The sequence below is a fragment of the Methylobacterium sp. 13MFTsu3.1M2 genome (assembly GCF_900112625.1).
Taxonomy (GTDB): domain Bacteria; phylum Pseudomonadota; class Alphaproteobacteria; order Rhizobiales; family Beijerinckiaceae; genus Methylobacterium.
Genome location: NZ_FOMM01000009.1, coordinates 55,709 through 167,688 on the forward strand (window position 1 = coordinate 55,709; position 111,980 = coordinate 167,688).

General features: G+C 70.6%; 105 protein-coding genes, 1 tRNA gene and 1 pseudogene (1 of these 107 cut by a window edge). 55 read left to right on the plus strand and 52 right to left on the minus strand.

Translation table 11 applies throughout. The features are described from left to right. Positions 1–160 precede the first annotated feature (160 nt). Together BM314_RS09740 and BM314_RS09745 are read right to left on the minus strand one after the other, a co-directional pair. The gene (locus BM314_RS09740) at positions 161–550 is read right to left on the minus strand and encodes a tautomerase family protein (RefSeq protein WP_020091661.1); all 390 of its coding nucleotides are present in this window, start codon (positions 548–550) and stop codon (positions 161–163) included. A gap of 362 nt (positions 551–912) precedes the next feature. Beyond that, a complete protein-coding gene (locus tag BM314_RS09745; protein ID WP_091924529.1) occupies positions 913–1,797 on the minus strand; it encodes a LysR substrate-binding domain-containing protein in 885 nt (294 codons plus the stop codon). 117 nt (positions 1,798–1,914) lie between these two features. Here BM314_RS09745 and BM314_RS09750 point away from each other — a divergent pair, with 117 nt between their 5' ends. Beyond that, positions 1,915–2,310: a tautomerase family protein gene (locus tag BM314_RS09750; protein WP_091678768.1), complete on the plus strand. Its 396-nt coding sequence runs from the start codon at positions 1,915–1,917 to the stop codon at positions 2,308–2,310. 63 nt (positions 2,311–2,373) lie between these two features. On the opposite strand, the gene BM314_RS09755 is transcribed toward BM314_RS09750, so the two are convergent. Further along, a complete protein-coding gene (locus BM314_RS09755; RefSeq protein ID WP_244539903.1) occupies positions 2,374–3,333 on the minus strand; it encodes an SDR family NAD(P)-dependent oxidoreductase in 960 nt (319 codons plus the stop codon). A gap of 232 nt (positions 3,334–3,565) precedes the next feature. Then, a complete protein-coding gene (locus BM314_RS09760) occupies positions 3,566–7,297 on the minus strand; it encodes a vitamin B12-dependent ribonucleotide reductase (protein ID WP_091978000.1) in 3,732 nt (1,243 codons plus the stop codon). A gap of 514 nt (positions 7,298–7,811) precedes the next feature. Between BM314_RS09760 and BM314_RS09765 the strand changes: the two genes are divergently transcribed. Beyond that, on the plus strand, positions 7,812–8,228 hold the full coding sequence (locus BM314_RS09765) for an NADH:ubiquinone oxidoreductase subunit NDUFA12 (protein WP_170868078.1): 417 nt from the start codon (positions 7,812–7,814) through the stop codon (positions 8,226–8,228). Positions 8,229–8,356: 128 nt separating this feature from the next. Then, the gene (locus BM314_RS09770) at positions 8,357–9,013 is read left to right on the plus strand and encodes a DUF2155 domain-containing protein (protein WP_056521486.1); all 657 of its coding nucleotides are present in this window, start codon (positions 8,357–8,359) and stop codon (positions 9,011–9,013) included. 25 nt (positions 9,014–9,038) lie between these two features. Here the strand turns inward: BM314_RS09770 and BM314_RS09775 are convergent, their stop codons facing one another. Further along, a complete protein-coding gene (locus BM314_RS09775) occupies positions 9,039–10,100 on the minus strand; it encodes a polysaccharide deacetylase family protein (protein ID WP_091978001.1) in 1,062 nt (353 codons plus the stop codon). A gap of 273 nt (positions 10,101–10,373) precedes the next feature. Here BM314_RS09775 and BM314_RS09780 point away from each other — a divergent pair, with 273 nt between their 5' ends. Then, the gene (locus tag BM314_RS09780; protein ID WP_244539904.1) at positions 10,374–11,525 is read left to right on the plus strand and encodes a GNAT family N-acetyltransferase; all 1,152 of its coding nucleotides are present in this window, start codon (positions 10,374–10,376) and stop codon (positions 11,523–11,525) included. 12 nt (positions 11,526–11,537) lie between these two features. Here the strand turns inward: BM314_RS09780 and BM314_RS09785 are convergent, their stop codons facing one another. Next, complete coding sequence (locus BM314_RS09785) at positions 11,538–13,757, minus strand: GumC family protein (RefSeq protein ID WP_091978003.1); 2,220 nt, start codon at positions 13,755–13,757, stop codon at positions 11,538–11,540. A 189-nt stretch (positions 13,758–13,946) separates the two neighbouring features. Between BM314_RS09785 and BM314_RS09790 the strand changes: the two genes are divergently transcribed. After that, positions 13,947–14,525, plus strand: a complete 579-nt coding sequence (locus BM314_RS09790) for a polysaccharide biosynthesis/export family protein (RefSeq protein ID WP_170868082.1) — start codon at positions 13,947–13,949, stop codon at positions 14,523–14,525. A 15-nt stretch (positions 14,526–14,540) separates the two neighbouring features. Here the strand turns inward: BM314_RS09790 and BM314_RS09795 are convergent, their stop codons facing one another. Both BM314_RS09795 and BM314_RS09800 read right to left on the minus strand, forming a co-directional pair. After that, complete coding sequence (locus BM314_RS09795; protein WP_091978005.1) at positions 14,541–15,179, minus strand: hypothetical protein; 639 nt, start codon at positions 15,177–15,179, stop codon at positions 14,541–14,543. A gap of 175 nt (positions 15,180–15,354) precedes the next feature. Beyond that, positions 15,355–15,603 carry a hypothetical protein gene (locus tag BM314_RS09800; RefSeq protein WP_012317333.1) on the minus strand — a complete coding sequence of 83 codons (249 nt, stop codon included), beginning with the start codon at positions 15,601–15,603 and terminating at the stop codon, positions 15,355–15,357. Positions 15,604–15,871: 268 nt separating this feature from the next. On the opposite strand from BM314_RS09800, the gene BM314_RS09805 reads away from it, so the two are divergent. Then, positions 15,872–16,090 carry a hypothetical protein gene (locus BM314_RS09805; protein WP_020091673.1) on the plus strand — a complete coding sequence of 73 codons (219 nt, stop codon included), beginning with the start codon at positions 15,872–15,874 and terminating at the stop codon, positions 16,088–16,090. Between the two features lie 15 nt (positions 16,091–16,105). Here the strand turns inward: BM314_RS09805 and BM314_RS09810 are convergent, their stop codons facing one another. Both BM314_RS09810 and BM314_RS09815 read right to left on the minus strand, forming a co-directional pair. After that, positions 16,106–17,167 (minus strand): hypothetical protein, encoded by a 1,062-nt coding sequence (locus BM314_RS09810; protein WP_091978006.1) that lies wholly within the window; start codon positions 17,165–17,167, stop codon positions 16,106–16,108. A 28-nt stretch (positions 17,168–17,195) separates the two neighbouring features. Then, positions 17,196–20,240 carry a penicillin-binding protein 1A gene (locus BM314_RS09815; protein ID WP_091978007.1) on the minus strand — a complete coding sequence of 1,015 codons (3,045 nt, stop codon included), beginning with the start codon at positions 20,238–20,240 and terminating at the stop codon, positions 17,196–17,198. 156 nt (positions 20,241–20,396) lie between these two features. Between BM314_RS09815 and BM314_RS09820 the strand changes: the two genes are divergently transcribed. The 5 genes from BM314_RS09820 to gyrB all read left to right on the plus strand — a co-directional run bounded on the left by BM314_RS09820 (position 20,397) and on the right by gyrB (position 26,840). Beyond that, positions 20,397–22,064, plus strand: coding sequence for an alpha-amylase family protein (locus BM314_RS09820; RefSeq protein ID WP_091978008.1), 1,668 nt, complete (start codon positions 20,397–20,399; stop codon positions 22,062–22,064). A gap of 67 nt (positions 22,065–22,131) precedes the next feature. Then, positions 22,132–22,515: a hypothetical protein gene (locus BM314_RS09825; protein WP_091978009.1), complete on the plus strand. Its 384-nt coding sequence runs from the start codon at positions 22,132–22,134 to the stop codon at positions 22,513–22,515. Between the two features lie 89 nt (positions 22,516–22,604). Continuing rightward, positions 22,605–23,249 carry an MBL fold metallo-hydrolase gene (locus tag BM314_RS09830; RefSeq protein WP_091978010.1) on the plus strand — a complete coding sequence of 215 codons (645 nt, stop codon included), beginning with the start codon at positions 22,605–22,607 and terminating at the stop codon, positions 23,247–23,249. A gap of 5 nt (positions 23,250–23,254) precedes the next feature. Continuing rightward, positions 23,255–24,217: an aldo/keto reductase gene (locus tag BM314_RS09835; protein WP_091978011.1), complete on the plus strand. Its 963-nt coding sequence runs from the start codon at positions 23,255–23,257 to the stop codon at positions 24,215–24,217. Positions 24,218–24,395: 178 nt separating this feature from the next. After that, complete coding sequence (gyrB, locus tag BM314_RS09840) at positions 24,396–26,840, plus strand: DNA topoisomerase (ATP-hydrolyzing) subunit B (protein ID WP_091978012.1); 2,445 nt, start codon at positions 24,396–24,398, stop codon at positions 26,838–26,840. Positions 26,841–26,873: 33 nt separating this feature from the next. Here gyrB and BM314_RS09845 read toward each other — a convergent pair whose 3' ends face one another. From BM314_RS09845 to BM314_RS30960, 3 genes are read right to left on the minus strand one after another with little or no spacing between them, the layout of a single operon-like run. Beyond that, positions 26,874–27,539, minus strand: a complete 666-nt coding sequence (locus BM314_RS09845; RefSeq protein ID WP_056521453.1) for a response regulator — start codon at positions 27,537–27,539, stop codon at positions 26,874–26,876. After that, the gene (locus tag BM314_RS09850) at positions 27,536–28,624 is read right to left on the minus strand and encodes a sensor histidine kinase (protein ID WP_244539905.1); all 1,089 of its coding nucleotides are present in this window, start codon (positions 28,622–28,624) and stop codon (positions 27,536–27,538) included. Before BM314_RS09850 ends, BM314_RS09845 begins: the two co-directional genes overlap by 4 nt. Positions 28,625–28,659: 35 nt before the next feature. Then, a complete protein-coding gene (locus BM314_RS30960; protein WP_244539906.1) occupies positions 28,660–28,965 on the minus strand; it encodes a hypothetical protein in 306 nt (101 codons plus the stop codon). Positions 28,966–29,198: 233 nt separating this feature from the next. Between BM314_RS30960 and BM314_RS09855 the strand changes: the two genes are divergently transcribed. The 7 genes from BM314_RS09855 to BM314_RS09885 all read left to right on the plus strand — a co-directional run bounded on the left by BM314_RS09855 (position 29,199) and on the right by BM314_RS09885 (position 34,606). Beyond that, entirely contained in the window at positions 29,199–29,678 is a 480-nt protein-coding gene (locus BM314_RS09855; RefSeq protein WP_091978013.1) for a cupin domain-containing protein, read from the plus strand. 87 nt (positions 29,679–29,765) lie between these two features. Next, on the plus strand, positions 29,766–29,906 hold the full coding sequence (locus BM314_RS30825; RefSeq protein WP_210187340.1) for a hypothetical protein: 141 nt from the start codon (positions 29,766–29,768) through the stop codon (positions 29,904–29,906). A 310-nt stretch (positions 29,907–30,216) separates the two neighbouring features. Further along, entirely contained in the window at positions 30,217–30,897 is a 681-nt protein-coding gene (locus tag BM314_RS09865; RefSeq protein WP_020091685.1) for a Crp/Fnr family transcriptional regulator, read from the plus strand. A gap of 23 nt (positions 30,898–30,920) precedes the next feature. Then, complete coding sequence (locus BM314_RS09870; protein ID WP_091678736.1) at positions 30,921–31,442, plus strand: FecR domain-containing protein; 522 nt, start codon at positions 30,921–30,923, stop codon at positions 31,440–31,442. Beyond that, entirely contained in the window at positions 31,439–33,325 is a 1,887-nt protein-coding gene (locus tag BM314_RS09875; RefSeq protein ID WP_091978014.1) for a CHASE2 domain-containing protein, read from the plus strand. The genes BM314_RS09870 and BM314_RS09875 overlap by 4 nt, the downstream gene beginning before the upstream one ends. A gap of 117 nt (positions 33,326–33,442) precedes the next feature. Further along, positions 33,443–33,733 (plus strand): hypothetical protein, encoded by a 291-nt coding sequence (locus BM314_RS09880; protein WP_091978015.1) that lies wholly within the window; start codon positions 33,443–33,445, stop codon positions 33,731–33,733. A gap of 144 nt (positions 33,734–33,877) precedes the next feature. After that, complete coding sequence (locus tag BM314_RS09885) at positions 33,878–34,606, plus strand: winged helix-turn-helix domain-containing protein (protein ID WP_091978016.1); 729 nt, start codon at positions 33,878–33,880, stop codon at positions 34,604–34,606. 83 nt (positions 34,607–34,689) lie between these two features. On the opposite strand, the gene BM314_RS09890 is transcribed toward BM314_RS09885, so the two are convergent. From BM314_RS09890 to BM314_RS09950, 13 genes are all read right to left on the minus strand, one after another. After that, positions 34,690–35,907 (minus strand): ABC transporter substrate-binding protein, encoded by a 1,218-nt coding sequence (locus BM314_RS09890; RefSeq protein WP_042675772.1) that lies wholly within the window; start codon positions 35,905–35,907, stop codon positions 34,690–34,692. 83 nt (positions 35,908–35,990) lie between these two features. Next, positions 35,991–36,287, minus strand: a complete 297-nt coding sequence (locus BM314_RS09895; RefSeq protein WP_091978017.1) for a YciI family protein — start codon at positions 36,285–36,287, stop codon at positions 35,991–35,993. A 13-nt stretch (positions 36,288–36,300) separates the two neighbouring features. Then, complete coding sequence (gene catC, locus BM314_RS09900) at positions 36,301–36,585, minus strand: muconolactone Delta-isomerase (RefSeq protein ID WP_091978018.1); 285 nt, start codon at positions 36,583–36,585, stop codon at positions 36,301–36,303. 164 nt (positions 36,586–36,749) lie between these two features. Beyond that, entirely contained in the window at positions 36,750–38,372 is a 1,623-nt protein-coding gene (locus tag BM314_RS09905) for a GMC family oxidoreductase (RefSeq protein WP_091978100.1), read from the minus strand. Between the two features lie 33 nt (positions 38,373–38,405). Further along, on the minus strand, positions 38,406–39,215 hold the full coding sequence (locus BM314_RS09910) for a shikimate dehydrogenase family protein (RefSeq protein ID WP_091978019.1): 810 nt from the start codon (positions 39,213–39,215) through the stop codon (positions 38,406–38,408). A 40-nt stretch (positions 39,216–39,255) separates the two neighbouring features. Next, complete coding sequence (fabG, locus tag BM314_RS09915) at positions 39,256–40,062, minus strand: 3-oxoacyl-ACP reductase FabG (RefSeq protein WP_091978020.1); 807 nt, start codon at positions 40,060–40,062, stop codon at positions 39,256–39,258. A 1-nt stretch (position 40,063) separates the two neighbouring features. Further along, positions 40,064–40,768 carry an ABC transporter ATP-binding protein gene (locus BM314_RS09920; protein WP_020091696.1) on the minus strand — a complete coding sequence of 235 codons (705 nt, stop codon included), beginning with the start codon at positions 40,766–40,768 and terminating at the stop codon, positions 40,064–40,066. Continuing rightward, positions 40,755–42,596, minus strand: a complete 1,842-nt coding sequence (locus BM314_RS09925) for a branched-chain amino acid ABC transporter ATP-binding protein/permease (protein WP_244539907.1) — start codon at positions 42,594–42,596, stop codon at positions 40,755–40,757. The genes BM314_RS09920 and BM314_RS09925 overlap by 14 nt, the downstream gene beginning before the upstream one ends. 11 nt (positions 42,597–42,607) lie before the next feature. Next, a complete protein-coding gene (locus BM314_RS09930) occupies positions 42,608–43,495 on the minus strand; it encodes a branched-chain amino acid ABC transporter permease (RefSeq protein ID WP_091978021.1) in 888 nt (295 codons plus the stop codon). Positions 43,496–43,551: 56 nt separating this feature from the next. Continuing rightward, a complete protein-coding gene (locus tag BM314_RS09935) occupies positions 43,552–44,772 on the minus strand; it encodes an ABC transporter substrate-binding protein (RefSeq protein WP_091978022.1) in 1,221 nt (406 codons plus the stop codon). Positions 44,773–44,839: 67 nt separating this feature from the next. After that, positions 44,840–46,567 (minus strand): acetolactate synthase catalytic subunit, encoded by a 1,728-nt coding sequence (locus tag BM314_RS09940; protein ID WP_091978023.1) that lies wholly within the window; start codon positions 46,565–46,567, stop codon positions 44,840–44,842. Beyond that, positions 46,567–47,583, minus strand: a complete 1,017-nt coding sequence (locus tag BM314_RS09945; protein ID WP_091978024.1) for an NAD(P)H-quinone oxidoreductase — start codon at positions 47,581–47,583, stop codon at positions 46,567–46,569. Before BM314_RS09945 ends, BM314_RS09940 begins: the two co-directional genes overlap by 1 nt. Further along, positions 47,580–48,638 (minus strand): zinc-dependent alcohol dehydrogenase, encoded by a 1,059-nt coding sequence (locus tag BM314_RS09950; protein WP_091978025.1) that lies wholly within the window; start codon positions 48,636–48,638, stop codon positions 47,580–47,582. Before BM314_RS09950 ends, BM314_RS09945 begins: the two co-directional genes overlap by 4 nt. A 112-nt stretch (positions 48,639–48,750) precedes the next feature. Here BM314_RS09950 and BM314_RS09955 point away from each other — a divergent pair, with 112 nt between their 5' ends. From BM314_RS09955 to BM314_RS09965, 3 genes are all read left to right on the plus strand, one after another. Continuing rightward, on the plus strand, positions 48,751–49,461 hold the full coding sequence (locus BM314_RS09955; RefSeq protein ID WP_026604719.1) for a GntR family transcriptional regulator: 711 nt from the start codon (positions 48,751–48,753) through the stop codon (positions 49,459–49,461). Between the two features lie 138 nt (positions 49,462–49,599). Beyond that, the gene (locus tag BM314_RS09960) at positions 49,600–49,902 is read left to right on the plus strand and encodes a hypothetical protein (protein ID WP_020091704.1); all 303 of its coding nucleotides are present in this window, start codon (positions 49,600–49,602) and stop codon (positions 49,900–49,902) included. Positions 49,903–50,302: 400 nt separating this feature from the next. Next, complete coding sequence (locus BM314_RS09965; RefSeq protein ID WP_091978026.1) at positions 50,303–51,970, plus strand: methyl-accepting chemotaxis protein; 1,668 nt, start codon at positions 50,303–50,305, stop codon at positions 51,968–51,970. Positions 51,971–51,980: 10 nt separating this feature from the next. Here BM314_RS09965 and asd read toward each other — a convergent pair whose 3' ends face one another. After that, on the minus strand, positions 51,981–52,892 hold the full coding sequence (gene asd, locus BM314_RS09970; RefSeq protein WP_091978027.1) for an archaetidylserine decarboxylase: 912 nt from the start codon (positions 52,890–52,892) through the stop codon (positions 51,981–51,983). A 32-nt stretch (positions 52,893–52,924) separates the two neighbouring features. Between asd and BM314_RS09975 the strand changes: the two genes are divergently transcribed. After that, positions 52,925–54,616 carry an aminotransferase class III-fold pyridoxal phosphate-dependent enzyme gene (locus BM314_RS09975; RefSeq protein ID WP_091978028.1) on the plus strand — a complete coding sequence of 564 codons (1,692 nt, stop codon included), beginning with the start codon at positions 52,925–52,927 and terminating at the stop codon, positions 54,614–54,616. A gap of 40 nt (positions 54,617–54,656) precedes the next feature. Here BM314_RS09975 and BM314_RS09980 read toward each other — a convergent pair whose 3' ends face one another. Further along, complete coding sequence (locus tag BM314_RS09980; protein ID WP_056521394.1) at positions 54,657–55,268, minus strand: hypothetical protein; 612 nt, start codon at positions 55,266–55,268, stop codon at positions 54,657–54,659. A gap of 50 nt (positions 55,269–55,318) precedes the next feature. Beyond that, positions 55,319–56,005 carry a class I SAM-dependent methyltransferase gene (locus BM314_RS09985; RefSeq protein WP_091978029.1) on the minus strand — a complete coding sequence of 229 codons (687 nt, stop codon included), beginning with the start codon at positions 56,003–56,005 and terminating at the stop codon, positions 55,319–55,321. Positions 56,006–56,681: 676 nt separating this feature from the next. Here BM314_RS09985 and BM314_RS09990 point away from each other — a divergent pair. From BM314_RS09990 to mqo, 4 genes are all read left to right on the plus strand, one after another. Continuing rightward, positions 56,682–57,476, plus strand: a complete 795-nt coding sequence (locus tag BM314_RS09990) for a lytic murein transglycosylase (RefSeq protein ID WP_056521389.1) — start codon at positions 56,682–56,684, stop codon at positions 57,474–57,476. A gap of 229 nt (positions 57,477–57,705) precedes the next feature. Further along, on the plus strand, positions 57,706–58,830 hold the full coding sequence (locus tag BM314_RS09995; RefSeq protein WP_091978030.1) for a DUF2778 domain-containing protein: 1,125 nt from the start codon (positions 57,706–57,708) through the stop codon (positions 58,828–58,830). Between the two features lie 146 nt (positions 58,831–58,976). After that, positions 58,977–59,525, plus strand: coding sequence for a lipocalin-like domain-containing protein (locus BM314_RS10000; RefSeq protein ID WP_244539908.1), 549 nt, complete (start codon positions 58,977–58,979; stop codon positions 59,523–59,525). Between the two features lie 544 nt (positions 59,526–60,069). Next, positions 60,070–61,800, plus strand: coding sequence for a malate dehydrogenase (quinone) (mqo, locus tag BM314_RS10005; RefSeq protein WP_091978032.1), 1,731 nt, complete (start codon positions 60,070–60,072; stop codon positions 61,798–61,800). A gap of 52 nt (positions 61,801–61,852) precedes the next feature. Here the strand turns inward: mqo and BM314_RS10010 are convergent, their stop codons facing one another. The 3 genes from BM314_RS10010 to BM314_RS10020 all read right to left on the minus strand — a co-directional run bounded on the left by BM314_RS10010 (position 61,853) and on the right by BM314_RS10020 (position 64,499). Further along, on the minus strand, positions 61,853–62,587 hold the full coding sequence (locus BM314_RS10010; RefSeq protein ID WP_091978033.1) for a DUF3750 domain-containing protein: 735 nt from the start codon (positions 62,585–62,587) through the stop codon (positions 61,853–61,855). 94 nt (positions 62,588–62,681) lie between these two features. Continuing rightward, complete coding sequence (gene mdcB, locus BM314_RS10015; RefSeq protein WP_091978034.1) at positions 62,682–63,596, minus strand: triphosphoribosyl-dephospho-CoA synthase MdcB; 915 nt, start codon at positions 63,594–63,596, stop codon at positions 62,682–62,684. Positions 63,597–63,686: 90 nt separating this feature from the next. Beyond that, the gene (locus BM314_RS10020; protein ID WP_280142545.1) at positions 63,687–64,499 is read right to left on the minus strand and encodes a glycosyltransferase family 2 protein; all 813 of its coding nucleotides are present in this window, start codon (positions 64,497–64,499) and stop codon (positions 63,687–63,689) included. Between the two features lie 110 nt (positions 64,500–64,609). Here BM314_RS10020 and BM314_RS10025 point away from each other — a divergent pair, with 110 nt between their 5' ends. Beyond that, entirely contained in the window at positions 64,610–66,022 is a 1,413-nt protein-coding gene (locus BM314_RS10025) for a class I SAM-dependent methyltransferase (protein ID WP_091978036.1), read from the plus strand. Positions 66,023–66,083: 61 nt separating this feature from the next. On the opposite strand, the gene BM314_RS10030 is transcribed toward BM314_RS10025, so the two are convergent. Further along, positions 66,084–68,066, minus strand: a complete 1,983-nt coding sequence (locus tag BM314_RS10030) for an acyl CoA:acetate/3-ketoacid CoA transferase (RefSeq protein WP_020091719.1) — start codon at positions 68,064–68,066, stop codon at positions 66,084–66,086. Between the two features lie 734 nt (positions 68,067–68,800). On the opposite strand from BM314_RS10030, the gene BM314_RS10035 reads away from it, so the two are divergent. Next, positions 68,801–69,121: a hypothetical protein gene (locus tag BM314_RS10035; RefSeq protein ID WP_020091721.1), complete on the plus strand. Its 321-nt coding sequence runs from the start codon at positions 68,801–68,803 to the stop codon at positions 69,119–69,121. 49 nt (positions 69,122–69,170) lie between these two features. Here the strand turns inward: BM314_RS10035 and arsH are convergent, their stop codons facing one another. Next, entirely contained in the window at positions 69,171–69,938 is a 768-nt protein-coding gene (gene arsH / locus BM314_RS10040; protein WP_091978037.1) for an arsenical resistance protein ArsH, read from the minus strand. A 50-nt stretch (positions 69,939–69,988) separates the two neighbouring features. Between arsH and BM314_RS10045 the strand changes: the two genes are divergently transcribed. From BM314_RS10045 to BM314_RS10055, 3 genes are read left to right on the plus strand one after another with little or no spacing between them, the layout of a single operon-like run. Next, positions 69,989–70,348 (plus strand): ArsR/SmtB family transcription factor, encoded by a 360-nt coding sequence (locus BM314_RS10045; protein ID WP_091978038.1) that lies wholly within the window; start codon positions 69,989–69,991, stop codon positions 70,346–70,348. Next, the gene (gene arsC / locus BM314_RS10050) at positions 70,341–70,778 is read left to right on the plus strand and encodes an arsenate reductase (glutaredoxin) (protein ID WP_091978039.1); all 438 of its coding nucleotides are present in this window, start codon (positions 70,341–70,343) and stop codon (positions 70,776–70,778) included. Before BM314_RS10045 ends, arsC begins: the two co-directional genes overlap by 8 nt. A gap of 33 nt (positions 70,779–70,811) precedes the next feature. Next, positions 70,812–71,975: an MFS transporter gene (locus BM314_RS10055; RefSeq protein WP_091978040.1), complete on the plus strand. Its 1,164-nt coding sequence runs from the start codon at positions 70,812–70,814 to the stop codon at positions 71,973–71,975. A 16-nt stretch (positions 71,976–71,991) separates the two neighbouring features. Here the strand turns inward: BM314_RS10055 and BM314_RS10060 are convergent, their stop codons facing one another. The 4 genes from BM314_RS10060 to BM314_RS10075 are packed head-to-tail and all read right to left on the minus strand — an operon-like array spanning position 71,992 to position 75,450. Then, positions 71,992–73,281 carry an NAD(P)/FAD-dependent oxidoreductase gene (locus tag BM314_RS10060; RefSeq protein WP_091678664.1) on the minus strand — a complete coding sequence of 430 codons (1,290 nt, stop codon included), beginning with the start codon at positions 73,279–73,281 and terminating at the stop codon, positions 71,992–71,994. 8 nt (positions 73,282–73,289) lie between these two features. Further along, positions 73,290–74,021: an amino acid ABC transporter ATP-binding protein gene (locus tag BM314_RS10065; protein WP_020091727.1), complete on the minus strand. Its 732-nt coding sequence runs from the start codon at positions 74,019–74,021 to the stop codon at positions 73,290–73,292. Then, complete coding sequence (locus tag BM314_RS10070; protein WP_012317380.1) at positions 74,018–74,671, minus strand: amino acid ABC transporter permease; 654 nt, start codon at positions 74,669–74,671, stop codon at positions 74,018–74,020. Before BM314_RS10070 ends, BM314_RS10065 begins: the two co-directional genes overlap by 4 nt. Positions 74,672–74,676: 5 nt before the next feature. After that, positions 74,677–75,450: an ABC transporter substrate-binding protein gene (locus BM314_RS10075; RefSeq protein ID WP_091978041.1), complete on the minus strand. Its 774-nt coding sequence runs from the start codon at positions 75,448–75,450 to the stop codon at positions 74,677–74,679. A 145-nt stretch (positions 75,451–75,595) separates the two neighbouring features. On the opposite strand from BM314_RS10075, the gene BM314_RS10080 reads away from it, so the two are divergent. Next, positions 75,596–76,207, plus strand: a complete 612-nt coding sequence (locus BM314_RS10080) for a helix-turn-helix domain-containing protein (RefSeq protein ID WP_234081040.1) — start codon at positions 75,596–75,598, stop codon at positions 76,205–76,207. 15 nt (positions 76,208–76,222) lie between these two features. Here BM314_RS10080 and BM314_RS10085 read toward each other — a convergent pair whose 3' ends face one another. The 3 genes from BM314_RS10085 to BM314_RS10095 are packed head-to-tail and all read right to left on the minus strand — an operon-like array spanning position 76,223 to position 78,785. Continuing rightward, the gene (locus BM314_RS10085; RefSeq protein WP_091978042.1) at positions 76,223–77,536 is read right to left on the minus strand and encodes a TadE/TadG family type IV pilus assembly protein; all 1,314 of its coding nucleotides are present in this window, start codon (positions 77,534–77,536) and stop codon (positions 76,223–76,225) included. 17 nt (positions 77,537–77,553) lie between these two features. Continuing rightward, positions 77,554–78,192, minus strand: a complete 639-nt coding sequence (locus tag BM314_RS10090; RefSeq protein WP_091978102.1) for a TadE/TadG family type IV pilus assembly protein — start codon at positions 78,190–78,192, stop codon at positions 77,554–77,556. Further along, on the minus strand, positions 78,192–78,785 hold the full coding sequence (locus tag BM314_RS10095; protein WP_091978043.1) for a TadE family protein: 594 nt from the start codon (positions 78,783–78,785) through the stop codon (positions 78,192–78,194). Before BM314_RS10095 ends, BM314_RS10090 begins: the two co-directional genes overlap by 1 nt. A 463-nt stretch (positions 78,786–79,248) precedes the next feature. Between BM314_RS10095 and BM314_RS10100 the strand changes: the two genes are divergently transcribed. Continuing rightward, entirely contained in the window at positions 79,249–79,800 is a 552-nt protein-coding gene (locus BM314_RS10100) for a protein phosphatase CheZ (protein ID WP_020091735.1), read from the plus strand. Positions 79,801–79,823: 23 nt separating this feature from the next. Beyond that, the gene (locus BM314_RS10105; protein WP_091678648.1) at positions 79,824–80,900 is read left to right on the plus strand and encodes an HD-GYP domain-containing protein; all 1,077 of its coding nucleotides are present in this window, start codon (positions 79,824–79,826) and stop codon (positions 80,898–80,900) included. 160 nt (positions 80,901–81,060) lie between these two features. Here the strand turns inward: BM314_RS10105 and BM314_RS10110 are convergent, their stop codons facing one another. Beyond that, complete coding sequence (locus BM314_RS10110) at positions 81,061–82,404, minus strand: dicarboxylate/amino acid:cation symporter (protein ID WP_091678645.1); 1,344 nt, start codon at positions 82,402–82,404, stop codon at positions 81,061–81,063. Positions 82,405–82,756: 352 nt separating this feature from the next. Between BM314_RS10110 and BM314_RS10115 the strand changes: the two genes are divergently transcribed. From BM314_RS10115 to BM314_RS31265, 4 genes are all read left to right on the plus strand, one after another. Beyond that, complete coding sequence (locus tag BM314_RS10115) at positions 82,757–84,562, plus strand: sensor histidine kinase (RefSeq protein ID WP_244539910.1); 1,806 nt, start codon at positions 82,757–82,759, stop codon at positions 84,560–84,562. Further along, the gene (locus tag BM314_RS10120; RefSeq protein WP_091978045.1) at positions 84,559–85,914 is read left to right on the plus strand and encodes a sigma-54-dependent transcriptional regulator; all 1,356 of its coding nucleotides are present in this window, start codon (positions 84,559–84,561) and stop codon (positions 85,912–85,914) included. Before BM314_RS10115 ends, BM314_RS10120 begins: the two co-directional genes overlap by 4 nt. A gap of 143 nt (positions 85,915–86,057) precedes the next feature. Then, the gene (locus BM314_RS10125; RefSeq protein WP_020091740.1) at positions 86,058–86,294 is read left to right on the plus strand and encodes a DUF6894 family protein; all 237 of its coding nucleotides are present in this window, start codon (positions 86,058–86,060) and stop codon (positions 86,292–86,294) included. A 108-nt stretch (positions 86,295–86,402) separates the two neighbouring features. Beyond that, the gene (locus BM314_RS31265; protein ID WP_020091741.1) at positions 86,403–86,531 is read left to right on the plus strand and encodes a hypothetical protein; all 129 of its coding nucleotides are present in this window, start codon (positions 86,403–86,405) and stop codon (positions 86,529–86,531) included. A gap of 154 nt (positions 86,532–86,685) precedes the next feature. Here BM314_RS31265 and BM314_RS10130 read toward each other — a convergent pair whose 3' ends face one another. Continuing rightward, positions 86,686–87,372, minus strand: a complete 687-nt coding sequence (locus BM314_RS10130) for a LysE family translocator (RefSeq protein WP_091678631.1) — start codon at positions 87,370–87,372, stop codon at positions 86,686–86,688. Positions 87,373–87,388: 16 nt separating this feature from the next. After that, positions 87,389–87,592, minus strand: a complete 204-nt coding sequence (locus BM314_RS10135; protein WP_091978046.1) for a hypothetical protein — start codon at positions 87,590–87,592, stop codon at positions 87,389–87,391. A 335-nt stretch (positions 87,593–87,927) separates the two neighbouring features. Between BM314_RS10135 and BM314_RS10140 the strand changes: the two genes are divergently transcribed. Further along, entirely contained in the window at positions 87,928–89,013 is a 1,086-nt protein-coding gene (locus BM314_RS10140) for a helix-turn-helix transcriptional regulator (RefSeq protein WP_091978047.1), read from the plus strand. 1 nt (position 89,014) lies between these two features. Here BM314_RS10140 and BM314_RS10145 read toward each other — a convergent pair whose 3' ends face one another. Further along, positions 89,015–89,944: a PfkB family carbohydrate kinase gene (locus BM314_RS10145; protein WP_091978048.1), complete on the minus strand. Its 930-nt coding sequence runs from the start codon at positions 89,942–89,944 to the stop codon at positions 89,015–89,017. Between the two features lie 53 nt (positions 89,945–89,997). Between BM314_RS10145 and BM314_RS10150 the strand changes: the two genes are divergently transcribed. From BM314_RS10150 to BM314_RS10160, 3 genes are all read left to right on the plus strand, one after another. After that, on the plus strand, positions 89,998–90,807 hold the full coding sequence (locus tag BM314_RS10150; RefSeq protein WP_170868080.1) for a GntR family transcriptional regulator: 810 nt from the start codon (positions 89,998–90,000) through the stop codon (positions 90,805–90,807). 330 nt (positions 90,808–91,137) lie between these two features. Then, positions 91,138–93,555: an MASE4 domain-containing protein gene (locus BM314_RS10155; RefSeq protein ID WP_091978049.1), complete on the plus strand. Its 2,418-nt coding sequence runs from the start codon at positions 91,138–91,140 to the stop codon at positions 93,553–93,555. Positions 93,556–93,729: 174 nt separating this feature from the next. After that, complete coding sequence (locus tag BM314_RS10160) at positions 93,730–94,152, plus strand: DUF2852 domain-containing protein (protein WP_091978050.1); 423 nt, start codon at positions 93,730–93,732, stop codon at positions 94,150–94,152. A gap of 64 nt (positions 94,153–94,216) precedes the next feature. On the opposite strand, the gene BM314_RS10165 is transcribed toward BM314_RS10160, so the two are convergent. The 3 genes and pseudogenes from BM314_RS10165 to BM314_RS10175 all read right to left on the minus strand — a co-directional run bounded on the left by BM314_RS10165 (position 94,217) and on the right by BM314_RS10175 (position 95,535). After that, the gene (locus BM314_RS10165) at positions 94,217–94,579 is read right to left on the minus strand and encodes a DUF1428 domain-containing protein (RefSeq protein ID WP_091978051.1); all 363 of its coding nucleotides are present in this window, start codon (positions 94,577–94,579) and stop codon (positions 94,217–94,219) included. Positions 94,580–94,617: 38 nt separating this feature from the next. After that, positions 94,618–94,743, minus strand: a pseudogene (locus BM314_RS30965) (lactoylglutathione lyase); the annotation flags it as partial. A 96-nt stretch (positions 94,744–94,839) separates the two neighbouring features. Continuing rightward, the gene (locus BM314_RS10175; RefSeq protein ID WP_056521312.1) at positions 94,840–95,535 is read right to left on the minus strand and encodes an ArsR/SmtB family transcription factor; all 696 of its coding nucleotides are present in this window, start codon (positions 95,533–95,535) and stop codon (positions 94,840–94,842) included. 173 nt (positions 95,536–95,708) lie between these two features. Between BM314_RS10175 and BM314_RS10180 the strand changes: the two genes are divergently transcribed. After that, positions 95,709–95,945: a hypothetical protein gene (locus BM314_RS10180; RefSeq protein ID WP_056521309.1), complete on the plus strand. Its 237-nt coding sequence runs from the start codon at positions 95,709–95,711 to the stop codon at positions 95,943–95,945. Between the two features lie 69 nt (positions 95,946–96,014). Next, entirely contained in the window at positions 96,015–96,671 is a 657-nt protein-coding gene (locus BM314_RS10185; RefSeq protein WP_091978052.1) for an antibiotic biosynthesis monooxygenase family protein, read from the plus strand. Between the two features lie 263 nt (positions 96,672–96,934). On the opposite strand, the gene BM314_RS10190 is transcribed toward BM314_RS10185, so the two are convergent. Together BM314_RS10190 and BM314_RS10195 are read right to left on the minus strand one after the other, a co-directional pair. Then, positions 96,935–100,180, minus strand: coding sequence for a PAS domain S-box protein (locus BM314_RS10190; protein ID WP_091978053.1), 3,246 nt, complete (start codon positions 100,178–100,180; stop codon positions 96,935–96,937). 518 nt (positions 100,181–100,698) lie between these two features. Then, positions 100,699–100,775, minus strand: a tRNA-Met gene (locus tag BM314_RS10195). 259 nt (positions 100,776–101,034) lie between these two features. Here BM314_RS10195 and BM314_RS10200 point away from each other — a divergent pair. The 8 genes from BM314_RS10200 (at position 101,035) to guaA (ending at position 107,943) form a co-directional block, all read left to right on the plus strand. Beyond that, the gene (locus BM314_RS10200) at positions 101,035–101,490 is read left to right on the plus strand and encodes a CHRD domain-containing protein (RefSeq protein ID WP_091924668.1); all 456 of its coding nucleotides are present in this window, start codon (positions 101,035–101,037) and stop codon (positions 101,488–101,490) included. Positions 101,491–101,565: 75 nt separating this feature from the next. Further along, on the plus strand, positions 101,566–101,904 hold the full coding sequence (locus BM314_RS10205; RefSeq protein ID WP_056521301.1) for a hypothetical protein: 339 nt from the start codon (positions 101,566–101,568) through the stop codon (positions 101,902–101,904). Between the two features lie 114 nt (positions 101,905–102,018). Continuing rightward, positions 102,019–102,924 carry an aldo/keto reductase gene (locus tag BM314_RS10210; RefSeq protein ID WP_091978054.1) on the plus strand — a complete coding sequence of 302 codons (906 nt, stop codon included), beginning with the start codon at positions 102,019–102,021 and terminating at the stop codon, positions 102,922–102,924. Continuing rightward, on the plus strand, positions 102,914–103,669 hold the full coding sequence (locus BM314_RS10215) for an NADPH-dependent F420 reductase (protein WP_091978055.1): 756 nt from the start codon (positions 102,914–102,916) through the stop codon (positions 103,667–103,669). Before BM314_RS10210 ends, BM314_RS10215 begins: the two co-directional genes overlap by 11 nt. A gap of 108 nt (positions 103,670–103,777) precedes the next feature. Beyond that, positions 103,778–105,151, plus strand: coding sequence for an NTP/NDP exchange transporter (locus BM314_RS10220; RefSeq protein ID WP_091978056.1), 1,374 nt, complete (start codon positions 103,778–103,780; stop codon positions 105,149–105,151). Between the two features lie 296 nt (positions 105,152–105,447). Further along, a complete protein-coding gene (locus tag BM314_RS10225) occupies positions 105,448–105,783 on the plus strand; it encodes a hypothetical protein (protein WP_091978057.1) in 336 nt (111 codons plus the stop codon). Beyond that, positions 105,780–106,199 (plus strand): hypothetical protein, encoded by a 420-nt coding sequence (locus tag BM314_RS10230; RefSeq protein ID WP_020091761.1) that lies wholly within the window; start codon positions 105,780–105,782, stop codon positions 106,197–106,199. Before BM314_RS10225 ends, BM314_RS10230 begins: the two co-directional genes overlap by 4 nt. Positions 106,200–106,386: 187 nt before the next feature. Next, positions 106,387–107,943, plus strand: coding sequence for a glutamine-hydrolyzing GMP synthase (gene guaA, locus BM314_RS10235; protein WP_012317458.1), 1,557 nt, complete (start codon positions 106,387–106,389; stop codon positions 107,941–107,943). A 130-nt stretch (positions 107,944–108,073) separates the two neighbouring features. On the opposite strand, the gene BM314_RS10240 is transcribed toward guaA, so the two are convergent. After that, positions 108,074–108,766 carry an SGNH/GDSL hydrolase family protein gene (locus BM314_RS10240; protein WP_091978058.1) on the minus strand — a complete coding sequence of 231 codons (693 nt, stop codon included), beginning with the start codon at positions 108,764–108,766 and terminating at the stop codon, positions 108,074–108,076. Then, positions 108,763–109,272, minus strand: a complete 510-nt coding sequence (gene tsaA / locus BM314_RS10245; RefSeq protein WP_091978103.1) for a tRNA (N6-threonylcarbamoyladenosine(37)-N6)-methyltransferase TrmO — start codon at positions 109,270–109,272, stop codon at positions 108,763–108,765. The genes BM314_RS10240 and tsaA overlap by 4 nt, the downstream gene beginning before the upstream one ends. A 125-nt stretch (positions 109,273–109,397) precedes the next feature. Here tsaA and BM314_RS10250 point away from each other — a divergent pair, with 125 nt between their 5' ends. The 3 genes from BM314_RS10250 to BM314_RS10260 form a co-directional block, all read left to right on the plus strand. Further along, on the plus strand, positions 109,398–110,891 hold the full coding sequence (locus BM314_RS10250) for an AMP nucleosidase (RefSeq protein WP_091978059.1): 1,494 nt from the start codon (positions 109,398–109,400) through the stop codon (positions 110,889–110,891). A gap of 155 nt (positions 110,892–111,046) precedes the next feature. Next, positions 111,047–111,592 (plus strand): hypothetical protein, encoded by a 546-nt coding sequence (locus tag BM314_RS10255; RefSeq protein ID WP_091978060.1) that lies wholly within the window; start codon positions 111,047–111,049, stop codon positions 111,590–111,592. Between the two features lie 224 nt (positions 111,593–111,816). Continuing rightward, positions 111,817–111,980 carry the 5' end (the start) of an SLC13 family permease gene (locus tag BM314_RS10260; protein ID WP_091978061.1) on the plus strand. 1,138 nt of this gene lie beyond the right edge of the window, so 164 of the gene's 1,302 nt are visible here — the first part of the coding sequence; its start codon is at positions 111,817–111,819; the stop codon falls past the right edge of the window.

Sequence of the window (111,980 nt, forward strand, 5' to 3'; positions counted from 1 at the left end):
TACAGATTGTCCGTTCCACATGTCGTAAAAGCTGCAGGCACCACAATTTCACGTCGTTGGTGCCGGCAGTCGGATTAAGCGCCGGGCGCGTTCGTGACAGGCCGGCGGCGCCGGTCGGCCGAGACATGATCCGGCGCCCCCACCTGCGGAACGCTGCGAGCTACGCGCGGCGGCGCCCGCGCTCCGCCTGAGTCAGGCCGTCGTAACCCCAGCTGTCCTTCGGCACCTCGTGGATGACGATGTAAGACACCTCCGCCAGTTCGGCCCCGAGGACGGTCTTCAGAAGCCGGTTTACTTCAGAAATGAAGCGCGATTTCTCATCGGGCGTGTTCGTGTCCGCGCTGATGATGGCATCCACTTGCGCGGCGCGGGCGATCGGCTCGGCACCGACGCTCCATCCCGCGGCAGGCACCGCCTCGACCAGTACGCCGACCAGAGGCGCGACCTTGTGCAGGACGGTGGCCATCAGGCGGGTGATGCCCGCCTGGATCGCCGTGATCTGCTCGGGTGCGAGGGGCGTGCCCGCGACTTTGACATTGATGAAGGGCATGGTCGTCGGTCCGTGGCTTCGCGACCGCAGCGGCGGCCAACGGACGAAGGGTTACGCGACCTTGAGAGTTCGGATAATTTGAAAGTTCTCCACCCTGTGTTCGGCAAAACCGAATGATGTGGCCTCATCTCCGCTGGCGCGAGCCACGTCCCCCTCGGCTCCGCCGCCCCGTGATCGAGCCTCGCGACGCGGACACGTCAAGGTCCGAACAGCGGTCGGGTGCCTCTCGCGGTCTCTCCTCGAGAAGTCCTGGCCAGGGCGATCGGTCACCGTTCGCGCGCGGGCGGAGACCGAGAGGACTGATGTTCGATGGCCGGGGGCGTCTGCGGCGCTCCGAGAGCCCGTCACTGGCCATCGCGCCCTCACGCGACGTGCTCCCTTATGGTCTCGAGAAGAATATCGGTGAGCCGCGCGACGGCCGGCGCCAATTCGGCTTCGGCCTGGTGGAGTGTCAGTGACGCGCTCGGAAGAGGCGGCAGGCCGGTCGCGGCCGGATCGAGAACGCTCAGCGTTTTCGGCAGGCCGACGGCGGTGCGCGCGGTGACACCCAAGCCACCTTCGGCGGCGGCCCAGAGTCCCGAGAGGCTGGGGCTGGTGAAGACGAGCCGCCAGGGCAAGCCGCGACCGTCCAAGGCAGACACGGCCGCGGACCGGAACGTGCACGGCGGCGTGAAGGCCGCGAACGGGACGGGTTCCCGGACCGGGTCCGCGAGACCCGGCCAGTCCGGGGGGCCGATCCAGTGGATCGGCACTTCGGCGACCCGGTGCGCGTGAGGGGCACCGCTGCCGTCCCCCCAGACCAGCGCGACGTCGAGCTCGCCCTTCAGGGTCTTCTCGACGAGCTGCGCGCCGAGCCCGACCTGAACCTCGATACGCACACGCGGATAGGCCCGCGAGAACCGCTTGAGCACCGCCGGCAGCCAGCCCTCGGCGAAATCCTGCGCGAGGCCCAGCCGCGCCCAGCCCTCGAGCTCGGGTCCGCGCAGCCGGTCGACCGCCTCGTCGTTGAGTTCCAAGAGCCGCTTCGCGTAGCCGAGCATGCTCTCACCGGCGGCGGTCAGCGCGAGACCGCGTCCCGCCTTCTGCACGAGCGGCTGACCAACCTGTTCCTCCAGCTTCCGGAGCTGCGTGCTGACAGCCGATTGCGACCGCCCCAGTCGCTCGGCCGCGCGGGCGAAACTGCCGAGCTCGAACCCGGTCACGAAGGTGCGGAGCACGTCCATGTCGAGGTTGGTGCGCGTCGCCATGCTTCGATTTCCGGAAAGTCTTTATTCAGGTGTTTCAAATTTTCCGGACGATCCTGGCGGCGTAAACGGGGAGCGTCAAGGCAGTCAGCCGCTCGACGTCGCAGGAGACCGCAAGCCATGCCCCTCGTTCGGATCTCGCTCCTCAAGGGCAAGTCACCGGCCCATATCAGAGCCATCTCGGACGGCATCCATCGCGGCCTGCGCGACGCCTACGGCGTGCCCGCAGACGACCGCTTTCACCTCATCCATCAGCACGCGTCGGACGAACTGATCTACGATTCCGACTATCTCGGGCTCCACCGCACCGACGACGTGGTAATCATCAACATCGTCGCGGGCAATTGGCGGGACACGGCCAAGAAGAAGGCTCTCTACAGAGCGATCACCGACAACCTCGTCGCCGATCCCGGTCTTCGTCCGGAAGACGTGCTCATCGTCCTGTCGCCGAACGCGCGCGACGAGTGGTCCTTCGGCAACGGCCTGGCGTCCTACGTCCAGGACGACGCGGACTGATCCGTCCGGGGCAACGCGATCTGCCTGGTGGGACCGCCGCCTCGCGCTGACCGGTTCCGAGCCCTAGGCCGGGACGCGCGCGCCGTCCCAGGCGAAGACGCTTCCGGTGTCCGTCACGTCGAGCTCGCCGAGCACGCGCAGAAGATGAGCGGCGCTCTCGTCGGGTCGAAAGACGCCGGGGGCGCCCGGATCTGGACGGAAGGGCCGCGACAGGTTGGAAGCGACCGTGCCCGGATGGAGGCCGGCGACGATCGCGTCCGGGCGGCTGCGGGCCACCTCGATCGATAGGGTCCGCAGGATCTGGTTCAGAGCCGCCTTCGAGGCGCGGTAGGCGTACCATCCGCCCGAGCGATTATCCTCGATCGAGCCGACCCGTGCCGACAAGACTGCGAACACGCAGCGTCCCTCTCGTGCCAGCAGCGGGACGAAATGCTTGGCGACGAGGGCGGGGCCGATCGCGTTGATGGAGAACACGGCGGCCATCGCGCCGGGATCGAGCGCCTTCAGCGCCTTCTCGGGCGCGACGCCGTCCTGATGGAGGATCCCGGTCGCGACGATGACCAGACCGACCGGTCCGGCCTCCGCCACCGCGGCCGCGGCCGCAGCGATCGACGCCTCGTCGACGAGGTCGATCGCGTGGCTGCGGATGCCGTGCGGGAACGATGGCTGCGAGCGCGAGAGGGCGAAGATCGGAGCATAGGCTCCGCTCGCGGCCAATCCGGAGACAAGGGCTCGGCCAATGCCGCCGGAAGCGCCGATCACGACCGCGCTGGTCGAAGTCGATGAGGTCATGGCGACGTCGTCTCGGCGGGCGCGCGGATCGGCTAACTTCAGTGGAGACCAGCCCGGTTCGATGGCTGGCGTTGCCTCGCCCGATACATAGGCGCCCTCTGGCCGCTTGGCAGCCGCGATGACCGCGTCGTCGCGCGCGCCCTTCCAACCTCCGGTCAGGACAAAAGCCTGATCCGCGCCATCGCAGGCGCTACACGCCGATCGCGAACAGATCTCGATATCGCCACACACGCAGCGCGGGGACCATTGGTCCGTCTAAGCGCAGCTTCCCCCGAACATGCTCGACATGTCCGGCGCATCACTGACCGGTACAGCGAGCGTGGATATCGTCCGCTGATCGGCGCGCCTCTCGGACGCACCCGGTCGAATGCCACTTTGAGATATATCTCGCTGAAACCTCAGCAAGTTTAACTCAAAGCGGCAAGCAACTTAGGCCTTCTTTATCGTACGAGCCGTCGGCGTTTCAGGAGCACCCGGTCGTCGAACCGCAGGTATCGCACTTCAGGCAGGTGCCGTTGCGGACCAGCGTGAAGTTCGCGCATTCCGGGCAGGCCTCGCCGACGTAGCCCTTCATCTTCGCCTCGGCCCGCCGGTCGGCGACGCTCCTCTCCGCCTTGGCGAAGGGGAGGGTGTCGGCGATCGTCTCGGCCTGACCGGCCACCGCCGGCTCCGCCTTCAGCGCCGCGCTGCCGCGGATGGCGTGGACCGTGCCGCCGGCCGGGGCCGACTGGCCGGCGCTCGCCGCACCGACCCCGAGGCTGGCACCGGCTGGGCCACCCTGGATCAGGGTGAGCCGGTCGGCCGAGCCGCGCAGCAGGCCGCGGGACACGACCGAGGAGGCCGGCGCGGGCTTCGGGCCCTCGCGGGTCGTGTCGCCGCTCTCGCCGCCGCCGATCACCGTGCCGCCGATCTCGGCGGGGCTGACATGGGCGAGGTCGGCGCGGCCGAGATACGAGACCGCCAGCTCGCGGAACACGTAGTCGAGGAGCGAGGTCGCGTTCTTGATCGCGTCGTTGCCCTGCACGAAGCCGGCCGGCTCGAACCGCGTGAAGGTGAAAGCCTCCACGTATTCCTCGAGCGGCACGCCGTACTGGAGGCCGAGCGAGATCGCGATGGCGAAGTTGTTCATCAGGCTCCGGAAGGTCGCGCCCTCCTTGTGCATGTCGATGAAGATCTCGCCGAGGCGGCCGTCGTCGTACTCGCCGGTGCGCAGGTAGACCTTGTGGCCACCCACCACCGCCTTCTGGGTGTAGCCCTTCCGGCGGGCCGGCAGCTTCTCGCGGGAGCGGATCCGCTCGACGCGCTCGATCACGCGCTCGACGATCTTCTCCGCGGCTGCGGCGGCCTTGGCGGCGGCCGGGGCCTGGATCAGGGCCTCGATCCCCTCATCGGCCTCGTCCTCGTCATCCGAGATGAGCGCCGAGTTGAGCGGCTGCGACAGCTTGGAGCCGTCGCGGTAGAGGGCGTTCGCCTTCAGGGCGAGGCGCCAGGACAGCAGATAGGCCGCCTTGCAATCCTCGACCGTGGCGTCGTTCGGCATGTTGATGGTCTTGGAGATCGCCCCCGAGATGAAGGGCTGCGCCGCCGCCATCATGCGGATGTGGCTCTCGACCGAGAGGTAGCGCTTGCCGATCCGGCCGCACGGGTTGGCGCAGTCGAAGACCGGGTAGTGCTCGAGCTTCAGGCCCGGCGCGCCCTCTAGGGTCATGGCCCCGCAGATGTGGGTGTTGGCGGCCTCGATCTCCTTCTTGGTGAAGCCAAGGAACGGCAGCAGCTCGAAGGTCGGGTCCGACAGCTTCTCGGCGGGGACCCGGAGGGTCTGCGTGAGGAAATCGTCGCCGAGCGTCCAGCGGTTGAACACGAACTTGATGTCGAAGGCCGACTTCAGGCCTTTCTCCACCGCGGCGATCTTCTCGTCCGTGAAGCCCTTGGCGCGCAGCGTCGTCGGGTTGATGCCCGGCGCCTGACCCATCGAGCCGTGGCCGACCGCGTAGGCCTCGATCTCGGCGATCTCGGATTCGCGGTAACCGAGAGCCCGCAGGGCGTCCGGAGCGGCCTGGTTGATGATCTTGAAGTAGCCGCCGCCGGCGAGCTTCTTGAACTTCACCAGTGCGAAGTCGGGCTCGATGCCGGTCGTGTCGCAATCCATCACGAGGCCGATCGTGCCGGTCGGCGCGATCACGGTGGCCTGGGCGTTGCGGTAGCCGTGCTCCTCGCCGAGCTTCAGCGCCCGGTCCCAGGCGGCGCGGGCATGGTCGCCCAGATCCGCCTGCGGGATGTTGGCGTGGTCGAGGGCGACCGGCGCGACGTTCAGGAACTCGTAGCCACCGGCCTCGCCGTGGGCGGCCCGGCGATGGTTGCGGATAACCCGCAGCATCGCGTCGGCATTCTCGTCGTAGGCCGGGAAGGTGCCGAGTTCCGAGGCCATCTCGGCCGAGGTGGCGTAGGCGACGCCGGTCATGATCGCCGTGAGCGCGCCGGCCAGCGCCCGGCCCGCGTCGGAATCGTAAGGAAGGCCCATGGTCATCAGCAGGCCGCCGATATTGGCGTAGCCGAGACCCAGCGTCCGGTAGCGGTAGGAGAGTTCCGCAATCTCCTTGGACGGGAACTGCGCCATCATCACGGAGATCTCGAGCACCACCGTCCAGAGGCGGTTGAGGTGCTCGAACGCCTCCACGTCGAAGCGCTTGGTGTCCCGATCATACATCGTCAGCAGGTTCGCCGAGGCGAGATTGCAGGCGGTGTCGTCGAGGAACATGTACTCGGAGCACGGGTTCGAGGCCCGGATCCGCCCGCCCGCCGGGCAGGTGTGCCAGTCGTTCATCGTGGTGTTGAAGTGCAGGCCCGGGTCCGCGGAGGCCCAGGCGGCCTCGCCGATCCGCTCCCACAAGTCGCGGGCCTTCAGGGTCTTGGTGACCTTGCCGGTGGTGCGGGCGGTCAGCTGCCAGTCGGCATCCGCCTCGACGGCGCGCAGGAAGTCGTCGGTCAGCGAGACCGAGTTGTTGGAGTTCTGGCCGGCGACCGTGAGGTAGGCCTCCGAATCCCAGTCGGTGTCGTAAACGGGGAACTCGATCTTGGTGAAGCCCTGGCGGGCGAACTGCACGACGCGCTTGATGTAGGAATCCGGCACGGAGGCGCGGCGGGCGGCCTTGATCTCGCGCTTGAGCGCCGGGTTGCGCTCCGGATCGAAGCAGGCATCGCCCTCGGCCTCGCACTGCGTGCAGGCCTTCATCACCAGGGTCAGGTGCTTGGAGACGACCTTCGAGCCCGTCACCAGGGCGGCGACCTTCTGCTCCTCCTTCACCTTCCAGTCGATGAAGGCCTCGATATCCGGGTGGTCGATGTCGACGATCACCATCTTGGCGGCGCGCCGCGTGGTGCCGCCCGACTTGATCGCGCCGGCCGCCCGGTCGCCGATCTTCAGGAAGCTCATCAGGCCCGAGGACTTGCCGCCGCCGCCGAGCTTCTCGTTCTCCGAGCGCAGCATCGAGAAGTTCGAGCCGGTACCGGAGCCGTACTTGAACAGGCGCGCCTCGCGCACCCACAGGTCCATGATGCCGCCGTCGTTGACGAGGTCGTCCTGGACCGACTGGATGAAGCAGGCGTGCGGCTGCGGGTGCTCGTAGGCCGAGGCCGACTTGGTCAGCACGCCGGTCTGCGGGTCGCAATAGTAGTGGCCCTGGCTCGGGCCATCGATGCCGTAGGCCCAGTGCAGGCCGGTGTTGAACCATTGCGGCGAGTTCGGCGCCACCATCTGGCGGGCCAGCATGAAGCGCAGCTCGTCCATGAAGGCCGAGGCGTCCTCCTCCGACGAGAAGTAGCCGCCCTTCCAGCCCCAGTAGGTCCAGCAGCCGGCGAGCCGGTCGAAGACCTGCGTGGCGGAGGCTTCGGAGACGAAGCGCTCGTCCTCGGGGATCTCGGCCAGGGCCGCGTCGTCCGGCACCGAGCGCCAGAGGAAGGAGGGGACCGCGTTCTCCTCGACCTTGCGCAGCCGCGCCGGAACGCCCGCCTTGCGGAAGTATTTCTGCGCGAGAACGTCGCTCGCGACCTGGCTCCAGCTCTCCGGCACGTCGATGCCGTCGAGGCGGAACACGACCGAGCCGTCCGGGTTGCGGATCTCGCTCAGGGCCTTGCGGAAGGGGATCCCGGCGTAGGGCGATTGTCCGGCCGTGGTGTAGCGACGCTCGAACCGCATGAAACACACCTCTCCCGTCGGGACACGAGGGTCCCGGCCCCGCGCGACGCGGGGTCTAGCCCGATAGTGGGATTCGCGGCCGACCACGCCCGGCTGAGAGACGTGCCTCGGTCCCGCGAACGAAAATTAGGAACGGCCGCCCCTGCCCAACGCACCACTTCCGCGGGGCGCGACCGATGCAGGGAGATTACCGCCGCCTTCACTCTCACGTCAACAAGTGGTGTTCGACGGCCTTGTTCCCCGCTAGATGTTGTGCCGGCTCGCAAAAGCCTGTGGATATCGTCCCGGGCCGGGATAAGTGTCCTTCCGGCTTTCGGGAATCGGATCGGGAAAATTTTAGATTCACAACCCTAGGGAGCGGAACCGGCGGATGGCCGGAACCGGAGGCCGAAAGCGCGGGCCGAGCGTTGCCCCGGGGCGACACTTCCGTCATGCGGCTGGACTCACACGCGCGCGGTCACCATAACGGCGCCGACGAGCGCCCTCGCGGCGCGCCACGATTCCGGGACCGGCGATGGCGCTGAAGGACACTTTGCTGCGCATCTTCACGTGGTGGAACGGCCAGACCGTCTCCGTCGCGCTCCAGACCGCGCGCACCGGCATCTTCGTCGGCGAGGACGAGTTCGGGAACAAGTACTACAAGGCGGAGGGCGCGCTGATCGACCGCTCGGTGGGCTCGGAGCGCCGCTGGGTCGTCTACAACGGCTACGCCGACGCCTCGAAGGTGCCCCCCGGCTGGCGCGGCTGGCTCTGCCACAACGTCGACGTCGCGCCGAGCGAGGAGAACTACCAGCCGAAGGCGTGGCAGAAGCCCCATATCGAGAACCAGACCGGCACCGCGAACGCGTACCGGCCGGCGGGCTCGCAGCTCTCCTGGGGCCAGCGGCCGGCCGCGACGGGCGACTACGTGTCCTGGACACCGGGCGAGTAGAGCCGCGACCCGTCGCGGAGCCGGCGCCCTTTTGCCGCCACCGTTCCGGTGTTCATGACGGGTCAATCCCGATCGCCCGCCGCGCACCCGTTGGCGCGGCCGGTCACCCTCGTCCAGGGGTCCGAGCCTTGAGCCGCATCACCGCCCTCGCACGCCGCGCGCTCGCCCCCGGCCTCGCGCTCCTCGTCTGCGCCGGCCCCGCCGCCGCCGACAAGATCAAGAACCCGACCGCGGTGTTCTCCGGCCTCGACAAGATCACCGGCCGGATCGTCAATTTCGAGGTGGCGGTCGACGAGACCGTGCAGTTCGGCGCCCTGCAGCTCACCCCGCGGGTCTGCTACACGCGCCCGCCGACCGAGAGCGCCAAGACCACGGCGTTCCTCGAGGTCGACGAGGTCACCCTCGACAACAAGTATCGCCGGATCTTCACCGGGTGGATGTTCGCGTCGAGCCCCGGCCTGCACGCGATCGAGCACCCGATCTACGACGTGTGGCTGGTCGACTGTAAGGGCGGCAGCGACGTGATCGCCGAGGCCAAGGAGCAGGAGGACGTCCCGGCCGTGGCGGCCAAGCCCGAGAAGGCGAAGCGCCCCGGCAAGGATGCGACCAAGACCGCCCAGCAGCTCAATGCCAACGGGCAGGTGGACGTGGAGGCGCCGCGCGGCGTGCCGGTGCAGCCCCGCCAGAAGCCCTCGCGAAAGTTCTTCCCGTCGAACGAGGGGCCGGCGCCGGCCCCGCCGCCGCAGCAGCAGCCGCAGAACCTGTTCGACGCGCTGTTCCGCTGACGCCGCCCGCGGGCGGGTCGTCGCCTCAGGCGACGTTGAGCCGTCGCCCGCGATTCCACGCCAGGAACGGGACGCCGGAGAGCAGTCCGGCGAGCGCCGCGCGCGTCTGGTGGCAACCGTTCACCGACACCCGGGGCAGGGCCTGGAGGTGCGCGGCGTGCTCGGCGAAGAGGTGGCCGGGCCGCGTGGTCACGGCCGTCGCGAAGCCCATCTCCCGCGCCAGGGCGAATTCCCGCGGGCCGGCGGAGGTCGGATCCCCGACCGGGTAGGACAGGTGCCGCACCGGCCGCCCGAGTTCCGTCTCGATCCGCGCGCGCCCCTCGGCGATCTCGCGCGCCGCGATCGCGGGAGCGTGCTTGGCGAGCATCGGATGGCTGACCGTGTGGGCGCCGACGGTGACGGCCGGGTCGGCGGCGAGGGCGCGCAGCTCAGCCCAGGACAGGCACAGGTCGGCGGCGAGGCGCCCGGGCGGGAAGCCGGCCTGCCGGCAGAGGGCCGCGATCCGGTCGAGGAGGTCCGCCTCGTCCCCGCGCCGCAGGTCGCGGTACAGGGCTTCGAAGGCCAGCGCCTTCTCCTGCGGGCTGCGCGCCGGAAGGTCGAGACTCCGCGCGCCGATGTCGATGCGCACCCGGTCCAGGCGCGCGATCGCCTGCTCGAGCTCGATCCACCAGAGCCGCCCGGCCTGGTCGGCGAAGCCGCTGGTGACGAACAGGGTCCACGGCGCGCCGTGGCGGGCCAGCACGGGACGGGCGTGCTCGACGTTATCGCGGTAGCCGTCGTCGAAGCTCAGGACCGCGAAGGGCGGCCCGTAATCCGGTTCGGCCAACCGCTCCGGCACCGAATCGAGACCGATGATCTCGAAGCCGCGGGCATCGAGCTCGCGCAGGGTCAGGTCGAGGAACTCGGGGGTGATGCCGAGCAGGCGGTTCGGCGCGAAGGCCGGGACCGGGTCGGGGCTGACGTGATGGAAAGTGAGGATCACGCCGAGGCCGCGCGCCGCGGGGCTGAGCCAGCGGTCCGCCCCGAGCGCCTGGATCGCGCGGAACCCGGACGCGAAGACCCGATGCTTGGCACGCGACGACAGCATGGCCCTGAACCGTTCGGGCCCGCGGCCCAGCTCGGCACAGCCTTGGCTCGCCCGGGTAAACAAAGCCGAAAGCATGCGTGGCCGCGGCGAAAGCAAGCTATCATTAGCCACGACTGTTCTTTGACGGACCGTCCGGCGCCGGTATCGCGCCATCATCGATCGGTGTGACGGGCTGTTCAGCCGCTTGCCGTCAGGGTGCGCGCGGCACGGGATCGCGCGCGGTCCCCGGGAGATCGGGTCATGGCGGTCGGTGTCCACGTAGCGGGAACGGACATGGTCGATTCGCGCAGCGCCGGGGGGCTCGTCGCGGAGATCTACCCCGATCTGGCCGCCGCGGAGGCGCTGTGGCGGCGCCTGGACGCCGATCCGGCGAGCCTCGGCACGCCGTATCAGCGGTTCGACTGGATCAGCGCCTACCTGCGGGCGACGGGACAGGCCGAGCGCGCGCGCGTCGCGGTCCTGCGGGATGCCGACGGACGGCCGCGCATCCTCGTCCCGTTCACCCTGAGCCGGGAGCACGGGCTGCGCCTCGCGCGCACGGTCGGCGGCACGCACGCCAACTATCACATGCCGCTCTTCGCCACCCGCGACGCGGCGGCCATCGGGCCAGGCAGCATCGTCGCGGCGCTGATCCGCGCCGGCCGCGCTGAGGGTATCGACGCCTTCGCGCTCAAGCACCAGCCCCGGATGTGGGACGGGGCAGCGAACCCGCTCGCCGCGACCGGCGAGGCGGAGGCCAGCGACGGCTACGGCCTCATGCTCGGGCCGGATCCGGAGGCGACCGTGCGCCGGGTTTTCAGCGCGGACGCCCGCAAGAAGCTGCGCTCCAAGGAGAAGCGCCTCGTGGAGGCGCACGGCGCGATCGTCTACCGCCGCGCCGAGACCGCCGACGAGGCGGCGCGCCTGCTGGCGGCGTTCTTCGCGCAGAAATCGGCCCGCTTCGCCGGCATGGGCGTGGCCGACCCTTACGCCGATCCCGCGATCCGGTCCTTCCTGACGGCCGCGTCGACCGGCGCAGAGCCCGCCATGGAGCTGTACGCCCTGTGTCTCGCCGAGAGCGGCCGCGTTCTCGCTACCTTCGGCGGTGCCGTCAGCGACCGACGCTTCAGCGGCATGATGACGGCGTTCGACGGCGACCCCGAGGTCGCCCGTTACAGTCCCGGCGACCTTCTCCTGCAGCATCTCGTGCGCGACCAGACCGCCCGCGGCCGGCAGGGCTTCGATCTCGGCGTCGGCGAGGCGCGCTATAAGGCCAGCATCTGCGACGAGACGATCAGCCTCGTCGAGACGATCATCCCGGTCACCCTGCGGGGCCGGGCCTACGGCGCCCTGCGCCGGGGCCTGACGCGGACGAAACGGCGGATCAAGCGCGACCCGCGCCTCTACGCCGCCCTCAAGCGGCTCCGCACCTTGCGCCGGTCCTGATCGGCGCGCGGCCTAGGCGGCGTTGAGGCGCAGCTCCGCCCGCGCCTCCTCGACATCGGACGCGGCCAGGCGATCCTGCGCGACCAGGATCTGCCCCGCGCCGGCCTCCTCGGCGAGGGCGTAGAGGTCGGCCAGCGCCGGATCCTCGGCATCGGCGTTCGACGCGATGACGACGCTGTCCATGAAGCCGGCCACGAGCTCGAGGAGGTCGACGGCCCCCGGCGCGGCGTGGAGCCGGAAGACCACCCAGTCGTAGGCCTCGGCCATGGCCTCGAAGGTCAGGGCCAGGGCATCGGGCTCGTCGAACAGGACGGTCGACTCCAGCAGCCCCGCCTCGATCCGATGCTGGCCGCCGTCCCGGCGTGCCTGGATCACGTCGAGGAACGCGGCCTCGCCGGCGATGAGGTCGGCGAAGCCGAGCCGCGCCATGCCGTCGTTCGGCAGGTTCAGGTCGACGGCGACGAGGCTCCCCTCGCGACCGAGGGCGCGGGTCAGGGCCTCGGGCAGCGTCGGGACGCCGCGACGGGCTTCGGTCTCGACGATCAGGACTTGGCGACCCGCCTGCGCCTCCGGTGCGCGGGGCGCCGCCGCGATGCGCGCGACGAGCGGCGCGAGATCGAACGTGTCGGGGGAGCGGAGCGCCGTGGCCGCGGCGGGCGCCGCCGACGCGGCGGCAGCCGCGCCCGACGCCTCGGACCAGCGGGCGGCCGGCGTCGCCTCCGGGAAGGTGAAGGATGGCCGATCCAGCACCGGCTCGCGGCGCCGCCGATCGTCTGCCGGATCGCCGTCGCGGTCGCCGGCGGCGCGGCCGGACTCGGCCAGCAGCGCGCTGGCGATGACCCCGCCGACCGAGAGCATCAGCGTCAGCAGCGTCGCGAAAGCGACGATCGGCAGCTTCTTCGGGAAGGACGGAACCTCGGGCGTCACCGCGCGGGACACGATGCGCGCGTCAGCGGGGGTCGCGGCCTCGCCGTCGCGCGCCGCCGCCTCGCGGTAGCGGCCGAGATAGGATTCGAGCTGCTCGCGCTGCGCCTTGGCCTCGCGCTCCAGCGCGCGGAGCTGGATCTCGCTGGCGTTGCCGCGGACGACTACGTCCTGCTGGCCGTCGACGGCGGCCTGGAGGCTCTCGACCCGGGCGCCCGCGATCTTGGCGTCGTTCTCCATTGTGCGCACGACGCGCTCGGCGGAGGCCTTGATCTGGGCGTCGAGATCCTCGAGCTGGGCGTGCAGCTCCTTGATCCGCGGGTGAGCCGGCAGGAGGGTCCGCGACTCGAGGGCGAGCTGGGCGCGCACGGAGATCCGGTTCTCGACGATCCGGCGGATGACCTCATTGTTCGCGACGTCGGGAATCTCGAAGGCGCGCCCGTCCTTGATCAGGTCCTTGATGGCCTTCACCTTGCCGTCGAGGTCGGCCTTCAGGCTCCGCGCCGCGGAGAGCTGGCTCGACAGCTCGCCGAGCTGCTGGGCGTTGAGCGGCCGCCCGGCCAGGCCGGTGCTGCCCACGAGGCCGTTCTTGGCGCGGAACGCCTCGACCTTGGCCTCCGCCTCGGCGACGCGCTTGCGCAGCCCGTCGATGTTGCCGCCGAGCCAGGTGGAGGCGTAGCGGGCGGTGTCGACCTTATCGGCCTCCAGCGATCCGATGTAGAGCTTGGCGATGGTGTTGGCGGCCTCGGCCGCGAGCTTCGGGTCCTTCGCGCGGAACTCGATCGTCAGGATGCGCGACTTGCCGGCAGGGAAGACCAGGAGGTGGTCGAAGTAGGCGTCGAGGACCCGGTCCTCGGCGGGGCGGTCCAGGGGATTGGGACCGATGCCGAGCATCATCAGCACGCGCTGCACGGCGCCGATGCTGCCCGCGCCGGGATCGAACTCGGCGTTGCCGACGAGCTTGAGCCGGCGGATCGCCTCGCGGGCGAGATCGCGGGACGTCACGACCTGCACCTGGCTCGCCACCGCCTGCTCGTCGATCGGCGCGAGCTGGTCGCCGCGCTCCTGCGCGGTGCGGGCGAAGGCCGGGTCGCGGCTCTCGAGGAGCACCTTCGCCTCGCCGGTGTAGCGGGGGCTGACCACGTTGACGAAGACGCTCGCGCCCAGGGCGACCACCAGGGTCGGCCCGACGATCCAGCCGATCGAGCGCCGCAGGATCCGCGGCAGCTGCGCGAGGCCGAGGCCTTCCTCGGCGCGCGGCTGGGATCCGGGCACGGCGTAGGTCGAGCGTTGACGGATCGTGGACATGCGGACGCTCTGAACGCGGAGACAGGCCGGGCGGGCATTACTGCCGTCCCGCGGCCATTAGTGGATGTTAAGGTTGCTCAAGAGTTAAGGGCCGCGCGGACCGGTGACGGCGCCGCCTCCGTCGCGCGGTGATCAAGTTTCATTAACCTTAACGGCCTACATCACCCCGCAACTGCATCCATGACGGCGATGGTGATGAACCGGCGCGCTCTGCTCCTCGCACTCGGCTCGACTCTGGCGCTCGGCGGCTGCCTGCGGCCGAGCTTCCGCACCGACCAGCTCGATGCCACCGGCGCCGGCTCGATCGCCGCGCGGTACACGCTGGCGGCGGGCGACAAGCTGCGGGTGATCGTGTTCGGCCAGGACAACCTGTCCAACATATACGCGGTCGACGGCGCGGGGCGCATCGCCATGCCGCTGATCGGGACCGTGCAGGTGGGCGGCCAGACGACCGCGCAGGCGGCCAAGGCGATCGAGGCCAAGCTGGCCTCCGGATACGTGCGCGAGCCGCACGTCACCGTGGAGGTGGACGCCTACCGACCGTTCTACATCCTCGGCGAAGTCACCACCTCCGGTCAGTACCCGTTCGTCAACGGCATGACCGTGGAGACGGCGGTGGCGATCGCGGCCGGTTTCGGCCCCCGGGCAGCGCGCGATTACGCCGTCCTGACCCGCGACGCCGGTGGCTCGCTGATCTCCGGGATCGTGCCGATGACCTACGCGGTCCGGCCGGGAGACACGATCGTCATCAAGGAACGCTTCTTCTGAGCGGCGCGGCGCCGGTCACTGCCCGCCCTGCCACGGGTTGATCACCCGCATGGCGGTCTTCTGCGCGGGGATCGGCGTCGCCACCTCGGGCATCGGCTGCCGGGCGCGGGCCATCATCCGCCGCGCCTCCTGCGCGGGCACGGCGCCGACCGGCGTGAACAGCCCGGCCAGGACCTTCCGCGTGCCCCGGCTCACGAAGCGCGAGTTCTGAACCGGCTCGAAATCCCGGATCGCGTGGCGCTTGTCGGGATTCCCGGTGAACACCCGGGCGCCGGAATTCAGCACCACGATGTCGCCCGGCCGCAGCGTCTCGTCCTTGAGCAGCGCCGCCGTCGCGCCGCCCTTCATGTCGATGGGGGTCTGGCGCTCGCTGATCTCCCGCTCCTTGACGCGGATCTTGAGCGGGAGCGCCGCGTAGCGAGTCTGGAAGCGGCGGCGCGCCGCCCCAAGCCGCGGGGTCGCGTGGCGGCCGAAGGCGCGGCCGTCGAAGGCGGGGCCCGGGGTAGGAGCCGGCTGGGCCTGCTGCGGGGCCGGCCGGGCGCCGAACAGCATCTCGAGGAATCCGACCTCCGCGGCCTGGGCGCGCATCGCCGTCCCGGCGAGGAGACCGCCGGCCGCCATGACGGCCAGCAAGCTGCTCGTGCGAAGCCTCATAGCACCCTCCGGAAGCGACGCCCGACGTGAGCATCCGACCCTCAACCGCAAGGCGTACTGGAGGGTTCCGGATGATTTAGAGTCTGCTTAGGAATGCCGTGCGGCGACCCGCCAGCGCGGATTCAACGTCACCGCGGACAGGATCCCGGCGCGCCCGAGCGCGTAGGGACGCGGTCTAGCCCGGCGCCGACTGCTCACCCTCGCCGATGCAGTCGAGGGCGCGCTCCACGGCGCTCACGGCGTCCAGGAGGTGCTGGACGGTGCGCTCGACCTCGATCGCCGGACGCCCCATCGCGGCGGCGCGGGCGCTCACATCCTCGAGCTGCTCCAGCAGGGCGAGGAGATCACCGGCCACGGTCACAACTTCGCAGCGAGCGAGGCGGGTGACGGTCGGGCGCGGACGGAAGGGCAAGACGTTGCTCATCGCGGAGGGTTGTCGCCCGAAACGACCGGGATTCGCCAGGGGGAGGGGGCCGAACTCAACACGATTGGCCGGCCCTATCCGCCGCAATCCCGGTCTGTGGTGGATTTTCCGTGGCCGGCGCGCATCGGAGGCGGCAGAACGGATTTACATCTTGCGCGCGACCTTGACGGAGGCGCCTCCGCGCTGACCATGCCGCGAGACGTCCCGTGAGGGCCGCTCCGGCCGTGGCCGGTCGCGGGCCGGTCACGGCCCGCTTTCAGGATACGCGATGCGCTTGACCCTTCTCGCCCTCTCCGCGCTGACGCTCGGCGGCCTCTGCGCCTGCAGCACCAGCGACGGCCCGGATTCCCGCAGCGGCCTCGCCGAGACCTTCAACCTCGACAACTACCGGGCCTCGGGCAACACCAACGGCACCCAGACCCGCCGCGACGTGAACCGCGCCTACACCCAGCCGACGCTGCCGACGATCGGCAACCGCGGGATGTGAGGCGCGCGCGGCGCGTCACCGCTTGGTGAGCGCGTCCGCGAAGGTGGCGATCCGGTTGCGGGCGTAGACCGGCAGGCCGGCGCTGATCGAGTTGCCGGTGTTGAAGCTGGAATTGCCCATCAGCACCTGCGCGGGCAGCAGATTCTTGAGTACCGGCACGCGGGCGTACTCGGCCTTGCGGTCGAGGACGTCGCCCTTGATCGCCAGCGCCATGTAGGTGGTGACCACCGTCTTGGTCGGGTCGTTCGGCATCGGCTGGAACACGGCCAGGAACTTGCCGAAGCGCAGGATCTGGTTGACCCAGAAGATCGTCTGCTCGAGGCCGCCGGTGACGGGGGTATCGATCTTGGTCAGCGCCTTGAGCCGGTCGCCCTGGTCCGGCCCGAGCACCCGCAGCTCGCTCTGGAACGAGACGAACTCGGCGATCTTCTTGGTCGAGCCTTCCTCGAGCTTGTTGGCGAGCTTCACGCCGAGCGGCAGCTTGCCCTCAAGGTCGTAGCGCGACTCGATGCAGGCGCCGGCGCCCTCGCACCACGGACGGTCGGGACGCTTGGCGAAGGCGGCGGCCGGATCCTTGTTGGGCGTCACGTCGGCGACCGCCAGGGTGCGGTGCTTGATCGCCGGATCCATCTTCTGGACGAAGGCGAGGTTGGCGAAGGCCTGTAGGTCAATCGCCTCGGGCGGCCGCGGGACGACGAAGCGCCCCTCGGCGACGTAAACCTTCAGGGTCTCGTGCCGCGGCTTGGTCACGCCGTTCACCGTGACCGTGTAGTCCGGCTCCTTGTAGCCGGGATACGGGGCGAGCGCCGCCGCCTCGGCCGGCCGCGCCTTCAGCCAGTCGAGGTACGGGATCAGGCCGTTCTCCGGCGCCGACGGGTTGTCGCGATGGTCGGTGAACAGGATCTGGCCCGGCTTGATCGCGGCCGGATCGACGGCCGTGACCGAGGGCACCTCCTTGATCCGCTCGGGCCCCGGTGCCGGGGCGGTGTTGGCGGCGGGCGTCTGGGCGCGTGCCGGAAGGGCCGGGAGCGCGGCCGTGAGGGCGGCCGCCAGGGCCGCGGGAAGCTGCTGGCGCAACGGGATTCTCGTCTGTCGGGGAGGGCTGTCAGTAACCGGGGTCTTCGCCGAACAGGTAGTCGGGATCGCGGCGGCGCGGGCGGCGCGCGTCGTCGTCCCCGCCGAAGGGCGACCGATTCGTCTGGCCCGGCCAGGGCTTGTAGGGATCCTGACCGTAGAGATCCACGTCGCCCTGCGCGCGGCGGCTGCGCGGCGCGGGACGCTCGCCGAACGGGTCGAGGAAGTCGGATCGCGGCCGCTCGCCGGTCATGTTGCCGTAGTAGTCGCCCGCGACGCTCGCGCCGTCGTCGCCGGCGAGGTCGCCGTCCTGCGCGTCCGGCCGCATGGCGTAGAGCGTCTCGCGCGGCACGAGGCGGTACTGAGTGTCCGCCATGCGCCCGTCGCCGCTGGTGCGGAAATGCTCGAGGAATCCGCCGCCGGCGATCCGCACGCCGCTGCGCGGGTCGACCGGCAGGTCGGCGATGAACGGGCGCGCCTCGGGGGAGGGGCCCCGCAGCGGCGTCTTGGCGACACCGTTCGCCCAGGCCGCCTGCAGGATCGCCGAGGCGATCGGCACCGAGACGTGGCCGCCGGTCTGGCCGCGGCCGAGCGTCTTGCGGGTGCCGTCGGCGTTGTCGTAGCCGACCCAGACCACCACGCTGATCTCGTTGGTCAGTCCGGCGAACCACGCGTCGTTCTCGTTCTCCGAGGTGCCGGTCTTGCCCGCGACGTAGGCCGAGACCTTCGCGAGCGCCGCGGCCGTGCCGTGCTGCGTCACGCCCTGCAGCATGGTCTTCAGCTGGTAGAAGGCGACGCGGTCCGCCGAGGCGATCCGCACCGGCTCCTTGGCGGCGTGCGTGTAGAGCGGCTTGCCGTCCCGTTCGACCGATTCGAGCGCGTAGGGGGCCGGGCGGGCGCCCTCGTTGGCCACCGCCGCGTAGAAGCCCGCGAGGTCGAGCATCCGCACCGGCTGCGCGCCGAGGACGAAGGGGTAGTAGGGCTCACACTCGGCGTAGATCTGCGCCTCGAGAGCGATGTCGCAGACCCGCTTCAGGCTCGCCGGCGCCTTCGGGGCGATCCCGCCCTGGAGGAGCCGAGCGGTGACGAGGTTCTTGGAGAATTCCAGGCCGCGCCGCAGGGTCGTCGGCCCCGAGCCGCCGCCCTCGTAATTCTTCGGCGACCAGGAATCGCCGGCCCCGCCGATCGGCGGCAGGGTCACGGCGGAATCCATCACCAGGGTGTTCGGCTGCAGGCCGGCATTGAGCGCGGCGAGGTAGGTCAGCGGCTTCAGCGTCGAGCCGGGCTGGCGCACCGTCTGGGTGACCCGGTTGAGCTGGCTCAGCGGGTAGGAGAAGCCGCCGGCCATCGCGAGGATCCGGCCGGTCTGGTTCTCCAATACCAGGGCCGCGCCCTGGACAGTCGGCCGGACGCGGAGCTGCGCGCGCGGGCCGCCCTTGCCGGCGCTGACCTTCACGCGGATCACGTCGTAGGGCTGCAGCTTGCCGCGGGCGATGCCGGGGTCGAGGGAGGCGGTGCGGCCGTCGGCGAGGCCCACCTTCACGCCGCCGCGGCCGGTCTCCAGCACCACGGCCATCGGCCAGTGAACGTCGTAGAGGACCGGGCGGGCGCTCTCGAGTGCCAGGAGCCACGCCGGCTTCTTCTGCGGCACGGCCGCGACCCTCTCGCCGCGGCGCGGCTTAGCCGCCGGCCCGGTCTCCGGCCTGGCATCGGATTTCGCGGCCTCCGGCCGCGCGCCGGTGACGGCGGGCGCGGCCGAGGCGGAGCCCTCCGGTGCCGGCGTCGCCGCCTGGATCCGCCGGACGCTGTCGGCGAGGTTGAGTTCCGGCCCCGTAAAGGCCTGACGGCCGGTGGCGCGCTCGTAATTGGCGAGCCCGTCCTGAAGGGCGTCCTCGACGCCGCGCTGAAGGTCGGCATTGATGGTCGATCGCACGGTCAGCGAGCCGGAGGTCAGCGAATCGACGCCCGCGAAGGTGCGGGCCTCGCGATTGAGGAAATCCACGACGTAGAAGCCGGAATCGCGCCGCGCGGTCTCGATCGGCTTCAGACCGAGATCGGACTTGATCGCCGCGCTCATCTCGGCCTCGGTGATCGTCCCCTCTTCCTTGAGGCGGGCGAGCACGTAGGCGCGCCGCTCCCGCGCGCGGTCGGGGTACTTGTCCGGGCTGTAGAAGTTCGGCCCCTTGGGCATGCCGGCGAGGAGCGCCGCTTCCGGCAGGGTCAGCTGCCCCACCGGCTTCCCGAAATAGCTCTGCGCGGCCATCTCGATGCCGTAGGCGCCGCGGCCGAGATAGATGCCGTTGAGGTAGAGCCCCAGGATCTGCGGCTTCGTCAGGATGCGCTCCAGCCGCGACGCGACGATCATCTCGCGGATCTTGCGCTCGTAGGTGACGTCGTCGCCGACCGAGAGGTTCTTGACCACCTGCTGGGTGATGGTCGAGCCGCCCGCCGGCCGCCCCGGCGAGGCGAGGTTGGCGATGAAAGCGCGGATCACCCCGCGCTCGTCGATGCCGTGATGGGTCTCGAAGCGCTTGTCCTCGGCGGCGATGAAGGCCTTCTGGACCAGGTTCGGGACCGCCGTGATCGGCACCACGATGCGGCGGCCGTTCGGCTCCGACGCCTCGGCGAAAGGCTTGCCGGCGCCGTCGAGGATCCGGGTCATCCCCGGCAGGGCCTTGTCGCGCAGGGCCTCGGCGCTGGGCAGATCCTTGGTGGCGTTGTCGTAGAACTCGATCACCGCCTTCGCGTCGAAGGGCGAGTTCGCCGGGTTCTCGCCCTTGCAGAACTGCTTGTAGCTCGTGTTCAGCTCGGTCAGGTCGAGACCGTGCAGGATCTTCGGCGCGGCCGGACCGGCGACCGTGGACGGATCTTCCATCGCGGTGGTGATCAGCTCGTCGAGATTGATGTCCTCGATGTCGAAGGCCTTGCGCATGTGGGCGCAGCCGTCGCGCAGCAGGCGCACCACCTCCGGGCCGTCCGTCGCGGGATCGAACTGCGTCCGGACCGCGTCCGGCCGTGTCGTGACCTGGCTGAGCGTCAGGGCGGTCGCGAACAGCTTGATCAGGATGGCGTTCATACGGGCCGGGTTCGGGGGACGCGACGGGGCGAGCGCGGACCTTTCGGGAGCGCGCCTGAACAGGGCGTGCACAACGCGGCTGATTTAAGGAGACGCCGCACGGCAACGCTTTGGCCGGCTCCCACGTTCGTGAGGCGCGACGATGCCGGGGGGCCCATGATCAACGACCTCTGGTATAAGAACGCGATCATCTACTGCTTGTCCGTCGGCACGTTCATGGACGCCAACGGCGATGGCATCGGCGACTTCGCCGGGCTTGAACGCCGACTGGACTACATCCAGGGCCTCGGCGCGACCGCGGTCTGGCTGATGCCGTTCCAGCCCTCGCCCAAGAAGGACGGCGGCTACGACATCGCCGACTATTACGGCGTCGATCCGGATTACGGCTCGCTCGGGGACTTCGTCGCCTTCACGCACGCCGCCAAGCAGCGGGGCCTGCGCGTCCTCATCGACCTCGTCGTCAACCACACCTCGGACCAGCATCCGTGGTTCCAGTCGGCCCGGTCCGACCCCAAATCGCCCTACCGCGACTGGTACGTCTGGTCGAAGGAGCGCCCCGCATCCGCCGACGAGGGCATGGTCTTCCCGGGCGTTCAGGAAACCACCTGGACCTACGACGCGAAGGCCAAGGCCTGGTACTTCCACCGCTTCTTCAACTTCCAGCCGGATCTCAACACCGCCAATCCGGAGGTGCTGGCCGAGATCCTGAAGATCATGGGCTTCTGGATCCAGCTCGGCGTCTCCGGCTTCCGCATGGACGCGGTGCCGTTCGTCATCGCCGAGAAGGGCGCCGATGTCGGCGGCAAGCCCCGCGAGCAGTTCGAGATGCTGCGCGACTTGCGCGAGTTCCTGCAGTGGCGCCAGGGCGACGCGATCATCCTGGCCGAGGCCAACATCCTGCCGAAGCAGGACCTCGACTATTTCGGCGACGACGCCGACCGCATGCACATGATGTTCAACTTCCAGGTCAATCAGGCGACCTTCTACGCCCTGGCGGCCCACGATGCGCGGCCCCTCGTCAAGGCGATCGAGCGGACGAAGCCGCGCCCGCTCTCCTGCCAGTGGGGCATCTTCCTGCGGAACCACGACGAGCTCGATCTGGGACGCCTCACCGACAAGCAGCGCCAGAGCGTGTTCGACGCCTTCGGACCCGAGAAGGGGATGCAGCTCTACGACCGCGGCATCCGCCGCCGCTTCGCGCCGATGCTGGCCGGCGATCCCCGCCGGATCCGCCTCGCCTACTCGCTGATGTTCACCCTCCCGGGAACGCCGGTGCTGCGCTACGGCGACGAGATCGGCATGGGCGACGAGCTGGCTCTGCCGGAGCGCGACTGCGCCCGCACGCCGATGCAGTGGACGAGCGAGCACCAGGGCGGATTCTCGACGGCCGAGCGCACCGTGCTGCCGCTGATCGACCACGGCCCCTACGGCTACGCGCACGTGAACGTCGCCGACCAGCGCCACGAGGAGGGCTCGCTGCTCAACTGGATGCAGAGCATGATCCGGCAGCGCAAGGAGGCGCCGGAGATCGGTTGGGGCGACGTCGTCGCGATGGAGACCGGGCGCCCGTCGGTCCTGGCGCTGCGCTACGCGTGGCGCGGCAATGCCATCCTGTGCGTCCACAATCTCGCGCCGGAGCCCGTCGAGGTCGCGATGGCGTCGGGATCCGAGGATCGCGAGCACGACATCCTCGTCGACCTGCTCACCGGCGCCCGCAGCGAGGTCAAGGACGACGGCCGCCACTGCCTGTTCCTGGAGGGATACGGCTACCACTGGTTCCGCGTCGGCGGGCTCGACGCGCTGCTGAAGCGGCGGCCGACGTGAGGAACACCGGAGCCCGGCTCGCCCTCGGCCGGCCGACACGGTAGGACAGGCCGGAGCGAGGTGGGACATGGCCCGGACGAAGCATCATCCCCCGGACGCGACGATCGCCGACGTCCTGCCGGATCTCGCCGACGGCGAGGCCTACCTGCGCCAGGTCCTGAGCACCATGCGGATGTGCCAGAAACATCACGGCGACGCCTGGGTGCGGATCGGCGTGACCGGCCGTTCCCCGACGCCGTCCTACAGGATCGACCGGCCGGACGAGACGGCGCCCGGCGACGGTGCCGTCGAGGCGGGCAGAGCCCTGTTCGGCGCCTATGGCGGGCGGTCCCACGACCGGTTCACGCAGGTCAACGCCGCGGAGACCCGCTGGAGCTCGCGGGCGCTCGGCATGGCCGAGATGCTGGCGCTTCACGACAGCCTGCGCCGCCCCAGGGGCGACGCGGCCTGAGCGTGCCGCGCAGGGTGCCGCCCACCGGCGTTCTACGCTAAACTGGGGCGGAGGGCGTCCGGAGCGGCGCCACCAACACGCGGGACGACATGCCAGGTACGCCACGCGCCGGGATCATCCCGGTCACGCCCTTCCAGCAGAATTGCACCCTGATCTGGGATGACGCCACCAAGGTCGGCGCCGTCGTCGATCCCGGCGGCGACCTCGACCGGATCGAGGCGGCGATCCGCGAGCAGGGCGTCACCGTCGAGAAGATCCTGCTGACCCACGGACACGTAGACCACGCCGCCGGCGCCGACGAGCTGCGCGAGCGCCTCGGCGTGCCGATCGAGGGCCCGCACCAAGCCGACAAGTTTCTGCTCGATTCCCTCCCCGAGACGGCGTCCAATTACGGCCTCGGCGCCGCCCGGCCGGTCACGCCCGACCGGTGGCTCGACGAGGGCGACGCCGTGACGGTCGGCGGGCTCGGCTTCGACATCCTCCACTGCCCCGGCCACTCGCCCGGCAGCGTCGTGTTCGTGAGCCGGGACGCGCGCTTCGCCCTCGTCGGCGACGTGGTGTTCAAGGGCTCGGTCGGCCGCACCGACCTGCCCGGCGGCAACCACGAGCAGCTCATTCGCGCCATCAAGGACAAGGTCCTGCCGCTGGGCGACGACGTCGCCTTCATCCCCGGCCACGGACCGACCAGCACTCTCGGCGCGGAGCGCGTGTCCAACCCCTTCCTCCAGGATTGACGCGCATGGACAGGCGCCGCATCGGCCGCTCCGACCTGACGGTCGCGCCGTTCTGCCTCGGCGGCAACGTCTTCGGCTGGACGGCCGACAAGGCCGCGTCCTTCGCGATCCTCGACCGGTTCGTGGAGAGCGGCTTCGACTTCATCGACACCGCCGACGTCTACTCGCGCTGGGCCCCCGGCCACGTCGGCGGGGAATCCGAGACGGTGATCGGCAAGTGGCTCGCGGCCCGTCCGGGCGCGCGCGACCGGATCGTCCTGGCGACCAAGGTCGGCATGGACCTCGGCGAGGCCGGCCAGGGCCTCTCGGCGGCCCATATCGAGCGGGCCTGCGAGGCCTCGCTGCGGCGCCTCGGGGTCGACCGGATCGACCTGTACCAGTCGCATCTCGACGACGCGGCAGTGCCCCTCGAAGAGACCCTGAGAGCGCACGAGCGCCTGATCGCGGCCGGCAAGGTCCGGGCGATCGGCGCCTCGAACTACACCGCGGCCCGGCTCGCGGAGGCGCTGGCGGTCTCGGCCTCCGCGGGCCTGCCGCGCTACGAGTGCTTGCAGCCCGATTACAGCCTCGCCCAGCGCGGCTACGAGGCCGAGCTTGAGCCGCTCTGCCGGGCCGAGCAGATCGGCGTGATCGGCTACTTCTCCCTGGCGGCCGGCTTCCTGACCGGCAAGTACCGCAGTGCCGACGACGCGGCGGGACGCCCGCGGGAGAACCGGGTCGCCAAGTACCTGAACCCCCGCGGCCTCGCGCTGCTCGACGTCCTCGATTCGGTCGCGCAGGCCCACGGCGCGAGTCCGGCCCAGGTCGCGCTCGCCTGGATCATCGCCCGCCCCGGCATCACCGCGCCCATCGCGAGCGCGACCTCCGTGGCGCAGCTCGACGAGCTGCTCGGCGCCGTCCGGCTGACGCTCGCACCCGGGGCGATCGACCGCCTGGATGCGGCGAGCGCGGGCGGCATCGAGGGCTAACGCAGCGTTAAGCGACGGGCGTCACAAAAGCGACGGGACGGGCCCGCCGCGGACCCGTAAAATCGTGCAATCTCAACGCGGAACCCCTATATCAGGCGGACCAAGCGAGAGTTCAGGCGCGGGCGCCCGAGGGCGCATCTGCCACCGACGCGATCAGGCCCGCCTGCCGAGGAAGTTCATGGCCGACACCCCCCAGACCGAGCCCGCCGATTACGGCGCGGAATCCATCCGCGTGCTGAAGGGCCTCGACGCCGTCCGCAAGCGGCCCGGCATGTATATCGGCGACACCGACGACGGATCCGGCCTCCACCACATGGTGTACGAGGTCGTGGACAACGCCATCGACGAGGCCCTGGCCGGCCACGCCGACCTCGTCACCGTGACGCTCAACGCCGACGGCTCCTGCACGGTCTCCGACAACGGGCGCGGCATCCCGGTGGACATTCACAAGGAGGAGGGCGTCTCGGCGGCCGAGGTCATCATGACCCAGCTGCACGCCGGCGGGAAGTTCGACCAGAACTCCTACAAGGTCTCCGGCGGCCTGCACGGCGTCGGCGTCTCGGTGGTGAACGCCCTGTCGTCGTGGCTGCGCCTGCGCATCTGGCGCAACGACAAGGAGCACGCGATGGAGTTCCGCCACGGCGACGCCGTGGCGCCCCTGGAGATCATCGGGCCCGGAAACGGAAGGCGCGGCACGGAAGTCACCTTCCTGCCGTCGACCGACACCTTCACGATGATCGAGTTCGACTACGGCACGCTGGAGAAGCGCCTGCGCGAGCTCGCCTTCCTCAATTCCGGCGTCCGCATCGTCCTGACCGACGCCCGCCACGCCGAGAAGAAGCGCGAGGAGCTGTACTACGAGGGCGGCATCGAGGCCTTCGTCCGGTACCTCGACCGCTCCCGCAAGCCGATCGACGGGATGACGAGCCCCGTCGTCGTCAGCTCCGAGCGCGATGGAATTCGCGTCGAGGTCGCGTTCTGGTGGAACGACTCGTTCAACGAGACGGTCCTGCCCTTCACCAACAACATCCCGCAGCGCGACGGCGGCACCCACATGGCCGGTTTCCGCGCCGCCCTGACGCGCCAGATCACCGGCTACGCCGAGTCCAGCGGCGTCGCCAAGCGGGAGAAAGTCTCGCTGACCGGCGAGGATTGCCGCGAGGGGCTCACCGCGGTCATCTCGGTGCAGGTGCCGGACCCCAAATTCTCGTCGCAGACCAAGGACAAGCTCGTCTCGTCCGAGGTGCGCCCGGCGGTGGAGAACGTCCTCAACGAGGGCCTGTCCACGTGGCTCGAGGAGAATCCGAGTCAGGCACGGTCGGTGATGGGCAAGGTCGTGCTGGCGGCCTCCGCCCGCGAGGCCGCCCGCAAGGCGCGGGAGACCGTGACCCGCAAGGGCGCGCTCGACATCGCCTCGCTGCCCGGCAAGCTCGCCGACTGCCAGGAGCGCGACCCGACCAAGTGCGAGATCCTGCTGGTGGAGGGCGATTCCGCCGGCGGCTCGGCCAAGCAGGGCCGCGACCGGACCTTCCAGGCCGTGCTGCCCCTGCGCGGCAAGATACTCAACGTCGAGCGCGTGCGCGCCGACCGGATGCTGTCCTCCGCGGAGATCGGCACCCTGATCACGGCGCTGGGCGCCGGGATCGGGCGCTCCTCCACGGACCGGGAGGGCTTCAACCCGGAGAAGCTGCGCTACCACCGCATCATCATCATGACCGACGCGGACGTGGACGGCTCGCACATCCGCACGCTCCTGCTCACCTTCTTCTTCCGGCAGATGCCGGAGCTGATCGAGCGCGGCCACCTCTACATCGCGCAGCCGCCGCTCTACAAAGCCGAGCGCGGCCGCCGGGCGATCTACCTGAAGGACGAGCGCGCCCTCGAGGATTACCTGATCGACCAGGGCACCGACGGCGCGATCCTGCGGCTCTCCACCGGCGCGGAATTCGCCGGGGCGCAGCTCAAGAGCCTCGTCGAGGAGGCCCGGACCTTCCGGAGCATCCTGCAGGGCCTGCACACGCGCTACGACCGCTCCGTGGTCGAGCAGGCGGTGCTGGCCGGCGCCTTCGATGCCGAGGCGGCGTCGCGGGCGGGTGAGGCCGAGGTCCTGGCCGACATGACCGCCCGCCGGCTCGACGCGATCGCCGACGAGATCGAGCGGGGCTGGCAGGGCGAGTCTTTCGAGGACGGCTATCGCCTCAGCCGGACGCTCCGGGGCGTTCGGCAGGTCTCGACCCTCGACGCCGGGCTGATCACCTCGCAGGAGGCCCGGCGCCTCTCCGAGCGGGCCGATGCCTTCCGGGAGATCTACGGCGAGCCGGCCACGCTGATGCGGAAGTCCGACGAGACGGTGCTGCACGGGCCCGTGGCGCTCTTCGAGGCCGTGATGGCCTTCGGCCGCAAGGGCCTTCAGCTCCAGCGGTACAAGGGCCTCGGCGAGATGACCGCCCAGCAACTCTGGGAGACCACGCTCGACCGCGACGTGCGCTCGCTGCTGCAGGTCAAGGTCAAGGACGTCACCGATGCCGACGACCTGTTCGTGAAGCTGATGGGCGACGTGGTCGAGCCGCGGCGCGAGTTCATCCAGGAGAACGCGCTGAGCGTCGCGAACCTGGACGTGTGACGCGCACCGCTGCGGGCCGCGCGCCCGCGCGTTCTAGTCCGCTCCGACGACCGCGAAGGGATCGATCAGCCCGCACCGGATGCAGCAGTAGACGAGTTCCACGTCCGAGCTGACGCCGAGCTTCGATTTGATGGCGTAGTGATAGTTCGCGACGGTCTTGGGCGAGAGGCTGAGATCGGCCGCGATCGCGTCCGTGTGCCGTGCGTCGAGGATCATCCGCAGGATCTCGAATTCCCGAGGCGACAGCTGGTCGATCGGCGACGTCTCCTCCGCCAGCCGGCTCGCGGCTAGCAGGTGCGAGATCTCCGCGCACAGGGTCAGCTTGTTGTTGAACACGCTTCGCACCGCTTCGATGAGGAGATCCGAAGCGCTGCTCTTGGTGATGTAGCCGCGGGCGCCGGCGCGTATGGCCTGGAGCGCGTAGCTCACCGCGGCATGCACGCTGAAGACGAGGATGCGGGCGCTCGGATCCACCTGCCGGATCTGCCGGATGGCGTCGATCCCACCGCGGCCGGGCATGCTGATGTCCATGATGACGACGTCCGGCTCCACCATGCGGTAGGCGCGATAGGCCTCCGCGCCGTCCCCGGCCTCGGCGGCGACCTCCATGTCGGGCTGCCGCTCCAGGAGCCGCCGATAGCCCTCCCGCACGACGGCGTGATCGTCGACGAGCATCACGCGTATGCGCCGTTTGGTCATGACACCTCGTCGCCCGCGAGCGCGGCGTGAAAGCGGACCCGCAGGCGGAACCCGCCGCCCGGGGACGTTTCCGTCACGATCTGCCCGCCGAGCGCGTGGACGCGATCGCGCATGCCGAGCAGGCCGAGACCGGAATGCGGGCGCTCCAGCGCCTCCACGGGGGCGCCGCTCCCGTCGTCCGTGAGGATCAGCTGGACCTCGGCGCCGCCGTCGGTCTCCGCGACGTTCAGCGCGATCGCGACGGTGCGCGCGGCCGCGTGGCGGACGGCGTTGGTGAGGCCTTCCTGGACGATCCGGTAGATATGGGCCGCCGCGTCGGAGGGCAGGCGATCGGCCTGCGCGTCGGCCGCGAACGTGACGTGGATCCGGCCCCCGGCGCGCTGCGCCTGGGCGGCGATCAGACTCCGGAGCGCGACCCGCAGCCCGAGATCGTCGATCTCGGGCGGCCTGAGTGCGGCGAGGGTGCTCCGGAGCGCGCGCACGGCGTCCGACGCCATGGTGGCGAGTTCGGCACTCTCGGCCACGACCGAAGGCGACGAGGAGCGCGCGCCCTCCTGGATCGACCGGGCGAGAAGGCTCAACGCCGTCAGACGCTGCGCGACGTCGTCGTGCAGTTCGAGCGACAGCCACCGCCGCTCCTGCTCCTGGGCATCGATCAGCCGGCGCGCGAGCTCGGCACGTTCCCGCGTGGCGACTTGGAGATGGCTGGCAAGCTGATTGAAGACCGTCGCGATGCGTCGGAGCTCGCGCAGGCGGAGGCTGGGCAGACGCCACGCGAGGTCGCCCTTCGCGACGCGATCGATACCGACCAGGATCTCGTTGGCGGGACGCAGCGCGTGCGCCACCGCGCCGTAGACCAGCACGCACAGGACGACGGTCATGGCCGCGAGAGCGCCGGACACCTGCTTCAGCACGATCCACGCCGACCCGACGACCGCGTCGGGATCGATGTCCGCTTCGACGATCCCGATCCGCGACCCCTGATGCCCGAGCGGCAGGCTGACGGTGGATCCGGCGAAGAAGAGGAACCGGTAGAGCGTCGCGAACCAGTCGGGTGCGGCGCGCGCGTGCGCCTCGACGCCCAAGCAGCTCGACCGTGTCGGACCGGCCGCCGCCGGGATCAGTTGCACGCACTGGCCCGGTTGCAGAGCGTACCGGGTGACGATCTCCCATTCGGGAAGCGTTGGGGAATGTCGGCCGCCCGCTCGATTCGCAGGAGCTGGAGGCGGAGCTGCTTGTGCACCTCATCGGCCGTCTCGGCGTTTCGGTGTCGGGTCTTCGCCGCGACGTCGTGCATCGCGTAGGCGGCCGCTCCGGCAGCGCAGAGGATCGCGATCAGCGCGATGCGGCCGACGAGGGCCCATTTGAGATCCAGCTCGCGCGAGTCCCAGACGGCCAGGACCTGCTTGAGCCTGAAGGGTGTCACCCGTGTTCTCCCGAAAGGCCGAGAGTACGCGAGCCCGCGACCGTCTTGGAAGGGTCCGCGGCAAGGTCGTGCGATTTGCCCGGGTCGGTACGGGCGTTCTGCCGTAGCGGGTCCGAAGGCGCGCGGTCTAACAGGACGGACCCTGTCGCGAGCGCCGCCGACGGTAAAGCGGGCTCGGCGTCAGCGGACAGGTTCGATCCGGGCTCGCCCCAGCGCCGATCTGGAGATTGTCGATGCGTTTGCGCCAGAGCTGCTGTCTCGCCCTCTTTCTCGCATGCCTCGCGCCGGACGCGCGCGCGGGCGAGATGGTCATGGTCACCGGTGACGACGCCGTCCAGTGGCGCGCCGCGCCGCCCTCCCTCCCGACGGGCAGCGAGATCAGCATCATCGCCGGCGATCCGGACAAGCCCGGACCGTTCACGCTCAGGCTCCGGTTCCCGCCGAACTACGTCATCGCTCCGCACACGCACGCGACCGACGAGAGCGTGACCTTGCTGTCCGGCACACTCGTCCACGACATGGGGAAGACGATCGACGCGAGCCGGGGTCAGTCTCTCCGGCCGGGTGCCTTCCTGTATCTGCCGGCCAAGATGCCCCACGCGCTCTGGACGACGCGCGACCCGGCCGTGATCCAGGTCTCGGGAACAGGGCCCTTCGGGCTCGACTACATCAACCCCTCCGACGATCCGAGGAAGACGCGCTCGGACAAGTGATCGTCCACGGGGGTACGATCCGCGCGACAGCCGCTCCGACCCGCCGCAGACGCTCTCGAGAAGCCTGATCGCGCGCGGCACGCCGACATGGCGACGCCGCCGGTCATCGAGGCGAACGACCTGTCCCACTCGGCCGACGTGACGGCGACCGCGGCCCGCGCCGACCTCTGCCGCGCCCGCGGCAGCGCGCGGGCGTTCCGCCCGTCCGGCGCGGCGAGGGCGGACTGAATCCGTGCTGCCGCGGTCACCGACCGGCTCCAGGGCTGCATCGCCCGAGCAGGCCGCGACGTTCGGACGGTCTTGGACGCCTCGATCCTGCCCCGCGCGGCCGCCGGCGACAGCCAGGCGCCGTGCGGGGTGATCGGCGAACGGGCCACCGGCATGCTGGAGCGGGCGCGCGGCCTGTAACAATCGTCGCCGCCGTGAGCACGCCCGCGGGCGGAGCCCATGATCTTCCTCCGCTCTCGCAGTGTAAGCCTTGCTAATCGGCCCTCGACACGCGCATAAGCCCCAGCTCGACGGCGGGAGAGATGCAGTCGTGAGCACGCCGCACACGCTCGTTCGGTTTCTGAAGGCCAACGCGTTCTTCGCTGAGCTTGGTCCGGAGGCGATCGAGACCATTGCCGGGCTCTGCACGACGCGCAGCCTCGCGCGACACGAGATCCTCTTCCAGAAAGGCGATCCGGGCGATGCCCTCTACGCCGTGCGGCGCGGGCAGATCCGGATCGGGGCCGGCTCCGACGACGGGCGCGCGGTCACCCTCAACCTGCTCGGGCCGGGCGACGTCTTCGGCGAGATCGCCTTCCTCGACGGCCATCCACGGACCGCCGAAGCCGTGGCGCTCGAGCCGGCCGACCTGTTCGTCGTCGAGGGGCGGGCCTTCCTCAAACTGCTCCACGGCGATCCCGCCCTGGCGGTCCGGATCATCGGCCTGCTGTGCCAGCGCCTGCGCTGGATGAGCGCGCGCATGGAGGAGGCGACGCTGCTGCCGCTCGACATGCGCCTCGCCCGGCGCCTGATCATGCTGTCGGAGGATTACGGCGCCGAGATCCAGGTGACGCAGCAGGAACTCGCGGCCTTCGTCGGCGCGGCGCGGGAGAGCGTGAACCGCGTCCTGCAGGACTGGCAGAGATCGGGCCTCATCGATCTCGGCCGCGCGCGCGTGACCGTGCGGGCCTCACACCGGCTCGTCGCGCTGGGCGCGCGGGCGCAGACATGATCGGGGCGACAGGGCTTCACCGCATGAGAACGACAGCGCGCCTGGCGGCCACGGCCGCCCTCACCCTCGCGGCGTCGAGCGCCGCAGCGCAGACGCGATGTACGGAGACGACACGCTTCGATCCGCCCTTGCGGATCCTGCACTGCGCCGACGGCCTGACGCTCGAAACCGAGCGCGCGGGCAGCCTGCGCCCCGTGGGTCCCGACGGTGACGGACATCTCAAGGGCGCCGAGATCGGCGGCAACGCGGTCTTCGTCACGATCCCGGCGAGCCGCCGCGTCCGCCGCGACGGCTTCCAGATCCTCACCCCCCACGCGGTGGCCTCGGTGCGGGGCACGGTCTACGCCGTCGACGTGACGCGGGCGCGCACCTCCGTCTTCGTGGCGCAGGGACGGGTCGACGTCGCCCGGCGCACCGACCCGCAGGTCGCCGTCACGCTCGGGCCGGGCGAGGGGGTCGACGTCGATGACGGCCGCGACCCTCTGGAGGTCCGGCGCTGGCCCCAGGAGCGCGTCAGGAGCCTGCTCGAGCGGTTCGGGCGTTGAGCGAGGCCGGTCGGCCGGCGGCTCCGACGCCCGACCGGACCTTCCGGCTGGCGCGGCGCGTCTTCCTGCTCGCCGCGTCGCTCGGCGCGCTCGCCTGGGGCGCCTGGCTCGGCCATCTCCATATCGCCGGGCGCGCGACGCCCCTCGATCGCCTGGAATCCGCCCTCACGGACCTGCGCCTGCGGCTCGCCGGCCCGCGCACGCCGCCCGCCAACCTCACGGTGGTGGCGATCGACGACGCGACGGTGCGGCGCGAAGGCGGCTTCCCGGTCTCGCGGACCACGATGGCGCGGATCGTCGAGCGGGTGGCGGAGGCCCGCCCGCGCGTGATCGCCGTCGACGTGCTCTTCCTCGAGGCGGGGCGGCAGCCGGAGGCGGACAGCGCGCTCGCCGTCGCCCTCGGGAAGACCGCAGCGATCCTGGCTTCGGCTGCGGTCTTCGACGGGAGCGCCAGCGAGGACGGCATCCCGTTCGCCACCGCGCTCCACCGGCCGTCGCCGAAGCTCGGCGAAGACGTCGCGTCCGGTGTCGTCAACGTCGCCGAGGACGCGTCGGGCGTACCCCGCCATCTCCCCCTGGTCGTGCGCACGGCCGACGGCGTCGCCGCGTCCTTCGTGCTGCGCGCGGCCGCCCTGGCGGCGCGCAATGACCCCGTGCTCAGCAAGGGGCGCGTCCAGATCGGCGACCGCGCCCTGTCGCTGGACCTCGGCTATCACCTCCCGCTGCGCCCCTACGGTCCGCGACGCACGATCGCGACGGTGAGCGCGGCCGTCCTCCTCGACGGGACGGCGCCGGCCGCGGCGCTCTCGGACGGCATCGTCGTGATCGGCGTAACCGCGCTCGGCGGCGGCGACACCTTCGCCACCGCGTTCGATCCCGTCTTGCCCGGCGTCGAACTCCTTGCCACCGGCATCGCCCACCTCACCACGGGGGACGCCCTCGTCCGGGACGCCGGCGTGCGGCAGCGAGACGCCGCGGCCTCGGTCCTCCTGGCGGTCGGGTCCGCGCTCGCCATCGCGCTGCTGCCGCCGGGCCCGGGCCTGATCCTGGTCCTGCTCGCGACGGCAGGATGGCTCGCCGCGGGCGCCGTCGCGTTCGCCCACGGCATCTGGTTGAGCGCCGCCCTGCCGCTCGCGGCCGTGGGACTGCCGGCGCTGGTCTGCGCCGTCGGCCGCCAGACGCTCGAGCGCCGCCAGAGCGCGCGCGTGGCGCGGTCCGAGCAGGTGCTGCGGCGGATGCAGCCTGCCGCCCTGGCCGAGCGGCTCGCGCGCGATCCGGGTTACCTCGCCGAGCCGGTCGCGCGCGACATCCCCGTGCTGTTCGTCGACCTCACCGGCTTCACGCGCCGGAGCGAGCAGCTCGGCCCGGCGCGGACGCGGGCGATGCTCAAGACGTTCCACGATCTCGTCGACGAAGCGGTGACCCTGCGCGGGGGCGTCGTGGTGAACTTCATGGGCGACGGCGCCATGATCCTGTTCGGCGCCCTCGATCCGGACCCGGACCAGGCGACGCACGCCGTCCAGGCCGCGGAGGAACTCATCGTCCGAACGCGCGCCTGGATCGCGGACAGCCCGGTCCTGCACGGGGCCGGGCCGGCCCTGGATCTGCGCATCGGCGCGCATTACGGGCCGGTGATCCTCTCGCGCCTCGGCAGCGACACCAACCAGCACATCACCGCGACGGGCGACACGGTCAACGTGGCGAGCCGCCTGCTGGCGGTCGCGGCGGACGCCCACGCCCGCCTGGCACTCAGCGCCGAGCTGGCGCACGCCGCCGGGGTCGAGTGGTCCGAGGGAGGATTCGAGAGCCGGACCGCGGCGATCCGCGGCCGCAGCCAGCCCCTCGAGGTCTGGCTGCGGCACCCGCGCGCGACGACGTCCTAGCCGCTCCCCGAGCGCGTCGCTGGCCGGCCGGAGGATCACACTGAAACTGTGACCCGGGTCACAGTCCACCGCGGGCTCTCCGGTGCATCGTCCCCGTATCGCAACGGGAGACATCTCATGACGATCACCTCGACGAAGACAGCGATCCTGTCCTGTCTCGCCCTCGCCGCCCTGGCGACCGTGCCCGGACGAGCCGAAGCGCGCGGCTTCGGGCACGGAAGCTTCGGGCACCATGGCGGCTTCCATCACGGCTTCCACCACGGGGGCTTCCATCACGGCTTCCATCACCGCTTCGGCGGCCATGGCTGGTGGAGCCCGGCGGGCGGATACGTCGCGGGCGGCTTTTTCGGCGACTGTCACCTGTTCTTCAGCCCGGTGTGGGGCCGCTACGAGCGGGCCTGCCGCTGAGCCGTCACGCCGCGGGAGCAGCGGCCAGGCCGATCGACAGGCGAGGGGATGACGACGCGCCTCCGGCCGCCCCGGGACGGCCGGACACCCTCGGGCCGCTGCTCCGAAGATCGCGCCAATCGGGACCCCGGAGGAGCATCGCCCATGCATCGCCACGGCCTGCGCATTCTGCTCGTCGACGATGACGCGGAGGTTCAGCGTGTCGTCTCCGGATACCTCGACGCGCACGGAGTCGACGTCGTCCCGGCGTCGACGCGGGCCGAGGCGCGCGGAGAGCTCGCGGATCCGTCGCAGTTCAACCTCGTGGTGCTCAATCTTCGCCCGGGCGCGGAGAACGGCCTCGACCTGCTGCGGGACCTGCGCGCGGTGAGCGATGTTCCCGTCATCCTGACTACGGCCCATCGCTGCGAGGAGTTCGACCGCGTGCTCGGCCTCGAACTCGGCGCCGACGACTACATCGTCAAACCCTACGGCCTGCGCGAATTCCTGGCGCGCGTGCGCGTCGTCCTCCGCCGCGTCGCGGCGCAGGCCTCGTCCCGACCGGCGGAGGCGCCGTGCCGGCGCTTCGACGGCTGGGTCCTGAACCGTCGACGCCGGCGTCTGATCAATCCCGACGGGGAAGAGGTCGTCCTGGGCAAGCGCGACTACGCGCTCCTGGCGGCGTTCCTCGACGCACCTCAGCGTCCGCTCAGCCGCGAGTACCTGCTCCAGGTCACCCGCGTCCACGACGACGTCTTCGATCGCTGCATCGACGTGCAGATCCTGCGGCTGCGCCGGAAGATCGAGCGCAGGCCCAGCGACCCGAAGCTGATCGTGACCCAGCGCGGGGTCGGCTACGTCTTCGCCGCCGCGGTCGAGAGCACATCCCACTAGGGCCGTCGCGAGCGGCGACCCTGGTGGAGACAGGGGTGCACGGCCCGCGCTCCCCCGTAGGCGACGAGCCGCGAAGGCGCGCGTCAGCCCTTCACCAGCTTGCACGTGCTCTCGGAGAGCGGCTGGAACGCTTGGTCCCCCGGAATCGTCTTCAGGATCTTGTAGAAGTCCCAGGGCCCCGTCGATTCCGCCGGGGACTTCACCTGGGCGAGGTACATGTCGTGGACCATGCGGCCGTCCGGGCGCAGCGTGGCGTTGCGGGCGAAGAAATCCTGGATCGGCAGCTCGCGCATCTTGGCCATCACCTTCAGGCCGTCATCCGTGCCGGCGGCTTCGGCCGCCTTCAGGAAGTGGAGCACCGCCGAGTAGTCGCCGGCCTGGACCATGGTCGGCATCCGCCCTCCCATCCGCTCGCCGAAGCGCCGCGCGAAGGCGCGCGTCTGGTCGTCCATGTCCCAGTAGAAGCCCGTCGTCAGGATCATGCCCTGCGCCGCCGGCAATCCGACGGAGTAGATGTCGGTCAGGAAGATGTTGAGCCCGCCCAGCCTCTGGCCACCCTGCAGGATGCCGAACTCGCTCGCCTGCTTGATGGTGTTGATCGTGTCGGCGCCGGCGTTGGCCATGCCGATGATCTTCGCGCCCGACGCCTGTGCCTGCAGCAGGTAGGATGAGAAATCCGGATTGGGGAACGGGTGCTTGACCGACCCGAGCACCGTGCCGCCCTTGGCCTTCACGACCCGGGTGACCTGCGCCTCCAGATCGTGCCCGAAGGTGTAGTCGGCCGTGATGAAGAACCACGTGTTCTTCGGATCGTCCGCCAGCGCCGCGGCGGTGCCGGCCGCGAGCGAGTGGGTATCCCACGACCAGTGGGCGCCGGTCGGCGAGCACGCGGCGTTGGTCAGTGCCATGGAGCCGGCGCCGGAGTTGATGTCGATCTTGCCCTTGCTGCGCGCGACCTCGCGCACCGCCAGCCCCGCGACCGAGGAATTGGTGTCGAAGATGGCGTCGACGCCCTCGGTATCGAACCACCGGCGCGCGATCGACGAGGCGATGTCCGCCTTGTTCTGGTGATCGGCGAAGACGAGCTCGACCTTCCGACCGTTGATCGGACGTCCGAAATCCTCGACCGCCAGCTGCGCGGCCGTCACCGAGCCGCGGCCGGCCAGATCCGAGTATCCGCCGGACATGTCGGTCAGGATGCCGATCTTGATGCCGCCATCCGCGTACTGCGCGGAGGCGGGCAGGGCGGTGAGGGCAGCGGCGCCGAACGCGGCGGCCGCCACCCAAGGACGACGGATCATTGTTTCCTCCCCAATCTCTTGTTCTTCAGCGGCTGCCCCGTACCGGAAGGCCGCCTGTCCTTCGAAACTGCGTTCCGTGGGTCTCAGAGATAGCTGCGGCCGTCCAGGTAGGCCTTGCGCCAGCGCCGGATCTCGACGCGCTCGAAGAGCCCGACCTTGTAGAACGGGTCCGCGTGGATGAGCGCCTCGGCCTCCGCGCGGGTCTCGACGTCGACGACGTAGAGGCCGCCGCCGGCGTCGCTCCCGTCGTCGTTCAGCTTCGCGCCGCAGGCCAGGAGCCGGTCCTTGATCCGGTCGAGGTAGAAGAGATGCTCCGCGCGGTTCGCCCTGCGGACGTCCAGGCTCCCGGCCTTGTCGAAGGTCTCGATCATGTAAGGCATGGCGGTGGTCCGGTCAGTTGGCCGCGATCGCGGAGGGATGCTGCGCCAGCGGCGTCACGCTGATCGCCATATACGGGTAGAGCGGTAGCGAACTCAGGACTTCGTGAAGTTCATCGTTTCCAGCCACGTCGAAGACACTGTAATTGGCGTACTGCCCGGCGATGCGCCAGAGATGCCGCCATCGGCCATCTTGCTGGAGCTTCTGGGCGTAGGCCTTCTCCTCGGCCTTCAGGCGAGCCGCGTCCTCCTTCGGGAGGGACGCCGGTATGTTGACCTGCATGTGGACCATGTAGAGCATGACGTCGAACCTCTGCCGCCGGCCGTGCCGGGGCGTTTGACCTGCGGTCTGCTGCGTCGCGAAGCGCCGGACGACGCCGACACGACGCCGACATGACGCCGAGACGCGGCCGAGACCGGCGCGGGGCTGCCGTACGCGCCGCGGCGCCCGATGGCCAGACCGGATCAGGCATCGGCCCGGATCAGGTCGGCGGCCTTCTCGGCGATCATGAACACCGCGGCCTGCGTGTTGCCGGAGACGATGCGCGGCATGATCGAGGCGTCGGCCACCCGAAGGCCGGCCACGCCGCGCACGCGCAGGCTGGGATCCGTGACCGAATCCGGATCGTCGCCCATGCGGCACGTGCCGCAGATGTGGTAGATCGTCTGGCCGTCGCGGCGGGCGAAATCGAGCCAGTCCGCGTCGGTCCGGCAGTCCGGACCGGGGTTGAGCTCGGCCCCGCGGAAGCGCTCCATCGGCGCCTGCGCGACGATGGCGCGGGCGATCTTCATGCCCTCGACCATCGCCCGGCGATCCTCCGCGGTGGCGAGGAAGTTCGGGCGGATGGCGGGCGGCGCGAGCGGGTCGGGCGACGCGGCGTGGATCGTCCCGCGCGATTCCGGTCGCAACTGCGTGACGCCGATCGTCATGCCGGGCAGGCGGTCGAGCTTGCGCTCGGCGGCGTTGGCGTAGCTCGCGTGCATGAAGAAGTACTGCACGTCGGGCCCGTCGAGCCCCGGCCGGGTGCGCACGAAGCCGTGGGCGAGACCGGTCCCCAGCGCCAGGATGCCCTGCCGGGTCGCGAGGTAGCGCGCCGCCGCGAGGCCGAGGCGCAGGCCGCGGGTCTGCTCGTTCAGCGTCACCGGCAGGCGCACGCGCCAGTTCATGCGCGTGCAGTAATGGTCCATGTAGTTGGCGCCGACGCCGGGGAGGGCGCGCCGCACGGAGACGCCGAGCCCTCTGAGGATCGCCGGATCGCCGAGGCCGGACAGTTCCAGGATCTGCGGGGTCTGGGCCGCACCCGCGGCGAGGATCACTTCCCCGCGGCAGCGGAAGAGCCGCTCGCGGCCGCCGACCAGAGCGGCGACGCCGCTCGCCCGACCCGCGTCGAAGGTCAACCGCAGGACGTGCGCGTCGGTCACGACGGCGAGGTTCGGGCGGGCCAGGGCCGGCCGCAGATAGGCATCGGCGGCGCTGACGCGCCGGCCGCGCCGCTGGTTCACCTGATAGTAGCCGAAGCCGTCCTGGCTCTCCGCGTTGTAGTCGGGATTGCGCGGGTAGCCTGCCGCCTGCGCGGCGGCGATGAAGGCCTCCGCGATCGCAGGACGTTCGGCCACTTCCGTCAGCGGCAGCGGACCGCCGCGGGCACGCAACGGTTCGCGGCCGCCCTCGTAATCCTCGAGCCTGCGGAAATAGGGCAGCACGTCCGAGAATCCCCAGCCGCGGCACCCGGCCTGCGCCCAGGCATCGTAATCCTGCGGCTGTCCGCGCACGTAGATCATGCCGTTGATCAGCGTCGACCCACCGAGGCCCTTGCCCCGCGGGACCGCGATCACCCGGCCGCCGGTCGCCGCCTCGGGCTCGGTCCGGAACCGCCAGTTGTAGGATGGGTGTTGGAGCAGGCGGCTGAAGCCCGCCGGGATCGCGACCCAGGGGCTGCGCGCCCGTCCCCCCGCCTCGAGGAGCAGGACCCGGTGCGTCCCGGACTCGGTCAGGCGGTTGGCCAGGACGCAGCCCGCGGTGCCGCCGCCCACGATCACGTAGTCGAACGCGCCGGCCGCGACGGCGTCGATGTCGGTCGGTCCCACGGTGCGCCCCAAGCTCAGTCCCCGGTTCCCGCCTCAGAGGGCGCCCATGTGGCGGGCCATCAGGGCGATCTGACACTCCAGCATCGGCAGGCCCTTCTGGACGCGGCAGCCCGCCCTCAGCGCGGCGGCGAGCAGCGGCGTAATCTCCGGATCCATGATCGCCTCGGCGACGAACTGGCCGGCGTGGAGGGCGCCCAGGTCGAAGGGGGCGGCGTCCTGCGGGCGCATCCCGAGCGACGTGCCGTTGACGAGGAGATCGTGCTCCGCCTGGACGCCTTCGGCCGCGACCGCCAGCCCGGGATAGGCGGCGCGCAGGCGCTCCGCCAGCGCTTTGGCGCGGTCGGAGGTGCGGTTCAGGATCGTCAGGCGGGCGACACCGGCCTCGGCGAGCGCGAAGGCGATGGCGCTCGCCGCGCCGCCGGCCCCTGCCAGCACGGCGCTCCGGCCGCGCGGCTCCAGGCCCGAGGCGCGCAGCGCCTCGACGAAGCCGATCCCGTCGAGCATCGTGCCGACCATGCGCCCGTCCGCCTCCCGCCGGACGCAGTTGACCGCCCCGATCTGCTCGGCCTCCCGGGTGAGGGCGTCGCACAGGCCGGTCATCGCGGTCTTGTGCGGGACCGTAGCGATGAAGCCGCCGAAATTGCGCAGGTGCCGCAGCCCGTCCATCACGGCGGCGAGGCCGTCCGCCGCCACGTGCAGCGGGACGAGGACGCCGTCCACGCCGTGGCGCGCGAAGAGCGCCCCCATCACCTCGGGCGCCTTCACGTGGTAGATCGGGTCCGCCAGGATCCCGTAGACCCGGGTCCGCCCGGTGATCCCGGTCGCGGTGACCGCACTGCTCATGGCCGTCCTCCCGTCCATCGCCTGTCCGACCGGTCCCGGCTCACGTCATGTAGAGGCCGCCGGCGACGTCGACGGTCTGGCCGGTGACGAAGCTGGCCTCGGCGGAGGTCAGGTAGAGGGCGAGATCGGCGACTTCCTCGGGGGCGCCGAGCCGGCCCATCGGGGTCAGGCGCACCTGCTCGTCATTGACGGCGCGGCCCACCGCCCGGACCATCGGGGTCTCGATCCGCCCCGGCGCGATCGCGTTGACGCGGATGCCGAACGGGCCGAGCTCGGCGGCGAGGTGCTTGGTGAGCCCGATCAGCCCGGCCTTCGAGGCCGCGTAGTGGCAGGCGACGATCGGCGAGTGGGTCTTGCCCGCCACCGACGACATGTTGACGATCCAGCCGCGCCCGGCCGCGCACATCGCGGGCGCCAGCGCGCGGACGGTGTTGAACGCCCCCGTCAGGTTGACCGCGACGACGCGGCTCCACTCCGCCGGGTCCATCTCCCAGACCCGGTGGGCCGCCCCGTCGTGCTTGGGCGAGATGCCGGCGTTGTTGACCACCGTGTCGAACGCGCCGCCCATCGCGGCGGCGGCCTCCGACAGGGCCGCCTCGACCGCCGCGTAGTCGGCGACGTCGAGCCGCATCGGCACGGCGCGACCGCCGGCGGCATCGATGGCCGCGACGGTCGCCGCGACGTCGTCCGGGTTCACGTCGGCCACGCCCACCAGGGCGCCCCGCGCGCCGAACCCCTCCGCGATCGCCCGGCCGATCCCGCGGCCGGCCCCGGTGACGAGGACGCGCCGGCCGGCGTGGCTCGGGCGCCGCGCGATCGCCTCGGCGTTCGTCTGCCGCTCGGTCATCTCAGATCCCCAGATAGGCGCGTCGGACGTGGTCGTTGTCGAGAAGGGCCGCGGACGCGTCGGCGAGGACGATCTCGCCGTTCTCCAGAACGTAGCCCCGGTCGGCCACCTGCAGCGTGTGGAACACGTTCTGCTCGACGATCAGGACGGTGGCGCCGGTCTTCACGATCCGGTCGACCACCGCGAAGACCTGCGCCACCACGATCGGCGCGAGGCCCAGCGAGGGCTCGTCGAACATCAGGAGCTTGGGACGGGCCATCATCCCGCGGGCGATGGCGACCATCTGCTGCTCGCCGCCCGAGAGGGAGCCGGCATTCTGGTCGAGGCGCTCGCGCACCCGCGGGAACAGGTCGAGCACGTCCGCGAGCGTCTCCGACTGGCGCTCGCGCGCCGCGCGGCGGTAGGCGCCCATCAGCAGGTTCTCCCGCACCGTCATCTCGGGGAAGAGCTGGCGCCCCTCCGGGATCAGGGTGACGCCGCGCGCCACCATCTCGTGGCCCGAGAGCCGGGTGACGTCCTCGTCCTCGAACAGGATCCGGCCGCGGGTGGGCTTCACCAAGCCCGCGATGGTCCGCAGCGTCGTCGTCTTGCCGGCCCCGTTGGCGCCGACGATCGTCACCACCTCGCCGGCGCGCACCTCGAGCGAGACGGCGTGCAGGATGCTGGTCGCGCCGTAACCGGCATCCACGCGCTCAAGCGTGAGCATGGGCGAACTCCTTGCCGAGATACGCCTCGATCACGGCGGGGTCGCGCACCACGTCCTGCGGGCTGCCCTGGGCGATGATCTGCCCGGAACTCAGGACGATCACCCGGTCGGAGAGCGCCATCACCGCCTGCATGACATGCTCGATCGCGATGATGCTGACGCCGGTGTCGCGGATCGACAGCATCAGGTCGATGGCGCGGCGCACGTCGGTCTGGTTGATGCCGGCCATGACCTCGTCGAGCAGCAGCACGCGCGGGTGCATCGCCATCACGCGGGCGACCTCGAGCCGCTTGAGGCCCCCGATGGTGAGGCCGCGCGCCTCGCTCCCGAGCCAGGGCGCGAGCCCCATCCGCTCGGCGGTCTCGCGCGCGACCGCCCGGGCCTCGCGGACGTCGCTGTGGCGGTGGAACGCGCCGACCATGATGTTCTCTTCGACCGTCATGGCCGCGAAGGGCTGCACGATCTGGAAGGTGCGGCCGACGCCGAGCGTCGCGAAATCCGACGGCCGGCCCGGCCGGTGCCACGTCCCGTCCGGCGCGCGGACGCTCACCGTGCCGGCATCGGGCTTGAGGAAGCCCGAGATCATATTGAAGACGGTGGTCTTGCCCGCCCCGTTGGGGCCGATCAGGCCGAGGATCTCGCCCTCCCGGAGCGTGAAGCCGACATCGTTGGTGACGTGCAGGCCGCCGAAGCGCTTCTGCAGGCCCTCGACCCGGATCAGGTCCGCGCCGACCGGCGGCCGCTCCGGGGCCCGCGGAACGGCCGGAACCGACGCCGCCTGCGCGCCGCGGCCGCCCGCGCGGGCCCGCGCGAAGCGGGACACGAGGCCCATCAGCCCGTTGGGCAGGAACAGGACGACGAGCACCAGAACGAGGCCGTAGACGAGGCCGTGGAGCCCCAGGGCCTTGGCGCCCAGCCAGCCGCGGGCCAGTTCGGTGATCGGCACGAGGAGCAGCGCGCCGAGGAGCGGCCCGAACACCGTGCCGAGTCCGCCGATCAGCGCGAACATCGCGATCTGGATCGACAGGGTCAGCGAGAACATCGCCGCCGGCTCGATGAAGGTCAGATACATGGCGTGGAAGGTGCCGACCATCGCGGTGAGCGCCCCCGACACCGCCACGGCGACGAGCCGCACCCGCACCGTGCGCACGCCCGCGGCGCGCGCGGCCGATTCCCGCTCGCGGGTGGCGACGAGATAGAAGCCGATCCGGTGGCTGCGCATCCACCACGCGACCGCCAGGGTCAGCAGGAGGAGCCCGAAGGCGATGGCCAGCGGCGGCCAGCGGTCCCGGAACACCATCCACGTCCAGCCGAACTTCAGCGGGATCATCAGACCGGTGGCGCCGCCGGTCAGGTCCCGGAAATGCAGCGCCAGGACGCGGAAGACTTCGAGGAAGGCGATGGTCGCCAGCGAGAAGAACGGCCCGTGCAGCCGGAAGCACGGGTAGCTGATCGCCAGCGCCACCAGCACGGCGAGGGCGGCGCCGGCCACCATGCCGATCCACGGGCTGATCCCGGCGCCGACGAGCAGCATCCCGCAATAGGCGCCGAGACCGTAGAAGATGCCGTGGCCGAGGGAGAGCTGGCCGGCGTAGCCGCCGACGATGTTCCAGGCGGTCGAGAGCGCGGCGAAGACGCAGATCGTGATGAAGACGTGGTAGATGAACGGGTTGCCGACCGCGACCGGCACCGCCACCAGGGCCGCGAGGACGAGCGCCAGCGCCGCCGCGCCCCGGCGCGGGAAGGCGGACGATGCGGCGGACGGTGCGGCGGACGGTGCGGCTGTCGGGGCCGCGGACGGTGCTGCGGCGAGCGGGATATCGGTCATCGCGGGCTCCCTCACGGCGAGACGTGGGACAGCCGCAGCTGCCGCCCGAAGAGGCCCGAGGGCTTCAATATCAGGATCGCCAGGAACACGCCGAAGACCGCGACCTCGCGCATGTCGGCGCCGACGTAGAAGCCCGTGACGCTGTCGATCAGGCCGATCAGGATCGCCCCGACGAAGGCGCCGCGGATGGAGCCGAGGCCGCCGAGCACGACGACCACGAAGGCGATCAGCACGAAGTAGGTGCCGCTGTTGGGCGAGGTCGGGTAGAGCGGCGCGATCAGCACCGCCGCCACCCCGACGCAGGCCGCGCCGATGCCGAAGGTCAGGGCGTAGATCCGGTCGACGTCGATGCCCATCAGCTCGGCCGCCGTGCGGTTCTGGGCGACCGCGCGGATCGCCCGGCCCGTGCGGGTGCGCGCCAGGAACATCTGGAGCCCCGCCACCAGCACGATCGCGGATCCGAGGATCACCACCTGCCCGAGCAGCACCCGGACCGGGCCGATCTCCAGCGGCTGGCGCAGGCCCGACGGCGGCGTGTTGGCGATGTCGGCGCCGAAGACGAGGAGGGCGAGGTTGATCAGCACCGTCGACAGGCCCACCGTGGCGAAGATCTGGATGTGATGGTCGCCCGCGGCGAGCAGGGGCTGGATCAGGAACCGCTGGGTGAGGGCGCCCAGCAGGAACAGGACCGGCACGACGAGGATCACCGCCGCGAAGGGGTGCAATCCGAGCCCGGTCACCGCGAGATAGGTCAGGTACATCCCGACCATCAGGAACTCGCCGTGGGCGAAGTTCACGACCTTCACGATACCGAAGATCAGGGTCAGCCCGACGCTGACGATCGCGAACAGGCCGCCGAGCATCACCCCGTTGGCGAGCACTTGGAGGAAGACGTCCATCCCGGATCTCCGTGGACCTGCGTGACGGCGGCGCTGTTACCTTCGGAGACCTGCGGTTACTTGCGCATCTCCATGGGCGCGACGGCGGCGCTGTCGGGATAGACCGTGACGAGCTTGCCGCCCTGCCACTGCATGCCCATCATCGCGGCGCGCTCGTTCTGGTTGTTCTTGCCGAACTTGAACCCGTAGCCGACCGCGGTGACGCCGTCCTTCACGTCGATGGCCTGGACGGCCTTGACGATGGTGTCGGGCTCGAAGCCCTTCGCCTTGCCGATGGCCTCGAGGATGAGCTTGGCGCCGACGTAGTTGTTCAGGGAGTGCCCGGAGCGCGGGGCGCTCCCGTACTTCTTCTGGTAGGCCGCGACGAAGTTCTCGATACCGGGCGTGTACTTCGTGTTGACGAGGTACTGTGTGAAATCCGTGTCGAGCACGCCCTCGATGACCTTATGGCCGACCGCGTCGGCGGTGGGCTGCATCGAGTAGCCGCCGCCGCCGCCGATGATGGCGCCCGGCTTGAAGCCCGCCTCGTTGGCCTGCTGCAGGAACAGCACGGAATCGTTCTGGTAGGACGTCTGGAGCAGGACGTCGATGCCGCGCCCCTTCAGGTCGAGGACGAGGGAGGACATGTCGACCGTCGAGGCGGGATAGCCCTGCGCGGTCACCACGTTGAGCTTGGCCTGGGCGGCGAACTTCTTCTGGAAGCCCGCCACAGAGGTGCCGTAGCTCGAATCCTCGTAGATGATGCCGATCTTCAGGTCCTCGGGCTTCTTGCCGAGCCCGGCGGCGACCTTGTTGACGATCATCTCCACCGCGAGCTTGGCCATGTCCTCGGCCGTCGGGTTGGTGCGGTAGAGGTATTGCAGCCCGCGCCCGGTGACCTCCTCGGCCACCGCGCCGAGCTCGAAATACGGGATGCCGGACAGCTCGGCCACCTGGCTCGCGGCGATGGAGCGGGCGGACGAGTAGGAGCCGAAGATCGCCGCCACCTTCTCCAGGGAGATGAGGCGGCGTGCCTCGCCGATCGCCTGGTTGTTGTCGATGGCGTCGCCGCGGGCGAGCACCACCTTCTGCCCCTGGACGCCGCCGGCGGCGTTGATCTCGTCGACGGCGATCTCGACGCCGCGGGCGCTCTCCTCGCCGAGCAGGGCGAGCTGCCCGCTGAACGGGAAGAGCGCGCCGAACTTCACGTCGGCGGCTCGGGCCGTCGTCGGTCCCGCCGCCTGGGCCGCGGCGCCCAGCACGAGGGCGGCGGCGAGTGCACGCGCCAGAACTCTCATCGTTTCCTCCCGTGTCAGTCGTCGACCCGGCGCTTCGCGCGCCTTTCGGTCGGGTCAATCGTCGGCGTCAGTAGGCGAGGGCGTCCTTGCCCTCGAAGCTGGTGATCGGCGGGTAGGCGCGCTGGTCGGTGATCACGTCGATCACCGTCACGGCGCCGCCGGCGAGCGCGTCGCGCAGCGCCGGTGCGAGATCCTCGGGGCGCTCGACCCGCGTCCCGGCACAGCCGCAGGCCCGCGCGATGGCGGCGTGGTCGACCGCCTCGAAGTCGCAGACGTCGGTGAAGTCGCCGAACAGGCTCAGCTCCGCGTGCTTCTGGTAACCGAGGATCTGGTTGTTCAGGACGACGACGGTGACCGGCAGCCGCATCCGCCGCGCCGTCTCCAGCTCCGACCAGACGTGGCCGAAGCCGCCGTCGCCGGTCACGCAGATCACGGGCGCGTCCGGGCGGGCGGCCTTGGCGCCGAGGGCGAAGGGCAGGCCCCAGCCGAGGCCCGCGATGCCGCGCGGCGTCAGGAAGCGCTGGCCGGCCTTCCGCGCCGTCAGGAAGTTGGCGATCCAGATCGAGGCGTAGCTCGCGTCGGCGACGACGACGGTCTCGGCGGTCGTCACCGCGTCGATCTCCGCCATGATCCGCTCCGGCCGGATCGGCGCGGCCTCCATGTCGACGAGGCGGGCCATGTCGCCGGCCTGGGCCTCGCGGGCGCGGGCGATCGTGTCGGCGAGCGGCGCGCGGCGGCCCTCCAATCCCGCGAGGTCGCGCTGCCGGAGCGCCTCGGCGAGGGCGGCGAGGGTCAGCTTGGCGTCGCCGACGAGGCGCAGGGCCTCGTAGTTGCGGCCGACCTCGCCCCCGTCGACGTCGAGATGGATGAAGCGGGCGTCCGCCGGGTAGAGCGACCAGCTGTCGGTGCCGTTCTGGTTGGTGCGGTTTCCGACGAGGAGGACGACGTCGGCCTCCGTGACGAGGCTGCGCAGATGGGACGAGCGCGCCCGCGGCGCCATGAAGTACCCGACGACGCCGACGGAGAGCGGGTCGGTCTCGGCGACGGCCCCCTTGCCCATCACCGTGGTGGCGACCGGCAGTCCGAGACCCTGCAGGGCGGCGAGTTCCGGGTAGGCCCCGGAGGAATGGACGCCGCCACCCGCGATCACGAGGGGACGCCGCGCGCCGGCGATCAGGTCCGCGGCCTCGGCGATCCGGGCCGGGTCGGCGATCGTGCGGTCGAGGGGGTAGGTGCCCAGGCTCGCCGACCGGCGCGGCGCGGCGGCCTCGAAGTCCGGCCGCTCGTCGAGGAGGTCCAGGGGCACCAGCAGCACCGCCGGCCCGGGCCGCCCGGAGGCCGCGGCCGCGAAGGCCATGTCGACGTAGTCGTCGATGCGCTCGGCGACCGCGACCCGGCGGACCCACTTGGCGACGCCCGCGAACAGGGCGAGGTGGTCCAGTTCCTGGAAGGCGTTCCGTTCGGTGAAGCGGCGGTGGACGTCCTGGACGATCGCCACGACCGGAATCGAGGCCTTCAGGGCTTCCGCGAGGCCCGGCACCAGCAGGGTCGCGGCGGGCCCGTTCTGGGCCGCGACCACCGCGACCCGGCCGGAGATCCGCGCGTAGGCGTCGGCCATGGCGGCGCCCGCGTTCTCGGTGCGGTAGCCGATCTGGCGGATGCCGTGGTGCGGCGCGGCCAGGAACAGCGCCGAGGGGATGCTCTGGCCGAACACGTCGCGGACGCCGTGCCGGTGGAGCGCGGCCGCGAGGGCGTGGGCACCGGTCATGTTGGCGCGCTCGGACATCTCGGACATCAGCGGCTCCCCTGCGCGGCGTCGCCCATCGACAGGACGATCTTCCCGATATGCTGGCCCGCATCCATGCGGGCATGGGCCTCCGCGACCCGCTCGAACGGGAACACGGAATCGATCGGCGGCCGCGCGCGGCCCGCCGCGAGCAGCGGCAGGACGTGCTCGGCGAGGGCCTCGGCGAGGCGCGCCTTCAGGGCCACCGGCCGGGCGCGCAGCGTCGAGCCCGTGAGCGTCACCCGCTTCATCAGCAGCGGCTGGAAGTCGATCTCCGCCACCCGCGAGCCCTGCTGGAAGGCGATCTGCGCGATGCGCCCGTCGACCGCCACGGCATCGAGGTTGCGGGCGATGTAGGGGCCGCCGACCATGTCGAGGATCACGTCGGGCCCGCTCCCGCCGGTGGCGGCCCTGGCCGCGGCGACGAAATCCTCCCGCCGATAATCGATGGCCGCGTCCGCGCCGAGCGTCAGGCAGGCCGCGCATTTCTCGGGCGAGCCCGCGGTGACGATCACCCGGGCGCCCCGGGCCTTCGCCAGCAGGATCGCCGTGGTGCCGATGCCCGAGGAGCCGCCGTGGATCAGGAGGCTCTCGCCCGCCTGCAGCCGGGCGCGCTCGAACACGTTGCTCCAGACGGTGAAGTAGGTCTCGGGGATCGCCCCCGCCTCGACCGCCGGGAGGCCCTCCGGCACGGGCAGAGCGACCGCCTCGTCGACGACGGCCCACTCGGCGTAGGCGCCGCTATGGACCAGCGCCATCACCCGGTCCCCGGTCCGGAAGCGGCCCGCGCCGGGCCCGAGCGCCTCGACGATCCCGGCGAGTTCGAGCCCGAGCACGTCCGAGGCGCCGGGGGGCGGCGGGTAGCGGCCCTCGCGCTGCATCACGTCCGGACGGTTGATGCCCGCGGCCTCGACGCGCACGAGCACCTGGCCCTGTCCCGGCTCCGGGCGCGGACGCTCGACGATCCGGAGGACCTCGGGACCGCCCTGTCCGTCGGCGATCACGGCTCGCATGCCCATGTTCATCGCTCCGTTTCCCGGCTCGCCGCCGCTTCCGGGAGAAGCAGCACCTTCATGGCCTGCCGGCTGCGCGCCAGCTCGAACGCCGCCCCGGCTTCCGCGAGGGGGCGGCGGTGGGTGATCAGCGCCTCCAGCGTCCCGGCATGCGCCGCGAGGAGCGCGAGCGCGGCGTCGAAGGCGCGCGCCGTCGTGTCGTGGGCCGCGCGCAGCTGCTTCTTGCTGCGCACGAAACCCGTCAGGTCGAGGTCGAGGGAGCCGGAATGGATGCCGGCCACCACCATCACGCCGCCCGAGCGCAGGACGGCCAACCCGTCACTGACCGACCGGGCGGAACCGGTCGCCTCGATCACCCGGTCGGCCTCCCCGTCGAAGGCGCGCCGGACGGCGTCGTCCAGGCCGATGCCGGCGAGATCGACCGTGTGGCGGATGCCGATCCGCCGGGCGAGGTCGAGGCGCGCGGCGTCGTCGAGCCCGGCGAGCAGCACGTCCGCGCCCCGATGCTGTGCCACGAAGGCGATGCAGAGGCCGATCGGGCCTGGCCCGAGCACCGCCACGCGGTCGCCGGGACCCACCTCCGCGACGTCCACCGCGTTGACCGCGACCGCCAGCGGCTCGGCCAGAGCCGCGACGGTCAGCGGCAACCCGTCCGGCAGGCGGCGGCAATTGTCGGCCGGGACGACGACCTGATCGGCGAAGGCCCCGTCGGCGTGCAGGCCGACGATGCGGCGGCCCTGGCAATCCTGCGGCCGCGCGGCGGCGCAGGCCGCGCAGGCGCCGCACGGCACCGTCGGCCAGCAGGTGACCCGGTCGCCGACCGCGAGCGCGGTCACGCCGTCCCCCACCGCCCGGACCGTCCCGGAGAACTCGTGACCGAGAGTGACCGGCATGAACGCGGTCATGAACCCGTAGCCCGGGGTCCACTCGAAGGCGTGGACGTCGCTGCCGCAGATGCCGGCCGCGGCGACCGCGACGGTGACGCGTCCCATGCCCGGGGCAGCGGGCGCATCGACGTGGACGAGGTCCGCCCCGAAGGCGGCGGTCGCCTTGCGCAACGCAAGCATTTCCGTCCCCTGTCTCCCGCCGAGCCTGCCGGCCCGGCGGCCTGCCTCGCGGCACGTGCCGTCGACGCTAGGCGTAATTTGTTATAACAAACATCGGACGAAGGGGAGGAATATGTCAAGCGCTTCGGCGTCCGAACCGGAAACAGGCGATATCGTGCCGGACTGGGTCCGTCCGATCGTCAAGGAGAGCCTGAGCGAGCGGGCCTACCGCGAGTTGCGCGTCGCGCTGATGCGCGGGCAGTTGCGACCCGACACGCGCCTGCGGCTCCGGCCGATGTCGGCCCGGTTCGGCATCAGCGCGACTCCCATGCGCGAGGCCCTCCTCAGGCTCGTCGCCGAGAAGGCCCTCGCCCTCGACGCGCGCGGCAGCGTCGTCGTGCCCCGCCTGACCTTGGATCAGCTCCTGGAGATCCGGGCGATCCGCACCGATCTCGAGGGGCGTGCCGCCGCCGCTGGGGCAGCCAGCCGCGCGGCCGAGGTCGACGACCTCGAGGCGATCCACGCGCAGATCTCGCACTGTCACGCGAGCCGCGACTTCGCGCGGGCGGTGAATCTCAACACCGAGTTTCACCTGACGCTGTGCAGGCTCGGGCAGATGCCGATCCTGTACGAGATCGTGGAGTTGCTGTGGGTGCGCTGCGGCCCGATCCTGTCGCACCTCTACGATGACGGCGTCCCCGACTGGGAACCGCACCCTCATCGCCGCATCATCGACGCCCTGCGCCGCGGTGACCCGGAGGCGGCCCGGGATGCCGTGCGCGAGGACATCGAGCGCGGCGGGAGCGGCCTGTTCGCGCATGTCCGCGCGGCCGCCACAGGGTGATGACCGGCTCGCGGAGAGTCCACGAGCGATCGATCGGTGGCCGAAGCAACGAGCCGACCTCGGCGGCCACTGCCCCGAAGGCGCCGGCGAAGACCGGCCCGCGGTTGCGGAACGCCGGAGCTCGATTATCGTGCCCCCATGCGCGCCGATCTCGCCGTCCTCGCTCTGGTCTTCGCCGCCACGGGCGCGCGCGCCCAGCAGCAGCTTCCGACCGTCCCGGAATTGCTGACGGCGGAGGCGAACGCCGCACGCGCCTGCGAGAGCACCGGCGATCCCGCCATCACGCGGGAGCAGTGTCGGCTGCGCGATCGGCTGAGCGGACGCCTGGCGCAGGCGGGCTATTGCTGGGGCCGCAAGGGGCAGGCGGACGAGAAGAAGGAATGGCACGCCTGCCAGCCGGACTCGATCTACGAGGATGATATCGAGGCCGTGCAGCGCTGAGCGGCAAACTTCGTCGTCGAACGCGGCCCGACACCCGAAGGTCTGTATGCCGGGCTACAGCAGGACACCGTTCCGCAGAACTGACGGCGCTGTGCGCGAGTCGTAGCTGTGGTGCTGCGCGGCGTTCACGGAGCCGCCGGCATCGAACTGGACGCATCACCTGAACGCCCGCGCTTCAACGTCCATCCGAGGAACAGAATTAGCATTGCTCGCACGATCGGACCAATGAACAAGTCATTATCTCAATAAAACTGTCGTTTTCCTCAAAACACTAGATCCAACGGCGTGAAATCTCCACGACATCGCCGTCTCGAAGTACACGAAAATTCTTGAAACGCTCATGCGGAGTGTTAGACCGCCATCGTTGCTCGAGACTCCGACTACGATACGGTCGCCATCGATGATTCACACGATCAAAGGTAGGCTTTTCGCGCTTCTCGCGGTGCTCGGTACACTCCTCGTAGGATCAGCAGCGCTCAGCAATTACGCGCTCTACAGAGATTTCCGGGGCCTCGAATCGATCTACGCCGACAGGGTCATGCCGCTCAGCCAGTTCGGCGCGATGCGCGATGCCTTCGATGCCATGCTGACCGCGACGCGGGATTTCGAGTTCCACGCGATTCAGGCGGCCGAAGCCGTGACGATCCTCGATCGCCAGCTGGCACGGGCGAAGGAAGCCTGGTCCGCTTACCTGACCACGTACCTCACGCCCGAGGAGGCACAGCTCGTCGCGAGCCTGACGACGCGATTCGATCGAGACGTGGCGATCGTCACCGACCTCGTCCGCGCCTTGACGAAGGGGGACCTCGACGCTGTGGCCGCGACCCGGATCGATCTGCTCCGCGCGATGGGTCCGACGACGGCGACCATCGGCGAGTTGTCCGACCTGCAGGTCCGCGAGGCCCGCGCCGAGTTCGAACGCGCGGACGCGATGGCGCGGCGCCTGCGAATCCTGCTCTTCGCGACACTCGCCGGGGCCGCGCTCGCGGTCGGGTACGGCATCTGCGTGATCCTCGTCCAAGTCACCCGCCCGATCGCGCGGACCACGGCGACGATGACCCGTCTCGCCGCGGGCGATCTCGACGTGCGGATCGACGGTGCGGACCGCGGCGACGAGATCGGCGCGATGCTCAAGGCTGTCCAGGTCTTCAAGGACGCGCTCGTCGCGAAGCGCGCGACGGATGCTGCCGCCGCCAACGAGGCGGCCGCGAAGGCGCGCCGCGCCGAGACGTTGGACAGCGCCACCGCGGCGTTCCGTGCCCGGATGGATCGCCTGACCGAGGCGCTGTCCGCCAGCGCCTCGTCCATGGAAGCCGCCGCCGCGACGATGGACCGGAGCGCCGGCGAGACCGCGACGCAGCTGCTCCAGGTGTCCTCGGCGGCCGAGCAGACAGCGGTCAACGTTCAGACCGTCGCGGCGGCCGGCGAGGAACTGGCCACGTCGATCGGGTCCATCAACGGCCAGATCACGCGCTCCTCGGACATGGCCCGGCGCGCGGCCACTGAGGCGTCGGAGACGAACACCCTCGTGATGAGCCTCGCCGACGGCGCCGAGCGGATCGGGACCGTGGTCAGCCTGATCGCCGGGATCGCCGCGCAGACGAACCTGCTCGCGCTCAATGCCACCATCGAGGCGGCCCGCGCCGGGGAGGCGGGACGCGGCTTCGCCGTCGTCGCCACAGAGGTCAAGGCGCTGGCGGCGCAGACCGTCCGGGCGACCGAGACGATCTCCGAGCAGGTCGCGACCATTCAGAAGGAGACCCACCGCGCGGTCGACGTCATCCAGGCGATCACCGCCGCTGTCCTGGACCTTCGGACCATCGCCACGGGCGTCGCGGCCGCGATGGAGGAGCAGGAGGCGGTGACGCAGGAGATCGTGCGGAACGTCAGCCAGGCCGCCGACGGCACCCAGGCGGTCACGGTCACGATCGGGCGCATCACGCAGGCCGCGGGCGAGACCGGCCGGACCGCGGCCGCGGCCCTGGACGCGGCCACCGCCCTGTCGCGACAGTCGGAGACCCTGAACGCGGCGGTCGCGGAGTACCTGGCGGCGGTGCGGGCCGCCTGAGGCGACACGCTCAGGGGCCGGGCGATCCGGGAAGCGGTGGCAGCCGCATCAGGGGCTCGCCGACCCGCAGGATCGATCCGACGGCGAGCCCGGGGCAGAGCGTGAAGCCCGGAGGCGTCAGCACCACGATGGTGGAGCCGTGCTCGAACCAGCCCATCTCGGCGCCCTTCGCGAGGCGCGCCGCGGTGGGCTGGGTCCGTCCGCCCGTCTCGCGCAGGGCGAGACCCTCGGGCAGGAAGCCGAGCCGCAGCCCGGCAACGAGGATGGCCGCCACCGGAACCAGCGTCACCGCGTGGCCGCCCTCCGCGAGGCGCAAGCGCAGGACGGCGCGCTCGTTCCGACAGAACAGCGCCTCGACGCGTTTCAGGGCGATCGGATTCACGTTCCAGGTGTCGCCCCAGATATGGCGCACCGACTCGACCCGCAGGTCGTGCGGCGCGTGGAATCGATGGTACATCCCGGCCGTCAGGCGCAGGGTGGCGTAGCTGCCGCCCTCGTGGGCGCGCGCCAGCGCGACGTCCCCGCCGAGCAGGTCGGCGAGCGGGTAGGACAGGCCCTTGATCTGGAACAGGCGTCCGGCCTCGATGCGCCCATGGGCCCCGAGAATCGCGTCGCTGGGGCTCGTGAGCACGGCCGGATCGGCCGCGATCGGCCGCGCACCGGGACGCAGGGCGCGCACGAAGGCGGCGTGGAGGCTGGGGAAGCGTGTCTCCCGCGCGTCGCGGAGGTCGACGTCGCAGAACAGCCGCCAGGTCGATATCGAGAGGTCGCGGATCAGCGGCTGCTCGATCCGGCTGAACCAGCCCATGAAGCGGGTGGCGAGACGGCGCGGCAGGCGGTTCGTCAGCAGGAAGTTGAGATCCTCCTGCGCCCCGACACGCGCCAGGACCGTCCGCAGCCGGGATCCGGAAACCGTCATCATGCCGTGAACCGCCTCCGGTAGGGCGCGGGGCGATGTCCGCGCTCCTCGTCACCCTGTCCGCCACCACCGTCGCCGCGGTGCTCGCCCTGCCACGGGCGGCCGAGCGCCTGCAGCTCTCCCGGGCGAAGCATCGCTCGCTCACCGGCCACGCCCGCATGGCCCGGCGCGTCGCCGGGCTGATCCCGAACTACGCCTACTCGGAGCGCGCCTTCTTCCGGTCGGACGATCCGGACGAGGCGGTGGCGCGCCGGCGCGAGGCCGGCTTCGCGCGGCTCTCCGACCTGTTCCGGGCGCGCTTCGCCCGGACACGCGCCGAGACCGAGGCGGTCCGCGACGGGCTCTCCGATCTCCAGTTCACCGGGCTCTACCGGGTGCCGTTCCAGTACGCCCGGCACGTGCGCGCCCATCTCGGCACCGGCGCCTTCGCGGCCGCCGCCGCCGGCGTCACCGTCACGGACCTCGACGGGAACGTCTTCTACGACCTCGCCGGCTCCTACGGCGTGAACCTGTTCGGCGTCGATTTCTATCGGGCCTGCCTGGAAGAGGGCGCGGCGCGGGTCTCGGCCCTCGGTCCCGTGCTCGGGCCGCTCCACCCGGTCGTCACCGGCAACGTCGCGCGGCTGAAGGCGATCTCGGGCCTCGACGAGGTCTCGTTCCACATGTCCGGGACCGAGGCGGTGATGCAGGCCGTGCGGCTCGCCCGCTACCACACCGGCCGCCGCCGGATCGTCCGCCTGTGCGGCGCCTATCACGGCTGGTGGGGCGAGGTGCAGCCGGGCATCGGCAACCCGGTCCCGACCCGCGACACGCTCACCCTGGCCGACATGTCCGAACGGACGCTGCGGGTGCTCGCCGGCCGCCGCGACGTCGCCTGCGTCCTGGTCAACCCGCTCCAGGCGATGCACCCGAATGCCGGCGCGCCGGCCGATTCCGCGCTGGTCGACAGCGGCCGCAGGGCGTCCTTCGACCGCGCCGCCTACACCAAGTGGCTCCACGACCTCCGGGCGGTGTGCAGTGCCCGCGGCATCGTGCTGATCCTCGACGAGGTCTTCCTCGGCTTCCGGCTGGCCCACGGCGGCGCGCAGGCGTATTTCGGCGTGCGCGCCGACATGGTCACCTACGGCAAGACCCTGGGGGGCGGCCTGCCGGTCGGCGTTCTCTGCGGGCGCGCCGACCTGATGCGCCGGTACAGAGAGGACCGGCCCGTCGACATCTGCTTCGCGCGGGGCACCTTCAACGCCCATCCCTACGTGATGGGCGCGATGGGCGCGTTCCTCGACCGGCTCGAAAGCCCGGCGGTGACCGCACTCTACGCCGACCTCGACGCGACCTGGGACGCGCGCGCGCGTCACCTGAACGCCCGGCTGGCGGAGGCCGGCCTGCCGGTGCGGGTCGCCAACATGTCGACGGTGTGGACGGTCCTGTACACCGAGCCGTCGCGCTACAACTGGATGCTGCAATTCTACCTGCGCGCCGAGGGGCTGGCCCTGTCGTGGGTCGGGACCGGCCGGATGATCTTCAGCCTCGCGTACGACGACGCGGCCTTCGAGGCCGTGGCGACGCGCTTCGAGGCGGCGGCGCGGGCCATGCGGGCGGACGGCTGGTGGGACAGCGGCGCGCCGAGCGACAGGGCGATCCGCCGGTCGATCCTGCGGGAGGTCGCGGCCATCCGCCTGGGCGGCCTCGGGGCCCGCCTGGGCCTGCGGGCACCGGATCTGGGCTGATCCGGCGCGCCGGGCGACGGGCCCGGCGCGCGACCTATGCTCAGGCGCCGCGCTCGTGCGGCTCCCGCTCCTCGACCAGCTCGCCATGCAGCAGGGCCAGCGGCGCCTTGTGGTAGAGCTTGATGTCGTGGAACGGGTCGGTGAGGATCTTGGTCACCCAGACGAGGCCGGTCTGGACGTCGCGCTGGACGAAGAGCTGCAGCATCCGGAACAGCAGGCCGGCGAGCGCCAGCCACAGCCAGATCCAGCCGACGTTGCGGATCAGGTCCGCGGTGCTCTGGTGCGGCGCGATCAGGCCGAACAGGCTCGGGTCGAAGTAGAGCGGCAGGGGCGACAGGGCCCAGATCGCCAGGAGCACGACCTTCCGCTGCAGGTTGTAGCCGACCTTGATCTCCTCCTTGTGCTCGTGGGTCGCGTCGTTGACGTGGTCGTAGCCTTTGGGCTCGAAGAACAGGTGGCCGGCCTGCCGCGAGGTCATCGCCACCAGCCAGCCGATCAGGGCCGCCGTGGCCGGATCCCTGAACGCCAGGGCGTAGGCGACCAGGAAGCTGATCGCGCTCACCACGTGCAAGCTCTGATTGACGCGGTTGTGGTGATAATAGCGGTGGTCGTCCCAGCGCTGGACGCGCAGTGCCTCCCGAAAACTCGCCATGATGTGGGTCCCCGATCGATGGTGGTGGGTTGGTCGAAGCTGATGCGCGTTCAGGCGGCGCGCTTGCGCAGGCGCAGCAGGGAGAAGTGGCCGAGCGGCGGGAGCGCCCGGCGCTCGACGATCTCCACCGGCGCGCCGGCGGCCCAGGCCGCGTAGCGCTCCCAGGCGAACTCGGTCCGCCATCCGAGGCGACTCGTCACCGGAGCGAGGGTGCGCTCCACCGCGCGCCGCAGGCCGGCCTCGGCGCCGATCCGCGTGGTGATCACGATCTCGCCGCCGGGGCGCAGCACCCGGGCGAACTCGTCCAGCGCCGCCTCGGGATGGGGGACAGCCGTGACGACGTACTGCGCCACCACCACGTCGAAGGCGGCGTCCGGGAAGTCGAGCTGCTCGGCGTCCATGACGGCGAGGCGCTCCACGTTGCGCAGACGCAGCCGCGCCACGCGCTGACGCGCCTTCTCGAGCATGGGGGCCGAAATATCGATGCCGACGATGCTGCGGGCGCGCCTGTAGGCCGGCAGCGACAGGCCGGTGCCGACGCCGACTTCCAGGATGCGGCCGCCGATCCGTTCGGCGGCGGCCGCCGCCAGGGTACGGCCCTGCGCGAAGACGGGTCCGAAGACCAGATCGTAGACCGGGGCCCAGCGGCCGTAGGCCTTGGCGACGCCGTCGCGGTCGAGATCGGGCCCGAGCGTGCCCGCGCGCGAGGAACCGGTGTCGTGCATTCCGAGGGCCATGGGCGTCCTGTCTCGTTGTCGGCTAGGTCGGCCCGACGGCTCGCCTCGACCGTCGGCTGCAGGTCTGAGGCAGGCGTTCACCAGCTCAGTTCGCGTCACCGCGCGTCCGTTGGTCAGACCAAGATCCGGCCAAGGGCTCGCGCTTGTCCGCCCCGAGAGCGCCGAGCGGCGTCGCGACAAGGCAGGGAGCGGTCAGGACGGGCGAGGGAGGCAGGATCTCGATCATGCCACGCCGCCCGGATCATCAACGACCCCACGCCGCCTCTCCGCAGAAGTCTTTCCGCCGGCAAAGCTATGTCGTTCGTTTGACAAGCTTGTGACATATCCGTCAAACACGCAAACGGCCATTCCATTTGCTGGCAAAATACTGATGTACCACGCGCGACATCTATGCACGAGGGGTGATATGCGACCCTTCGAGCTACCTGATCTTGCCCGGTGACGAACGCCTCGGCCGCGCGTCGGCCGTGCTTCGGCTTCTCGCACACGCGGTGTTCACGATGCTCCGAACACCCTGCCGTTGCGGCCTCGTCGCAGATCCCGAGATGCGCGATGATTTGAGGGCGGGAAGCCTGCAGGTCGCGCCTTCGACATCTTCTCGCCCTGATATCGACGAGATGTGACCCGGTATCCCCAGCAGGACAGGGCGCGACGACGCGCCGAAGGAGTGTTTCGCGTGATCGAGAATTTGCGGCGTCAGACCATCGCGGTCGCGGCCATCGCCGGGATCGCTCTCAGCGCCGGGCAGGCGCAGGCCGCGCAGTGCGGCAACACCGCGGCCGGCTTCGATGCGTGGAAGCGGCAATTCGCCGAGGAGGCGCGCGGCCGGGCCAGCGCGGCCAGCCTCGCGGCGCTGCAGAACACAACCTACTCGACCGCCACCATCTCGGCGGACCGGGGGCAGCACAGCTTCAAGCTGTCGCTGGAGCAGTTTCTCGCCAAGCGCGGCGGCCCAACCATCGTCAAGCGGGGCCGCGCGCTGAAGCAGCAGAACGCGGCCCTCTTCGACTCGATCGAGCAGCGCTACGGCGTTCCGCCGGGCCCGCTCCTGGCGATCTGGGGCATGGAGACCGGCTTCGGCGCGGTGCGCGGCAACGTCAACACGCTCTCCGCGGTGGCGACGCTCGCCTACGATTGCCGGCGTTCCGAATACTTCACGGACCAGCTCTACGCTGCGCTGACCCTGGTCGATCGCGGGCTCCTGACACCGAATACCCGCGGCGCGGCGCACGGCGAGGTCGGGCACACCCAGTTCCTGCCGAAGAACGTGCTGGCCTACGGCACCGGCGACCTCAACAACGTCGGCGCCGCCCTGTCGTCCACGGCCAATTTCCTCAAGGCCCATGGCTGGCGGGCCGGCGCCGGCTACCAGCCCGGCGAGCCGAACTTCGCGGCGATCCAGGGCTGGAACGCGGCGCCGGTCTACGAGAAGGCGATCGCCATTCTCGGGCGCCAGATCGACAACAATTAGCAGTATCTCGGCCTCGAATAGACCGAGACGTATTGCGAGAACTGCGGCGGCGCGCCCGAAAATGGTCCCGATCGAGCCAAGATCGACCATCGCATCGCCCCAGAAAAGCCGGCCCGACCCCGCTGTCTCACGCTGAGCGGGGCCGGTCCGCCCGCCGCGGATCCGTATCCTGTGCGGAGGGCGGCAGCCGGCAAGCCCCGCCTCGCGACGAGGAGCATGGGCAACCGCGATGGCTGTCGAATCCGTGCCGCTGGACGGCCTCAAGACCCGGAACGCGCGCAGCACGTGGCTCGCGCCCCTGACGGTGCTCACCGGCGCGGTGACGCTCGCCGCCCTCGGAGGCAGCGTCCTGCATCGCGCCCCGGTCCCGGTAACCGGCATCGAGAACACCCGGACGGAAGCGCCGGTGCCCGCACCGTCCGCGGAGGACAGGGCCGAGACCGCCGCCGCCGAGCCGGAGGCCGCCGAATCGCCCGAGCCCGGTCGCGACGCCCTCGGCAACTCGCAGTCACGATGGGCCTGGAATCAGATCGCCCCACCCTCGCTGACGCCCGAACCCGCCCCTGAAGGCGCCGATGCCGGCGCCGTCGCGCAGCCCGGAACGCAGGTCACCGAGACACCGCTCAGCGCGATGGTGGTCCCGCTGCCGATCCCCCGTCCGCCCGAGTTCCGCGGGCCCGCGGGCACCGCACTCGCCCGGCGGTCCGACCGGCGCATGGCGCGCCGCGAGATGCCGCCGGCGGCTCAGCCTATCCCCCAACCCGAAGAGCGCTCGTTCATCGAGAAGCTGTTCGGCATCGAGCGCGGACCGGCGCTGGCCTACACGGCGCTCGAGAGCAAGCCGGCCGACGTCGCGCCGCCGCAGCAGCGCGTCTCGCCGCCGCTGGCCCCGGCCCGGGATCCGGGCCCCTCGGCCGGCATCGCGGTCTACAACATCGCCGCCCGGACCGTGACCCTTCCGAACGGCGAGCGCCTGGAGGCGCATTCCGGCCTGGGCGAGGGGCTGGACGAGCCGCGCCTCGTCAACGTCCGGATGCGCGGCCCGACTCCGCCCGGCACCTACGATCTCACCGAGCGCGAACGGCCCTTCCACGGCGTGCGGGCGATCCGCCTCACGCCGGTCGGCGGCAACGAGGCGGTCTACGGCCGTGTCGGCCTTCTGGCACACACCTATATGCTGGGCCCGCGCGGCGACTCGAACGGCTGCGTGTCGTTCCGCGACTACGACCGGTTCCTCCAGGCCTTCCTGCGCGGCGAGGTTCAGCGTCTGGTGGTCGTCAGCGGCACGCAGGACCCGCTGCCGAGCCTCGCCGCCGGCACGGTCACGACCCGCATGGCCCGCAACGGCGGCTGACGACGGCTCGCCCGCGGCAACGGCCGCAAGCGCGCAGACGGTCTACCAGCACTGCTCGCGCGGCGCTTGGAACGCGCCCTGCCGGCCCGCAGAACGCGGTGGCGGCGCGATCCGGCGCCGCGACACGCGAGTCCCCGGTCCACACCATGCCCGCACAACGATCGGCCGCCGCGGCCGTCCGTATCCTCCTGGCGCTCTCCGGTGTCCTAGCGGCCGACTTGGCCTGGAGCGCCTCCGCGCCGGACCGCGTCGGCGCGGCGGTGGTCGGGGCGCGAGTGGCGGACCGGATCGTCGGCACCTGGGAACTCGTCTCCTACAAGGTCGAGGACAAGGAGACCGGCACACTCGTCGACGCCATGGGCGGCACGCCGCGCGGTCGCGTCATCTTCACCAAGGACGGCTGGGTCGCCTTCAACCTCGAGGGCAGCGCCCGCACGCCGGCGACCACCGACGCCGAGCGGGCCGCGCTGATGAAGACCCTCGTCGCCTATATCGGCCGCTACCGGATCGAGGGTGACCAGTGGGTCACCAGCGTGCAGACCGCGTGGGCGCCCGAATGGGTCGGCACCGAGCAGCGCCGCACCATCCATATCGAGGGCGACTACGCCGACGTCACGACTCCCTGGCGCGTGATGCCCAACTGGGATGACGGCCGCCTGTCGCGCAGCATCATCCGGTTCAAGCACATCCCGTAGCGGCGCGCCTTCGCCACGCCGTCGCGTCGAGCGACGGACCGGGCGACCGATCGCGGCCAGTCTATCGGCGGGTCGCCGCCATGCGCGCCGGTCGTCGCGACGGACTGACAGGATGGCGGCGATTGCAACCCTGGCAGTAATTGTCCTTTCAGGCCCCGTCCTCTATGAGGCCACCATCAATCTGCTGAGCCAAGCCAGCCAGCATCTTCCCGCCCACCCGGCAATCGCGCCACCGCGCGAGCGAGGTCTTGAACCGGTGATCCGTTCTCCGGCGAGATCGCGCGCCTAGGCGGAGGGAAGGCCTCTGCGTCGCGCGAGCGCGCCCCGTCGTCCCACGATCCGTGCGGCTCGGGGACGACAGACGCGATGCGGGCCAGGGCAGGACCGTCGTGCCGGGTCGAGCGAGACCGCGAGCGTGCCGCGACGGGAACGGGGAAACGATCCGGAAGGCCGGACGGGCGGGATTCGCGCCCGTCGCATCGAGTGTCTTCCGTACGCGCGGCGGCCGATCGGGCCGTGCGGTACGCAAAAGCGGGATCTGCCCATGCGTGGCGACGACGAGACCCAACACCGGCGTGACCGCCGGGCCGCGGACGTGCTGCCCCTGAGCCGGCGGCGGCTCCTCGGCACGGCCGCCGCCGGCCTGGCGCTGGCGGCCATGCCGGGCGCGCTGGCCCTGGCCGAGGGCGCGAACAGCAAGGTCGACGTGCTGCTGATCGGCGGCGGGATCATGAGCGCGACGCTGGGCGTCTGGCTGAACGCGCTGGAGCCGAACTGGTCGATCCAGATGGTCGAACGGCTGGATCAGGTCGCCCTCGAGAGCTCGAACGGCTGGAACAACGCCGGCACCGGACACTCGGCCCTGGCGGAGCTGAACTACACGCCTGAGAAGAAGAACGGGCAGATCGAGATCGCCAAGGCGGTGGAGATCAACGAGGCGTTCCAGGTGACCCGGCAGTTCCTGGCGCATCAGGTCAAGACCGGCGTGATGACGGACCCGCGCGCCTTCATCAACTACACGCCCCACATGAGCTTCGTCTGGGGCGACGACAACATCGCCTACCTGAAGAAGCGGTGGGAGGCCCTGAAGGCGAGCCCGCTCTTCGCCGGCATGGAGTACTCGGAGGATCCCGAGCAGCTCCGCAAGTGGGTGCCCCTGATGATGGAGGGCCGCGACCCGAAGCAGAAGGTCGCCGCGACCTGGTCGCCGCTCGGGACCGACTGCGAGTGGGGCGAGGTGACCCGCCAGTACGTCGCTCACCTGCAGAAGCAGCCGAGCTTCAACCTCCGGCTCTCGACCGAGGTCGAGAGCATCACCAAGAACGGCGACGGCTCGTGGCGGGTGACCGCCAAGAACCTGAAGGACGGGACGCGCCGGACGACCGACGCCAAGTTCGTGTTCATCGGCGCGGGCGGCGGTGCCCTGCACCTCCTGCAGAAATCCGGCATCCCCGAGGGCGACGAGTATGCCGGTTTCCCGGTGGGCGGCTCGTTCCTGATCAACGACAATCCCGACGTCGCCACGCTCCATCTCGCCAAGGCGTACGGCAAGGCGTCCGTAGGCTCCCCGCCGATGTCGGTGCCGCATCTCGACACCCGCGTGATCAACGGCAAGCGCGTGATCCTGTTCGGGCCGTTCGCGACCTTCTCGACCAAGTTCCTGAAGGAGGGCTCGTACTTCGACCTCCTCAGCTCCACGACCACCAGCAACATCTGGCCGATGATGAAGGTCGGCGTCGACGAGTTCCCGCTGGTCGAGTACCTGGCGGGGCAGCTGATGCTGTCGGACGACGACCGGATCGCGGCGCTGCGCGAGTACTTCCCGAAGGCCAAGAAGGAGGAGTGGCGCCTCTGGCAGGCGGGGCAGCGTGTGCAGATCATCAAGCGCGACCCGAACAAGGGCGGCGTGCTGAAGCTCGGCACCGAGTTCGTCAACGCCAAGGACGGCAGCATCGCGGCGCTCCTCGGGGCCTCGCCCGGCGCCTCCACGGCGGCGCCGATCATGCTGCAGGTGCTGGAGAAGGTCTTCGCCCAGAAGGTCGCCACGCCGGAATGGCAGGCGAAGATCCGGGAGATCGTGCCGAGCTACGGCACGAAGCTCAACGACGATCCCGACCGTGTCGCGCGCGAATGGACCGACACGAGCGCGCAGCTCCAGCTCCCGACCCCGCCGCAGATCGACCGGGCCGTGCTGAAGCCGGTCTCGACCGGCAGCACCGTGCTGAACAGCAGCGCCACGCCGGTGAAGGAGCCGGTCCACGACCTCGCGCCGTGAGTGGCGCGTCCCGGGGCGCCGACGGCCGCGCGCCCCGGGAGCGCGTCGGCGCTCAGAGCCCGACCCGACCCAGGGCCGGCAGCTTGAGACCGGGCCGGCGCAGGTCGATCCCGGCGACGCCGCCGAGCAGGTTCAGCTCCAGGCCCTCGACCCAGCCGAGGGTTACCCCGGCATAGCCGCCGAGGTTGATGCGGATCCCGGTCCGCGACGGCGTCAGGCCGATCCAGCGCCCGTCATAGGGGAAGTCCTTGCCGATCGCGGTGGTGGGCAGGCTCTCGCGGATCTCCGGCACCGCCGCCATGACGGCGGCCACGAAGGTGTTCGAGTTCGGGCCGGGCCACACGACGTAGTCGCCGGGCCGGCTGAACCGGTACTCGGCCACGGCCTGCCGGATCCGCGGCAGCATCGCCTCCGCCTCGGCGCCGTCGGCCGCGAACACCACCGTCGGCGGGTTCCCGAACCAGCGTCCGTCCGGCACGAACCGGTCGACCCAGATCGGCTGGCCCCAGGCCGTGTAGTCGAACCGGCTGTAGGCGCGGGCGCCGCGCTCCTTGACGACGACCCAGCTGTGCGTGGCCACGATGCCGCGCCAGCTCACGGTCCGCGCCGAGAAGATGCGCAGCACGGCGCCGGGATGCGCGTCCGCGCGCGGCAGCAGGCCGGCGCTGGACCGATCCGCCAGACGCCAGTCGCCGCTCGCCCGCGTCGCGTAGAGCAGGGCGGAGATCGCCACCGGCACGAGGAAGAGCGCGGCGAGCGCGAGGAGGGCGATCCTGAACAGGGTCACGGGCGGTCCGGGGGGAGGGCGGGATAGAATCCGCATGTAGGTAGAGCTCGCATCCGCGAAACTGCGACCGACGCGCCCCGGGGCTGCGCGCGCGTCAGGGTGGGGAGGCGAGGGCGTCCAGCAGCAGCGTCGCGGCGAGGAGATCGGCGCAGCCGCCGGGGCTCAGGCGCGCGGCCACGAAGGCGCGGTGGATCGCCGCCGCGCGCGCGCGCCAATCGGGGGCCGCGATGCCCCCGGCGTCGAGAAAGGTCGCGGCGGCCGCGCGCGCGCCGACGAGGCCGTCGGCACCGCCGCGGTGCAGGAGGTTCGTGTCGTCGACGACCGCCAGGAGGGCGAAGAAGCAGTGCACGCGGGCCGCCTCGGCATCGCCGGGGGCGCACGATCGGCCGAAGCGGAGAGCGGGCAGGGCGACGGCGCGGATGGTCGGAAAGCCCGCCGCGGCCTCGGCGCTGGCGCCACCGACGCCGAAGCGCCGCGCCGCGCGGCCGCCGTGGCTGACGGCCGAGACCGGCGCCCGGGTGATCGCTGTCCCCCAGAGGTGACCGACCGCCTCCGCCAGCCCTTCGGCGCTCGCGCGCTCCGCACCGGGCCCCACGCCCCGCGCTCCCGCCGCGGCACAGATCAGCCCCAGCGAGAAGATGGCGCCCCGATGCGCGTTGACGCCGCCGGTCGCCCGCATCATCGCGGTCTCGGCGGCCAGACCGATTGCCCGGAGTTCCGCCATTACGGCATCGCGGGCGCCCGCCGCGACCAGTTCCGCGAAGAACGGCCGGAGCGCCGCCGCGCTGCGGCGGAGCGTCTCCGCATCCATGTCGTCGTGGCTGCCGGAATCGACCGGGCTCACGAGGCCGGGCTTGGGCCAGGTCTCCAGTTCGCCGATGAGCGCCGCGTGCGCGAGATCCGCGACGCGTTCGGCCCAGGGCGCGGCGGCGTTGCTCCGGTCCGCGCCCGGCGCGATGAGGCTCTGATCGTCGCGCAGGGTCGAAGCTCCCCAAGGGTTCGCCGGCATGGCCGAAGCGGCGTCGGGCGGCCCGAGATATACCGGATGGCCGTGCCGGCACAGACGCGGCGTTCTCCGAGCCGGTTCGACTGTCCTGCCCTAGAAGGATCCGACGAAGCGCTCGGGCAGCGTCCAGAGGTCGGGCGCCTGGATCGCGCTCTTGCGCTCGATCGCGTCGGCGAACAGCCGCTTCGTGGTCTCGAAATGCGCCTCACCCGGACGCATCTGAACGGGGCGGCGCGGGACGCGACCGATATCGGCCTTCACGAAGGTCAGGAACTCCGTCGGGTCGATGGCGTGGTGGGAGTTCGGGATGCCGATCGGCGCGGCCGCATTCCGCTTCTGCTGGCGCCTGAAGAGGATGTCGTGGTCGAGATACGCCAGGTGGAACAGGAACAGGTCGCGGAAATCGGGGCGGTGATCCTGGATCAGGCAGTGGAAGCCGACGTGCCAGTCGACCCGCTCCGACACGATGGTCGCCTTGCACAGGGTGGATATCGGCCGGATGTATCCCCGCTGGCCGGAGATCGGCGCCGCGACGTCGATAGGGGCCTCGTCCCCGACGTGCATGACGTCGGCCCCGAACAGATCGAGGATGGGGGGCAGCGGCCGCGCGGCGATGTAATCGGAGAGTGTAGACGATACGTCCGGATCGGGGAGGATCAGCTCGTCGCTATCCGCATAGAGAACATATTTGAAGCCGATGAACAGCGATGCGCAGAAATCCCTGACCGTGTGGGCGCGCTCCCACTCGTTCAGGGGCAACCGCGGCAACCGGACGACGTTCGCGCGCAGTCCGGTCGTCGAGCCGTCGTCGGAACCGTGGTCGAGGATATAACAGTTTTCAGCCCCGACTTGTCGCTCGTAGTGCTTCAGCCAGAGCGGAAGCATTGTCGTTTCGTTGTAGGCCATCGTGACGGCGGCGAGCGGCCTCTTGTGCAACGGTATTCCTTCCCGCCAACGCGGCCTTCACCGCGCTTCTACAGCGCATTCGCGAAGCGTTTGATCGGAGCTTAGTGGCAATGGATCGTGCGCAGCAACTCCTGAGGTCGTTGACCAAGGACGCCCGCATCGTGGAGATTGGCCCGAGCTTCAGCCCGCTCGCGCCGAAGCGCGACGGCTGGAACACGTTCGTCATCGATCACGCGCCGCGCTCGGAGCTCATCGAGAAGTATCACGATCAGACGGTCGACCGCATCGAGGAGGTGGATTTCGTCTGGACAGGCGGCTCGATCGCGGACGCGGTCCCGGTCGACCAGCACGGCACCTTCGACGCGTTCATCGCCAGCCACGTCATCGAGCACACAACCGACATCGTGACCTTCCTGCGCGCCGCCGAGACGCTGCTTCGGCCGGACGGCGTGGTGATCCTGGCCGTACCCGACAAGCGCAAATGCTTCGATTTCTACCGTTCCCTCACCGGGACGGCGGACGCGGTCGCGGCGTTCCTGGAGAAGCGGAACCGGCACACGGTCCGGACCCACATCGACTACGCCCTGAACATGGCGCTGAAGGACCACGGCACGGTCGGCGCTTGGTCGGGCCAGGACACGCGGCCGGCCATTCCCGCGAATCCGCTCACCGACGAGCCGCAGTGGCTCGGCGCCGCGCAACTGCCCCACTACGCCGACGCCCATGCCTGGGTGTTCGTGCCGGCGAGCTTCAATCTGATGATCCTGGAGCTGGCGCAGCTCGGCTACATCGATCTGCGCGTCGAGGATTTCCTCGACCGGGACGCGACGGAATTCTTCGTGTGGCTCCGCAAGGGACGCCAGCGGCTGGCGCCGGACGAGATCCGCGAGCAGCGCACCGCGCTGATGCAGCGCGCCATCGTCGAGCTGGCGGAACAGGTGCAGCAACTGCCCGAGACGTCCTTCGTCGAGATGGCCTCGGCGGGGGCGCTGCGGGATCAGCTCCTCAAGGCGACCTACCGGACCGAGGCGCTCCGCACCGTGCTGGCAGCGCTGCGGGCCAGCATCGGCCGTTTCGGGCTGGATCGGGCCAAGTTCAAGCGCCTGATCGGCGCGGCGAGCCAGAAGATTCCGGGGAACCTCTCGGCGGCGGTCCAGCACAAGATCCTGCTGACCGAGGCGACCAAGATCCTCGACGGCAGCACGGATTCTGCGGTCGAGACCGACGACCGGGATCCCGCCGTCATCGACGGCGCCGTCTTGGTGGCGCCGCTCGGCGCGGCCCAGTTCGGGGATCCGCTGCTCGCCGCCGAACTGGAGCGCGAGCGCCAGCGCGCCCGGGCCGTCCGCATGGTGCTGGACGCCGTGCTCGGAAGTCTGCGCGGCCGCGCCCTCGACAAGAAGCGGTTCCGGGACCTCGTCACGCAGGCGGCCGCGCGGACGCCGAATGACGGCCCCGAATCGGCGCGCCACGCGGTGCTGTCCGAGGAATCGCGGCGGGTCCTCGGCCTGCCGGTCGCCTGAGGCAGGCCGCGGCACCGACCGCGCCGTGGCGCGAGCGGCGCCGGGCGCGCCCGGCCGGCCGTCACGCCGCCGACGCGACCGCGGGGGAGATGCGCTTGCGGGCCTTCTTGTCCTCGGTGCTGCTGACGAAGGCCTGCGCCTCCTCCTTGCGCTCGAAGACGTGCGGCGCGACCCCGCGCTTGTTCAGGGCCTCCTCCATCTTGAGGCGCAGGAAGGCGCTGGTCGCGTAGCGGGTCGTGGTCGCGTAGTAGTTCGCCTGCAGGTACTGGACCATGCCGGCGTAGTCGTCGACCAAGTTCTCGTTGAGCCGGAAGCCGTCGTGATTGATCACGGCGTTGACCCGCTGGCCCGCCTTCCGGCAGGCCTCGACGATGGTCATGCGCAGCTCGTCCATGTCGCCCTTCACCCGGCAGTACCAGCCTTCCAGGTTGACGAAGAGGATGTTGCGCTCGCCGTCGTAGCTGACGCGGGACTTCAGATCGAGGTTGAGCAGATCCGAGATCAGCTCCATCGGCTCCTCGCGGAAGATGCGCGGATCCATCGGCACCGGATTGCGCACGACGGGGGCGAAATCCATGTGGGCGAGGATGTCGCGCTCGATGTCGATCCCCGGCGCGACCTCGATCAGCTCCAAGCCCTCCGGAGTCAGCTGGAAGACGCAGCGCTCGGTCACGTAGAGGACCGGCTGCGACCGCTCGACCGCGTAGGGGCCCGAGAAGGTGTTCTGCTGGACCTGGGTGACGAACTTGCGGGCCTTGCCCTCGTTTACGATGCGCACTTGACCGTCGGACACCGCGATCTCGAGACCGCCGGCCGTGAACGTCCCGGCGAACACGACGGTGCGGGCGTTCTGCGAGATGTTGATGAAGCCGCCGCAGCCGTTCAGCTTGCCGCCGAACCGCGAGGTGTTGACGTTGCCGGCCGCGTCGCACTCGGCCATGCCCAGGCAGGTCATGTCGAGGCCGCCGCCGTCGTAGAAGTCGAACATCTGGTTCTGATCGATGATGCAGTCGGCGTTCGTGGCCGCGCCGAAGCTCGAACCGGACGCCAGCACCCCGCCGACCGCGCCCGCCTCGGTGGTCAGGGTGATGTAGGGGGTGATCTTCTCCTCGTTGGCGACCGACGAGATGCCCTCGGGCGCGCCGACGCCGAGATTGACCACGCCGTTCGGCGGCAGCTCGAAGGCGGCGCGGCGCGCGATGATCTTGCGCTCGTTGAGCGCCATCCGCTTGATGCCGGTGACCGGGACCCGGATCTCGCCGGCGAGCGCCGCGTCGTGCATCACGCCGTAGTTCATCCGGTGCATCTCGGGCTCGGCGACCACCACGCAGTCGACGAGGATGCCGGGCACGCGCACGTCCTTCGGCAGGAGGTAGCCGTCGTCGACGATGCGCTCGACCTGGGCGATGACGATGCCGCCGTTGTTGCGGGCCGCCATGGCCTGGGCGAGGCAGTCCAGGGTCAGCGCCTCCTTCTCGTAGGAGAGGTTGCCCGACGGATCGGCCGAGGTGGCCCGGATGAAGGCCACGTCGATCTTGGTCGCCGTGTAGAACAGCCACTCCTCGCCATCGACCTCGACGAGCTTGACGATGTCCTCGGTGGTCAGCTCGTTGACCTTGGCCCCCCCGTGGCGCGGGTCGACGTAGGTCTTCAGGCCGACCTTCGAGAACAGGCCGGGCTGGCCCGCCGCGCAGGCCCGGTAGAGCTGGGAGATCACGCCCTGGGGCAGGTTGTAGCCGCGGATCAGGTTGTCCTGCGCGGCCTTGGCGACCTTGGGCATGCGGCCGAAATTGGCCGCGATGACCCGCGTGAGGAGGCCGTCATGGTGCAGGCGGCCGGTGCCGAGCCCTTTGCTGTCGCCGGCGCCGGCCGTCATGATCAGGGTGAGGCCGCGGGGTGATCCGGTCTCGACGAACCGCTTCTCGAGGGCGGCGTGCAGGGCCTCCGGGATGCAGCTCTGGACGAACCCCGTGGTGGTCACGACGTCGTTCTCGCGGATCAGCGCGATCGCCTCTTCCGCCGAGATGACCTTGTTCTTCCTCATGGAGCCCGTGATCCTCCCCGGCACGTGGAGGAGCGGCCGGCCATGATGCCCGTCGCCTCCGACTGTGCCATGCGCCGCCCCCGTGGTGCCGGGACGTCTCGGCCCCGGAGATCGGCTGAGTTTTGAATACGATCGTTATTGCACCGCATCAATATTTGCGGCATCGCACGAGGGCACATGCCGGCGCCGTGACAGTACTCCGAAAATGAGTGTGGGCGCTCCTGAAAAACTCTTCGGTCCACGATCAGAAAAATTGCGCGCGTCGCGGGGCCGTCGGCCGCCTGTGCTCCGCCGCACGCGATTTCCATGGTCCGCGTGCGCCGCCTCACCGCGGCGTCCCGGGATCCGGTGTCTCTCGGTCTGGACACGACAGGAGGCGATCATGAACCGAGATCCGAGAGCCCGGAGCAGGCAGGCCGACGGCAAGGCCCGGACGGCGGAGTCCGACCGCGAAAATGATGCCCGCGCACGCGCCGCGGTGGTGGATGCCTGGCGCCGGGCACTGCTCCGGATGCGCGAGCGGCGCGCGACCGAGGACCGCGCCGATCCGGGCCATTGAAGCCCGGGGCGAGCCGAGCGGACCGGTCCGGCGCCCGGCGGCGACGCGGGGCCGGCGGTCCGGATCGGCCCCCGACGTCGCCCGAATGGGGACGGGGACCGACCCTTTTTCTCTACTTGGCGCGACGCGGCGGGAGCGGCACAGCGTGAGCAACGAACGGGGAGTATGTGAGCCGATGGACGACGACGTCGCAGACGGCATGGACGGCGGCGACGCGAGTTCCGCGGCGGCTCAGGAGGCGAACGGGATCGCCTTCCTGCTGGCGAGCGCCGCCTACCTGACGCTCGCAGACGCGCATCTGCGGCGGGAAGGTCCGGAGGGGCTCGCCCTGATGGACGAGATCGAGGACCGGATCACGGAGGCCCTGCGGAGCTTCGTCGAGGAGACGTCCTACGAGGATGCGCGGCCGGACATCCTCCAGCACGCGACCCGCAAGGTCCGCGCCCTCCTCGAAGCGGGACGCTCGCTGGCGCCGGAGATGCGGCGATTCCAGTGAGCACCGGCCCGGGCCGGACCGCGTGGCGGCGCGCTCGGGCCGGCGGGGCTCAGGCGCCCGGCGGTGAGGGCTTCGCGAAGCCGATATCGGCCGCGACACCGGCGAGCCGGTCGGGATCGCGCTCCTTGCGCTCGCTGTAGCGGTCCACGAGGTAATCGGCGCATCCGCGGGTCAGCAGCGTGAACTTCATGAGTTCCTCGCACACGTCGACGACCCGGTCGTAGAGCGGCCCGGGCCTCATACGGCCGGCCTCGTCGAACTCCCGGTAGGCCATCGGCACCGAGGACTGGTTGGGGATCGTGACCATCCGCATCCAGCGGCCGAGGACGCGCAGGGCGTTCACGGCGTTGAAGCTCTGGGACCCGCCCGAGACCTGCATCACCGCGAGGGTCCGGCCCTGCGTCGGGCGCAGACTCCCCTCGGACAGGGGCAGCCAGTCGATCTGGCTCTTTATCACGCCGGTGAGCGCGCCGTGCCGCTCGGGCGAGACCCAGACCTGCCCCTCGGACCAGGCCGAGAGGGCGCGGATCTCCCGCACCTTCGGATGGTCGGCGGTCGCGTCGTCGGGCAGCGGCAGGCCGTCGGCGTGGTAGATGCGGACCTCGCCGCCCATCGCCTCCAGGAGCCGCGCGGCCTCATAGGCCAGGAACCGGCTGAAGGAGCGTTCGCGGAGCGACCCGTACAGGATCAGGAAGCGCGGCGCGTGCGCGAGCGGGGTCCCCCGACCGGCCCCGTCGGTCGGCGTTGCGAAATGCGCCGCGCTGAGATTCGGCAGGCCGTCACGGACCGAAGGGGTAGGGGCCGGGCTCTTGCTCACCGGGACGCTTTCTCATACGTTCAAACAACCGTTTGAAGATTGGCTGGAAAATGGACGACGCGCAAGCCCTGGCGGCCTTCGCGGCCCTGGCGCAGGAGCACAGGCTGCGGCTGGTGCGGGCGCTGGTGAGAGCCGGTCCGGAGGGCCTCGCCTCCGGCACGCTGGCCGAGGCGGTCGGCGTGTCGGCCGCGACGGTGTCGCATCACCTGAAGGAACTGAGCCGCGCCGGGCTGGTCGGTTCGCGGCGCGACGGTCGCTCCATCCTCTACAGTGCCGCCTACCCGGTGCTGGCCGATCTGATCGCGTTCCTGATGTGCGATTGCTGCCAGGGCCGCGCGGAGATCTGCACGCCGGCGGCGGAGACCCTGGCCGCCTGCCTCAGCCCCTCGGGAGACGCAGCACATGTCTGAGCCGTTCGACGTCGTGATCTACCACAATCCGGCCTGCGGCACGTCGCGCAACACCCTCGCGATGATCCGTAACGCCGGGATCGAGCCCCACGTGATCGAGTATCTGAAGACGCCGCCGACACGCGCGCTGCTGCTGCAGCTCCTCGACCGCGCCGGGCTGTCGGTGCGCGACGTGCTCCGGGAGAAGGGCACGCCCTACGCCGAGCTCGACCTCGGCAACCCGGACCTGACCGACGGGCAGTTGCTCGAAGCCGTCGCGGCGCATCCGATCCTGCTCAACCGGCCGCTCGTGGTCACGCCGAAGGGCGTACGCCTGTGCCGTCCCTCGGAGGCGGTGCTGGATCTCCTGCCGCCGCAGCGGGGCGGCTTCGTGAAAGAGGACGGCGAGCCGGTGGTCGACGAGCAGGGCCGCCGTGTCGCCACGGCCTGAGCGCCCGCGGGCCGTGGCGGCGGCGGTCCGGACATGAGCGAAGCCAGCCGCTGGCCGGTTATCGCCGCACTCGGCGTCGTGGAGATCCTCGCCTGGGGCTCGTCGTTCTACCTGCCGGCGGTGATGGCGGCCCCCATCGCCGAGAGCACCGGCTGGCCCCTCGCCTGGGTGGTCGGCGGACTGGCCTTCGGCCTCCTCGTCGCGGCCCTCGCCTCGCCGCATGTCGGGGCGGCGATCCACCGGCTCGGCGGGCGGCCGGTCCTGGCCCTCGCGGCGCTGCTCCTCGCCGCCGGGCTGACCGTGGTGGCCGTGGCGCCGAACCTGCCGATCTATCTCGCCGGCTGGCTGATCCTCGGCGCCGGCATGGGCTGCGGCCTGTACGACCCCGCCTTCGCGACCCTCGGACGGCTCTACGGCGCGGCCGCGCGGCCGGCCATCACCACGCTGACCCTCTGGGGCGGGTTCGCCAGCACCGTGTGCTGGCCGCTCTCGGCCTTCCTGGTGGCCCATATCGGCTGGCGGGGCGCCTGCCTCACCTATGCCGGCCTGCACCTCGCGGTGACGCTGCCGCTCATCCTCGCGATGATCCCGCACGCGCCGGCACTCCCGGTCTCCGACGGGCCACAGGGAGCGGGGTCTGCGCCGCTATCGACCCGGGAGCGCCGCGCGTTCCTGCTGTTCGCGGGGGTGCTGGTCCTCGGCGGCGCGATCATGTCCCAGGTCTCGGTCCACCTGCTCACCCTGCTGCAGGCGCGCGGCGTGTCGCTCGCCGCCGCCGTCTTGTACGGGGCGTTGATCGGGCCCGCGCAGGTGAGCGCCCGCGTCGCCGAGATCTCCCTCAAGGGCCGGCACCACCCGCTCTGGACACTGACGGCCGCCTTCGGCCTGATCGCCCTCGGGCTGTGGCTCCTCGCGGCCGGGCTGCCGGGCGTGGCGCTCTGGCTGGTGCTCTACGCGGGCGGCAACGGGATCTACTCGATCGCCCGCGGCACGGTCCCGCTCGCCCTGTTCGGCCCCGTGCGCTACCCGCTGGTGGTCGGCCGCCTCGCCCGGCCGGCCCTGGCCGCCCAGGCCCTGGCGCCGCCGGCTGGGGCCGTCGTGCTCACCCATGTCGGGCCGGGGGCCCTGTGGTGGATGCTCCTCGCGCTGGCGCTCGCCGCCCTGGGCCTGATCGGGGCGCTGTGGCGCGCGCGGTGACGGCGGGCCGGTAGGATCAGCGGATGCCGCCGTCGCGCAGGCGGTACCAGGCGATGATCGCCGAGACGTACAGCCGGTTCAGCCCGTGGAGCGGCAGCGGCTCGATCGGCGTCAGCGGCAGGGGCAGGTTGCCGGCATCTCCAGTCGCGATGTAGGCGGCCATCGCCCGGCCCATCGCCGACTGGAGGCCGACGCCCCGGCCCTGGCAGCCGATATCGATGAGGAGCCCGGGCGCCGGCTCGTGGAGATGGGGCAGGTAGTCCCGGGTGATCGCGACGCGGCCGCACCAGCGATGGTCGAAGGCGATCCCGTCGAGCTGGGGGAAGAGCTTGCCGACGATCCGCTCGAGATGGGCCCAGTCGGCGGGGTCGCGCGGCTCCCGGAACGGACCGCGGCCGCCCATCAGCAGGCGTCCGGTATGGTCGAGGCGGAAGTAGAGCAGGAGCTTGCGCGTGTCCGAGGAGACGTGGCCTTCGGGCAGGATCGAGCGCCGCAGGTTGTCGGTCAGCGGCACCGTGGCGACCTGGAACGAGTTCGCCGCGATCACCGTCCTCGCGAGGTTCGGCCACAGGCCGCCCGTGTAGCCGTTGGTGCACAGCACGACCCGGCCGGTCGTCACCCGCTCGCCCTGGGCCGTGGTGACGGTCCAGCCCGATCCGGTCCGTTCGAGGCCGGTGACCGGCGATCCGCCGTGGATCGTGGCGCCGGCCTTCTGGGCGGCCCGGGCGAGGCCGCGGGCGTAGCTCAGGGGCTGGATCGCCCCGCCGCGGCCGTCGAGCCAGCCGCCGAGATAGCGGTCGGTCCCCAGCAGCTGCTCGGTCTCGGCCCTGTCGAGGACGCGGGTGGGCGCACCGAGATCCGCCCACTGGGCCGCCCGCTTGGCGACCTCGGCGAGCCCGGCCTCGGTGTGGGCGCCCTGGATCCAGCCGGCGCGGGAATGCGGCACGTCCATCCCGTGCCGGGCGATGAGGTCGAACACGACGTCGGCGGTCCCGCCGGCGAAGCGCGCGAGCCGCTCGCCGCGCTCCCGACCGAACCGCGCGACGAGGTCGGCGGGATCGTATTTCAGGCCCGGGATGACCTGGCCGCCGTTGCGACCGGACCCGCCGTAGCCGACCTCCTGCGCCTCAAGCACGACGGGTCGGATGCCGCGCTCGGCGAGATGCAGGGCGGTGGAGAGGCCGCAGAACCCGCCGCCGACGATCACCACCTCGGCCAGGCCGGATCGGGCCAGCGGCGGCGTGTCCGGCGCGGGCGCCGCCGTCGTGGCCCAGAGCGAGGGTGCGAGCGGGAACGGTTCGGCCACGGCGTGTCCTAGAGCGGGTGCAGCACGCGCTGCAGGAAGTCCCGGGTACGCGGATTCTGCGGCCGGTTGAGGACCTCGGCGGCCGGCCCCTGCTCGACGAGTCGGCCGCCGTCGAGGAAGAGGACCCGGTCGGCGACCTCGCGGGCGAAGCCGATCTCGTGGGTGACCACGAGCATCGTCATACCCTCGTCGGCGAGGGCGCGCATGACCTTCAGCACGTCGCCGACGAGCTCGGGATCGAGGGCCGAGGTCGGCTCGTCGAACAGGATCGCCTCCGGCCGCATGGCGAGCGCCCGGGCGATCGCGACGCGCTGCTGCTGCCCGCCGGAGAGCTCGTTCGGCCGGGCGTGCTCCTTGCCCGAGAGCCCGACCCGGGCGAGCAGGGCGCGCGCCCGCTCCTCGGCCTCGCCCCGGGGCTCGCCCTTCACGTGGATCGGCCCCTCGACGACGTTCTCGAGCGCGGTCCGGTTGGCGAACAGGTTGAAGCGCTGGAAGACCATCGAGACCCGGGTGCGGATCGCCTTGATGCCGCGCTTGTCCCGGTCGACCCGCTGCCCGTCGACGCGGATCTCGCCGCCGTCGTAGGCCTCGAGCCCGTTGATGCAGCGCAGGAGGGTCGACTTGCCGGATCCCGAGGGCCCGATGATGCAGACGACCTCGCCCTTGGTGACCTCGGCCGAGACGCCCTTGATCACCTCCAGCGCGCCGTAATGCTTGCGGACGTCCTCCAGCACGATCATCGATGCCGCCCCTTCGCCTCGAAGTGGCGGACCAGCAGGATCAGCGGCAGGCTCAGCGCGAGGTACATCAGCGCCACCAGCGTGTAGACGCTGGTGTTCTTGAAGGTCGACGAGGCGATCAGCTTTCCCTGGAGCGCCAGCTCGGCGACCGTGATGGTCGAGGCCTGCGACGAGTCCTTGAGCATCATGATCATGATGTTGCCGTAGGGCGGCAGCGCGATCCGGATCGCCTGCGGCAGGATCACCCGCCGCATGGTCATGCCCCAGCCCATGCCGATCGACAGCGCCGCCTCGACCTGGCCGCGATCCACCGCCTCGATGCCGGCGCGGAAGTTCTCGGCCTGATAGGCCGAGTAGGCGATGCCGAGCCCGATGATCGCCGCCTGGACGGCGGTGAGCGACAGGCCGAAATCGGGCATCACGAAGTAGATGTAGAACAGCTGCACGATGATCGGTATGCCGCGCAGGATGTTGATCATCACCGCGCTGAAGCCCGACAGGATCGCGATGCCGGAGACCCGCATCACCGCCCAGACCAGCCCGAGCAGCGTCGAGACCACCAGGGACGCGATCGTGATTAGGATCGTGAGCTGCACGCCCTGCAGCAGGATCGGCAGGTAGTCCTGGGCGTCGGCGAGGAACTCGCGCATGAAGGTCAGGACCGGTCGGCCGACGGCGGCAGACCCCACTTGGTCAAGATCGCCTGGAGCGTCCCGTCGGCCTTCAGCTTGGCGAGCGCCTTGTCGATCTTGGCGAGGAGCTCGGTGTCGGTCTTGCGGACGCTGAGGCCGACCGAGGCGACGACGGTCGGCTTGAAGGTCTCGACGAGGCGGACGCCGGGAAACAGGCCCTGCTTGACGTAGTAGGCGAGGATCGGCGCGTCGGCGAAGCCGGCCTTCAGCCGCCCGGAGTTGACGTCCCGGATGATGTCGGGAATCGCGTCGTAGATCTTCACCTCGTTGAAGAGGCCTGACTTCTTCAGCGGCTCGACGAAGGCGGTGCCGACCTGGGCGCCCACCGTCTCGCCCTTCAGGTCAGCGAAGGACGTGTAGTCCTTCGTGTCGGTCTTCGGGACGATCAGCCCCTCGCCGTAGCTGTAGACGGGCGCCGAGAACGACACGACCTCCTTGCGCTGCGGCGTGATGAACATCGCCGCCGCGATGATATCGATCTTCGAGGCGGTGAGCGCCGGGATCAGCGTCGAGAATTGCAGCGGCTCGACCGCGACCGTGAAACCCGCCTCCTTGCTGACCGCGTTGACGAGGTCGACCATCACGCCTTGAATGCTATTCGTCTTGGTATCGAGGAAGGTGAAGGGTAGGCCGGTGGGCGTCGATCCCACCTTCAGGGCCTGCGCGCCGACGGGGGCGCCGAGGACGCCGAGGAGCAGCGCCGACGACAGACACAGCTTGGCCAACCGTCTTCTCATGGTGCCGCTCCCGTGCAGTGCCCGGGTCACGCGGCGGAAGCCGGGCCCGATTTCATTCTCGTGAAGAATACCGCACGTTTTCGGTATCGACGCAAGCGACTTTCACGTGCATGAAGAAGCACACGAGAGGCAGGCTGGCGTGACGGTGAGCATCCCCCGAGGCGAGGCAACGGGTCCGGAACCGGTCGACCGGGCTGTGGGTCAGCGCCTGCGCGGCCTGCGTCGCGCGCGCGGGCTCTCGCTGGAGGCGGTGGCGTCCAGCACGGGCCTGTCGATCGGCTTCATCAGCCAGGTCGAGCGGGGCCTGTCGTCGCCGTCCCTGCGGGTCCTGGCGCTGCTCGCCGACACGCTGCAGATCGGGATCGGCGGCCTGTTCGAAGCGGGGCCGGACGCGCCCGACCCGGATCCCATCGTCGTGTTCCGGAAGGACCGGCCGGAACTTCAGCTCTGGCGGGCCGGCATCACCAAGCAGCTCCTGACCCCGCCAGGGGGCACGCAGGGGATGAGCCTGTTCCACATGGTGCTGAAGCCCGGCGCGAGCACCGGCGACGAGCCCTTCAGCCACGACGGCGAGGAAGCCGGCCTCGTCCTCGCGGGGCGCCTCACCCTGATCGTCGAGGCGCGGACGCTCCAGCTCGCGGAGGGCGACAGCTTCCGCTTCGAGAGTCGGCGGCCGCACCGCTTCAGCAATCCCGACCCGCGCAGCCAGACCACCGTCCTGTGGGTCAACGTCCTCGGATCACCGGCGACGACGTGAGCGGGGCGCGGCGCGTCAGTTGCTCAGGCGCACGCTCGCGAGCGTGGTGCTGAAAAGCTTCAGCATGGCGGCGGTGATGTCGCCGTTCGTGGTCACCGGAAAATACATGCCGTCGGACGCGCAGGCCTGCAGGGCCGGCCCGATCTTCGACTCGTACGGCCTGACGTAGCTGTTGTAGAAATCGTTATCGTAGATCGGCAGGTACTGCGTGTAGATGATCCCGATCTTGACGTTCTTGTTCTTGAGATTCGTGCAGGTCGAGGGACTCAGCGGCCCGATGAAGCGGTTGCTCTGGATCTGGAAACCCGCGCTCTGGTTGGTGACGCTGCCGCCGGTGTCCTCGACGCCGTCGGTGACCATGAACAGGAACCGGATCGGCTTGTCCGGCGTCAGCCCTTCGCCGCTGGCCGGGATCGTCGCGTTCATCTTCGCGATGGCCCGCTCGAAATCGGTCTGATTGTCGGACTGATTGTAGTAGGCGTAGGCGATATCGATATTCGGGGTCGCGGTCTTGATATTGTTCAAGGTCGGCGTCATCGCCTGCAGCCGCGTCTGCGTCACCGAATCGTTGAAGGTCCACATCTCCATCTGGAACTGTTGCGGCAGCAACATGCTGACATTCGCCTGATCGACGAGCGCCGAGACCGCGTCCCTCAGAACCTGGATGCGGAGCTTGATGTTGTTCCGCGACGCCACATGGTAGAAGTCGTTCTGATCGTCGCCGATGATGTTGCCCTTGTTGTCGAAGGTGTGCTGGTGGCAGGCGAACGCGCACCCGTTGGTGGCGCGCTTCATGTTGCTCACGTCGGCATCGGTCGCCGCGAGCCCCATCGACGGCGAGTTGTCGAGCAGCAGGTAGTAGTTGATGTACTGCGAGGTGTTGCGCGTCGCCGAGGACGTGCCGCTGATGGGCATGGCCGGGATCTGCATCATCGATGCCAGGCTGGTCTTGACCGTCGCCGTGTAGGTGGCGGTGAGGCTCAGCGTCTTCGCGCTGTTCACCGGCGCGCCGGGGACGAACGAGGTCACCGTGACGCCCGGAACCTTGGCGGCCTCGGCGCGGAACTGCGTCTCCATGTTCTGCAAGGTCGTCGCCGGGATCGTGTTGGTCTTCTGCGACATCACCGCGAGCACGGCGCCGTCGAGGGCGGTGTCGAGCTGGGTCTTCGCGGCGTTGCGGCGCCCGTAGTCGATCGCCGCCGCCGTGGCGAACATGACCGGCAGCGTCACGAGCGCGAACGTCAGCGCGACCTGACCGGAGCGCGCCCGCGGAAACGCCGCGACGGCCAGCCTGAGAGCGCGGTTCAACCGGATGCGGAACACCGACACGGGCCTTCCCTCAAACACTAGTTGTAGACCGGGCAGGCGGTGCCGCCCGGCATGACGATCTCGCTGGGGGTGCGCTCGGACCACGGGATCTGCCGCGTGAAGGTCAATCCGCGGCCGCCGAAGATCCAGCGGTACAGGGCACTCCCGATGATCGGGGTGTAGGGCATCGTGACTTCCGCCAGGATGTAGCGGGCCCCGTCGAACTGATAGGCGGCCGGCGTGGCGGGGAGTCCGTTGCTCCCGTTGGCCTGGTTGGCCGGGCGCTTCGTGGCGTTCTGCGGCCAGCTGGAGCAGACGAAGCCCTTGAGCGACCCGTTGACCGTTTCCACGCCCATCGCGTTGACCACGATCTGCAGGCCGGACGCGTCCAGCGGGCGCAGGATCGCAGTCGCCGCGCTGGTGATCTTCGTCATCCCGTCCTGCGTCGCCAGAGCCATCCCGTTCTGGGTCGCCAGAGCGTTGTCCACCCGTCCGGACAGATCGCCCAGCGTGCGCGCGAACAGGGTGAGTTTCCGGGTCGCGTCGACGAGGCGCGTCAGCTCGGCGGTCCCGAAATACAGGACGATCAGCAGGGGCAGGACGAGCGCGAACTCGACGGCGGCGATCCCGCGCTCATCGCGGCGGAAGCGGCTCAGGCCGATCGGCAGGCCGCCCATCACGAGCACCCCGACGGTGCGGTGTAGGGTTCCACCTTGAACACCGTCGCGGCCTGCAGCACCCGCCGCTTGTTCGGCAGGTTGGGCACGGCGGCACCGAGCAGCGGGAAGAAGACCGGGATGTCCACCGCGGCCTGCACGATCACGATGGCCGAGTTTCCGGCGCAGGCGTAGCTGGCGAAGTTCGGGTTCCAGTCGCTCGCACCGCTGGCGTTGGTCGCGACCGGCGAGACCGGGGTGGCGGACCCGTAATCGGCCACCTTCATCACGCTGACCCGGACGTTGGCGCAGGTGAAGATCGTGATCCGGGGCGTGCCGTTCGGCTGCGTGCAGATCGCCGTCCGGAAGCGGTTCATCAGCGTCGCGGGGTCGGTTGTGCCGGCGTTCGTCGTCTGGAACGTGCCCGTGTAGATCTGCCGGCTGGCGTCGGACACCGCCTGCTGGAGGATCTCCTGCTCCCAGAACACGATCCCGTTCTCGAGGCAGGCCCCGACCAGCGCGAAGAACGGCAGGGCCACCAGGGCGAACTCCACGGCCGTCGCGCCCCCGCGTGCCCGCGCGAAGCGCGCGGCCCGTTCCCGGAGGTCGAGCAAGCGCGACGCCGCTCGGATTGCCCTGCTCACATCCCAACTCGAAATCGGAACCACCGAGCTCGAGAGAGCATCAAAAGCTTACTTTTCTCCGCGCATCACTGCTCAAAGTCGAGCCGTTCACGCAGATGTGCTACCGAGCGGGCGCCGGAATAGTTCGTTAGCATCAACCAACAGTTGAGAGCGCCGCTGTTCCAGCCCTCATCGGTAACGCGGCGAGATCGCACTCTTCGGCCAGGCGGAGATCGTCGCGTCGACGTCGCGCGAAGCGGTCGGCAAGACGAGGCGCGGGTTCGGCGCACGTTCGGCGTGCTTTGACGTGTGGATGACGTGGAAATAGGACATTGCACAGTCACGATCGGCCGGAGCGGCACAGAATCGCGTCGAGATAAGTGCCATTAAGCGCGGCTTAAGAGGTCGCCGATAGTTTCACCGGCCAATATAAACCGCATGGCGATCCCCGATCATGGCCCGCGCTCTGCCGGACGTTGCCTCCATCGAAGAGGGTGTTGGGCTCCTCCGGACCCAGCTCCTGTCGATCTCCGACGCGATCGCGCGCACGCGGCAGGAGATCGCCGACCTCCGGCAGGAACAGGAGACGAGCCGCGCGCGGGACGAACTCCTCGCCGTGGTGCAGGGCACCGAGGACGCCACCAACGCGATCCTGACGGCTTCGGAGAAGGTGGACACGCTCGCGCGCGGCATCGTGAGACGGTCGGGCGAGGACGCCAACCGGGCCGACGCCCGAGCCATCCAGATCGAGATGCAGACGATCTTCGAATCCTGCAATTTTCAGGACCTCACCGGCCAGCGGATCTCGAAGGTCGTGCGCACGATCGTCCTCGTCGAGGAGCGGATCGGCGAGATGCTGCGCGTCTGGTCCGGTCCCGGCGACCCGCCGTCGCGGCCGAATCCGACGGCCGACACGCGCAGCGAGGAGGCGGCCCTGCTCAACGGCCCCGTCCTGCCCGGCGACGCCTCGGTATCGCAGGACACGGTCGACGCGATGTTCCCGTAAGGCGCGGTCCGGAAGGCGTGCCGATGGGCCGGATACTCCTCATCACGGACGATCCCGCACGCAGCCAGGGCCTGGCCCAGGACCTGTCCGATGGCCTGTCCTGTGAGCTCCACGATCTGCGCGCCGCGGAATTGCCCCTCGGCGGCGCGACCGCGATCGTCACCGACGTGCACGATCTGGGCGCGAGCTCCGTCGAGCGTCTCCGCCGCCGTCTCGCGGAGGTCCGGCACGGCGCTCCGCTGACCGTCCTGCTCCACACCGACAGCCCGCGAACCCGGCTGCTCGGCGTCGCCCTCGGCGCGACCCACACGCTGTGCGCGCCCTTCGACACGGATCGCCTGCGGGAGACGCTGGGGGCGCCGCGCGCGGCCGCGCGCCTCGCGACCTTCGCGGACGAGCCCCTGCCGGCCTGCGCCGTGCGGACGGCCGCGGCGGTGCGCGGATTCTATGCCTCGGTGTTCGTGCCCGACCAGCCGATCACGCCCGGCGTCATCGACAACGGAACCCAGGCCATCGACCTCGCGATCCGGGACACCGGGATCCGCGACTGGGTCCGGGCGGTCCGCCAGTTCGACGACGCCACGCACCAGCACTGCCTGCTGGTCGCCGGTCTGGCGGCGGCCTTCGCGGCGAGCCTCGGCCTCGGCGAGCAGGAGCGCCACCGCCTGACCAAGGCGGCCCTGCTGCACGACGTCGGCAAGATCCACATCCCGGCCGCGATCCTCAACAAGCCGGGCCGGCTCGACGATGCCGAGCTGGCCGTCATGCGGCTGCATCCGGAGAAGGGCTACAGCATGCTCGTCGATCAGGGCTTCGAGCAGCAGATGCTGCACGTCGTCCGGTCGCACCACGAGATGCTCGACGGGTCGGGCTATCCGGACCGGCTCAAGGGAGAGGAGATCCCCGACCTCGTCCGCCTCGTCACCGTCTGCGACATCCACGCGGCCCTGATCGAGCAGCGGCCCTACAAGCGGCCCATGGCGAGCGAGGCGGCCTACGCGATCCTGGAGGGCATGGCGGGGCGGCTCGACCCGGCGATCGTCGGCGCGTTCCGGCCGGTCGTCGCCGCCTTCGCGCCCCACACCCTCGACGCGGCCTGACAGCGTTCGGCGGCGTCGGGCCGCGGCTCCGTCGCGTTCCTTCGGCCGCGTTCCTTCGGCATGCGAGAGCCGCGCCGCGGAGGGATCCGCGGCGCGGCGTGCGTTTCCCACCGTCACGGCGTCGCGCGCTGCGCCGTGCGCGGCCCGCGACGCCGCGGGCTCACTCGGCCGGCTGGAGAGCCGGCGCGGGCGGAAGCGGCGCCATGGTCTGGCCGGACAAGGCCGCGGCGAGCTTGGCCTCGTCGACCTCGTTCTCCCAGCGCGCCACCACGATGCAGGCCACCGCGTTGCCGATGAAGTTGGTCAGCGCGCGGCACTCCGACATGAAGCGGTCGACGCCGAGGATCAGCGCCATGCCGACCACCGGCACGGAGGGCACCACGGCGAGCGTCGCCGCCAGGGTGATGAAGCCCGAGCCGGTGACGCCGGCGGCGCCCTTGGACGACAGCATGGCGACGAGCAGCAGCAGCGCCTGCTCACCGTAGCTCAGCGGCGTGTCGGTCGCCTGCGCAATGAACAGCGCCGCCATGGTCATGTAGATGTTGGTGCCGTCGAGGTTGAACGAGTAGCCCGTGGGCACCACGAGGCCGACGACCGGCTTCGAGCAGCCGGCCCGCTCCATCTTCTCCAGCAGCGAGGGCAGTGCCGACTCGGAGGACGACGTGCCGAGCACGAGGAGCAGCTCTTCCTTGATGTAACGGATGAGCTTGATGATCGAGAAGCCGTTGTAGCGGGCGACCGCCCCGAGCACGACCAGCACGAAGATCGCCGACGTCAGGTAGAAGGCGCCGACGAGGTAGGCGAGGTTGGCCAGCGAGCTGATCCCGTACTTGCCGATCGTGAACGCCATCGCGCCGAAGGCGCCGATCGGGGCGACCTTCATGATGATGTTGACGACGCCGAAGATCGCCTCGGACAGGACCTTGATGATGTCGAGCACCGGCTTGCCGCGGTCGCCCAGGAAGGCGAGACCGAAGCCGAACAGCACCGAGAAGAACAGCACCTGCAGGATCTCACCGCCCGCGAAGGCGCCGACCGCCGTCGTGGGAATGATGTTCATCAGGAAGTCGACGATGCTCTGCTCCTTCGCCTTGCCGGCGTAGGTGGCGACCGCCTTCGGATCGAGCGACTTCGGATCAATGTGCAGGCCGTTGCCCGGCTGGAGCACGTTGGCGACGATGAGGCCGACGATCAGCGCCAGCGTCGAGAACGTCAGGAAGTAGATCAGCGCCTTGCCGCCGACCCGACCGACCTTCTCGAGGTTGGTCATCCCGGCGATGCCGGAGACGACGGTCAGGAAGATCACCGGCGCGATGATCATCTTGACGAGCTTGATGAAGGCGTCGCCCAGCGGCTTCAACTCGGCGCCGAGCTGCGGGTAGAAATGGCCGAGCAGGATGCCGATCGCGACGGCGACCAGGACCTGGAAGTACAGGGTCCGGTACAGCGGCTTCGATTTGGCGGGCGGATGCGGGGCGGTGAGTGGTGACGGTACGGCAGCCATCGGGCGTTCTCCCTGTCTCGGGTTTCGGGCGGGGCGGCTCGCGTCGGGGTGTCCCGGCGGTGTCCGCGCTTGCTGTTGGCCTTCCGGCGCGCAGCCGTTCTCTGACGACATGGCTGCGTTTCGTGACGAGAATGGCAACCGGCATGCCAATTGACCGACGGCCGCTACATTTCTTTAACCACCTGCTGGAGATAGCTTTTTTCAAGCAGGCTCCCGGCAGGGCCGCGGGTGGTCTTGCGGATTCCCGCACGTCGCCGGTCGGAACGGTCCGGATCTCCGCACTGGCCCGCCGTCGGTGAGCGGGCACCCGCCCTCCGGTCACCGCCCGCCTTCGCGCCGGGGTGTCGCCGTCGTGGTCGGGCTCTGCGCGATCCTCGTGACGGCGTGGCTCGCCGGGCGCGCCGCGGAGCGCTGGGCCCTCTCGGACCTGCGGCGCGGCGCCCGTTCGGCGATCGGCCTTCAGGTCGGCGTCCTGCTCGCGGAGATGCAGAAGCAGGCGTCCCTGCCGCTGGCGCTCGCGGCCGACCCCGAGGTCGCCGCCGCGGTCGGTCCCGATCCCGGGCGCGACCTCTTGGACCGTGTCGACCGGCGGCTCGCCCAGGTCGCCGCCGCCACGGGTTCGGCGGTCATCTACATCATCCGTGCCGACGGACTCACGGTCGCGGCGAGCAACGCGGGCGAGGATCGCAGCTTCGTCGGCCGGGACTACGGGTTCCGCCCGTATTTCAAGCAGGCCCTGGCCGGCGGGGCCGGCTCCCAGTTCGCCCTCGGCACGGTCAGCGGACGGCCGGGCCTGTACCTCGCGCGCCGGATCGGGGCCGGGAGCGGGGTCGTCGTGGTGAAGGTCGAGTTCGACGCCGTCGAGTCGGCGTGGCGGGCCGCCCGCGAGGTCACCTTCGTCACCGACGCCCGTGGCATCGTCCTCGTCACCAGCGAGCCGGGCTGGCGCTTCGACACGCTCAGCGCCGTCGACGCGGCCGAGCGCGCCCGGATCGAGGCGGGACAGGAATTCGGCAACGCCCGCCTGGAGCGCCTGCCGCTCCATCCGGTCGCGGGCGAGCCGGACGTGGTGCGGGTCGGGCGCGGGTCGCTGCCGGCCTGGAGCGCGATCCTGTCGCAGGCGCCCGTGCCGGGCACGGACTGGCAGCTGCGGACGCTGACGCCGCTCGGCACCGCCGTCGAGCGGGAACGCCTGCAGGCCTGGATCATCGCGGCCCTCGTCACGGCATTCGCCGGGTACGGGATCTTCGCGCTCACCGATCGCGGCCGCCGGACCCGGGCGCGGCTCGCCGAGGCCGCGGCGCGCCGGGCGGAGCTGGAATCGAGCGTCGAGGCGCGGACGCGGGCGCTGCGGGAGACCAATGCCCAGCTGCGCGCCGAGATCGCGGAGCGGCAGCGCGCCGAGGCCGAGCGCGAGCGCCTCGGCCGCGAACTGGCGCAGGCCGGCCGGCTCGCGGCGCTGGGCCAGTTCGCGGCCAGCATGGCCCACGAGATCAACCAGCCGCTGGCGGCGATCCGCTCCTACGCGGACAATGCCGCGATCCTGATCCGCCGCGGGCGGGGCGAGGACGCGGCCGAGAATGCCGCCGCCATCGGGCGGCTCACCGACCGCATCGCCGGCCTCACCCGGCAACTCAAGGGCTTCGCCCGCCGCGCCTCGCCGCGGCGGGAACCGGTTTCCCTGCGTGAGGTGGTGGCGAACGCGCTGGAGCTCGTGGCGGCGCGCGCCGCCGCGCTGCACGTCCCGCTGGAGGCGGACCGGCCCGCCCCGGATCTGCGCGTCCTCGGGGACGGCCCGCGGCTGGAGCAGGTCCTGGTCAACCTGCTGCAGAACGCCGTCGACGCCGTGGCGGGTCGCGAAGAGGCCCGCGTCAGCCTGCACCTCGTCGAGGGGGACGAGCGCGTCGCGATCGAGGTGGCCGATACCGGGCCCGGGATCCCCGCGGAGGTGCGCGGCCAGATCTTCGACGCCTTCTTCACGACCAAGGCGGACGGCCTCGGCCTGGGCCTCGCCATATCCCGCGGGATCGTGGAGGATTGCGGCGGGAACCTGATCCTGGCCGGCGGCGACGGCGCCGGGACGGTCTTCCGGATGGAGATGATCCGGGCGGCGGACGCGGTCCCGAACGTGGGCAAGCCCGTGGGAGCGACACCGTGAGCGGACCGGCGGACGCGCAGGCGGGGACCGAGCGCGTCGTCTTCATCGACGACGAGGCCGAGGTGCGCCGGGCCAACGGCCAGAGCCTGGAGCTCGAGGGTTTCGCCGTCGAGGCCTTCGCGGCCGCCGAGCCGGCGCTCGCGGCGATCCTGGCCGCGCCGCCCGGCGTGGTGGTCACCGACGTGCGGCTGCCGGGGCTCGACGGCGTCGCCCTCCTGACGCGGCTGCGCCGGGTCGACCCCGACCTGCCGGTCATCCTGATCACCGGCCACGGGGACATCCGCATGGCGGTGGCCGCCATGCAGGACGGGGCCTACGACTTCCTGGCCAAGCCCTATCCCGCCGAGGCGCTCGTCGTGTCCGTGCGCCGGGCGCTGGAGCGGCGGCGGCTCGTGATCGAGAACCGGGCGCTGCGGGCCCGGCTCGACGCGGCGATCGAGGAGGATCCGGCTTTCCTCGGGACCTCCCCGGAGATCGTGGGCCTGCGCGCCCTGGTGCGCGAGGTGGCGCAGGCAGACGTCGACGTGCTGGTTTTCGGCGAGACCGGGTCCGGCAAGGAGGTCGTGGCCGGGGCCCTGCACCGGTGGAGCCGCCGCGCGGAGCGAAACCTCGTGGCCATGAATTGCGGGGCGCTGCCCGACAGCGTGGTCGAGAGCGAGCTGTTCGGGCACGAGGCCGGCGCCTTCACCGGGGCCCTCAAGCGCCGGGTCGGCCGCATCGAGCACGCGCAGGGCGGCACGCTCTTCCTCGACGAGATCGAGAGCATGCCGCTGCCGCTGCAGGTCAAGCTCCTCCGCGTGCTCCAGGAGCGCACCGTGGAACCGCTCGGCACCAACGAGGTGCGCCCGGTCGACATGCGCGTGGTCGCCGCCACGAAGGTCGATCTCGGGCAGGCGGCCGCGCAGGGCACCTTCCGCGACGACCTCTATCACCGGCTCAACGTCATCACGATCGCGATCCCGCCCCTGCGCGACCGCGGGGAGGACGTGCTGCTGCTGTTCCAGCACTTCCTGCGCCGGGCCGCGGAGAAGTTCGGGCGCCCGGTGCCGCCCGTCACGCCGGCGATCCGCGAGCACCTGCGCCGCCACGCCTGGCCCGGCAACGTCCGCGAGCTCGGCCATTTCGCCGAGCGCTGCGCGCTGGGCCTCGCGGCGGCGGCGCAGCCCGCGGCCGAGAGGGCCGCCGCCAGCCTCACCGACCAGATCGATCGCTTCGAGCGGCAACTGATCCGCGACGAGCTGATCATGGCCGGCGGCGATGTCCGCGCCGCCGCGGAAGCCCTCGGCCTGCCGCGCAAGACCCTCTACGACAAGATGGCCCGGCACGGTCTGACCCCGGGCGACTACCGCTAGGGCCGTCGCCCGGCCCGTCCCGAGCCACCGACGGTGCCGGCGCGATCACGGGAGCGCCGCGACGGCGACCTGCCGAAAAGGGGTACGCGGGCCGGTGCGGAAACTGCTTAGCGTAGCGGACGGATCCCCCCGCCGAGCCGCCCATGCCCCGCTTCTTCATCGACCTGCACGACGGAACCGAGCTCGTCCGCGACAAGGACGGCTACGACCTGCCCGGTCTCGAAGCCGCCCGGTCGCAGGCCGTGAAGATCATGACGCGGATCGCGCAGGGGCTCTCCGACCGGCCCGGGCGCCAGGATTACATCGCGGCGGTCCGCGACGACACGGGCGTGGTGCGGATGCGCTTCCGCGTGTCGCTCGATGCCGGCCCCGTCGGCTGACGTGCCGAGACGCCGAGCGGCCCCGGCGCGCGCGCGGCCGGGACGAGTCCATCTGGCGTTCGCGTCGATTTGGCGTAGGCTGGCGTTCCCTAGCCGAGGAGGGACGACATGGGTCTGATCGCCTTCATCCTGATTGGTGGCCCCTGGGTGGCGGCAACGGCGTGGCTCTGGCACCAAGCCGGCGGCGCGGAGGCATGGCGCAACGCCGTCCACGGCACCGTGCCTGGCAGGCAGTGACGCGGCCCGCGCCCACCGTACGCCTCCGACGCTCCTGACGGGCGCGGCTCTCCGGATCCGGTCCGCGGTATCACCGCCGACACGGCCGGGGGCGGCCACGCTGTCGACCGCGCTGCGAGCCGGGGCGAGAACGCGTCCCGCGCTGCGCGGCGGCTCAGAGCCGGCTCGGCGCTCGGGTGCCCGCGCCCGACACCCCGCTCACGCCCGCGCTGCTCGAACGGGCCGCCGTGCCACCGTCGATTCCCCGAACGAGCAAGCTCAGCGCCAGGAGGGCGAGAAGAAGGCCCGCGGCCTTGTTCATCCGATTCAGAACCTGGCTGGTCACGCAGCGCCGGAACAGGGACACCGCGGTGTTGAGCACCACCCACCAGCCGAACGAGCCGACGAAGACACCGGCCGCCAGGACCGGGAACGGCGCGGTCCCGCGCTCGAGGAAGGCCGGCATCGCGGCCAGGAACAGCACGGGAGTGACCGGATTCGTCAGGGCCAGCACGACCGCGCTGCCGTAGCTCACCGCCAGCGTGTCGCGGCACGCGCGGCCCTCCTGCAGCACCGAGACGCTGCGAAGCACCCGGACCGCGAGGGCGAGAAGCACCGCCCCCGAGATCAGGGAGAGAACGGCGCCGTTCGACCACACCGCGGCGAGCTCCGCGCCCCAGCGCATGACGAGACCCCCGTATGTCAGGTGCACGGTGGCGACACCGAGCCCGGTGGCGAGGCCGGTCGACAGGCCGCCTGACAGCGTTCGCTGAACGCACAGCAAGCTCGTCGGCCCGATCGGCGCGGCGATGGACAGACCGAGACTCGCGCCGGTGAGCAGTGCCGTGGCGACGACGCTCATGGCACCGGGAATCCGGTCAGTCGTCTTCCGCGCGGTCGAGGGGCGAGGCGGCCGCCCGGGACCCCGCGGCCGCCCTGTCGGTGCCCGGGCACCCGATGTGATCGCGCTCCACGGCGGACGACGCTTGGGCACACGCGATGTCCGGCATGTCGTTCAGCTCGTCGGCGCGGGCGCCGGCGCAGAACATGACGACCACGGCGGTGGCGACGACTGTTTTCATGGCTGTTCCTCCCTCGCGTCGACACACTAGGGAGGGCCGGAACCCTGGCATCCTCTGTTCGGCGGATGGCACCGCCAGCGCCGCGCCGCGCTCGCCGCCGGCGTCCCGGTCGGGCGACAAAGCACCGTGGCGCCAGGCACTTACACCGCCGCACCGGCGCTCCGGGCGGCCGTGTCGACGCCGCGTATCCGGGGCCGGGGGGCGGTGAGTCCGTCAAAACGGCCCTCGGCGCACCGTCCCTGCCGGACGGCATCCTCTGTTTGAAGGATGCAAATGTCGGTTTTGGACTGATATTGGTATTACCGCGGTCAGAAGAATCGTCGCGGGACGTGCCAATGCGGGAAGCGCTTATCGACCGGATCTACGAGGCTGCGGGCACGCCGGAACTCTGGCCCGACGTCCTCCAGTCCATCGGCGATATGGCGAACTCGGACGGCGCTGTGCTCACGGTGCTCCCGCCCGTCGGGACCTCCCGCTGGATCGCCTCACCGGCCCTGGAGCAGCGCCTCGGTCACCAGACCGGCGCGGGGCGCAGCAGCGGTCGGATGGCGCCGTGGCGCACCGACGCCCAGGCGGGCTTCACGCGCGACGTCGACCTCGTGCCGGCCTCCTACGAAGGCTGGCCCCGCGAAGGCGACAGGCCGTTCTGGCAGGTGGGCACAACGATTCCCCTTTCGACAGGCGACATCGCGATCGTCACCGCCGAACGGCGGGCTCAAACCGGCCCCCATGAGGCCTCCGTCCTGCCCGGACTGGACGCCTTGCGACCACACCTCGTCCGCGCCTGCGAGCTCAGCGCGCAGTTCAGCTGCGAGCGCGGCCGCGTCACGACCGCGACGCTCAGCCAGATCGGACTCCCCGCCGCCGTTCTGTCGGCCTCGGGTCGGGTGCTGACCATGAATGCCCGGCTGCAGGAGCGGGAGGAGGTCCTGCCCCCCGGCCAGCACGGCGGCCAGCTCTTCAAGAGCCTGATCAACAGCAAGCTGCTGCAGGACGCGATCGGCAACGTCGTTGGCGGCCGGCGCCCGGCGCAGACCATGCCGGTGCGCAGCTACTCTGATCACCGTCCTCAGATCGCTCATGTCATGCGCCTGAAGCAGCGCCCCGGCGACGTCTTCGGTGCCTCGGCGGTGCTCCTCGTTCTCGTGCATGTCGGCGCGCGGGCGGTTCCGGACCACGGCCTGCTGAACATGCTGTTCGACCTGACCCCGGCGGAGGCGCGGTTGCTCCAGGCGCTCGCCGGAGGCTTGCGTCTGCAGAGCTACGCCGAGAGCGTCGGCGTCCAGACAAGCACCGTCCGCACCCAGCTCAACTCGATCTTCAACAAGACCGGAACGAAGCGGCAGGCCGATTTGCTGAGCATCGTCACGTCGCTCGCGCTCTTCAGCGGGCAGACGACGAAGCGCCTGGGCGCGGCGTGACTCACATATCGGCGTCGCGGAGGAAGGCGGCCAGCACCTGCGCGGTCGGAAAGGCCTCGAAAGCCCCGAACTGGCAGGTGGTGAGCGCACCGCAGGCCGCGGCCTGCCGCAGGATCGCGTCGAGGGGCTCTCCCGCGAGCAGGCCCGCGATCAGCCCGGCCGTGAACGCGTCCCCCGCGCCGACCGTATCGACCGCCGCGACCGCGAAGGCCGGCTGGCGGAGGGGGGGCAGTCCGGGGCGGAACGCCACCGCGCCGCGCTCTCCCAGGGTCACGATCAGCAGTCCGAGGCCTCCGGAGAGCAGGGCGGCGATCCCCGGCGTCGCTTCCGTGGCGTCCGCGATGGCGTCGGGAGTCCCGAGGCCGAGGTCGGCGGCCTCGACCGCGTTGACGACGAGGATCGCGGTATCGGCCAGGATCGCCGGATCGATGGGGCGCATCGGGGAGGGATTCAGCAGCGTGGGGATGCCCGCCTGCCGAGCGAGCGCGAACGCCGCTCGGATCGAGGCGTCCGGCGATTCGAACGTCGCCGCCACGAGGTCCGCTCGCTCGAGGCGGGCGGCGACGGCTCGGACGTCCTCCGCACCGAGGGCGAGGTTGGCACCGAGGCAGACCGCGAGACAGTTCTCGCCGGCCGCGTCGACGAACGCGACGCCGGCGCCCGTCGAGCCGGCATGCGGCACCAGCATGTCCTCGGCGAATCCGACCCGCGCGAAGGTGGCGCGGACCATAGGGGAGAACACGTCCGTGCCGACGGCGAAGAGTCCGTCCACCTCGACGCCGAGCTGGTGCGCGGCGAGCGCGAGGTTGAAGCCCTTGCCGCCAGGCTCGGCGAGGAAGGCCAAGCCATCGAGGGACTCGCCCGCCTGCGGCAGCCGCGCCACCTTGACCGAGCAGGCGATCACGAAGCTTCCGACGACGAACAGGCGCATGGAGCGCTCCGAACCTGTACACTGCGAATAGCTGTACCGGAGGCCGATCGGACGTGCGCCCCAAAAATCGGACGATCAAGGGTGCTGTCGAGGCGGACCTCGCGGAGGGCGAGCGTCCCTCCGTGCTCTCTCTCCTCCGCCTGCGCGCCGACACGGCGATGCCGCTGTACCGGCAGATCGAGGGTCAGCTACGCGAACTGATCCTGTCGGGCTCGCTGCCGCCGGGCGTCACCTTGCCGGCCGAGCGCCAGCTCGCCGACAGCCTCGGGGTCAGCCGCGTGACGGTCCAACGCGCCTATGCCGAACTCAGCGACAACGAGCTGCTCGTCCCGCGCGGGCGCTGCGGCTTCCTCGTGCGCCGTCCCCCCGAGCCCGTGCGCCCGGGTATGGACCGGCTCAAGGGCTTCACGGAGGAGATGCGGGAGCTGGGGAAGATCCCATCCTCGCGCATCCTCGATCGGGCGGTCACCGAGGACCGCTCGATCGCATCGATCTTCGGCCTGCCCTCGACGGCCCCGTTCCTGCGTCTGACGCGCGTTCGCTCCGGCGACGGCGTGCCGATGTCGCGCGAGGTCGCCTGGTACAACATCCGCGCCGTGCCCGCCCTCGAGACCGGCGACCTCTCCGGTTCCGTCTACGCCTTCCTGAGCGCGCACCCGGGCGGCCGCCTCGTGCGCTGCGAGCAGACGGTGGAGGCGACCATGCCGACGGCTGACGAGTGCGAGATCTTCGCCTTCGAACAGCCCCTCCCGTGCCTGCTGATCAAGCGCCACAGCTACAATCAGGACTCGGTGATGATCGAGTACGTGGAAGGCCTGTTCCGAGGCGATGCCTATCGCTATCGGCTGAATCTGCGCGCGTAGTAGGCCCGGCTGACCGAACCGGACTCGCTTCCGTACGGTGCGCGACGGGCTGGGCGATGCCCCGCTCGAACCGCTTCCGGTCCGCGCCGGGGACCCGCCTCCTTCAGGAAAGAGCTCTCCACGCTCGCCGGGCAAGTCGATTCCGCCGAGGCCGCCATCCGTCGCCCACCGCCGCCACGGCACGGGAGCGACGGCCGAGCTTCGCCGTTTTAACGGACGAGAACGCTCCGATGCCTCGCGTGGAACAGCGAGAAGCGCCGTGGTACACCTGATGTCTCGCGAGCGATCAGCCGGCGCAGCCAGCCATCCCGCTTCGGTCCGGAGCACACGATGAGCGAGTCCTCGACGGCGCCGACCCTGGCGACCCTGGCGACAGCCCGGGCCGGCCGGACGCAGCGTCGGCTCGCGGTCGCCGTCAGCCTCCTGTTCGGGGCGGTCACCCTCGCGCTGCTGCCGTTCGCCAACCGCCCGATGCCGCCGATGCCGGGCTTCGTGCCCGTCTACCAATCGGCGCTGATCGTGGTCTACGGCCTGACCACGTACCTGTTCCTCACGCAGTACCGCCGCATCGGCTCGGCGCCGCTGCTCGTGCTCGGGGCCGGCAGCCTCTACGTGACGCTCGTCGTCTTCCTGCAGATGCTGTCGTTCCCGAACGTCCTCGCGCAGGGTCGGCTCCTCGGCGACGGGCCGGACACCACGACGTGGCTCTGGACCTTCTGGCATCTCGGGCCGCCGCTCTTCGCGCTGCCCTACGCGCTCCTGGAGGGCGACGAGCGTCCGCCGCAGGCCCCGCGCGGAAAGGCCGGACGGATCGGCTGGGCCACCGTCGCCGGGACCGTCGCGGCCGCCGCGCTCACCGGCGTGGTGGCCGTCCGCTACGTCCACCTCCTGCCGAAATGCGTCGAGGGCGACGATTACTGGCTGCTCACCACCTCGGGCATCGGGCCGGGCGTGGTCGCCCTGACCGTCATCGCGCTGGCCGTGCTGTGGTGGAAGACCCGCCTGCGGACCGTGCTCCAGCTCTGGCTGGCCGTGTCGCTTCTGCTGCTCGTCTTCGACAACATGGTCACGCTTCCGGGCGCCGCCCGCGGCACGGTCGGCTGGTTCGCGGGCCGGATGGAAGCCCTGGTGGCCGGCTTCATCCTGCTCGGCGTCTACCTGCGCGAGGTCGACTTCCTGTACGCGCAGGCCGCGGCCGCCGCCGAGGACCGGGAGGCCCGGCGGGCGGAGCTGCAGCGTGCCCGCGACAACCTCGCCCTGGCGCTGGAAGCGGCCGAGATGGGCGACTGGGAGCTCGACCTCCGTGGCAACACGGCGCGCCGGTCGCCGAGGCACGACGCGATCTTCGGCCACAGCGCTCCGGTCGCGGCATGGGACGTCGGGACCTTCGTCGATCACGTCGTCCCCGAGGACCGAGACGCCGTGCGGGCGGCGTTCGATGCCGCCATCGGGACGGGCCGCCTCGACATCGACTGCCACATCCGGAGGGCCGAGGACGGGGCCGCCCGCTCGGTCACGATGCGGGGCAAGGTCTACCGCGACGGGAGCGGCCAGCCCCGGTCCATGGCGGGCGTCGTGATGGACACGACGCGCCAGCGCGAGGCCGAGGAACGCCTGAACCAGGCTCAGAAGATGGAGGCCATCGGCCAGTTGACCGGGGGCGTGGCGCACGACTTCAACAACCTGCTGACCATCATCGTCGGCAACCTCGACATGATCGTGCGCAAGCCCGACAACCCGCAGCGCGTCGAGAGGCTGGCCACGTCGGCGATGACGGCGGCGCGGCGCGGGGCCGAGGTCACCGAGAAGCTGCTGTCGTTCTCCCGGCGCCAGGTGCTCCGGCCCGAGACCGTCAACCCCAACCGGCTGCTCAAGGACTTCCAGGCCCTGCTGAAGCGGGCCGTCGGCGAGACCGTCGAGATCCGGTTCGACCTCGACGCGGTCCTCGATCCGGTCCGGCTCGATCCGGGACAGTTCGAGAGTGCGGTGCTGAACCTCGCGGTCAACGCCCGGGACGCGATGCCGGACGGCGGCGTCCTGACGGTCAAGACCTGCAACGGGCACCTCGATGCCGCGGAGATTCCCGACCGGCCCGACCTGCGGCCGGGCGCGTACGTGCTCGTCTCGGTCACCGACACGGGCCAGGGCATGGACGCCGCCACGCGCAGCCGCGCCTTCGAGCCGTTCTTCACGACCAAGGATGTCGGCAAGGGAACGGGCCTCGGCCTCAGCCAAGTCTACGGGTTCGTGCGGCAGGCCGGAGGGCACGCGCAGATCAAGAGCGAGCCCGGCGCCGGCACCTCCATCGAGCTCTACCTGCCGCGCTCGGCCGAGAGGGCCGTCGAGGCCCGGCCGGACAACACCCTCCCGCTGCGGCGGGCGGCCTCCGGCGAGGTGGTGCTCGTGGTCGAGGACGAGCCGGCGGTGCTGGAGATGGCGGTCGAGAGCCTGGGCGAGCTCGGTTACCGGACCCTGACCGCGACCCGGGCCTCGGAGGCCCTGGAGCGGCTGGGCGGCCCCGAGCGCATCGATATCCTGTTCTCGGACGTCGTCATGCCCGGTGGCATGAACGGCGTGCAGCTCTCGGTCGAGGCCCGGCGCCTGCGTCCCGGCCTGCGGGTGCTCCTGACGTCCGGGTACACGGGCACGGCGCTCGACGAGCACGCGGTGCCGGCCGACCTGCCTCTCCTGAGTAAGCCCTATCAACGGGACGAACTCGCCAACAAGCTCCGGGTCGTCCTGGGCTGAACCCCCGGGCCCACGGCATTCCGCCCCGCGATCGCGCGGCGTCGCGGACAGGTTGTCCGTCAACAGGCCTGAAGGCTTAACCCGGCCTTAACCGACCGGTTCAGCCCGCAGCAGCGGCATGTCGGCATGCTCCGTCCGTCCTCAACGGCGCCGACACGCGCAAGGAGCTGTCCCATGCCCATCATGCCCTGGATCCACGATGCCCTCTCTGTCGGCGGCCTCGCCGCCCTCGTCCTCGTCGCGCGGCAGGCGCTCGTGCGGCGCGATCTCGGTCTGTCCGGCCTGCCGGGCCTCGAACGCCTGCGCCGGTCCCTCGGGCCCGGCACCGGGTTCCGTGAGCGGCCCCGGTTCACGTCGCCCCGGACCAGCGGCAACACCGCCTTCGACACCTGGCGCGACGGCGAGATCGGCCGCATCGAGGGGGAGCGCCGCGCGCTCGGAACGCGTCTCCGGGACTTCGAGGGTTTCGTCGACGCGCTGAAGCGCGCCAAGGATCGCGCGACCTTCGAGCGCTTCGTGGCGGAACATCCCGCGGGATCGGGGGCAGCGGTCGACATCGCCGGCACCGCCGATCAGGCCGAACATCGAAAAGGCTAGGTCGCCTGAGGGTTGCACCGGAGCGTCGGGGCCACGCCGTCGAGGATCAGGATCCTCGTCTCCTCTACGCCGCCCCGCGCGACGCTTCGAAGACCGCCGCGAAACCTCCGAAGATCATCCGCGCCCCGTCGAATGGCATCGCCAGATCGCGGAAGCGCGGATCGGTCCGCATCGCGGCCTCGCACCGGTCTGCCGTTTCCCGGTCGGGCCAGAGGATCCACCCGAGGACGACGCTCTCGCCGTCGCGAAGGGCGACGGACCGCCGGAAATCGGTCCGCTCGCCCTCCGGAACGTTGTCGCCCCAGGCCTCCATCTGGTGGAGCGCGCCGTACTCCCGGAACAGCGCCCAGGCCGCCCTGGCCGACGCGACATAGGCCTCCCGGTTCGCGTCGGGAACCGGCGTGACGAACCCGCTCACGTAAGTCATGGGTTGCCTCCTCGAGTCGGGGTGCGCGCGGGGAGGCTTCAGGCCGGAGCCTGCCCTCGCGTCACGGCCTCGGGGTCCATCCACATCAGCTCGACGACGTGGCCATCCGGATCCTCGATGTTCCGGCCGTACATGAACGTGCCCATCTCCTGCGGCGGGCGGGGACCGGGACGTCGTGCAGCGGTTCGCCGGACCGTTTCCCCTGCCGGGGAAGGCGTTCTGATCGCTTTGGAGGGTGCAGACCGGATCACGACCGACCGTCACTCGACCAAGCCGAACTCGCTCTCGAAGCCGAGTCTTCCCCTCTCGGTCACGCGGATGGCGCGCCCGTCGCGCTGACGCTCGATCCACCCGAGATCCTCGCAGCGGCGGCACAGGGCGGCTCCGAGACGGCCGGCGAGGTGCGGTCTCCGCTCGCTCCAGTCCAGGCAGGGGCGGCAGAGCAGGCGGCGGGTTCGTCCGGCCGGTTCGACTTCGACACCGAACGCGGCCAGCCACGCACTGCCGGATGCGGTCACTTCACCCGCCTCCTCGCCCAGGACGATCAGTCCCCGTGCGACCAGCGCATCGGCGATCCCGACGCCGAGCCGTCCGGCGAGGTGATCGTAGCAGGTGCGGGCCTCGCGCAAGGCTGGATCGATCCGCGGCGTCGCTCGGCGCGACGCTTCCTCCGGCTCGCCCCGGTTCGCGATCACCATCATGGCCTCGAGCATGCGGGCGACCTCGACGGAGGCGAGGCGGAAGTATCGGTGCCGACCTTGGCGCGACACCGTGAGCAGGCCGCCGGCCACGAGCTTCGTCAGGTGCTCGCTCGCGGTGGCTGGCGCGACGCCGGCCGTCCAGGCCAGTTCGGTCGCGGTCAGCGCTCGCCCGTCGATCAAGGTCGACAGGATATTGGCGCGGCTGGGATCTCCGACGAGCGCGCCGATCTCGGAGAGTGCAGGACCCTGCGTCATGAGCTGAACCTACACGCGCTCAACGCCCGCCGCATCCGACGACGCTTCGGTTTGGACCGAAGCGTTTACGGCTGACTCGGCCGGGATCTCCGGATCAGAGTGGGAGCGAGAAGCTAGAGAACCGCGCCACGTCTGTGCCCAGGGTTCGCCAGCCACGGCAGGAGGTAACGCCCATGACGCCCGATAAGATGGACGACACGCAGGAGCATCATCGGATCGAAGATCCGCGATCCGGGCCCACACTGTTCCTTCGCCGGCTGTCTCCCCAGTTCCGGGGTGAGCGAGACGGTCTGACGACCGACGCCGCGTGGCTGCTCGATGCCTTCTCCGGCACCCCGGACCGGCGTGACATCAAGCTCGGGCGCGGCACCCATCTGATGCATCTCGAGGCCGGGCGTAGGGCCCTCTGACGAGCCTCCGCCGCATGTCTGAGTGAGCCGGTCCCGGCTTGAACCGTATCGACACCCAGGGAGGAGCCCATGTTCTCCGTCATCTTCGAAGTCCGACCCGGCGACGGTCGCAAGGACGCCTATCTGGAACACGCGCGCGTGCTGAAGCCTGAGCTCGAGGGCATCGACGGCTTCATCGACAACGAGCGCTTCACGAGCCGGACGCGGCCGGGCTGGGTCCTTTCGCACTCGACGTGGCGGGACGAGAAGTCGGTGATCCGCTGGCGCACCCATGCCGGTCATCACCTGATCCAGGGGAAAGGCCGGTCCGAGGTGTTCGCGGACTACCATCTCCGCGTCGGCGAGGTGACGGCTGACACCCACCCGCCGGCGGGACATCGGGTCCGCGAGCAACGCCTCGATGAGACGGAAGTCGGCCAAGCCAAGGCCTGTACACTGTCGGAGGCGATGTCGGCGGACCGGCTCACGCCCTTCGATGTCGACCTCATGGCCATGCTCGGTCTCGACCAGCGGACCGAGGGGCTGGTGAGTTGGGACGCGTTCGATTCCTTCACCAATCCGGGAAAGGTGCTGGTGCTGCTGTCGTGGAGTGATGCCGGCGCGGCGAACGCCGTCTCATCAGTCGCCGGCACGCGCCTCCGAGCTGTTCGGATCATTCGCGATTACGGGATGTTCGACAGGCGTGAGAGCCCGCAATATCACCCGGCCGTGCAAGCCCCGGGATAGGGCCCGACGACGAGAACCGGGCATCAACACCTTCGGCGTCGCTCCGTCATCGGTCTCGCGAATGCGGACCCGGTGGCACGACGCGGTCGTCCCGCGGCCTGCCCTGCGATCATGTGCGCGACCGGCCCGGGGAACCGGATCACGGACGAGGCGACCGATCCACGAGGCGGTCACCTCGCTGGCGGCACCCCAGGGCTCGCCCGCTCCCGTTGCACGAGCAGTCGGCTGCCCTCTGGGGGCGCGGCCCTTTCGGACGAGGGGGTTCAAGTCTCGGCGATGAGGTCCTTGATGCGGGAGGCGAGGGTCTCCAGCACGAACGGCTTGGTCAAGACCTGCATCCCGGGCCGAAGGTAGCCGTTCCCGAGCACGGCGTTCTCCGCGTACCCGGTGATGAACAGCACCTTCAGGTCCGGTCGCCGCTCGCGGCCGGCGTCCGCCATCTGTCGCCCGTTCATGCCCCCCGGCAGGCCGACATCCGTCACCAGCAGATCGATGCGCACGTCCGACTGCAGCACCTTCAGGCCGGCGACGCTGTCGGCGGCCTCGATGGCGGTGTAGCCCAGGTCCTCCAGCACCTCGGTGACCAGCATGCGCACCGAGGGCTCGTCGTCGACGATCAGCACCGTCTCGCCCTGGCCCGCTTGCTCGACCTCGGAAAGCCTGCGCGCGACCGCGTCCTCGTCGGCCTCGCCGTAGTGCCGCGGCAGGTAGAGGCAGACCGTCGTCCCCGCGCCGACCTCGGAGTAGATCCGCACCTGCCCGCCGGACTGCTTGGCGAAGCCGTAGACCATGGACAGGCCGAGGCCCGTGCCCTCGCCGGTGGGCTTTGTGGTGAAGAACGGCTCGAACACCTTTCCGATCAGATCCGGCGCCATGCCGGTGCCGGTGTCGGTCACGCAGACGCCGAGATACTGGCCGGGCGCGAGGTCGTGCTGGCGGCCGCCGACCTCGTCGATCCACCTGTTGGCGGTCTCGATGGTGATGCGACCACCGTCCGGCATCGCGTCGCGGGCGTTGATGCACAGGTTGAGCAGCGCGTTCTCCAGCTGGCCCGGGTCGATCAGCGCCGGCCACAGCCCCGCGAGACCGACGACCTCCAAGTGGACGGCCGGACCGACGGTGCGCCGGACCAGCTCCTCCATGTCGTGGACGAGGCGGTTCACGTTAGTGGGTTTGGGGTCGAGGGTCTGGCGGCGGGAGAAGGCCAGCAGGCGATGCGTCAGGGCGGCGGCCCGCTCGGCCGCGCCCTGGGCGACGCTCATGTAGCGGTCGAGGTCACCCATCCGCCCCTGGCTCATCCGCGTCTGCATCAGTTCCAGGGAACCGGAGATGCCCGCGAGCAGGTTGTTGAAATCGTGTGCGAGGCCGCCGGTCAGCTGGCCGACCGCCTCCATCTTCTGCGACTGCCGCAGAGCCTCCTCCGTCTTGGCCAGCGCCTCGGCCTGCTGCTTGATCTCGGTCACGTCGCGCACGGACGAGTAGATCAGCCCGTCGCGGGGCACCGCGTTCCAGGACAGCCAGACATAGCTGCCGTCCTTGCGGCGGTAGCGGTTCTCGAACGTGAGCTGGGCCTCCCCGCGCGACAGTCCCCCCGCCGCCGCCACGGTCGACGCGACGTCGTCGGGGTGGACGAAATCGAGGAACGGCCGCGCCTTCATGTCGGCGTCGGTCCACCCGAGGGTTCGCGACCAGGCCGGGTTGAGGCCGACGAAGTAGCCGTCGAGGTTGGCCACGCACAGCAGGTCGGACGAGGCCTGCCAGATCTGGTCGCGCTCGGCGGTCCGGGCGGCGACCTGGCGGGCGAGGTCGGCCTCCGTCTGCACCCGGACGGTCACGTCCTGCACGAAGACGTGGAAACCGTCGACGCGGCCGCCGGAGGTCCGTCGCGGCAGGTAGCGGATCTCGGCGACGCGGTGGCGCCCGTCGCGGTGCGGCCAGTCCGTCTCGAAGGTGACGGGCTCACCCCCGAGCGCCCGATCGATGAAGGGTCGCCGCACGGTGTAGGCGGCCGGGCCGAGCAGCTCGCGGACATCGCGTCCGACGACCTCGCCGGGCGGGGCGGAGAACCAATCCTTGTAGGCCTCGTTGGCGAAGCGGTAGACGTGGCCGGCGTCGATGAACGCGATCAGCACCGGCAGCGCGTCGGTGATGAGCCGGAGCTCGCGCGCGCTGGCCTCCGCCAGCAACTCGGCGTTCCTGCGCGCGGTGATGTCGCTGAAGAAGACCGCGACGCGGTGGTCGCGCGGGTCCCCGACCCGGTGCGCACGCACGTCGAACCAGCGCCCGAACACGGCGGCGTAGTTCTCGAAATGGGCGGGTTCCCCGGTCAGGGCGACGCGGCCGTAGCTGTCGAACCAGTGCCGTTCGAGGTCGGGCGCGAACGTGCTGACCCAGCGGCCGGCGACGTCGGCGCCCGTCTGCCGGGCGAAGGCCGGATTGGCCTCCTCGATCAGGTAATCGACCGCCCGTCCGTCCGCGGCGAACCGCATCATGAGGATGCAGAACCCGACCTCGACCGTCTCGAACAGCGTCCGGTAACGGGCCTCGCTCTCCTGCAGCGCCGCCTCGGCCAGGCGGCGGTCGTGGATGTCCTCGACCACCCCGTACCAGGCCACGATGGCGCCGGCTCCGTCGCGGCGGGGACGCGCGCGCGCCCGCATCCAGCGGTATGTGCCGGCCGCCGCGATGTTGATGCGATAGTCCACGTCGACCGGCTCGCCCGAGGCGAGACAGGCCGAGAACACCTCGACCGTGTGGGGGACGTCCTCCGGATGCAGGGCCTTCATCCAGCCCGCGCCGTCGGGTTCGCCGGGTGCCTGGCCCGTCAGTTCCAGCCAGCGGTTCGAGTATGAGGTGATGTTGCCCGCCGGGTCGCAGGTCCACGGCACCTGGGGATTCAGTTCGACGGTATGCCGGAGGTGGGCCTCGCGCTCCCTCAGCGCCCTCGCGGCCTGATGCTCGGCCGTGCGGTCGCGGACAATCTTGGTGAACCCGCGATGCGCACCGGCCTCGTCGAGCAGCGGCATCATCTCGCCCGACGTCCAGACGCGACTGCCGTCCTTGCGGAGGTGCCAGCGCTCGACGGAGGCGCGCGCCTCGCTCGTCGCGAGCCGCATCTCGGCCTCAGGGCGCCCCTCCGCACGGTCCTCGGGCGTGAAGATCCGGTCGGCGGGCTGCCCGCGCATCTCCTCCGCCGTCCAACCGAAGATCCGCTCGGCGCCGGGGTTCCAGGCGATGACCGAGCCGTCGCGGTCGGTGACGACGATGGCGAAGTCCCTGACGTTGTCGAAGACGACCCGGTGGCGCCATTCGCTCGCTGGCGCGTCCTGCCCGGCGGTCCGATGCACCGGGCGCACCTCCCGGCCGACGGTCTCGCCCCCTGCCTCCGGCAGCCTCGAGCGCAGGCGCAGCACCTCCGCCTCAAGTTGCGCGCGCGACATCGCGCCGACGTCCGGGCCGATCGATTTCACCGTCTCCCGAATGGCCGGCGTCTCTTCGAAGTCGTGCATCAGGAGGCCAAGCCATCCAGTCCCGGCCGGTTCCGTTTAGAGAGATCACGGTCGCCCGCCGGTTCGGACCGGCAGCCGCGGTCCGCCCGGCAATCGTGGCCGCCGCGTCATGCGATGGACGGATACCGTCCTGAACTTTCAAGACGGGACGGTGTTCGCCGGCATCAACCTTCGCCTGCCTTAAAGGGTCGCGACCCGATCAGCTGTCGGGCCGGCCGAGATCGAAAGGTCGGTAGCGCTCGACGCGCCGATCTCCGTCCTCGACGGCAAGCCGTACAAGATCCTGAAGCAAGTTCAGACGTCCATTGCTTCGCGGCAAGCGAGACGGGATTGAAAAGTGAGTGGCTTCGCGTGCGACCGAAGCGGTCGAGCGAAGAACTCATCGTCTTGGAGACCGGCCGCTCGCGGAAGGATTTGCGATCCTCAGGATCAGCGTTCCGGCTGCGGCCCAGATCCGACACAGAGGCCGGCAAGCTCAGAGGAGAATTGAATTTATAGACGAAGATTACTGAAACTGTTGGTAGCGAGGGAGGGATTTGAACCCCCGACACAAGGATTATGATTCCTCTGCTCTAACCAGCTGAGCTACCCCGCCACGAGCCGCGACCGTCCATCGAGACGATGCGTGCAGTGGCGGCGGTATAGGAAGAGCGGGCGCTCCGTGTCAACGTCTTCCCGTGAGCAAATCGCGCCTCCGGAGGTCGGGCAGGCCGCGTGCCGTCGCGCGCGGGAGGGAAACGCTTGGCTGTCACCGAGAATCGCTCGGCGACAGCCACTTCGCCATGTCCGACCCGTCCCGGCCCGCTAGGTTTGGCACGGGCCGCTCGACGGCCCGTCAGATCGCGGAGCGTTCGATGACAGCGCGCAAGAGCCATCGCTGGACCACCAGCCTCGCCGCCCTTCTCGTCCTCGGGGTGCCGCTCGCCACGGGTCCGGCATTCGCCGCGGGCCAGGACGTCACCTACCGCGCGGCGCTCACCGGCGGCAGCGAGGTGCCGGCAACCGCGTCCTCCGGCAAGGGCGAGATCACCGCGACCTTCGATCCCGCCACCAAGCGCCTGAGCTGGTCGGGCCAGTACAGCGGCCTCACCGGGCCGGTCACGGCCGCCCACTTCCACGGGCCGGCCAAGGCGGGCGAGAATGCCGGCGTGCTCGTGCCGGTGACGGCGGCGAGCAGCCCCTTCACCGGCGAGGCGACCCTCGACGACGCCAAGGCCGCCGATCTCGAGGCGGGGAAGGTCTACTTCAACCTCCACACCGCCGCGAACCCGAAGGGCGAGATCCGTGGCCAGATGGAGCGCGCACCCTGATCCGGAACGCCGGACGCCTCGACGTTCCCGGCCGCGCCCGGTAGGCGGATCCCCGTCCACCTGCCGGAGCCTTCGATGAAGCACACCGACGCCATCATCGCCTGGACGCCCGTCCGCTGGGCGGAACTGAAGCCGGAAACCGCCGGGCAGGTCGTCGTCCTGCCCGCGCCAGACGCGGCCGGAGAGGCCAAGCGCTACATGATGCGCGCCGGCGCGAGCTCGTCCGCCCTGGCCACCCTGACGGAGGAGGCCCGCGTCGCGCGCCTGTTCATCGACTTCCAGACCCTGGTCGTCCGCGACGGGATCGACCCGCAGGTCGCCCATCGGGCGTTCCTGGCGATCGACGAGTACCGGTTCCGCATCGCCCCCGATACCGAGGGCGCGGAATTCGAGGACCCGCCCGAGGAAGATTAGACCGAGCCTCGAAGGTGCAGCGCGCATCTCTCGCAGAAGCGTGAGAATTAAGAATACACAGAGCGCGGACGCGCCCTATCTCCCGGCGGGTCCTGAATCCGTCGGAGGCCGGCCATGCCCGTATCCCGTCGCGCCGTCATCGCCGCAGCCGCTATCGCCCCGCTCGCCAGCCGCCTCGTCGCGGCGGCCGAGCCGCTGATCCGCCGCCCGATACCTTCCACCGGCGAGACGCTCCCGGCCATCGGGATCGGCACATCCCGACGCTACGAGGTCGAGCCGACGCCCGAGGCGGTGGCGCCCCTGAAGGAGGCGGTGAAGACCTTCGTCGCACTCGGCGGATCGGTGATCGACACGGCCCCGAGCTACGGGACCGCCGAGGACGTCCTCGGCCTGATCCTGGCGGAGCCCGGCCTGCGCCAGAAGATCTTCCTCGCCAGCAAGGTCGACACGACCGGCCGCGACGCGACGCTCGCGGAGTTCGACCGATCGCTGAAGCGCATGAAGGTCGACACCCTCGACCTGGTAGCGGTCCACAACCTGATCGACGTGATCGGGAATCTGGCGGTCCTGCGCGATCTGAAAGCGCAGAAGCGCGTCCGGTACGTCGGCGTCACGGTCTGGCGCGACAACCAGCTCGACGCCCTGGAGGCCGTCATGAAGCGCGAGAGCCTCGACTTCATTCAGGTGAACTACGCCATCGACAACCGTGCCGCCGCGGAGCGCGTGCTCCCGCTAGCCGCGGATCGCGGCGTGGCGGTGATGACCAACGTGCCGTTCGGCCGCGATCGCCTGTTCAAGGCGGTCCAGGGCAAGGAGTTGCCGGCGGTCGCCAAGGATCTCGGCTGCGCGAGCTGGCCGCAGTTCTTCCTGAAATACGTGCTCGGCAACCCGGCCGTGACCTGCCCGATCCCCGGTATGGCGAAGGCCGCCTATGTCGAGGACAACCTCGGGGCCGCGCGGGGCAAGCTGCCCGACGCGGCGCAGCGCAAGCAGATGGAGACGTTCATCGATGCGGTCTGATCTCACCTCGCGCCGCGCGGCGCTCGCCCTCGCGGCCGGCCTCGCCGTGGCCGCCGCTCTTCCCGCGGCCGTGCCCGCCGCAGCCCAGGACGGCGCGAAGAAGATCCGGATCGGCGTGATCGGCGCCGGGAACATCGGCGGCACGATCGGGACGCTCTGGGTCAAGGACGGCCACGAGGTCATGTTCGCCTCCCGCCACCCGGAGCAGCTCGCCGCGATGGTCTCGGAGCTCGGGCCCAAGGCCAGGGCCGGCACGCCCGAGGAGGCGATCGAGTTCGGCGACGCCGTGTTCATCGCCGTCCCCTACAAGGCCTATCCGGACCTCGCGAAGGAGATCGGCCCGTCCCTCAAGGGGAAGGTCGTCCTCGATGCCGGCAACGCCACGCAGAAGCGCGACGGCGCGCTCTACGACGAGGTCCAGGCCAGCGGGATCGGCGCGACCTCGGCCAAGTACTTCCCCGGCGCCAAGATCGTGCGCGCCTTCAACGCGGCCAACTACAAGATCTTCGCCAAGGAGGGCGCGGACGGCGGCAAGGGTCGTGCGGGCGGGCGGATGGCGATCCCGATCGCCGGGGACGACCCGGAGGCGCTGAAGGTCGCCGAGGGCCTCGTCCGCGATGCCGGGTTCGACCCGGTGGTGGTCGGCCCGCTCAAGGATGCCGACAAGTTCGCCATGGGCAGCCCGGGCTTCGGTCACGACGTCACCGCGCCGGAGATGCGCGAGAAACTCGGACTGGCGAAGTAGGCGCGTCGCCCGGCCCCTCGCCGGGCCCCGCAACGGCGAGGGGTCCGACCGAGCCTTCCCCGAGGGAGGCCCGTCCGGGGAAGAAGCCCATTCCGGTGAGATCGGCCCATGCCTGAACCCGTCCCCGCCCGCGGCACGCTCGCGCGCCTGATCGACGTTCAGCCCGGCGAGGGCCGCGCTCTGGCCTGGTCTTGGGCCTACATCTTCTCGATCCTGGCCGCCTACTACGTGCTGCGCCCGATCCGGGACCAGATGGGCGTCGCCGGCGGCATCGAGAACCTGCCCTGGCTGTTCACCGCCACCCTCGTGGGGATGCTCGCCCTCAACCTGCCCTTCGCCTACCTGGTGAAACGGATGCCGCGGGCGCGGTTCGTGCCGATCACGTACCGGTTCTTCGCGGCCAACATCCTGGCCTTCGCGCTGACGCTCTACCTCGCGCCCGCCGAGTGGGGCGTGTGGATCGGCCGGGTGTTCTTCGTCTGGCTGTCGATCTTCAACCTGTTCGTGGTCTCGATCTTCTGGGCGACGATCGTCGACGTGTTCTCGAACGCCCAGGGCAAGCGGCTGTTCGGCTTCATCGCGGCCGGCGCGACGCTCGGCGCCATCGCGGGCTCGGCGACCACCGCGATCCTGGCCAAGAACGTCCCGACCTGGGGCCTGATGCTCTGCGCGGTGGTGCTCCTCGAGGTCGCGGTGTTCTGCATGCGCGGGCTCGCGGCGCTGTCGACGCAGCTGCACGAGGTGCCGGGCCGGAACGGGGGCCCCGAGGACGGGCAGGACCGGACGATCGGCGGAAGCGTGCTCGCCGGCGTGACCCGGACTCTCGCATCGCCCTACCTGCTCAACATCTCGCTGTTCCTGCTGCTGTTCTCGGTGACCTCGACGTTCCTGTACTTCGAGCAGGCGGGCATCGCGAAGCGGAGCTTCCCGGACCGCGGCGCGCAGACGGCGTTCTTCGCCAGCGTCGACCTCGCGGTGAACGTCCTCACGCTGGGCATCCAGCTGTTCCTCACGGGCCGGATCGTGAACCGAATCGGCGTCGCCCTGACGCTGGCGATCCTCCCGGCCTTCAGCATCCTCGGCTTCGCGGCGCTCGCGCTCTGGCCGACGATCGGCGTCATCGTGGCGTTCCAGGTGCTCCGCCGGGCCGGGAACTTCGCGATCGCCCGGCCGGTGCGCGAGGTGCTGTTCACCGTCGTCCCCCGGGAGGACCGCTACAAGGCGAAGAGCTTCATCGACACGGTGGTCTACCGGCTGGGCGATCAGGTCGGTGCGTGGTCGTTCACCGGCATCCAGGGCATGGGGCTCGGCAGCGCCAGCGTGGCCGGCGCCGCGATCCCGCTGTCGATGGCGTGGCTCGTGAACAGCGTCTGGCTCGGGCGCGCGCAGGAGCGGCGGCGGGCCGAGCAGGCGGCGGAGCCGGGCATCGAGCCCGAACGGGCCGCGCCGGTCGGCCGCGCGGCCGCTGCGCCCGGCGGGTGAGTGCCGTTTCGCCCCGCCTATCGATGCCGCATGAAGTCCCAGACCAGGTAGGCCGGGAACGGCAGCATGATCGCGAAGAAGATCCAGTCGAACATCTGAGGCATCAAGCCGTCTCCCGCTCGGTCCCCCCTGGTTCTACCGGCGTCCCGAGGTGAAGTTCCGCGCGGCCGCGGCGGCCGTTAAGAGGCGGTTTACCCTGACGGGTGAGGTATCGCGCTCGATCCGGGCGGGAGAGTGACATGGCGGGACCTGCATGGTCGGCGCCGCGGCGCCGGTGGCGTGCCGCCGATCCCGCGATGGCGCTGCTCGGGCTCCTCGCCCTGACACCGGCACCCGTCGCCGCGCAGGAGCCGCTCTTCATCCGCATCCGCCCGCTGCCGGACGCCGAGGCGGCGCGCCTCGCCCGGGAGATGCTCTGGGCCCGTCGGCAGGCCCATGCCCGCGCGGTGATCGAATCGGTCTGCACCGGCTGCCTGGGCGCCTGGAAGGCCGAACCGGTCCCGCCACCGACGCCTGCGCCCGCGCAGGACAGGATTGCGAACCTCACCGTTCCGATAGGGGTTGAACTCGACCCCGGCTCCGGGGCATCCGAGCCCGGTCCCGATCCATCGACCTCCGAGAGGCATCCATGACGCAAGCGCATCCGACCAGCGGCGCCGAGCCCGAAGTCGATTGCCCGGTGACCCTCGAGGTTCTGGGCTCCGTGTACCGGGCTGACGACTTCGACCTGCCGCTGATCCTGGAGCAGATCCCGCCGCTGAAGCGCGCGCAGCTCGCCGCCTACCTCTACGGCAAGAGCCACATGCACAAGCTCGGGCTGAAGGTCGCCCGCTCCTGCGAGCGCGACGACCTGATCCGCGTGGCGGGGGAGATCGGCTCGGTGATCCACGGCCAGGCGCACTTGAAGCCGTCGCGACCGACGCCCGAGCCCGCCCCGCAGCTGCGCGCCAAGACCCCGCCCGGCCAGAAGAAGGTGAGCCTCGCGGGCGCCGCCGCGAAGCCCGCGATCAGCCTCGGTGGCTCGGCCAAGGTCCGCAACTTCGACTGAGAACTGGCGCGCGTAGGGCCAGCCGAGACCGCCGCGCGCGGCTGGCCGCGCCGGCACCGACGGGGCGACGGCGACGCGCGGGACCTGACGGCCGGGTCCGGCATTCCATCGGTGACGGCACGTCGGAAGGCCGGACAATCCGGACTTGTGCGTTGCACGCGCCGCGGGCTTCGGATAATCGCCCGCGATGAACACCGACCACGACAAGATCCTAATCGTCGATTTCGGCTCTCAGGTGACGCAGCTCATCGCCCGCCGAGTGCGCGAGGAGGGCGTCTACTGCGAGATCGTGCCCTTCACGAAGGCCGAGGCCGCGTTCCGCGAGCAGAAGCCCAAGGGCGTGATCCTCTCCGGCGGCCCCGAATCGGTGACCGTCGAGGCCTCGCCCCGCGCGCCCCAACTGGTGTTCGATTCGGGCGTCCCGGTCTTCGGCATCTGCTACGGCCAGCAGACCATGGCGGCCCAGCTCGGCGGCGCCGTCGAGGGCGGCCACCACGCGGAGTTCGGCCGCGCCGAGGTCGAGATCCTGGCCGACTGCCCGCTGTTCAAGGGCGTCTGGCACAAGGGCGAGAAGTACCCGGTCTGGATGAGCCACGGTGATCGCGTCACCAAGCTGCCGGACGGCTTCACCACCGTGGCGATCTCCAGGAACGCGCCCTTCGCGGCGGTGGCCGACGAGGCCCGCAACTACTACGCGGTCCAGTTCCACCCGGAGGTGGCGCACACGCCCCACGGCGCCCTGCTGATCCGCAACTTCGTGCGCGACGTCGCGGGCTGCTCGGGCGACTGGACCATGGGCGCCTACCGCGAGGAGGCCATCGCCAAGATCCGCGAGCAGGTCGGCTCCGAGAAGGTGATCTGCGGCCTTTCGGGCGGCGTCGATTCGGCCGTGGCGGCGGTGCTGATCCACGAGGCGATCGGCGATCAGCTGACCTGCGTGTTCGTCGACCACGGGCTCCTGCGCCTCGGCGAGGCCGAGCAGGTCGTGGCGCTGTTCCGCGACCACTACAACATCCCGCTGGTCCACGTGGAGGCGTCGGGGATGTTCCTCGCGGCTCTGGAGGGCGTCAGCGACCCGGAAATCAAGCGCAAGACGATCGGCCGCCTGTTCATCGACGTTTTCGAGGCCGAATCGAAGAAGATCGGCGGGGCGAAGTTCCTCGCGCAGGGCACGCTCTACCCCGACGTGATCGAGAGCGTGTCGTTCACCGGCGGCCCGTCCGTGACCATCAAGAGCCACCACAATGTCGGCGGCCTGCCCGAGCGCATGAATATGAAGCTCGTGGAGCCGCTGCGCGAGCTTTTCAAGGACGAGGTCCGGGTGCTCGGCAAGGAGCTCGGCCTGCCCGAGGGCTTCGTCGGCCGCCACCCGTTCCCGGGCCCGGGCCTGGCGATCCGCTGCCCCGGCACGATCACCGGCGAGAAGCTGGAGGCCCTGCGCAAGGCCGACGCGATCTACCTCGACGAGATCCGGCAGGCCGGCCTCTACGACACGATCTGGCAGGCCTTCGCGGTGATCCTGCCGGTGAAGACCGTCGGCGTGATGGGCGACGGGCGCACCTACGACCACGTCTGCGCGCTGCGCGCCGTCACCTCGGTCGACGGCATGACCGCCGACTTCTACCCGTTCGACATGGCCTTCCTGGGCCGGGTCGCGACCCGGATCATCAACGAGGTGAAGGGCATCAACCGGGTGACCTACGACATCACCTCGAAGCCGCCTGGCACGATTGAGTGGGAGTGAGCCGGCGTCCGACCCGATTCCCGCGCCGTCATCGCGAGCGGAGCTAAGCGACCCAGAGCAGCGTGACGCTTCGATCCGTGTCGCGCTCCTGGATTGCTTCGCTCCGCTCGCGATGACGCGGCGCCGGTCCTCACGGGGTGCAGAGCGCCGGCTCGACCGCCTTCAGCGCCGGCCGGAACGCCGCGAGGTGCAGCCCGTCGCGCAGGGCGCCGGGCTTGGCGTAACCCGTATCGCCGTCGCGCAGGGCGGCGAACGGATCCGTGAAGACGCAGCCGAGCCGCCCGCAGAGGTTTTGCAACCGGCGCGAGTAATCCGCGACCGCGCCGGCATCGACCAGCTTGCCGATCTCGCGACCGACCGGGGGGAGGGCGGTCACCACGACGCGCGGGCTGAGGGTCTGCAGCCGCTTGACGATCGTCTCGGTGGCGGCCTCGAACTGCTCCGTCGGCTTGTGCAGCTGCGGGTTGTTCTTCACCAGGATGTCGTTGGTCCCGATGGTCAGGACCGCGAGCCGCGGCTGCACCTTGAAGGTCAGGCGCGCGAGGTAGTCCGCGTAGCTGCCCGCGGTCGCGCCGCTGATCCCGCCGTTGAGGAAATCGAGCCCGCAGGGCCGCTGGCTCCCGGGCTGCAGCTCCACCTGGGAATCGCCGGCCCAGAACACGTAGTCCGGCGGCGCCTCGTCGAGGCTGACCTGCACGGCGATCAGGCGCATCTCCGCGTAGGCCCGTGCGTCGGCCCCCGGCCGGTGCAGGCGCCACCCGGCGAAGCCGCCGATCGCCAGGAGGGCGAGCCCGCCGAGAACGAGGGAAACGACGCGCTTCACGGCTCGGCCCCGGCCCGGTCGACCCGGGCGTCGGGCCGCGCGTCCGTCGAGGCGTAGTAGGGCTTGATGTCGAGGAGCGGCGTGCCGTCTAGGCAGTCGAGCCCGCGCACGCGAAGCGTGTCGCCGACGCGGCCGAGCAGTTCCACGACCGACAGGGCGATCGGGTTGGGACGGGCCGGCGAGCGCAGGGAGAACGTGCCCCTGGGGCCGTCGGCGTGGCGCGGCCGCTGGATCACGAGGCCGCGGGTCGCCCGGTCCATCCAGTAGAGGAGGATCAGGTGCGTGCACCCCGTGACGTTGCGCAGGCCGGGGGCGTAGGCCGGGTCGACCTCGACGGTGCAGATTGCGTCGGTCTGCAGGCCATTCTTCGGACAGTCGGACCGCGCCAGCCAGGGCGTGCGCAGCCGGCCGATGAAGTGGAGGCCCGCGTCGAAGGTCGCGGGCAGGGCGGCCCTCTCTTCACCGGGACGGGTCCCGAACTCATCCGCGTCCAGCCCCGTGTCCATGCCCGCGTCCTCGCCGCCGCGCTCCGCGCCGGCCGGCTTGTCGGCCATGTGTCCGCGGCTCGCAACCCCGCATCTCGCCCCCGGATGGCGCGGGGTGTAGATCCGGCAGCAGGAACGGAGGCGACATGATCGAGCGGGAATTGCGGCCGATGCAGGCGGTGGCGGATGCCGCGACCGCCATCGACCGGCTGGTCGAGCTCTACGACGACGCGGCCGGCGCCCTGCGGACCGCGCTGGAGCGCTACCTCGCCGGCGGGCCGCCGCCGGACGCCACGGAGCGGCTCGCCTTCCGCTACCCGGAGCTGCGGATCAGCTACCGCCCGGACGGGCCGCTGCCCCGGGTCCGGCGCGCCACCGCCAAGCTCCAGGCCGCCGGCACCTATGCCACCACAATCACGCATCCGGGATTCTTCCGGACGTACCTGACCCGCCAGCTAGAGCCGCTGATCGCCGACTACGGCATCGCCCTCGAGGTCGGTCTCAGCGCGCAGGAGATTCCCTATCCCTACGTGCTGGAGGCCGGGCTGGACGCGCGCGGGCGGACCGTCGACGGCGCTGACCTCGCCACCTACTTCCCGGTGCCGCTCCTGTCGCTCGTGGGCGACGAGATCGCGGACGGGCTGTTCGACCAGATCCCTGGCGAGCCGCTGCCCCTGGCGCTGTTCGACGCGGTTCGGGTCGATTACTCGCTCCGGCGCCTCGTTCATTACACCGGCTGCGACTGGCGCGACGTCCAGCCCTGGATCCTGCTCACCAACTATCACCGCTACGTCGACCAGTTCGTCCGCCACGGCTTGGAGCGGCTCGCCTCGGGCGCGGAGGGGTTCGAGCGGCTGGTCCTGCCGGGTGGCGTGTCCGTGACCCGTGCCGAGGCGGCCGATGCAGACCCGGCCGCTGTGATCGCCGCCTCGCCCTGGCACCGCCATCAGATGCCGGCCTACCACTTGGTGGCGCGCGATTCCGACGGGACCCAGCAGGGCACGACGCTGGTCAATATCGGCGTCGGCCCCTCGAACGCGAAGACGATCACCGACCACCTCGCGGTGCTGCGCCCGGATTGCTGGCTGATGGTCGGCCATTGCGGCGGCCTGCGGCAGTCGCAGACCATCGGCGACTACGTGCTGGCGCACGCCTACCTCCGCCGCGACCGTATCCTCGACGAGCTCGTGCCGCCGGACGTGCCGGTGCCGGCCCTCGCCGAGGTGCAGGTCGCCCTTCAGGACGCCGCCGCCGCGGTGACGGGCGAGCAGGCTGACGCGCTCAAGCGGCGCCTGCGCACCGGCACGGTGGTGACCTACGACGATCGCAACTGGGAACTGCGCTTCAGCCAGGAGCGGCGTCGGATCAACCAGTCCCGCGCCGTGGCGGTGGACATGGAGAGCGGCACGGTCGCCGCCCAGGGCTTCCGCCTGCGCGTTCCCTACGGCGCGCTGCTCTGCGTCTCAGACAAGCCGCTCCACGGCGAGATCAAGCTGCCGGGTGCCGCCAACGCCTTCTACGATCGGGCCGTCTCGGAGCACCTCCGGGTCGGGCTGGCGGCCCTCGACGTTCTTCGGGCCGATCGGCAAGGTCTCCACTCGCGCAAGCTGCGCAGTTTCGATGAACCACCCTTCCGGTGAGACTTCGTGAAGTCCAGGGTGACGTTCGAGCCCGACGTACATATCGCCAACTCAGCGACCGACTGCCACGCCATCGGTCATACTCAAGCTTGGATACAGCCGCCTTGAAGCCGGGTTGAGTGGTTAAAGCACCACACATCAGGCTGAGCTTTCCCATGACTCGTATCGCACTCGTCTCCACCGCCCTCCTGGCGGCCGTCGCGTTCGCGCCGACCGTCGCCGATGCCCGCGGCTTCGGCGGCGGTGGCTTCCACGGCGGCGGATTTGGCGGGGGCGGCTCCCGCGGCGGCAGTGTCGGCGGCGGAGCGTTCCGGAACGGCGGCTTCGGCGGCGGCGCCTTCCAGAACGGCGTCGGCGGGGCGCGGGCCGGCGGACTGGGCGGCGACTTCCGCGGGGCTGGGCTCGGCGTGGCCGGCGTCGGCGGCGTCCGGACCGGCGGCCTGCGGGCCGGCGGATATAACCAGGCCGGCCGGTTCGGCGGGGTCGGGAACCGCGGGATCGCCGGTCGCGGCTTGGTCAACCGCGGCTATTACGGCCACCGCTACGGACGCGGCGTCGGCTACGGACTCGCCGGGCTCGGCCTCGGCGTCGGTTACGGCCTGGGCGGTCTCGACTACGGCTACGACAATTGCGCCTACACTTACGGCTACGGCGCCTACGACCCGGCTGCCTGCAACGGCTACTACGGCTACGGCTACTGAGTCAGGCGGCGCGGGTCTCGTCCCCGCGGCGCATCCTCGAAACCGCGCGACGCCCGGCCGGCCTTCGCTCGGGCAATGTCGTGAGGACCCCTGGGCCAGATCGGCCCACCGGATCCACAGCCTTCGCCGCAGGCGAAGGCTCGCTCAACAAGTCCCGAATTGCGAACCGTTCCAATCCGATGAGGATGCCGCTTCCGGCGTAGCGTGGTGCGGGGACGATCGCGGTGAGCGGCGAGGGACTGGTTGCGGCGACGGCGGGGCTGCTCGTGCTGTGCATGGGCCTGTGGGCGACCGCGCTGCTGCCCGAGATCGTCACGGCACTCGCCTTCTTCGGACTGGCGATGTTGCTGCGTCTCGGCTCGGCCGCGACGGTGTTCTCGGGCTTCTC

Excerpts from the sequence above, each read along its gene's own strand:
- BM314_RS09740 (WP_020091661.1), bottom strand. The coding sequence starts at position 550 with ATGCCCTTCATCAATGTCAAAGTCGCGGGCACGCCCCTCGCACCCGAG.
- BM314_RS09745 (WP_091924529.1), bottom strand. The coding sequence starts at position 1,797 with ATGGCGACGCGCACCAACCTCGACATGGACGTGCTCCGCACCTTCGTG.
- BM314_RS09750 (WP_091678768.1), top strand. The coding sequence starts at position 1,915 with ATGCCCCTCGTTCGGATCTCGCTCCTCAAGGGCAAGTCACCGGCCCAT.
- BM314_RS09760 (WP_091978000.1), bottom strand. The coding sequence starts at position 7,297 with ATGCGGTTCGAGCGTCGCTACACCACGGCCGGACAATCGCCCTACGCC.
- BM314_RS09765 (WP_170868078.1), top strand. The coding sequence starts at position 7,812 with ATGGCGCTGAAGGACACTTTGCTGCGCATCTTCACGTGGTGGAACGGC.
- BM314_RS09775 (WP_091978001.1), bottom strand. The coding sequence starts at position 10,100 with ATGCTGTCGTCGCGTGCCAAGCATCGGGTCTTCGCGTCCGGGTTCCGC.
- BM314_RS09780 (WP_244539904.1), top strand. The coding sequence starts at position 10,374 with ATGGTCGATTCGCGCAGCGCCGGGGGGCTCGTCGCGGAGATCTACCCC.
- BM314_RS09785 (WP_091978003.1), bottom strand. The coding sequence starts at position 13,757 with ATGTCCACGATCCGTCAACGCTCGACCTACGCCGTGCCCGGATCCCAG.
- BM314_RS09790 (WP_170868082.1), top strand. The coding sequence starts at position 13,947 with ATGGTGATGAACCGGCGCGCTCTGCTCCTCGCACTCGGCTCGACTCTG.
- BM314_RS09795 (WP_091978005.1), bottom strand. The coding sequence starts at position 15,179 with ATGAGGCTTCGCACGAGCAGCTTGCTGGCCGTCATGGCGGCCGGCGGT.
- BM314_RS09800 (WP_012317333.1), bottom strand. The coding sequence starts at position 15,603 with ATGAGCAACGTCTTGCCCTTCCGTCCGCGCCCGACCGTCACCCGCCTC.
- BM314_RS09805 (WP_020091673.1), top strand. The coding sequence starts at position 15,872 with ATGCGCTTGACCCTTCTCGCCCTCTCCGCGCTGACGCTCGGCGGCCTC.
- BM314_RS09815 (WP_091978007.1), bottom strand. The coding sequence starts at position 20,240 with ATGAACGCCATCCTGATCAAGCTGTTCGCGACCGCCCTGACGCTCAGC.
- BM314_RS09820 (WP_091978008.1), top strand. The coding sequence starts at position 20,397 with ATGATCAACGACCTCTGGTATAAGAACGCGATCATCTACTGCTTGTCC.
- BM314_RS09825 (WP_091978009.1), top strand. The coding sequence starts at position 22,132 with ATGGCCCGGACGAAGCATCATCCCCCGGACGCGACGATCGCCGACGTC.
- BM314_RS09830 (WP_091978010.1), top strand. The coding sequence starts at position 22,605 with ATGCCAGGTACGCCACGCGCCGGGATCATCCCGGTCACGCCCTTCCAG.
- BM314_RS09835 (WP_091978011.1), top strand. The coding sequence starts at position 23,255 with ATGGACAGGCGCCGCATCGGCCGCTCCGACCTGACGGTCGCGCCGTTC.
- gyrB (WP_091978012.1), top strand. The coding sequence starts at position 24,396 with ATGGCCGACACCCCCCAGACCGAGCCCGCCGATTACGGCGCGGAATCC.
- BM314_RS09845 (WP_056521453.1), bottom strand. The coding sequence starts at position 27,539 with ATGACCAAACGGCGCATACGCGTGATGCTCGTCGACGATCACGCCGTC.
- BM314_RS09855 (WP_091978013.1), top strand. The coding sequence starts at position 29,199 with ATGCGTTTGCGCCAGAGCTGCTGTCTCGCCCTCTTTCTCGCATGCCTC.
- BM314_RS30825 (WP_210187340.1), top strand. The coding sequence starts at position 29,766 with ATGGCGACGCCGCCGGTCATCGAGGCGAACGACCTGTCCCACTCGGCC.
- BM314_RS09870 (WP_091678736.1), top strand. The coding sequence starts at position 30,921 with ATGAGAACGACAGCGCGCCTGGCGGCCACGGCCGCCCTCACCCTCGCG.
- BM314_RS09880 (WP_091978015.1), top strand. The coding sequence starts at position 33,443 with ATGACGATCACCTCGACGAAGACAGCGATCCTGTCCTGTCTCGCCCTC.
- BM314_RS09885 (WP_091978016.1), top strand. The coding sequence starts at position 33,878 with ATGCATCGCCACGGCCTGCGCATTCTGCTCGTCGACGATGACGCGGAG.
- BM314_RS09890 (WP_042675772.1), bottom strand. The coding sequence starts at position 35,907 with ATGATCCGTCGTCCTTGGGTGGCGGCCGCCGCGTTCGGCGCCGCTGCC.
- BM314_RS09895 (WP_091978017.1), bottom strand. The coding sequence starts at position 36,287 with ATGCCTTACATGATCGAGACCTTCGACAAGGCCGGGAGCCTGGACGTC.
- catC (WP_091978018.1), bottom strand. The coding sequence starts at position 36,585 with ATGCTCTACATGGTCCACATGCAGGTCAACATACCGGCGTCCCTCCCG.
- BM314_RS09910 (WP_091978019.1), bottom strand. The coding sequence starts at position 39,215 with ATGAGCAGTGCGGTCACCGCGACCGGGATCACCGGGCGGACCCGGGTC.
- fabG (WP_091978020.1), bottom strand. The coding sequence starts at position 40,062 with ATGACCGAGCGGCAGACGAACGCCGAGGCGATCGCGCGGCGCCCGAGC.
- BM314_RS09920 (WP_020091696.1), bottom strand. The coding sequence starts at position 40,768 with ATGCTCACGCTTGAGCGCGTGGATGCCGGTTACGGCGCGACCAGCATC.
- BM314_RS09925 (WP_244539907.1), bottom strand. The coding sequence starts at position 42,596 with ATGACCGATATCCCGCTCGCCGCAGCACCGTCCGCGGCCCCGACAGCC.
- BM314_RS09930 (WP_091978021.1), bottom strand. The coding sequence starts at position 43,495 with ATGGACGTCTTCCTCCAAGTGCTCGCCAACGGGGTGATGCTCGGCGGC.
- BM314_RS09935 (WP_091978022.1), bottom strand. The coding sequence starts at position 44,772 with ATGAGAGTTCTGGCGCGTGCACTCGCCGCCGCCCTCGTGCTGGGCGCC.
- BM314_RS09940 (WP_091978023.1), bottom strand. The coding sequence starts at position 46,567 with ATGTCCGAGATGTCCGAGCGCGCCAACATGACCGGTGCCCACGCCCTC.
- BM314_RS09945 (WP_091978024.1), bottom strand. The coding sequence starts at position 47,583 with ATGAACATGGGCATGCGAGCCGTGATCGCCGACGGACAGGGCGGTCCC.
- BM314_RS09950 (WP_091978025.1), bottom strand. The coding sequence starts at position 48,638 with ATGCTTGCGTTGCGCAAGGCGACCGCCGCCTTCGGGGCGGACCTCGTC.
- BM314_RS09955 (WP_026604719.1), top strand. The coding sequence starts at position 48,751 with ATGTCAAGCGCTTCGGCGTCCGAACCGGAAACAGGCGATATCGTGCCG.
- BM314_RS09960 (WP_020091704.1), top strand. The coding sequence starts at position 49,600 with ATGCGCGCCGATCTCGCCGTCCTCGCTCTGGTCTTCGCCGCCACGGGC.
- BM314_RS09965 (WP_091978026.1), top strand. The coding sequence starts at position 50,303 with ATGATTCACACGATCAAAGGTAGGCTTTTCGCGCTTCTCGCGGTGCTC.
- asd (WP_091978027.1), bottom strand. The coding sequence starts at position 52,892 with ATGATGACGGTTTCCGGATCCCGGCTGCGGACGGTCCTGGCGCGTGTC.
- BM314_RS09975 (WP_091978028.1), top strand. The coding sequence starts at position 52,925 with ATGTCCGCGCTCCTCGTCACCCTGTCCGCCACCACCGTCGCCGCGGTG.
- BM314_RS09980 (WP_056521394.1), bottom strand. The coding sequence starts at position 55,268 with ATGGCGAGTTTTCGGGAGGCACTGCGCGTCCAGCGCTGGGACGACCAC.
- BM314_RS09985 (WP_091978029.1), bottom strand. The coding sequence starts at position 56,005 with ATGGCCCTCGGAATGCACGACACCGGTTCCTCGCGCGCGGGCACGCTC.
- BM314_RS09995 (WP_091978030.1), top strand. The coding sequence starts at position 57,706 with ATGGCTGTCGAATCCGTGCCGCTGGACGGCCTCAAGACCCGGAACGCG.
- BM314_RS10000 (WP_244539908.1), top strand. The coding sequence starts at position 58,977 with ATGCCCGCACAACGATCGGCCGCCGCGGCCGTCCGTATCCTCCTGGCG.
- mqo (WP_091978032.1), top strand. The coding sequence starts at position 60,070 with ATGCGTGGCGACGACGAGACCCAACACCGGCGTGACCGCCGGGCCGCG.
- mdcB (WP_091978034.1), bottom strand. The coding sequence starts at position 63,596 with ATGCCGGCGAACCCTTGGGGAGCTTCGACCCTGCGCGACGATCAGAGC.
- BM314_RS10020 (WP_280142545.1), bottom strand. The coding sequence starts at position 64,499 with ATGGCCTACAACGAAACGACAATGCTTCCGCTCTGGCTGAAGCACTAC.
- BM314_RS10025 (WP_091978036.1), top strand. The coding sequence starts at position 64,610 with ATGGATCGTGCGCAGCAACTCCTGAGGTCGTTGACCAAGGACGCCCGC.
- BM314_RS10030 (WP_020091719.1), bottom strand. The coding sequence starts at position 68,066 with ATGAGGAAGAACAAGGTCATCTCGGCGGAAGAGGCGATCGCGCTGATC.
- BM314_RS10035 (WP_020091721.1), top strand. The coding sequence starts at position 68,801 with ATGGACGACGACGTCGCAGACGGCATGGACGGCGGCGACGCGAGTTCC.
- BM314_RS10045 (WP_091978038.1), top strand. The coding sequence starts at position 69,989 with ATGGACGACGCGCAAGCCCTGGCGGCCTTCGCGGCCCTGGCGCAGGAG.
- arsC (WP_091978039.1), top strand. The coding sequence starts at position 70,341 with ATGTCTGAGCCGTTCGACGTCGTGATCTACCACAATCCGGCCTGCGGC.
- BM314_RS10055 (WP_091978040.1), top strand. The coding sequence starts at position 70,812 with ATGAGCGAAGCCAGCCGCTGGCCGGTTATCGCCGCACTCGGCGTCGTG.
- BM314_RS10065 (WP_020091727.1), bottom strand. The coding sequence starts at position 74,021 with ATGATCGTGCTGGAGGACGTCCGCAAGCATTACGGCGCGCTGGAGGTG.
- BM314_RS10070 (WP_012317380.1), bottom strand. The coding sequence starts at position 74,671 with ATGCGCGAGTTCCTCGCCGACGCCCAGGACTACCTGCCGATCCTGCTG.
- BM314_RS10075 (WP_091978041.1), bottom strand. The coding sequence starts at position 75,450 with ATGAGAAGACGGTTGGCCAAGCTGTGTCTGTCGTCGGCGCTGCTCCTC.
- BM314_RS10090 (WP_091978102.1), bottom strand. The coding sequence starts at position 78,192 with ATGGGCGGCCTGCCGATCGGCCTGAGCCGCTTCCGCCGCGATGAGCGC.
- BM314_RS10100 (WP_020091735.1), top strand. The coding sequence starts at position 79,249 with ATGGCCCGCGCTCTGCCGGACGTTGCCTCCATCGAAGAGGGTGTTGGG.
- BM314_RS10105 (WP_091678648.1), top strand. The coding sequence starts at position 79,824 with ATGGGCCGGATACTCCTCATCACGGACGATCCCGCACGCAGCCAGGGC.
- BM314_RS10110 (WP_091678645.1), bottom strand. The coding sequence starts at position 82,404 with ATGGCTGCCGTACCGTCACCACTCACCGCCCCGCATCCGCCCGCCAAA.
- BM314_RS10125 (WP_020091740.1), top strand. The coding sequence starts at position 86,058 with ATGCCCCGCTTCTTCATCGACCTGCACGACGGAACCGAGCTCGTCCGC.
- BM314_RS31265 (WP_020091741.1), top strand. The coding sequence starts at position 86,403 with ATGGGTCTGATCGCCTTCATCCTGATTGGTGGCCCCTGGGTGGCGGCA.
- BM314_RS10130 (WP_091678631.1), bottom strand. The coding sequence starts at position 87,372 with ATGAGCGTCGTCGCCACGGCACTGCTCACCGGCGCGAGTCTCGGTCTG.
- BM314_RS10135 (WP_091978046.1), bottom strand. The coding sequence starts at position 87,592 with ATGAAAACAGTCGTCGCCACCGCCGTGGTCGTCATGTTCTGCGCCGGC.
- BM314_RS10140 (WP_091978047.1), top strand. The coding sequence starts at position 87,928 with ATGCGGGAAGCGCTTATCGACCGGATCTACGAGGCTGCGGGCACGCCG.
- BM314_RS10145 (WP_091978048.1), bottom strand. The coding sequence starts at position 89,944 with ATGCGCCTGTTCGTCGTCGGAAGCTTCGTGATCGCCTGCTCGGTCAAG.
- BM314_RS10155 (WP_091978049.1), top strand. The coding sequence starts at position 91,138 with ATGAGCGAGTCCTCGACGGCGCCGACCCTGGCGACCCTGGCGACAGCC.
- BM314_RS10160 (WP_091978050.1), top strand. The coding sequence starts at position 93,730 with ATGCCCATCATGCCCTGGATCCACGATGCCCTCTCTGTCGGCGGCCTC.
- BM314_RS10165 (WP_091978051.1), bottom strand. The coding sequence starts at position 94,579 with ATGACTTACGTGAGCGGGTTCGTCACGCCGGTTCCCGACGCGAACCGG.
- BM314_RS10175 (WP_056521312.1), bottom strand. The coding sequence starts at position 95,535 with ATGACGCAGGGTCCTGCACTCTCCGAGATCGGCGCGCTCGTCGGAGAT.
- BM314_RS10180 (WP_056521309.1), top strand. The coding sequence starts at position 95,709 with ATGACGCCCGATAAGATGGACGACACGCAGGAGCATCATCGGATCGAA.
- BM314_RS10185 (WP_091978052.1), top strand. The coding sequence starts at position 96,015 with ATGTTCTCCGTCATCTTCGAAGTCCGACCCGGCGACGGTCGCAAGGAC.
- BM314_RS10190 (WP_091978053.1), bottom strand. The coding sequence starts at position 100,180 with ATGCACGACTTCGAAGAGACGCCGGCCATTCGGGAGACGGTGAAATCG.
- BM314_RS10200 (WP_091924668.1), top strand. The coding sequence starts at position 101,035 with ATGACAGCGCGCAAGAGCCATCGCTGGACCACCAGCCTCGCCGCCCTT.
- BM314_RS10205 (WP_056521301.1), top strand. The coding sequence starts at position 101,566 with ATGAAGCACACCGACGCCATCATCGCCTGGACGCCCGTCCGCTGGGCG.
- BM314_RS10210 (WP_091978054.1), top strand. The coding sequence starts at position 102,019 with ATGCCCGTATCCCGTCGCGCCGTCATCGCCGCAGCCGCTATCGCCCCG.
- BM314_RS10215 (WP_091978055.1), top strand. The coding sequence starts at position 102,914 with ATGCGGTCTGATCTCACCTCGCGCCGCGCGGCGCTCGCCCTCGCGGCC.
- BM314_RS10220 (WP_091978056.1), top strand. The coding sequence starts at position 103,778 with ATGCCTGAACCCGTCCCCGCCCGCGGCACGCTCGCGCGCCTGATCGAC.
- BM314_RS10225 (WP_091978057.1), top strand. The coding sequence starts at position 105,448 with ATGGCGCTGCTCGGGCTCCTCGCCCTGACACCGGCACCCGTCGCCGCG.
- BM314_RS10230 (WP_020091761.1), top strand. The coding sequence starts at position 105,780 with ATGACGCAAGCGCATCCGACCAGCGGCGCCGAGCCCGAAGTCGATTGC.
- guaA (WP_012317458.1), top strand. The coding sequence starts at position 106,387 with ATGAACACCGACCACGACAAGATCCTAATCGTCGATTTCGGCTCTCAG.
- tsaA (WP_091978103.1), bottom strand. The coding sequence starts at position 109,272 with ATGGACACGGGGCTGGACGCGGATGAGTTCGGGACCCGTCCCGGTGAA.
- BM314_RS10250 (WP_091978059.1), top strand. The coding sequence starts at position 109,398 with ATGATCGAGCGGGAATTGCGGCCGATGCAGGCGGTGGCGGATGCCGCG.
- BM314_RS10255 (WP_091978060.1), top strand. The coding sequence starts at position 111,047 with ATGACTCGTATCGCACTCGTCTCCACCGCCCTCCTGGCGGCCGTCGCG.